The following is a 114,037-nucleotide window of genomic DNA, read 5'->3' as shown; positions in this document are numbered from 1 at the left end:
CTGCATGGCGAGCTCGCGGGTGGGGGCGAGCACGAGCGCCTGGGCCGCGCGCTCCGAGGGATCGACCGCGGTGAGCATCGGCAGGCCGAAGGCGGCCGTCTTGCCCGTGCCGGTCTGGGCCACGCCGATGACGTCGCGCCCCGCCAGCAGCTGCGGGATCGCCTCGCTCTGGATGGGGGAGGGGCTCGTGAAGCCGAGCCGGTCCACCGCACTCTGCAGCACCCGCGGGAGGTCGAGGTCCGCGAAGGTCGGCTCCGCGGGGGCGGCAGGGGCCGCAGGGGCCGACGGCGCCTCGGTCACGGACTCCGCGACCGGGCCGTTCGGCTCGTCGGTCGAGGGGGTCTCGGGTGTGGGATCTGCGGCGGAGGGGCGTGCGTCGTTCATGGTGTCCTTCGACTGCGGGGCGGGGTGGACCCGCCAGCGGTGCAGGTCGGGACAGATATCCAGGATACGGAGCGGGCGTGCCCGGGCACAGGGGCGCAGGGGGCGAGATCGCTCACCCCGCGATAGCATCGGGGCGACCGCATCCCTGAGACGAAGGACTTCTTCCGTGCTGCGCACCCATCATGCCGGTGAGCTCCGAAGCGAGCACATCGGCCAGACCGTCACCCTCACCGGCTGGATCGCCCGCCGCCGCGACCATGGAGGCGTGACGTTCCTGGATCTCCGCGACGCCAGCGGCGTCGCCCAGGTCGTCGTCCGCGAGGACGAGGCCATGCACCTGCGCAACGAGTACGTGCTGAAGGTCACCGGCGCCGTGGACCGTCGTCCCGAGGGCAATGAGAACCCCGCCCTGCCGACGGGCGAGATCGAGGTCACCGCGAGCGACGTCGAGGTGCTGAACCCCTCGGCTCCCCTCCCGTTCCAGCTCGACGACCACGCCGAGGTGGGGGAGGAGGCGCGCCTGCGCTACCGCTACCTCGACCTGCGCCGCTCGGGTCCGGCGCGCGCGCTGCGCCTGCGCTCCGACATCAATCGGGCCGCTCGCGAGACCCTCCTGGACGACGGCTTCGTCGAGATCGAGACGCCCACGCTCACGCGCTCGACCCCGGAGGGCGCGCGCGACTTCCTGGTGCCCGCGCGACTCGCCCCGGGCTCCTGGTACGCGCTGCCGCAGTCCCCGCAGCTGTTCAAGCAGCTGCTCATGGTCTCGGGGATGGAGAAGTACTTCCAGATCGCCCGCTGCTACCGCGACGAGGACTTCCGCGCCGACCGACAGCCGGAGTTCACCCAGCTCGACGTCGAGCTGAGCTTCGCGGAGCAGGAGGACGTGATCGCGCTGGCCGAGGAGCTGCTCGCGAACGTCTGGAAGGTGGCCGGGCACGACATCACCACGCCGATCCCGCGGATCACCTACGAGGAGTCGATGCGCCGCTACGGGTCGGACAAGCCGGACCTGCGCTTCGACCTCGAGATCACGGAGATGACCGAGTACTTCGCGGACACCCCCTTCCGGGTGTTCCAGTCGCCGTACGTCGGCGCGGTCGTCATGGCCGGCGGCGCCTCCCAGCCCCGCCGCCAGCTCGACGCCTGGCAGGAGTGGGCCAAGCAGCGCGGCGCCAAGGGCCTCGCGTACGTGCTCGTCCAGGAGGACGGCTCCCTCACCGGCCCCGTCTCCAAGAACATCTCCGAGGAGGAGAAGGCGGGTCTGGCGAAACAGGTCGGCGCGAAGCCGGGCGACTGCGTGTTCTTCGCCGCCGGCGAGCCGAAGTCCTCGCGCGCACTGCTGGGCGCCGCGCGCAGCGAGATCGCCGAGCGCCTGGGGCTCATCGACCACGATGCCTTCGCCTTCGTCTGGGTCGTGGACGCACCCATGTTCGAGCCCGCGAGCGAGGCGGTCGCCGCGGGCGACGTCGCCGTCGGCTCGGGCGCCTGGACGGCCGTGCACCACGCCTTCACCTCGCCCAAGCCCGAGTTCATGGACACCTTCGACACGGATCCGGGCAGCGCGCTGGCCTACGCCTACGACATCGTCTGCAACGGCAACGAGATCGGCGGGGGCTCCATCCGCATCCATCAGCAGGAGGTGCAGGAGCGCGTGTTCCGCGTGATGGGGATCGACGAGGAGCAGGCGCGCGAGAAGTTCGGCTTCCTGCTCGACGCCTTCGCCTTCGGCGCCCCGCCCCACGGCGGCATCGCCTTCGGCTGGGACCGCATCGCGGCGCTGCTGGCCGGCACCGATTCGATCCGCGACGTCATCGCCTTCCCGAAGTCCGGCGGCGGCTACGATCCGCTGACCCAGGCGCCCGCTCCGATCACCGCGCAGCAGCGCAAGGAGGCGGGGGTCGACGCGAAGCCCCGCAGCGACGGGGCGAAGGACGGAGCCGAGCCGAAGGACGGCGCCGCCGAGGACGACGGGAGCGCCCCCTCCCAGCGGGCCTGATCCCGGAGCGGCCCGCTCGGCCTGCGGAACGCACAGGGCGCCGGCACCCCTCGGGGTGCCGGCGCCCTGTGCGTCATCCGCCCGCCGGGGGCGGGGGAGCGGGAACGATCAGCGCGGGTCCTCGCCGTGGCGCACCTGCGCCCGCGGCAGGCGCCACCGGCGGATCTGCAGCGAACGCATGATGCCGTACCCCACGAGCCCCCGGCGGACCTCGCCGAAGCGCTCGGTCAGGCGCGCGCGGATCCTGCGACGCAGGATGAGCGAGTCGACCACGCACAGCAGGATCCCGCCCCACAGCACGACGAGCATGATCACACTCATGGACGTGTAGAGGCCGGGCATGACCAGCGGGAGCACGAGCGCCACGATCATCAGGACCAGGGCGACCGGGAAGAAGAACTCCGCGATGTTGCGCCGCGCGTCCACGAGATCGCGCACGAAGCTGCGGTCCCGGCCGCGGTGCTGGGCGGGCATGTTCGCCTCATCGCCCGACATCAGGGCCTGCTGGGAGCGCTGGCGCTCCTGCGCGGCCGCCTGACGATCCCGGCGCCGGGCCTCCTTGCGGTCGGTCTGGACGATGGGGCGCCGACGGGCGGCCTCGGCCTCCTTCCGCGTGCGGGTGGGGCGGCCCTTCCCGGCGGAGCCGGTGGGGGCGCCCTCGGGGGACGAGGTCACGCCGGGCACCTCCCCGTGGCTGCGGCCGCGGCGGCGCGGCGAGGGGGACGTGTCGGCATCGGACGTGTTGCGGGGACTCACCCCTCCAGTCTAGGCGGAGCGCGGCGCCGCCCCGACCATCCGCAGCGGCGCACGCCGCACGGCGGGGCGCCCGCGGCCGCCTGCGCGGCGATAGCGTGGGAGCCATGTCCCATGAACCCGCCCCCGAGGGCGACATCCCCCGCCCGTCCGATCTCCCCGCGGAACCCGAGCCCGCCGTCGGCCCCGCCCCCGCCGCGCCGCGGGAGGAGGTCGAGGGCCTGCGTGCCCGTCTCGAGAGCATCCTCCCGCGCTCGATCGAGGACCTCTCGGCCCTGGTGAGGATCCCGTCCATCGCGTTCCCCGGGTACGACCGCACCCCCGTGCACGAGAGCGCCGAGGCCGTCGCCGCGCTGCTGCGCGACGCCGGGATGCCCGAGGTGACCATCACCCACGTCGACGAGGGCGCCCCTGCCGTCATCGCCCGCCGGCCGGCCCGGGACGGCCTTCCCACCGTGCTGCTCTACGCCCACCACGACGTCCAGCCGACCGGCGACCCGCAGGCCTGGACGACCGATCCCTTCACGCCCGCGCGCGAGGGCGACCGGCTGTTCGGCCGGGGCGCGGCCGACGACAAGGCCGGCGTGATGGCCCACGTCACCGCGCTGCGTCTGGTGGGGGAGGAGCTCTCCGAGCTCGGCGTCGGGGTGACGGTGTTCGTCGAGGGCGAGGAGGAGGCCGGATCCCCGACCTTCCGGCGCTTCATCGAGGCCCACCGGGACCAGCTCGAGGCCGACGCGATCGTCGTCGCCGACTCCGCGAACTGGGCCGTCGGCACGCCCGCGCTCACCACGAGCCTGCGCGGCGTGGTCGACCTCACGGTCACCGTGCGCGTGCTCGAGCGCGCCGTCCACTCGGGCATGTTCGGAGGGCCGGTGCTGGACGCGCTCACCCAGATGGGACGTCTGGTGGCGACGCTGCACGACGAGAACGGCGACGTCGCCGTCGAGGGCCTCGTGCGCGCTGGGACCCCCGAGGTCGAGATGCCCGAGGCCGACTACCGGCGCGATGCCGGCATCCTCGAGGGCCAGCCCCTCGCGGGCACCGGGTCGATCACCTCGCGCCTGTGGTCCGCACCCGCCCTCTCGGTGATCGGCATCGACGCCCCGTCGGTGCGCGATGCCTCCAACACGCTCGTGCCCGCGGCGCGCGCCAAGATCTCGCTGCGCATCCCGCCGGGCCAGGATCCGCAGGCCGCCATGGACACGCTCGTCGCGCACCTCGAGTCCCACGCCCCGCGCGGTGCCGTCCTCGAGATCGCCCGGGGCGAGCAGGGGCGCCCCTTCCTCGCCCCCTCGGACACCCCTGCCATGCGGCTCGCGCGCTCGGCCTTCCGCGAGGCCTGGGGCACGGAGCCCGTGGACACCGGCCTCGGCGGGTCGATCCCGTTCATCGCCGACCTGCTGGAGGTGTTCCCCGGAGCGGAGGTGCTGGTCACAGGTGTCGAGGACCCCGACTCCCGCGCCCACGGCGTCGACGAGTCCCTGCACCTGGGGGAGTTCGCCAGGGTGTGCCTCGCCGAGGCGCTGCTGCTGCGCGGCGCGGCGGGGCTCGAGAGGCGACGCGGCTGAGCGGACGCGGACCCTGTGACGTGACGGACGCCGTCCCCGGTCGCGCCCGGCGAGGCGTAGCCTGGGGGCACCTGCAGTGAGGAGGAACCCAGATGACCACCACCATCGACACCGAGGCCCCCGCGCACGGCGTGACGCTCACCGGCGAGGCCGCGGCGAAGGTCACGTCCCTGCTCGAGCAGGAGGGGCGCGACGACCTGCGACTGCGCATCGCGGTGCAGCCGGGCGGATGCTCCGGCCTGATCTACCAGCTCTACTTCGACGAGCGGCTGATGGACGGTGACTCGACCGTCGGCTTCGACGGCGTCGAGGTCGTCGTCGACCGCATGAGCTCGCCGTACCTCGCGGGAGCGACGATCGACTTCGCCGACACGATCGAGAAGCAGGGCTTCACGATCGACAACCCCAACGCGGGCAGCTCGTGCGCCTGCGGGGACTCCTTCAGCTGACGTCCGCGTCGGCGCCCTGCGCGAGAGCGCAGCAGCGCGACGGGCCCGCCCTCGCTCCGCATGTGAGAGAGAGCGGGCCCGTCGGCGTCTGTGCACGTCGTCACCCCCGACGACACCGGAACCTGAATGCTGAACCGAGTCCGGGAAACACGTATGATGACGCTGTGCCGTCATGTTCGTCCCGCGTGATGCGATCAGCTGTCGCCGACGGTGAGGGTCCTGCCCCCGCCGGCCCGCTCGACGCCGCCGCGCTCGGGCCGCTCACGACGCACGTCCCCGGGTCTGCCCCGACCCGCGAAGCACCCGCCCTCCCCGCGCGTGCGACGCGCTGCCCCCAGCAGGCAGCACGCCGCGCCTCCTCCCGGAGGGCCGACGAGTGGAAGGTCATCCTGTGATCCCCCAGGCCACACAACGCCGCCGGCGCCTGCGCCGCGTGGCGGCCGTACTCGCGCCGGCGATGCTCGCGCTGTCCGGCTGCACCGCGGAGCAGAAGCGCGGCTTCCTCCCCGGTGCCGACGACGGCGTCCAGATCACCGACAAGACCGAGCGCATCACGCAGCTGTGGACCGGTTCCTGGACCGCTCTCGTGCTCGTCGGCCTGATCGTGTGGGGCCTGGCGATCTGGTGCGCGATCGCGTACCGGCGCCGGAAGGACGACACGGGCTACCCCGTGCAGCTGCGCTACCACATGCCGATCGAGATGATCTTCACGCTCGTCCCGGTCGTCATGATCATGACGCTGTTCTACTTCACCCAGCGCGACGTGGGCGAGATCGAGGACACCTCGGCGAAGCCCGACGTCACGGTGAACGTGGTCGCCAAGCAGTGGAGCTGGGACTTCAACTACGTGGACGCCGATGTCCACGAGGACGCGGGAGTGCAGTCCTTCGAGACCGGCACCCCGGGCGCCGCGGAGTCCCTGCCCGTGCTCTACCTGCCGGTGAACCAGACGGTGCGCTTCGACCTGGACTCGCGCGACGTCGTGCACTCGTTCTGGATCCCGGACTTCCTCTACAAGAAGGACATGTTCCCGGGGCACACCAACACGTTCCAGGTGACCCCCACGCGTGAGGGCACCTACGCCGGCAAGTGCGCCGAGCTCTGCGGCGAGTACCACTCGGACATGCTCTTCAACGTGAAGGTCGTCTCCCAGGAGGAGTACGACCAGCACATGAAGGACCTGCGCGACGAGGGCAACACCGGTCAGCTCTCCGTGGACCTCTCGAGGAACCTCGAGGACTGGAACATGCGCGAGAAGGACGACGCGGCCAACGGCCGCACGGGAGATGAGGTCCAGAAATGAGCACCCAGGTCCCCGCCGCGCCGGCGCGCGCGACGGCCGTTCACCAGCCCGTCCGTGAGACGTCTCTGGGCAGGAACTTCGTCCGGATCATCACCTCGACCGATCACAAGGTGATCGGCCTGATGTACCTGGCCATGGCGTTCAGCTTCTTCTGCATCGGCGGCGTGCTGGCCCTGATGATCCGCGCCGAGCTCTGGGAGCCCGGCCTGCAGGTCGTCGTCTCCAAGGACCAGTACAACCAGCTGTTCACGATGCACGGCACGATCATGCTGCTGATGTTCGCGACCCCGCTGTTCAACGGCTTCGCGAACTACTTCATGCCGCTCCAGATCGGTGCCGTCGACATGGCGTTCCCGCGCCTGAACATGTTCGCCTTCTGGATCACCCTGTTCGGCTCGCTCATCGTGCTCGCAGGCTTCCTCACCCCCCAGGGCGCAGCCTCCTTCGGATGGTTCGCCTACGCCCCGCTGTCGGACACCACGTTCACACCGGGACTCGGCGGCGACCTGTGGGTCTTCGGCCTGGGACTCCAGGGCTTCGGCACCATCCTGGGGTCGGTCAACTTCATCACCACGGTCATCTGCATGCGCATGCCCGGCATGACCATGTTCCGGATGCCGATCTTCACCTGGAACGTGCTGATCACGGCCCTCCTCGTGCTGATGGCCTTCCCGCCGCTGGCCTCCGCACTGTTCGCCCTCGGGGCGGACAGGAAGTTCGGGGCGCACATCTTCGACCCGGAGAACGGCGGAGCGGTGCTCTGGCAGCACCTGTTCTGGTTCTTCGGGCACCCCGAGGTCTACATCATCGCCCTGCCGTTCTTCGGCATCGCGACCGAGATCTTCCCGGTGTTCAGCCGCAAGCCCGTGTTCGGCTACAAGACCCTCGTGTACGCGACGATCTCCATCGCCGCCCTCTCGGTCACGGTGTGGGCGCACCACATGTACACGACCGGCGCCGTCATGCTGAACTTCTTCAGCTTCATGACCATGCTGATCGCGGTGCCGACGGGCGTGAAGTTCTTCAACTGGGTGGGCACGATGTTCCGAGGGTCGTTGACCTTCGAGACACCGATGCTGTTCTCGCTCGGCTTCCTCACGACCTTCCTCTTCGGCGGTCTGACCGGCGTGATCCTCTCCAGCCCGGCGCTGGACTTCCACCTCTCCGACACCTACTTCGTGGTCGCCCACTTCCACTACGTGGTGTTCGGGACGGTCGCCTTCGAGATGTTCGCGGGCTTCTACTTCTGGTGGCCCAAGATGTTCGGGTACAAGCTGAACGAGAAGCTCGGCAAGTTCCACTTCTGGATGTTCATGATCGGCTTCCACATGACCTTCCTCATCCAGCACTGGCTGGGCGTGGAGGGGGCTCCCCGCCGTTACGTGAACTACCTCGCCGAGGACCAGTTCGACTGGATGAACAAGCTCTCCACCGTGGGCGCCTTCATCCTCGGCGCCTCGACGCTGCCGTTCCTCCTGAACGTCGTCATCACGCACGTCCAGAAGAAGAAGATCGAGGTGGACGACCCCTGGGGCTACGGCGCCTCGCTCGAGTGGGCGACCTCGTGCCCGCCCCCGCGCCACAACTTCCACTCGCTGCCGCGCGTGCGCTCCGAGCGACCCGCTTTCGATCTGCACCACCCGGAGGTCGGCGCCCAGTCGCATCTGCTCGCGGAGGAGCCGATCAAGAACCCGAGGAGCAACTGACACATGCGCACCACTGCATTGATCTTCTGGATCCTCGCCGCGTTCTTCCTCATCGTCGGCGTGGTCTACGGCGTCTGGACCGGCGGGTACGCCCCGCTGGGCATCGAGACCGCCGGCTTCCCGGCCCTCCTCATGGCGACCCTGCTCGCGGCGATGATCGCCACGACCCTCACCTGGGCCTCCAAGCGGTTCCCGGACCGGGCCGAGGAGAACCTCGAGGCCGAGGTCTCGGACGAGGCCGGCGTGCAGGGCAGCTTCGCCCCGTACAGCTGGTGGCCCCTCTGGGCCGGGATCGGCTGCGGTCTCGCCTTCCTGGGCGTCGCGGCCGGCTGGTGGATCCTCGCGATCGGCTCGGTCTTCGTGATCGTCGGCGTCGTCGGCTGGGTCATGGAGTTCTCCCGCGGCCAGCACGCCCACTGATCACCCGGCGCTGCCCTCCGGAGGGGGCGCACTCCTCGACGGCCCGCCCACCGCACGGTGGGCGGGCCGTCGTGCTGTGCGCGTGGGATCATGGCCGCACGATCCGGGCGCACCGGAGAGCGGTGCGGCGAGCCCGGGGAACGGGGGCACAGGATGGCGCTGCGCAGACGCATGATCGGCGGCCTGCCGCGGGACGTCCGGGACGCGGGGCTCGTGGCCCTGGGCGTCTTCGCGGACGACGGGGCGCTCGACCGGGCCCGCGCGTGGGCGCGGGACGTCCTCGCGCGACGACGTCTCGACGCCGAGACGTCACCGCTGCGCGCCAGCCGGGCGCTGCGAGCGGAGGATCCCCGCCTCACGCTCGCTGCCGCGCGCTGGCTGGTCGCCCACCTCGAGGAGGACCCAGGCGGGGCTCCGGAACGGGGGTCGCGATCGGGACGGCTGCGCTGAGCCCGCGCACCCATGGGTGAGCGGGATCACATAGGCTTCGTCGTGAGGGACCGGCGGACGGTGACGTCCTCCAGGTGTCCACTGAGAACGGCCCGGTCGATCCGGGCCCGAACCGAGGAGAGCTCATGGCGAGCAACGCATCCATCCCTCAGACCGGCCAGCAGCGCGAGCGCGCCGTCGCACGCGCCCAGGACGCCGATGAGAAGCGGCAGGACCAGGAGCAGACCGCTGCTCCCCGTGGGCCCCTGCAGACCGACCGCGGCGTGACCACCGTCGAGGAGACGGTCGTCGCGAAGATCGCCGGCATGGCCGCCCGCGAGGTTCCCGGCGTCCACGACATGGGCAATGCCGTGCGCCGCGCGTTCTCGGCCGTCACCGACCGCATCCCGAACTCGCAGACCAACGTCACCGGCGGCATCGGCGTCGAGAAGGGCGAGACCCAGGCCGCGATCGACGTCACCGTCGTCGTGGAGTACGGCGCCTCCGTGGTCGAGGTCGGCAACGCGATCCGTCGCAACGTCATCGAGCAGGTCGAGAAGGCGACCGGGCTCGAGGTCATCGAGGTCAACGTCAACGTCGTCGACGTCCACCTCCCGGACGAGGACGATGAGCAGTCCGGCAGCGAGCAGCGCAGCAGCGACCTGCGCTGAACGCGCCTCCGCGCCGGGCGCTGACCTGCGCCGGGCGCAGAACCTCGGCGGGCCGGGCGTGACGTCCGGCCCGCCCCAGATCGAGGAGCACACATGAAGACATCACAATTCGCGGTGCTCGTCGGGCTCCTGCTCGGCGCCGCACTCGCCTTCGGATCGTTCGGCCAGTTCTTCCTCGTCCTCGTGTTCGGTGCCATCGGCCTCGCCGTGGGCATGGTCATCGACGGACGGATCGAGATCCGCGGGCTCACCGACCGCTGGAGGCGGTGACCGTGGCGTCCGTGCAGGAGGCGACCACATCGGGAACGGACCTCTGGTCGCAGGACGGACGGGCGGGTGATCCGCCGATCGCACCCGGGGCGGCCTCCGGCGCCGCCGGACGACCCGTGGAGTCCCGCGGCACCACCACGGTGCCCGCACGCGTCGTCGCGCGGATCGCGGAGCAGGCCGCGAGCGAGGTCCCGCACATCGGCTCATCGGCCGGGGGAGTGCTGGGCGTGGGCGCCCGCCGTGACTTCGGCACCAGGCCCTCCGTCCACTGCGATCTGTACGGCCGCACTGCCGTGCTGCGCCTCGACGTCGGCGTCGCCTTCCCCGCTCCGCTGGGCGACGTGCTCGCGCAGCTGCGCTCCCACGTGGAGCGCACGGTGAGCACCCTGACGGGCCTCGAGGTCGGGCGCATGGACGTCGAGATCTCCTGGCTGAATCCTGAGACCACGAGGAGGGCCCTGCGATGATGACGACACCTCGCCGCCTCGACCGTCGGCCCTCCCGCACGACCCCCGTCGTGCTCCTCGCCGTGGTCCTGCTCGTCCTGGGAGGGTTCGGTGTCTGGACGCTCGGCGCTCTCGTGATCGACGGCGCGTGGCCCTCATCGGCATCCTCCGCGGTCGCCGACCTCGGAGCCCTGCGACTCGACTCGACCCCGGTCCTCGTCACCGGCTGCGTGCTCGCGGTCCTGGGCCTGCTCATGGTCCTCGCCGCGATCCTCCCCGGTGGCCGATCACGCATGCACCTGCTCGAGGACGACGTCCCCGGCAGCACCGTGATCTCCCGCCGTGACCTGGCGAACCGGGTGCGCGCCCGCACCGAGAAGGTCGACGGCGTGCAGAGCACCCAGGTCGACGTCGGCCGGCGCACGGTCACGGTCCGCGCCCGCACCGTCGTCGACGAGGTCGGACCCGTCGAGTCCGGCGTGCGCGACGCCGCGCAGGCCGCCGTCGCCGAGCTCCGCCCCGACACCATGCCGAGCATCCGCGTGCGGATGCGTCGGATCGACTGAGAGGAGGACGCATGCGTTCCGTCTCCGGAGTCCGCAACAGGCTCCTGCTCGTCCTTGCGGGCATCATCGCCCTTCTCGCGGGCCTCTGGCTCGCTGCCGGTCGTCTGCACCTGGCCGGGCGCTGGCCGGGTGCCGACGCCGTGCTCCCGCACGGGGATTCCACGCCTGCCACTCTCGCGGAGGCCCACCACACGTGGATCCTCCCCCTCGCCTGCGTCCTCGCGGTGCTCGCCGTGATCGTCGGGATCTGGCTGCTCGTGCTCCAGGTGCCTCGGAGGGCTCCCGCCGTCCCGCTGAGGATCACCGCCGAGGGCAGCAGGCCCCTGGGGACCCTCGCGCCGTCCGTGCTCGAGCGGGCGCTCGCGGAGCACGTCGAGGGCATCCCCGGCGTCCTCGACGCATCCGTCCAGGTGACCGGCGCGACGTCGGCGCCGTGGGTGCAGGCTTCGGTGAGCACGAGCCAGGACGCTGAGACGGCATGGGTCGTCGCAGGCGCGCGCCGGCTGCTCGCCGATGACGTCGCCACCGTGCTCGGCGCAGCGCCTCGCCACGTGGACCTGCTCCTGGCGCTGCGCTCGGCGGCCTCGTCCACGAGGACCAGGGTCGACGAGGGGCCGGCGACCGCCACCGGCGGCCCCGGCACGATGGGGGAGGGCGCCCCCGTCCCCGCTCCCTGAGCGTCGTCGGCGCGAGCCCCCTCGGCGGTGCGCCGGCCCGACAGCGGGATCATGTCCCCAGGGCCCCGTCCGCCTCCCTGCTCCGGCAGGGAGACGGATGGGGCCCTTGTCGTGCTCCTGCAGGGGCGCGGAGCGAGGAGTGGAAGCGTTCGGTGGGGGCGGCGCCGGGCGGTGCCCGTCGCCACGCCGTCGGCTGTGCACCCCTGCATGTCGCGAGGCCGTCTGCGCAGCGCTGCGCGAGCGCGCACCGCGCAGCGCGCGGACGCGGGGCGACGCCGGGACGAGGACGGGCCCGGAACGCCATGGGCGCCGGGGACGGCACGCGAAGTCGGCGGTCGGGTCGACGTCCGACGTGGGGGACTGCGTGCGCGGCCCGGCCGAGGGGCCCGATGATCACGCCGGGGAGCGGCAGGGCCCGGGAAGCGGACAGGGTCCAGGGAAGCGACGGGCCCTGGGGGAGCGGCGCAGCCGGGACGCGAAAGGGCCCGGACGGCGATGCCGTCCGGGCCCTCTCACGTCGGGGAGCTCATGCGTCAGTGGGAACGCACGTCCGGAGTGCGGTAGTCGCCGCCGGTGAGCTCGTCGATCTTGTGGCGCTCGTGGCCGGCGTGCTCGAGGGCCTCCCGGAGCTCGGTCGGGGTGACCGGGGCCAGCTGGTCCTTGAAGAAGAACGAGGTGGCCGCGGCGCGCAGGGACGAGACGCCCTTGCCCGCCTTGAGCGGACGGTAGTCGTCGTGCTGGACCAGGACCCAGCGGTCGAACTCGTTGAGCGGCTCGTGGATCTCGATCATCTCGCCGTTCTCCATGCGGACCACCTTGGAGGTCTCCTCGCCGTGCAGGGCGAGGTCCCGCTTCTGGCGCTGCATCGCCAGGCACAGGCGCTTGGTGATGTAGAAGACGATCACCGGTGCCAGGAAGAACGCGATGCGGAACGTCCACGTCAGGTCGTTGATCGAGAGGTGGAGCTTCACCGCGATGAGGTCGTTCGTGGCGGCCATCGCGAGGATCAGGTACTCGGTGATCCAGGCGACGCCGATGCCGGTGCGGACCGGGGCGTTGTACGGCAGATCCAGGAGGTGGTGCTCGCGGTCGTCGCCCGTCACCCACGACTCGATGAACGGGTAGAGGGCGAGGAACGCCAGCAGACCGCCGTAGACCACCATCGGAAGCAGGATGTTCAGCGACACCGTGTAGCCGAAGACGGTGAACTCCCAGCCCGGGATGAGGCGCAGACCGCCGTCCGTCCAGAGCATGTACCAGTCGGGCTGCGAGCCGGCCGAGACGGGGGAGGGGTCGTACGGCCCGTAGACCCAGATCGAGTTGATCGCCGTGGTGGCCGAGATCAGCGTGATGATGCCGAACACCAGGAAGAAGAAGCCGCCGGCCTTCGCCGCATACACCGGGAACACCGGGAAGCCGACGACGTTGCGCTCGGTGCGGCCCGGGCCGGGGTACTGCGTGTGCTTGTGCAGCACCAGCATCACCATATGGATCGCGATCAGACCCAGGATGGCCGCGGGGACCAGCAGGATGTGGATCGTGAAGAACCTCGGGATGATGTCGTGCCCGGGGAACTCCCCGCCGAACAGCAGCATCGAGATGTAGGTGCCGACGATCGGGATGCCCTTCATGAGGCCGTCGACCACGCGCAGGCCGTTGCCCGAGAGGACGTCGTCCGGGAGGGAGTAGCCGGTGAAGCCGGCGACCATGCCCAGGACCATGAGGGCGAAGCCGACGAGCCAGTTGAGCTCGCGGGGCTTGCGGAACGCGCCGGTGAAGAACACGCGGAACATGTGCACGAAGATCGCGACCATGAACACGAGGCAGGACCAGTGGTGCATCTGCCGGAACAGCAGCCCGCCCTTGACCTCGAACGAGATGTGCAGCGTGGACTCGTAGGCCTTCGACACGTGGGCACCCTGCAGGGGCGCGTAGATGCCGTTGTAGACGACCTCGTCCATCGAGGGGACGAAGAACATCGTGAGGTAGGTGCCCGAGATCAGCAGGATCACGAAGCTGTAGAGCGCGACCTCGCCGAACATGAAGGACCAGTGGTCCGGGAAGACCTTGCGCCCGAGGAACCGGACCAGGCCCGCGCCGGAGACGCGGCGGTCCAGCCAGTCGCCGCCGACGGCGCCGAGCTTGAGCATGCGGCCCTCGGAGCCGGAGTCCGCGGGGGCCTCCGTGCGAGGACGGGTGGGAGTCGTGGTCGCCATCAGATCACTTGTCCTTGTGCAGGTTCCAGAAGCTGGGACCGATGGGCTCGGGGAAGTCGCCGCCGGCGACGAGGTAGCCCTCGGCGTCGACTTCGATGGGGAGCTGCGGGAGCGGGCGGTGCGCGGGGCCGAAGATCACCTTCGCGCCGTCGGTGACGTCGAACGTCGACTGGTGGCACGGGCACAGCATGTGATGCGTCTGCTGCTCGTACAGCGCGACCGGGCAGCCCACATGGGTGCAGATCTTCGAGAAGGCGAGGATGCCCTGGTACCCGTGGTCCAGGCTGTCCTGGTTCTGGCCCAGCGCAGGGTCGATGCGGATGAGCACGGCAGCCGCCTTCGCGCGCTGCTCGAGGTAGTCCTCCATGTCCTCGGTCAGGCCCTCGGGCATGACGTGGAAGATCGAGTTCATGGCGACCTCGGAGGCCTTCACCGGCGTCCCGTCGGTGTCGCGGGTGATCCGCAGACCCTTCTTCCAGAACGTGTGGTGCAGCTTGTTGCCCGGGAGGGGGCCGAAGGTCGACAGCGGCGCGAGCACCGCGATCGGCAGGGCGGTGAGCGCGGCGACCATGGCCGTCACGATCACGGGGCGACGGCCGACGCCGGACTCCTCGAGGCCGTCGGTGATGATGGACGCCGCGACCTCGCGGGTCTCGTCCGAGCCCTCGATGTGGTGACGCTCCTCGACCCATTCCTCATCGGGCATGAGGGTCTTGGCCCAGTGCACTGCGGCCGCGCCGATGAAGAACACGGCGATCGCGAGGCCGAGGCCGGTGAACAGGTTGGACCAGTGCACCGCGTGCAGCGTGCCCGGCGTGCCCAGCAGGTTCGTCCCCAGCGGCGTGAAGATGAAGTAGCTGGCGACGAACAGGACGGTGCCCAGGACGGAGAGCACGAACATCGCGGCGACCATGCGCTCGGCGCGCTTCGCGGCCCGCGGGTTCTCGTCGGCCTGGCGGTGGACGTGGGGAGGCAGCCCGGGGTTGGGGAAGCCGCCGCCCTCCTTGGGGGCGATCGTGCTCACCGAGGAGGACCGTGCCTCCGACTCGCGGTTCTCGTTCACGTGGTCGCTCACTTCGCCTTCGCCCCCAGCCACACGGCGCAGCCGACGAGGAGGGAGAGCACGATGGTCCAGGCGTACAGGCCCTCGGTCACGGGACCGAAGGAGCCCAGCGAGATGCCGCCGGGGGAGCCCTGCTCATCGAGTGCCTTGAGGTAGGCGACGACGTCGCGCTTGTCGGAGGCGGAGATGTTGTCGTCGTTGAAGACGGGCATGTTCTGCGGGCCGGTCTCCATGGCCTCGTAGATGTGCTTCGACTCGACGCCGCTGAGCGACGGCGCGAACTTGCCGCGGGTCAGGGCGCCGCCGGCGCCGGCCGCGTTGTGGCACATGGCGCAGTTCACGCGGAAGATGTTGCCGCCGTTCTCGAGGTCGGCGTCCTTCGAGTCGAGAGCCTCCTCGTCGGGGACCGACGGGCCGGGGCCGAGGGAGGCGACGTAGGCCGCGAGCTGACGAGTCTGCTCGTCGTTCATCTGCGGGGGCTTGCGCCATGCCTGCGCACCGGAGTTCTGCATCGGCATGCGGCCGGTGCCGACCTGGAAGTCGACCGCGGCGGCGCCGACGCCGATCAGCGACGGGCCGAGCGTGTTGCCCGAGTCGTCCTGCATGCCCTGCGCGTTGGTGCCGTGGCAGCTGGCGCAGTTGGCCAGGAACAGATCTTCGCCTTTGTCGACGTCGTCCTGGGTGTACGACTCGGCCTGGGCGCTGCGCGGCTGGAACGCGGCGTACAGGCCGCCGGTCGCGACGAGCGCGAGCAGCAGGATCGCGACGAACGCCAGCGGATGGTGTCGACGCGCTGCGAGTGCCTTCACGATGAGGACCTCGTTTCGGTGTGCGGGGCGGGCGGGAAGGGACCCCCGGGGCCGGGGGATCCGGAGGATCAGAAGAGGGAGGAGAAGAACTCGAAGTTCCACGGGACCGTGCCGTTGAGCAGCGGGTCCATCAGGTACACGACGAAGAACAGTCCGATCCAGACCACGTCCACGAAGTGCCAGTAGTAGGAGATGCAGATGGCGCTGATCTTCTCGTGCTGGGTGAACTCGTTCGCGGAGAACGCCCGGGCGAGGACGAACAGGAACGCGATGAGGCCGCCGATCACGTGGAGGCCGTGGAAGCCGGTGGCGAGGTAGAAGACGGAGCCGAAGGGCGAGCTGCTGAGGGAGACGCCGGCCTCGGCCAGCTCGGTGTACTCGAAGGCCTGCCCGGATACGAAGATCGCGCCCATGAGGAAGGTCAGGGTGTACCACTCGATGACGCCCCACCCGGCGATGTTGAAGATCGAGCCGGTGCGCCCCTTGCGGGACTCGCCCTTGGCCCACGGCAGCACGCCCTCGGCGGCCATGACGCCGATCTGGCAGGTCACGGAGCTCAGCACCAGGATGATCGTGTTGGCGATCGCGAAGTCGTGGGTGAAGTGCTCCTCGCCCGCGACGAACGTCTCCGGGACCATCGCGTGCAGAGTGAAGTACATCGCGAAGAGGCCGGCGAAGAACATCAGCTCGCTGGAGAGCCAGACGAGCGTGCCGATCTGCGTGGAGTTCGGGCGGCCGACTGCGGGGGCAGGGCCTGTGCGCTGGGGCAGAGTCGCAGTAGTCACGTCACCATTATGCCGTGTCGTCAGATTCGATGCCCCGGGTACACGGCCGACCTGGGGAACCGCTGGGGCGCGAGGCCCTGACGGACCCCGCCAGCATAACCCTCACGACACGCTGTCACGAACCTGGACACGCTCTGTGGCGAGGGCCTCTCAGCTGGGGATCCTGACATCCGGGCGCATGCGCACGAGCGCGCCCGGGATGGGATGATCGGCACATGTCCGCCACCGCATCCGCGCCCTCCCCGACCTGGGCGTCCCTGACCGCCCGACTGGTCCGCCACGAGGATCTCGACGCCGCGCAGGCGGCCTGGGCGATGGACGAGGTCATGTCCGGCAACGCGTCCGCGGTCCAGCTCGCCGGCTTCCTGGTCGCGCTCGAGTCGAAGGGCGTGACGAGCGTCGAGCTCGGGGCGCTGGCGGACACGATGGTCGCGCACGCGCGGGAGCTCGACGTGGACCGTCGGGCGGTCGACATCGTCGGCACCGGAGGGGACCTCGCCCATACGGTGAACATCTCCACGATGGCCTCCGTGATCATCGCCGCGAGCGGGCGGCGCGTGGTCAAGCACGGCAACCGCGCCTCGACCTCCCGATCGGGATCGGCCGACGTGCTCGACGCCCTCGGCGTCCGGCTCGACCTGCCGGCCGAGCGCTCCGCGCAGCTGCTCGACGAGCTCGGGATCGCGTTCCTCTTCGCGCAGGTCTTCCACCCCTCGATGCGGTTCGGTGCGGAGGCGCGCAAGGGACTCGGCATCCCGACGGTGTTCAACGTGCTCGGCCCGATCACGAACCCCGGGAAGCCCCTGGCGAGCGCGGTCGGCGTCGCGAGCTCCGTGATGGCGCCGGTCGTGGCCGGGGTCTTCGCAGGGCGCGGCACGAGCGCACTGGTGTTCCGCGGCCAGGACGGCCTCGACGAGCTGACCGTGGGGGCGCCCTCGGACGTCTGGGAGGTGCGAGGCGGGGGCGTTCACGAGCACGTGCTGGATCCGGAGGCGCTGCTCGGCATCCCCCGTCATGGGGCCGAGGCCCTGCGCGGCGGCTCCGCCGAGGAGAACGCTCAGGTGGCTCGCGACCTCTACGCGGGGGAGGGGACTGCAGCCGTGCGGGACGCGGTGCTCCTCAACGCCGCCGCCGGACTGCTCGCGCACGACGGCATTGGCGCGGGATCCGCGACCGCGGGTGAGCACGCGACCTTCGAGGACCGCTTCGGACGGGCCTTCGAGGAGGCCAGCGCCGTGCTCGACTCCGGAGCTCCTGCCCGACTGCTCGAGGCCTGGGCGCAGACCACGCAGCGCCTGGTCGGCGAGAAGCGGTAGCGCAGCTCGGGACGCAGACCGGCGGCGGGCGGCCTCAGCCGTCGGAGCCGAGGTCGAAGGCGACCTCGAGGTCCTGGCTGGAGTAGGTGCGGAAGGCGATGTTCGTGGAGGTGTCCACGACGCCGTCGATCTTGCTGATGCGGTCGGCGATGACGCCGGCGAGGTCCTCGTGCTCGCGCACGCGCACGATCGCGATGAGATCCACGTCGCCCGTGACCGAGTAGACGTGGTCGACGCCGGGGACGGCGGTGATCTCCTGGGCGGCCTCTGGGATGCGGTCGCTGCGGGCGATGATCGAGACGATCGCGGTGATCATGCTGTCCTCCAGGGTGTCGGCCGGGTCTCTGCACGGGTGCGTGCCCAGCCTAGTCGGCGGTCGTGAAGGCCGCCTGCAGCGTCTGCGGATCGAACCGGGCGCGCAGGGGCACCGCCCAGGTCCCCTCGACGGCGACGATGCGCATCCCCTCGCCCTCGAGCCAGTGGAGCAGCAGCTCGGACTCCTGATGATGGCCGTGGCACAGCGGCCCCGAAGGGAGCTCGTCGAGGGGGATCCCGGCGCCGCGCCGCGCGAGCTCGCGCGCAACCGGCACCGGATCCGCCCCGCGGGGCACGATCGCGGTGCCCGCATGGCGACCCGCGCGCACCGCCAGCAGCTCCCATGCGCCGGCGGGATGGCGGCGCGCCTCGGCGGGTCGCGCGGCGACGAGCATCGGGCAGGCCGCGAGCGCGCGCAGCTGCTGGGCGCGCCGGGCAGCGGCGAGGAAGGCCTCGGCCTGCCCCTTGATCCTCGCGGCGTCCTCGAAGCGATGCGCTCCGACGTGCGCGCGCATCCGCGCCGCGGCGTGCTGGATCACCGGTGCGGGGTCCTCGAGCATCGCCCGTCGGATCCGTGCATGGGGCTCGGGATCCAGGCGACGCCCCGCTCCGGTCGCGCCGGAGCCGCCCGCGCCCTCGAGGGAGGCGCCGCGGCCCATCACCGCGTCCGTGAGCAGGGCGCGCAGCGGCTCCACGTCATGGCGCGAGCGCAGCGGACCGATCTGCGCCGAGCCGTCGTCCTCGCTCCGTGCGATGCGGGCCGCGCGCAGACCGTCGGCCCCCGGGCCCAGGCGCAGCCAGAGCGCCTTCTCCGGCTTCAGGCCCTGGCGGTTGGCGGGCGGCTGCTCGCGAGCGATGATCCGCAGCTCGCGCACGGACGCCTCCAGACGGGAGGCGCACTCGATGGTGCGGATCTCGTGGAGCCGCGGCAGCACGTCGAGGACGCGGCGGCGGGTCTCCGAGGCGCTGAAGTAGGTGCGCACCCGCGAGCGGAGGTCGTGCGAGGTGCCGACGTACAGCACACCGCCCTCGCGGTCGACGAACTGGTAGACGCCCGGCACCGGCGGCACGGTGTCGGCGAGGTGGCGCTTGCGGGCCTGGGCGGGAGAGACCTTCCGATGGGCCGAGGCGAGGTCCTCGACCGTGCGCGCTCCGCGATCGCCCAGTCGGGCGATGATCGCGTGCAGCACGTCGACCGTGGCGCGCGCGTCGGACAGGGCCCTGTGGTCCGGCGTCACCTGGGCTCCCACGTGCGCGGCGAGAGTGCCGAGCTTGTGGTCGCGCACCTCGTCGCGCTTGAAGACGCTGCGAGCGAGGGCCAGGGTGTCCAGGACGGGAGGGGAGGGCCAGGTGATCTCGAGCCGAGCCGCCTGGGAGCGCAGGAAGCCGACGTCGAAGCGGGCGTTGTGGGCGACCAGCACCGCGTCGTGCGCGAAGTCCAGGAACATCGGGAGCACCGCCTCGATGCGCGGCGCCCCGCGCACGGTCGCGTCCGAGATGCCGGTGAGGGAGGCGATGTAGGCGGGGATCGGGCGCTGGGGGTCCACGAAGCTGCGGAACTCGCCGAGCACCTCCCCGCCGCGCACCTTGACCGCGCCGATCTCCGTGATCGCGTCCTGCGACGGATCGGTGCCCGTGGTCTCGAGGTCCACGACCACCATCTCGGCCTCCTCGAGCGGAGTGCCGAGATCGGCGAAGCTCAGCTGCCGGCGGCGGCCGGAGCGCAGGGGAGCGGTCATGGTCGAAGACTAGGACGAGGGGCGGACATCCGGGGCGGCGCCTCCGTCAGGGGAGCGGCGGGGTGCGGGGCCCGCGCCCCGACCTGCTCCGGGCCGTGGCCGGGACCGGACGGCGGCCGAAGGCCGTCGGCCGACGGCTGACGGCCGACGTATCCCTGGCCTCAGCTCTTCTTCGGGCGGGAGTAGATGGTCTCGATGAGGTCCGCGTAGTCCTTGGTGACGACGTTGCGCTTGAGCTTGAGGGACGGGGTGAGGTAGCCGTTCTCCTCGGTGAAGTCGGTGTCGATCACCTCGAAGACGCGGATCGACTCGGCGCGGGACACCGAGGTGTTCGCGGCGTCGACCGCCTCCTGCAGAGCCGCGCGGACGGTGTCGTCCTTCGCGGCCTCGGCGATCGTCATCTCGGGCAGGCCCTGGTTCTTCAGCCAGGTGGGCAGCATCTCCTCGTCGAGCGTGAGGATCGCGGCGACGAACGGCTTCTGGTCGCCCACGACGATGCACTGGCTGATGAGCGGATGCGCGCGCAGTGCGTCCTCGAGCGGGGCGGGGGAGACGTTCTTCCCGCCGGCGGTGACCAGCAGCTCCTTGGTGCGGCCGATGATCGTGATCGAGCCGTCGTCGTCCAGGGAGGCGAGGTCGCCGGTGCGGAACCAGCCGTCCTCGAAAGCGGCACGGGTCGCCTCGGGGTTCCCGTGGTAGCCGCGGAAGACCATGACCCCCTTCACGAGCAGCTCGCCGTTGTCGGCGATCGCGACGGTCCCTCCGGGCAGCGGCGGGCCGACGGTGCCCGGCTTGACGTCCCAGGGCAGGTTCACGGCCACGGGCGCCGTGGTCTCGGTGAGCCCGTACCCCTCGAGGATCGTCACGCCGATGCCGCGGAAGAAGTGCGCGAGACGGTCGCCCAGCGGTGCGCCGCCGGAGACGGACCAGCGCACGTGTCCGCCCATGGCCCCCCGCAGCGTCCGGTACAGCACGAGGTCGAAGAGCGTGTGCTTCGCGCGCAGTGCGAGAGGCACCCGGCCCGCGCTCAGCGCCTTCGAATAGGCCACCGCGGTGTCGGCGCCAGCGGCGAAGATCTTCCCCTTGCCCCCTGTGATCGCCTTCTGCTCGGCGCCGTTGTAGACCTTCTCGAAGACCCGAGGCACGGCCAGCAGGAAGGTGGGCCGGAAGGCGGCGAGGTCCGGCAGCAGGTTCTTGGTGTCCGGGGTGAAGGCGGTGGTCGCCCCCGCGAGAGTCTGGGTGACGTGCAGGAGCCGCGCGAAGACGTGCGCGAGGGGGAGGAACATGAGGGCTCGGGATGCCGACGGCAGCACCTCGTCCCCCAGGAAGTCGACGGCGCTGCGCGCCGTGTCCACGAAGTTGCCGTGCGTGAGCTCGACACCCTTGGGACGTCCCGTCGTGCCCGAGGTGTAGATGAGCGTCGCGACGTCGGCCAGGCGCCGCGATGTCCTGCGCTCCTCGAGGTCCGCGTCGCTGACTCCCGAGCCGCCGTCGGCGATCGTCGTGAGGTCGCCGTCGTCGATCACCCAGATCTTCTCCAGGTCCGGCAGCTCGCCCCGCACCGACTCGAGGTCCTCGCGGTGGCGGGAGGACTCGACGACCGCGAAGCGCGCCCCGGAGTCGCTCGCGATCCACTGCACCTGCGAGGGGGAGGAGGTCTCGTAGATCGCGACGGAGACGGCACCGGAGAACCACAGCGCCCAATCCACGAGCACCCAGTCGAAGCTCGTGCGGGCCATGATCGCGACGACGTCGCCCGGCTTCACCCCCGCAGCGATGAAGCCCTTGGCCAGTGCCTGCACCTGCAGCAGGAAATCGGTGGAGGAGAGCGGACGGAAGGGCCCATCGCCCTCGCGCAGCTCGAAGATCGGGGTGCCGGAGTGGCGAGCGTGGCGCTCCAGCAGCAGATCCGTGGTGTTCTCGTCCTCGCGGCTGCGGTGATTGGCCGGGGTGCCGTACTGCTTCACGGAGGCTCCTTCGATCGGGACCCCGTGGGGCGGTCCCGGACGTTCTCGTCGGCGGACCCATCTGCGCATCGGCCGCGTCGCCGGCGCTCTCGGGACCTGGTCTGGCCTGCATCCTACGGCAGACGGGACCGTACGATGGGCGCGCGCGGCGGAGCGCGGGGCCGCTTCCCGCGGCGCCCCGACGACACGCGCAGCAACCATGATGCGCATCGCGCTCCTCGCGCACGGCGCACAGACCGGAAGGGGTCCCATGCACTCGATCGGCGTCGACATCGGCGGAACCAAGATCGCCGCAGGCGTCGTGGACGAGGAGGGACGCATCGTCGCGAGCACCCGCCGCGACACCCCGGCCACGGACCAGGACCTCATCCAGTCCGCGGTCGTGGACGCGGTGCGCGAGCTGAGCGCGGACCACGAGGTCGCCGGCGTCGGCATCGGCGCGGCCGGCTTCGTGGGCGCCGACCGCCGCACGATCGTGTTCGCCGCGAACCTGGCCTGGCGCGACGCCGCGATCGCCGACGACATCGAGGGGCGGATCGACCTCCCCGTCGTCGTCGAGAACGACGCCAACGCCGCGGGCTGGGCGGAGTTCCGCTTCGGAGCCGCCCAGGAGGCCTCCGACATGCTCATGCTCACCGTGGGCACGGGGCTCGGCGGGGCGCTGGTCCTCGACGGCCGCCTGGTGCGCGGCAGCGGCGGCTTCGCGGGCGAGGTCGCGCACATGAACCTCGTGCCGGAGGGACAGTGGTGCGGCTGCGGACGCCGCGGCTGCCTCGAGCAGTACACCTCGGGCACGGCGCTCGTGCGCGCCGCCCGGGCCCGCGCCGTCTCCTCGGAGCCGCTCTACGCCCCGCTGCTCGAGCGCGCGGGAGGGGACGCGTCCGCGATCGACGGTCCGATGGTCACCCATGCCGCCCAGGAGGGCGACGAGGGGGCGGTCGCGCTGCTGTCCGAGCTCGGGCACTGGCTGGGCTACGGGGCGGCGAGCCTGAGCGCCGTCCTCGATCCCGAGATCTTCGTCGTCGGAGGCGGGGTCGGCAGCGCGGGGGACCTGCTGCTGGACCCCGCGCGGGAGTCCTACGCGTCCGAGCTCGTCGCCCGCGGGCACCGGCCCCTCGCCCGCTTCGCCGTCGCCCGCACCGGGAATCATGCCGGGATGATCGGCGCCGCCGACCTCGCCCGCCAGGACGCCTGAGGCGGCTCCTGCGCTCTCAGACCTGGGCGCCGTCGGTGGGGTCGGAGCGGTCCGGCGGGATGCGCGCGATCAGCGCCACGAGGCCGCCGACGGCGGCGATGCCGCCGAGCGCGCCCACCCATGTCGGGATCGAGTCGAGCACGGCGGCGAGCAGCGCGAGCAGCACGCCTCCGAGGAGCGCGGTCCACGACCACACGGCGGAGTCCGAGGCCTGCGGCAGGTCGGGATCCGGGGGCTCGAAGTCCCCGAGCAGCACCTCGTCCTCGGCGGCGTCGGCGCCGGCCGGCCCCGGCCCGGGGCCGGGTTGCGACGAGGAGGGCGCCGAGGGATCCGATGCCTCCGGGGCCTTCGGCGCCTCCGAGCCCTCCGGGGCGATCCCCTCGGCGTCCAGGATCCGCGCGAACTCCTCGTCGAAGTCGCGGCGACCGCTCCCGTCGCCCGTCTCCTCGGGGTCCGGTGCCGGCGTGCTCGGCGTGCTCATCGGTCCTCCTGCGGGCTCGTCGACAGGCAGCGCTCGAGGTGGGCGCGGGAGCGCGCGAACAGCTCCGGGGCATCATGGTCAAGGGTCGCGAGGTGTCCGCTCGCCCCCAGCGTCATCCTCTCGAGGGGACCCGCGATCCGGGATGCGATCACGTCGCTCGAGCGCGGGGGGACGGTGCGGTCCTGCGGAGACACCGCGACCAGGGTCGGAGTGGTGATCGTGCCCAGGCCCGCGCGGGTGCGGCGCACCAGGGTGCGGAGCTGGCCGACGGCGCGAAGAGGCGTGCGGTCATAGGCCTCCTCGATCACGCCCTCGCGCCGGATGTCCCCGGCGATCGCCCCGATCGAGGGGACGACGCGGGACAGCGCGGGGGCGAGCGCCCACACGGGGGAGTCGACCATCGCGGCATTGACCAGCACCAGTGCGCCGATCCGCGGGGCGAGGGCAGGGTCCTCGGCGAGCGCGGCGGCGAGCGTCCCGCCCATGGAGATGCCGCCCACGGCGATCGTGCCGTGCTCGCGCTGCAGCTCGAGCGCGCTCTCCCGCACGGTCCCGTACCAGTCCTCCCAGGAGGAGGCAGACATCTCCTGCCAGGTGCTGCCGTGCCCGGGCAGCAGGGGAGTGCGCACATCCCAGCCGTGGGCGGCGTGGTCCTCGGCCCAGGGGCGCACGGCGTGCGGGGTCCCGGTGAATCCGTGGCAGAGGAGGAGACCGCCCGCCGGGTTAGAGTGGGGCGCGCTCCGCCACGGCAGGGACAGCTCGCTGAAGGCCATGCGCCCATGGTCCCACCTGCCCCGCTCCGATGGGGTCCGCCCCAGCACAGAACGATCGACGAGGACACCGCCGATGCTCTACGAGGTCGCGAAGCCCGTGGTGGCCGCCGTGCTGCGCGTGGTCTACGCGCCGCGCATCTCGGGCACCCAGCACATCCCGGACGAGGGCCCCGCGATCCTCGCCAGCAGCCACCTCTCGGGCGCCGACACCGTCTTCATGCCGGCCCAGGTGCGGCGCACCGTGCACTTCCTGGCGAAGTCCGATTTCTTCTCCGGCACCTCCCCGGCGTCCCGTGCCTTCGGGCGCCTCATGCGATCCCTCGGCGTGATGCCCGTGGACCGCACCGGGGGGAGCGCCTCGGAGGGCGCGATCGAGGCGGGCCTGCGCGTCCTGCGCTCCGGCGGGCTGCTGGGCATCTACCCCGAGGGGACGCGCAGTCCCGACGGACGACTGCACCGCGGGAAGACGGGCGCGGCGCGCCTCGCGATCGCGACCGGTGCGCCGCTGGTGCCGATCGGCATGCTCGGCAGCTTCGAGGCGCAGCGCGGCCGACGGATCGTCCCGCGCCGGCGCCCGCGCATCGAGGTGCTCGTCGGCGCTCCGATCGATCCTGCGCAGGTGCTCGGCGACCTCGAGGCGGCCCGCGCGGACCCGCAGGCCGCGCGCACCCTCACCGACCTGCTCATGCTGCACGTCCAGCAGCTGACGGGACAGGACTACGTCGACACGTATGCGGCAGACGTCAAGGCCGCGCTCGCGCGCGGGGAGGCCGCTCCGCGGACGACGCGCGCGTCCCGCTGACCGCATCGGACGGGGTCGACCGGCCCCGCCGCTCCTGCACCGCCGGTGTGCGATCGGCGCGACGGACCGTCGCGCACGGGCGCCCGCGCGCGGTGGTCACGGTTCTCGGTAGGGTGACCCGGTGACCTCCACGACCCACCACACCCCGGCCCGCGCCCACGCCTTCTCCCTGTCCTCGACGAGCGAGGAGCTCGCCGCGCTCGGGACCTGGCGCGAGTATCCCCGGGTGCAGCAGCCGTCGTGGCCCGACGAGGGCGAGCGCGCAGCCGTCTTCGACCGGCTCCGCGCGGCCCCGCCGCTCGTCTTCGCCGGTGAGGTCGACGTGCTCCGCTCCCGCCTGGCCGACGCCGCGCGCGGGGAGGCGTTCCTGCTGCAGGGCGGTGACTGCGCCGAGACCTTCGCGGACTCCACGGCGGATCGCATCCGCGCCAAGATCCGCACGATCCTGCAGATGGCGGCCGTCCTGACCTACGGCGCGTCCGTGCCGGTGATCAAGATGGGGCGGATGGCAGGCCAGTTCGCCAAGCCCCGTTCGTCGGACATGGAGACCCGCGACGGCCTCACCCTGCCCACCTACCGCGGCGACGCCGTCAACGGCTTCGAGTTCACCCCCGAGGCGCGCCGCCCCGATCCGCAGCGCCTGTGGGAGATGTACACCACGAGCGCCCAGAGCCTGAACCTCATGCGGGCCTTCACCACCGGCGGCTTCGCGGACCTGCGCGAGGTGCACAGCTGGAACCAGGGCTTCGTCCGCGGCCCCGGCTACGACCGCTACGAGCAGATCGCCCGCGAGATCGACAAGGCCGTGCGCTTCATGGAGGCCATCGGGGCCGACTTCGAGGCCCTGCAGAGCGTCGAGTACTACGCCTCGCACGAGGCGCTGCTGCTGGACTACGAGGAGGCGATGAGCCGCATCGACTCCCGCACCGGCGAGATCTACGGCTGCTCGGGCCACTTCCTGTGGATCGGCGAGCGCACCCGTCAGCTCGACGGCGCGCACGTCGAGTTCATGTCGCGCCTGCGCAACCCCATCGGCGTCAAGCTCGGCCCGAGCTCGACCGTGGACGACGCTCTGCGCCTCATCGACACCCTCGACCCCGAGCGCGAACCGGGGCGCATCACGTTCATCTCCCGGATGGGCGCGGGGAAGATCCGCGACGTGCTGCCCGGCCTCGTCGAGGGCGTGCGCGACGCGGGCGCCACCCCGGCCTGGGTCACCGATCCGATGCACGGGAATACGATCACCTCGTCCAACGGCTACAAGACGCGGCGCTTCGAGGACATCCTCGAGGAGGTCCGCGGGTTCTTCGAGGTCCACCGGGCGCTGGGCACGGTCCCGGCGGGCCTGCACATGGAGCTCACCGGCGACGACGTCACCGAGGTGCTCGGCGGCACCGGGCACATCGACGAGGCCGGCCTCGAGCGCCGCTACGAGACGCTCGTCGACCCGCGGCTGAACCACCAGCAGTCCCTCGAGCTCGCCTTCCTCGTCGCTGAGATGCTCGGCCAGGACGTCCGCTGAGGCCCACGGACCGCGACGGGCGTCGCTGAACGACGCGGCAGGAGGGCCGACGGGGAACCGTCGGCCCTCCTGGCGTCTCAGAACACCGAGATCGTGATGGTCGAGCCCTTCGCGGCCTTCTCGCCGCCGTTGGTCGACTGCGCGTAGACGGTGCCCAGCACGGGCGCGCCGCGGTCGTACTGGACCTTGGGCGTGAAGCCTGCCTTCGTCAGGGCCGCCTTCGCGTCCTTCTCGCTCTTGTTGAAGACGTTCGGGACCTTCACCATCTCCGGCCCGGAGGAGATCACGAGCTGCACCGTGTCCCCGCGGTGCCCGCTGCCGTCGGCGGGCGACTGGGAGGCGACCTTGCCCTTGGCGACGTCCGAGTGCTTCGTGGACGTGGTCACGGTGAAGCCTGCGTCCTCGAGGGCGCTGCGCGCCTGGTCCTCGCTGCGCCCGGTCTGGTCCGGGATCGAGATCGGCACGCGGCCCTTGGAGACGACCACGTGCACCTCGCCGCCCTCGGGGAGGGCGTCCTGGGCCGCCGACTGGGAGATCACCTGGCCGGAGGGCACCTTCTCGGAGTACTCGCCGTCGTCCTGGACGAGAGTGAGCCCCTGGTCCTCGACCGCCTTCTTCGCGTCCTCGAGGCTCTTCCCGGTGACCGTGGGGACGGGGAACGTCTCGACCCCCTTGGAGACGACGAGCTTCACGCTCTCGTCCCTCTTGAGGAGGGTCCCCGCCGCGGGGGTCGAGGAGATCACGTGCCCGGCGGGCACGGAGTCGCTGAAGGCCTCGCTCGTCGCCGTCTCGAGGTCCTGCGAGGTGAGGGAGGCGTCTGCCGCATCGAGGTCGGTGCCCGCGAGGGCGGGGACGGTGCGATCGCCGCCGGGCCCCTCGTGCAGGTACCAGTGACCTGCGCTCGCTCCGCCCGCAGCGAGCGAGCCGACGACGGCGAGCACGGCCGCCGCGCGCAGGCCGCGCGAGGTGCCGCGCAGCGGGCGGGCGAGATGCCGGCCGCGTCGCGGGCGCACCGCGGGCAGGGCCACCTCGCGGGACGAGGCTCCGGCGTCCTCCGCGGAGGACGCGTCGTCCTGTGCGGGGGAGGCGGTGTCGGCGGGGGCGGCGCCCCCGGCTCCGGCGGCATCCGGCTCGTCGATGCGGGCCGGTCCGCTCTCGGCGCTCCCGTTCTCGTCGTCCTCGCCGTCATCCGGCGCGTCGTCGGCGCCGAGGCGGACGGCGAGCGGGAAGGCGCGCGCGGCGGCCTCACCGGCGAGGTCGACGTCGTCCAGGTGCGCGGTCAGGCGCGGCACATCCTGGGTGTCGACGTCGTGCAGCTCGGAGGGCGCGGCGTCGAGCACGGCGGCGGGCAGGGTCCGCAGGAGGTCGCGGACGCCCGCGAGCAGATCGCCCGCCCCCCGGGGCCGGTGCTGTGGATCGCGGGCGCACGCCCAGGTCACGAGGGAGTCCACCTCGCGGGGGACGGTCGAGACGCGGGCCGACGGTGCGGGCATGTCCTCGTGCACGTGCTGGAAGGCGACGTGCACCGCCTGCTCTCCGGTGTACGGCTGGATCCCGGTGAGCATCTCGTAGAGGACCACGCCCAGCGAGTACAGGTCGCTGCGCGCATCGCAGTGCCCGCGGGTGACGACCTCGGGGCTGATGTAGGCGACCGTCCCCAGCAGCGTGCTGCTGGCCGACGAGTTCGCGGTGCCGATGGCGCGGGCCAGCCCGAAGTCGGCGACCTTCACGGAGCCGCCGGGGGCGAGCAGGATGTTCTCGGGCTTGATGTCGCGGTGCACGATGCCCGCGGTGTGCGCGGCATCCAGGGCCTCGAGGATCTGCTCGGTGTCCTCGAGGGCCTCGCGGACGGTGAGCCGCCCGGCGTCGGTGATGCGGCTGCGCAGCGTCCCGCCCTCGATGAGCTCCATCGAGAGGTAGATGCGGTCGTCGTCCTCACCCTGGTCGAACACCCCGACCACGTGCGGATGGGCGAGTCTGGCCGCACTGCGGGCCTCGCGGGCGAAGCGGCGACGGAACTGCTCGTCGACGGCGAGGTGCGGATGCATGATCTTGAGGGCCACGGTGCGGTCCAGACGTTCGTCATGTCCGCGATAGACCGTGGCCATACCGCCGCGGGCGATCAGCTCCTCGACGGCATAGCGGTCGTCGAGGAGCACGCCGGTGTCAGGGGAAGTGGCAGGCGCGCTCACGAGGCTCACTGTACGGCCGCACGTGCGCGCCGTCCCGCAACGACACGAGCACTCAGGAACCGCTCAGGCTGTCGGCGGGAACCTGCGGGGCGTGGCACCCTTGAGGGGTGAGCGCACAGCACGAGACCCCCGAGACCTCCCTGGATGATCTGATCGGCAGCTGGCTGCCGCTGCCCGACGCTGCCGAGGAGCTCGGCGTCGCGGTGTCGGCCGTGCGGCGCATGGTCGACGACGGCTCCCTCGTGGAGATCCGCCGTGGCACGCCGAAGGTCCGCTGCGTGCCCTCCGAGCTCATCAAGGACGGTGAGCTCACGCCGTACGTCGCGGGCACCATCACCGTTCTCCGCGACGCCGGCTTCGAGGACGAGGAGCTGCTGCGCTGGCTCTTCACCCCGGACGACTCCCTGCCCGGTCGGCCCATCGACGAGCTGCGCGCGGGGCGGCGCGGAGAGGTCCGCCGCCGCGCCCAGGCGCTCGGGTTCTGATCCGTCGGTGATGCGCCCAGCCGTGGGTGCCCGGGGCCCGCAGTGCGGGGCGCGGATGTGCGCGGCGCGGATATGCCCAGCGCGTCGGCCCGCGCTCCCGCCTAGCGGTCGACGTCGAGACCGCTGAGGTCGGTCGCCGCGCGGCCGAGCCGTGCGAGGCCCTCGCGCCCCTCCGCCTCGAGGCCGGGAGCGCCGGCGAGCACGGCCTCGGCCCGCGCCGAGAGCGTGCGGATGTCCGCGGCGACGGAGGAGACCGCGCCGGTGGCGTGCATGAGGTCGCGGACGGCGTCGATCGCGTCGTCGTCGGCATCCTCACGGCCCACCGCCCTGTCCAGCAGGTCGAGCCCCCGCGCATCCTCGCGGGCCGCCGCGTTCGCGCGCGTGCGCGCCAGGAGGACTGTGCGCTTGCCCTCGCGGACGTCGCCGCCGGTGGGCTTTCCCGTCGAATGCTCGTCCCCGACCACGCTGAGCAGGTCGTCGCGCAGCTGGAAGGCCGTGCCGATCGCCTCCGACCAGGCATCGAGCTGCTCGCGCACCGCATCGTCCGCCCCCTGCTGCGCGGCTCCCATGAGCACCGGGCGCCGCACGGAGTAGGAGACCGTCTTCCAGCGGATCACGGCGAGGGCCGCAGCCTCGTCGTCACCGGGGGAGCGGAACCCGCCCTCCTGGTGCAGGACGTCGAGGAACTGGCCTGTCATGACCTCTGTCGCGAGCGAGGAGAACTGGGCGCGGGCGTCCCGCATGCGCGCCTGGGCCCCGGGGAGGGCGTCGGCATCGGCCAGGTCGCGCGCCCAGCTGAGCGCGAGATCACCGAGGATGATCGCGACGGCACCCCCGAAGCGGTCGGCCTCGCCGCGCAGTCCCTCGGCGCGATGCAGCTCCGCCATCTCCACGTGCACGGCGGGTCGGCCGCGCCGGGTGGGGGAGCGGTCGATGAGGTCGTCGTGCAGCAGGGCGGCAGCCTGCAGCAGCTCGATCGCGCCGCCGAGGCGAGCCAGGGCGAGCAGCTCGTCCGGGTCCTCGGCCGACGTCGAGCACGCGCGCGCCGCGCCGAAGCACAGGCGCGGGCGCAGCAGCTTGCCTCCGACGAGGAAGGCGCGCAGCGAGTCCACGAGCCCGGAGGCCTCCGGGGCGATCGCCGCGAGCTGGGCGCGTCGCGCATCGAGCTCACCGGTCAGCACCTGCTGCAGCACCTCATGGAAGCGCGCGTCGAGCTCGCTCGGGGCGGACGGAAGATCGGAACTGGTCATCAGGGGCTGCTCCTTCGGCGGGACGTCCTGATCCTCCCATGTCCGCAGGCGGGAGGACCGCGCTCCCTCCGGCGCCGAGCCGCCTCGAGCCGGCGCTGGGCCTCCCGGGTGTCGCACATCGGTCCTCCCCAGCGCCCACTTGTCCCCAATCCGTTCCGGGGCGTGGTCGTGGAGGCGGCGGAGAGGGAGCCTCGGAGACATGAGCACATCCCCCGCGCACGGCCTCCCCTCCGACTCCTCGTCAGGCTCGCCTGCGGAGGGCTTGAGGACGCCTCCCTCGCCGTGCGCGACGGACGGACCGTTTCCGCGGGAACGGGCGGCCCCGCGGTCCCGTCCGGTCGGGCGGGAATCGCCCCCTCGGGAATCTGCCCCGCGCACCCTGCGGGCGGACGATCCCTCCGAGCTCCTCGCCGAGGCGCGCGTGACGCTCGGCTGCGTGCCGCGCGACTGCCTGGTGATGATCGGGCACAGCGGCCGCCGTCTCTCGCCCCTGGCCACCCGTGTCGCCCTGCGCGACGTGGGCGACGGCCCGGGAGGCGTGGACCTGCCGCGCCATCTCGCGCTCCTGGACCGGGCGGGCTGCGACGGCGCCTTCGTGCTCGTGCTCGCGGGGGACGGGTGGGAGGCCGTCGAGCAGTCCCGTGCCGATGACGCCCGGAGGGTCGCCCTGGAGGTGGTGCGCGCGGCGGCGCTGTGCGGGCCGGACGGGTTCGACGTGCCCGAGGCCTGGGTGGTCTCGGGCGGATGCGCGGACTCCTTCTCCCTCGCGCCGGAGGAGGACGGCACCTTCTCCCTGCGCCTCCAGCAGTGGCCCGCACCGCTGACGCCCCCTCGCGACACCCTCGTGGGCGTCCAGGAGATCCACGCCGGGCGTCGGGTTCCCGAGGACGACCCCGCCGCCGAGCGCGGGCTGCGGCAGCTCGGGGACGTCCTGCGGGGCCTCGACTCCGAGGAGGGCGTGCCCGGGGGCCGCCCCGGGGCTTTCGAGACCTCCGCGCGCTGGCATTCGCTGCCGGCGGCGCTGCGGCGGGCGCGCCCGCGGGGCACGGCCGCCGACCTCTCGATGTCGCACTGTGAACCGCTCGCCGGGATGCGCGACCTGCTCGCCGCGCCCGACGCCGCGCTCTCGCTCCTGCACGTCCTCGCGGGCCTCGAGGAGGACGGGGGCGACGGCGGGATCGACGGGCTGGTGCGGCTCGTCGCGCGGCTCGCCGCCGACCCCTCGCTTCGACCCGAATCCCGCATCTGTGCAGGTGGGGAATGGTTCGAGGTGCTGCATGAGATGCGAATGGCATGCGAGGGGACCGGGAGGGCGCCGATGGTCGGGGCGAGTGCCGAGGCCTGGGTCGCACTGGGGACGACGCTCGTCGTCCTGTCCTGGTGGAACCACCGCTTCGCGACCGCTGACGATCTCGCCCAGGAGATCGAGATGCGCGGAGAGGACGAGGTTCTGGCACTCTTCCTACTGCAGATCGCCCGCGCCAGGGTCCGCCCCGCCTGGAGACCCGCGACCGCCTGAGGCGGTTCCGGGTCCGTCACCGGGCGGACGACGGCGGGCGAGAGCGCGGAACCCGACCACCCAGACCCCTGGAGGGCTCATCGCATGACCGCCTCGACCGTCCCGAGCACGTCGGCCGCTCCGGCACGAGCGCGGGCCCATGGCTCCGGTCCCGAGGTCCCGGCGTCCGGCGCCTGGCGGCCCGAGCACGGACCGGGGCACCGTCGCTTCGCCCGGGTCGGCGCGCTCGAGCTCGAATCCGGCGAGCGCCTCGACCACGTCGAGCTGGCCTTCGAGACCTGGGGCGAGCTCGCCCCCGACGGTTCCAACGCGGTGCTCGTGCTCCACGCGCTCACCGGCGACTCCCACGTGATCGGCGAGGCCGGGCCCTCCCACGCGACGGCCGGCTGGTGGAGCGATCTCGTGGGTCCCGGCCGCGCCCTGGACACCGACCGCTTCTACGTCGTCGCTCCCAACGCCCTGGGCGGCTGCCAGGGCACCACGGGCCCCAGCACCGCCGCCCCCGACGGGCGCCCCTGGGGCGCCCGCTTCCCGCGGGTCACCATGCGCGACCAGGTCTCCGCGGAGAAGCTCCTGGCCACGCAGCTCGGCATCGAGAAGTGGGCGCTCGTGATCGGCGGCTCCATGGGCGGCATGCGCGCTCTCGAGTGGGCGGTGAGCGCGCCCGAGCAGGTGGAGCGTCTGGCCGTGATCGCCTCCTCGGCCAGGGCGAGCGCCGATCAGATCGCCTGGAACAGCGCCCAGATCGCCGCGATCCGCGCCGACGCCGGCTTCCACGACGGCGACTACTACGACTGCTCCGACGGCGAGGGCCCCCATCAGGGACTGGGCGCAGCACGCCGCATCGCCCACATCACCTATCGCACCGGCACCGAGTTCGAGGAGCGCTTCTCCAACCGGTCCCAGGGGGAGGAGGACGTGCTCGACGGGGGCCGCCATCAGGTGACGAGCTACCTCGACCACCACGCGGACAAGCTCGCCCGCCGCTTCGACGCGAACTCCTACGTGCGCCTCGCCGAATCCATGAGCACGCACGACGTGGGCCGCGGTCGGGGTGGCACCGCCGCCGCCCTGCACCGCGTGCAGGCGCGGACCCTCCTGGTCGCGATCTCGAGCGATCGCCTCTTCCCGCCGGAGCTCGTGGCCGAGGCCGCCCAGGAGATCCCCGACGTGCACCACCACGTGATCGACAGCCCGCAGGGCCACGACGGGTTCCTGCTGCCCCACCCCTCGCTGCGCGAGTGGATCGGCGACCTCCTGGAGGGTTAGGCTCCAGTGCCAGCCACGCCATCGGCGTCCCGCGGCCGGCAGGCAGGACCGCAGAGGCGGGCCCACCGGCCAGGACGTCCCGACAGAAGGGTCCGGGTGCTCCATGAGCGTCGTCGTCGGATACTCCCCGTCAGCCCAGGGGGATGCGGCGCTCGCCGCCGCGGCCCGGGAGGCGAAGCGGTGCGGTGACACCCTCGTCGTCGCCTCCCATGCGTACCACGACCCCGAGGCGGGACGGGCCGTCGCCGACGCGGCGACCGTCGAGGCCGCGATCGACGCCCTGGGCATCGCCGAGCCGCCGGAGGTCGAGGTGCGCACGGGCGAGGATCTCGACGTGGGCGACTTCCTGCTGCAGGTCGTCCAGGAGTCCGGCTCCCGGATGATCGTGATCGGGCTGCGGAGGAAGTCCCGCATCGGGAAGCTCAATCTCGGGGCGTCCGCGCGGCGCGTGGTCCTCGAGAGCCCGTGCCCCGTGCTCGCCGTGAAGCACGCCGACGCGATCGCCGCCTGAGACACGGAGCCCCCGGGCTCCGCGGAACGCACCCCGGGGCGGAGACCTCCGTCACACGGGAATAGATCCCGAGGGGGAGTCGTTGCACTCCCCGAGGCTTGACGGCACCGCCCCTTCGTGCGCCCTCACGCAGGTATTCTTCGGGTCGGGTGGTGCATCGGCCCGTGCACCATCGTTCGCCCGCGAAACACCGGTCCGGCCCTGCGAAGGACCGGCGGAAGAAGGAACTCAGTGACTGCTTCGCACACCACCGTCGACGACAAGACCGCCGTGACCGATGACGCGAAGGACGCCGCGCCCGTGAAGGAGAAGGCGACGACCTCGTCCGCGAAGTCCACCAAGAAGGCCCCCGCCAAGAAGACGACCGCGAAGAAGACGGCCGCCAAGAGCGCCGCCGGCACCACCGCCGGCAAGAAGAAGGCGGCCTCGAAGGCGAAGGAGGCCGTGGTCGAGGAGGACCTCGAGGCGACCGCGGAGGACGAGCAGGCGCCCGAGGAGGGCGAGGAGGCCGAGGAGAAGGACCCCAAGGGCGTCCACAAGGCGAACCAGAAGTCGGACGAGGAGTCCGGCGGCCTGGTCATCGACTCCTCCGAGGACGACTCCCCGGCCCAGCAGGTCGTCACCGCCGGGGCCACCGCGGACCCGGTCAAGGACTACCTCAAGCAGATCGGCAAGGTCGCACTGCTGAACGCCGCCCAGGAGGTCGAGCTGGCCGAGCGCATCGAGGCCGGCCTCTTCGCCGAGCAGCTCCTCAAGCGCGACGAGAGCATCGTGCGCACCAAGAAGGGCCGCGAACTCGGCATGATCGTCGAGGACGGCCGCGCCGCCAAGGACCACCTGCTCGAGGCGAACCTGCGACTGGTGGTGTCCCTCGCCAAGCGCTACACCGGCCGCGGCATGCTCTTCCTGGACCTCATCCAGGAGGGCAACCTGGGCCTCATCCGTGCGGTCGAGAAGTTCGACTACACCAAGGGCTACAAGTTCTCGACCTACGCGACCTGGTGGATCCGTCAGGCGATCACCCGCGCCATGGCCGACCAGGCGCGCACGATCCGCATCCCCGTGCACATGGTCGAGGTCATCAACAAGCTCGCCCGCGTGCAGCGCCAGATGCTCCAGGACCTCGGTCGCGAGCCCACCCCGGAGGAGCTCGCCAAGGAGCTCGACATGACCCCCGAGAAGGTCGTCGAGGTCCAGAAGTACGGGCGCGAGCCCATCTCGCTGCACACCCCGCTCGGCGAGGACGGCGACAGCGAGTTCGGGGACCTGATCGAGGACTCCGAGGCGATCGTGCCCGCGGACGCGGTGAGCTTCACCCTCCTCCAGGAGCAGCTCCACTCGGTGCTGGACACCCTCTCCGAGCGCGAGGCCGGTGTGGTCTCCATGCGCTTCGGCCTCGAGGACGGCCAGCCCAAGACGCTCGACGAGATCGGCAAGGTCTACGGCGTGACCCGAGAGCGGATCCGCCAGATCGAGTCGAAGACCATGAGCAAGCTCCGCCACCCCTCGCGCTCGCAGGTCCTGCGCGACTACCTCGACTGAGGAGACCCCCTCCTCATCGGTCGACGGCCCGGCACCTCCCGCAGGTGCCGGGCCGTCGTGCGCATCGCGGGCACTGCACCGCGGACGGTGCGTGAACGCCCGACGAACATCCGTTCCGGATGTTCCGGAAAGTCTGGTCATCCGTTCCAGTGCGGCCTAGGCTCGCACCGTGATCCCGGACACCCCGCCTCTGTCGACCTCCCTGCATCCCGCCGGAGGGCCCGTCGTGGTCTTCGACTTCGACGGCACCGTGTGCCTGGGTGACGGTCCAGTCCTCGCCTACGCCGAGGCGGCCTGCGACCGCATGCAGGCGGCCGACGCGCGCAGCGTCCGCTCCCGCTTCGAGGACTGGATGGCGGGCCGCTCGCCCGACCATCACGCCGACGCCTACGTCGCCCTCGCCGCGCTCGCCCGACCGATCCTCGGTGCCGAGCTCTCCGAGGCCTACCTTGACTCCCGCCGCCGTCTCGTCCACGACGACCTGGGCGTGCGTCCCCCGGAGGGCCTGCTGGACCTCCTGGACGAGCTCTCCGAGGCCGGAGTGCGCCGCGCCCTGCTGACGAATTCTCCCGCCGTCGGCATGGACGAGACCCTCGTCCACCTGGACGTGCGCGGCCGCTTCGACCAGATCGTCATCGGCGCGAAGAAACCCTCCCGCATGCGCGAGCACCTGCGCGCCGTGCTCGGCGACGAGCCCGCGCACCACCTCGTCTCGATCGGGGACAACTGGCGCAACGACGTCGCCCCCGCCGTCGACCTCGGCGCCGTGGGCATGCTGATCACCGGTGCGTGGGGGGACAGCGCGCTGCCTCCTCAGGCCCTCGCCGTCCAACGGGGCCACCAGCTGTCCGAGCTGCTGCCGGCCCTGCGTCGCTTCGCCGCCGACGCCGAGACCTTCGCCCCCAGCCGGGACCTCGCCCGATGAGCGCACCGCGTTCCTCGACCCGCGCGAGCACCACCGCGCTCGCCCCCGCGCTCGCCTCTCGACTCGCGGCCGCCGCGCCCACCCTGGGTCCAGCCGAGGAGCAGGTCGCACGCGTCCTCCTCTCCCACGCCCAGGAGCTGCCGGAGCTGTCCACCGCGCAGGTCGCCGAGCTCTCGGGCACCTCACGGGCGAGCGTCGTGCGGACCTGCCAGCGCCTCGGATACACCGGTTTCCAGCAGCTGCGGGTGCTCGCCGTGCGCGACGCGGCCGGTGAGCGCAGCGGCGCACAGTCGGCCCCGGACACGGTGATCGGCGCGGCCCGAGCCCTCGCCGAGCAGACGGTGCAGGCCACCGACATGCTCGAGGAGGAGCCGCTGCAGGGCACCGTCGCCGATCTCGCCACCGCCCGCCGGGTGCTCGTGGTCGCCGGCGGGCTGAGCGCCTCCGTGGGCGGGGCACTCAGCGCTCGCCTGCTGCGCCTGGGCGTCACCGTGATCTCGCCGTCCGACCCCTTGGACGCGGAGATCGCCGCGGCCGCGCTGGGGCCCGAGGATCTCTGCATGGCGATCTCCGCCTCCGGAGTGAACGCCCAGACCCTGCGCTGCGTGCGCGCGGCCGCGGGTGCGGGTGCGCGCACCATCGCGCTGACCGCCTTCCTGGGCACGCCGCTGGAGCAGGCCGTCGGCCGCACCCACATCACGCCGCTCCCGCACCGTCACTACCAGGACGAGTTCCACAGCCCCTCGCGGCTGGCGCAGCACGCCCTCGTCGAGGCGCTCGGAGGCGCCCTCGAGCGCCGGCTCGGCGAGGGCGCGGGAGCCGTCCAGGACAGGATCCTCGAGGTGGTGAGCGGCCATGTCGACGAGTGAGAGCCCCCTCCCGAAGGCGCTCCCGCTGAGCGGCGCCGGCCGGTCAGGGGACTCTCGGTCCCGCGCAGGTGCGGCCCGCCGCCGCAGCCGTGCCCGCCGCGCCCTGACCTCGCCGATCGCCTACCTCTTCGTGGCTCCGGCGATCGCGATCTTCGGGATCTGGACGATCTTCCCGACGCTGTACACCTTCCGGGTCTCGGCCTTCGACTGGAATCAGCTGAACCCCGCGATGAGCGAGTTCATCGGACTGGGCAACTACCGGGACATGCTCTCGGGAAGCACCAACCCGTCGTTCTGGCAGACCTTCGGCGTCTCCTGCTACTTCGTGATCGCCAACGTCGTCGTCGGCACGATCCTCGCCCTGCTGCTCGCACTGCTGGTGCGTCGCGGCTCGAAGGTCATGGCGGCCGCCCGCACCAGCTTCTTCCTCGCGTACATCGCCCCGGGGGTCGCCACGGCCCTGATCTGGCTGTGGATCTTCAACCCGCGCTTCGGACTCGCCAACGGGATCCTCTCGCTCGTGCACCTTCCGGTGATCGACTGGCTGGGCGACTCCCGCTACGCGATGCTCTCGATCATCGTCTACTCGGTCTGGCACGAGGTCGGATTCCTGGTCCTCGTGTTCGTCGGCGGACTGATGACCACGAGCGGGGAGCTCGCCGAGGCGGCGAAGGTCGACGGCGCGAACCCCTGGCAGGAGTTCAGCCGGGTCACCCTTCCGCAGCTCATCCCTTACGTGGCGTTCGTCGTGATCATCTCCTCGATCTCGTCCCTGCAGGCCTTCACCCAGTTCTTCGTGCTCACCGGAGGCGGCCCCGGCTACTCGACCTCCACGATCGGATTCCAGCTCTACCAGCAGGCGTTCGTGCTCGGGAACACCGGGTACGGGGCGGCCCTCGCGGTGGTCCTGTTCCTCATCACCCTCGTGCTCTCGATCATCCAGCTGCGTGTCTCCGCGAGGCTCTCGCGGTGATCGGCCGCCCTCGACTGACCGGCCCGCCCTCGACCACCCCGCGCCCGACGACCCCTGCCACCCATCGCCCGGCCGTGCCCGCCCCACTCTCACCCAGGAGAACCCGATGACCGCCATCCGCCGCACCTCCGTCCGCACCGCGCACAGCATCTCGTCGCGCGTCGCATCGGCGCCCACGCGCCGCACCGTCCTCGCCGGCGCCGCCGCCTCGGCGAGCGCACTGGCCCTCGCCGCCTGCTCCTCCGGATCCTCCGGCTCCGGCGACGGCGACGACTCCGGCAGCGACGCCGTGCCCTCCTTCGACCCCGACGCGAAGACCACCATCACGTTCATGCATGCCATGGCCTCGGGCGACCAGAAGACCGCGCTCGAGAAGATCGTCTCCGACTTCGGGAAGGACCATCCGAACGTCACGATCGAGCTGCAGGACCAGCCCGACTACGGCACCCTGCAGACCAAGACCAAGGCGCAGGTCGGCGCCGGCAGCGCGCCCACGATCGCCCAGGCCTACGGCAACTGGGCGAGCGAGTACGCCGACTCGAAGGTCATCGTGCCGCTGGACGCCTTCGCGAAGGCCAACGAGGACTATGCGGACTTCGCCGAGGGCGTGAAGAAGGACATGCAGCTCACCGACGGCAAGATCTGGATGTGGCCCTTCAACAAGTCCGTCGTGGTGGTCTACCGCAACGCCGAGATGGTGAAGGAGGAGCCGAAGAGCTGGGACGACTTCGCGAAGGTCAGCAAGGACGTCTCGAAGGACGGCGTGGTCGCCCTGTCCATCGACCCCGGCAGCGCCAAGGGGCCGGCCGGCGGCACGGCCCTCTTTGAGATCCTCGCCGAGTCCATGGGCAGCACGGTCTTCGCCGACGACGGCACGCCGCAGTTCGCCGAGGACGGCTGCGTGAAGGCCCTCGAGTACCTCGTGGACCTCAAGGACGCGGGCGCCCTCGCGATCGCCTCGGGGTACCCCGGCCAGGAGGCCCTGGGCGCCGAGAAGGGTGCCTTCGACGTCTCCTCCGTGGCCTCGTTCCCGTTCAACGAGCAGGCCGTCGGCGGGAAGTTCGAGATGGGCGTGAGCGCCCTCCCGGAGGGCCCCTCCGGGGCGGCGAACCAGCTGGCCGGCACGAACATCGTCCTGTTCGCCGATGCGAGCGAGCAGGAGCGCGCCGCCGCCTGGGAGTTCATGCAGTTCATCACCACGCCGGAGCAGCAGGCCTCCTGGGCGGCCGCCACCGGGTACCTGCCCGTCAGCTCCGCCTCCCTCGAGCAGGACGCCATGAAGAAGGTCGTCGAGGAGCGCCCGTGGATCACCGACGCCGTGAAGCAGCTCGACACCGCCCGTGCCCTGCCGCCGGTCACGAGCGTCACCGAGGCCTCGGGCCTGCTCTCGGTCGCCCTGCAGGACGCCCTGCAGGGCAAGGCGAAGCCGGCCGACGCCCTCGCCGACGCGCAGAAGAAGGCCGAGGCGCTGGGCTGACGCGGCGCGGGCAGGGACCACGAGGACCACGGGTGACACGAGGGACGAGGAGGCGAGCGAGCCGATGACCAGCACGAGCACCACGCCGCGCAGCAGCACGGGGGAGGAGCTCCCGCGCAGACGCCGCCGGCCCCGCCCCGCCCAGCGGGTGCTGTCGGTCCTCGCCGTGCTCGCGGCGCTCGCCTTCCTCTTCCCCCTGCTGTGGACGCTGTACACCTCGATCTCCTCGCCCGAGGACGTGTACACCCTCCCGCCGCGGATCCGGCCCCCCGCCGAGTGGGGCCACTACGTCGAGGCCGCCGCGCAGAACTACGCGCGGGCGTGGGCGGCCGCTCCGTGGCCGCGCTACTTCGGCAACACCGTCCTCATCGCGGTGTGCGTCGTCGCCCTGACGCTGCTCACGGGACTGCTCGCGGCCTTCGCCTTCGCACGCATGCGGTTCCGCGGCCGCGGGGTGATGTTCCTGCTGGTGATGAGCGTGATGATGGTTCCGCAGACCGTGCTGCTGGTCCCGAACTTCCTGCTCGCCCAGAAGATGGGCCTCTATGACACGTATGCCATCCAGATCCTCCCGTGGGGCGCGTCCGTGTTCGGGATCTTCCTGCTGCGGCAGTTCTTCCAGACCCTGCCCGCCGAGATCTTCGAGGCCGCGGAGCTCGACGGTGCGGGACCGGTGCGCATGCTCGCGCAGGTCGCCGGGCCCCTCGCCGTGCCCACGATGATCCTGGTGGGCCTGAACGCCTTCATGGGGTCCTGGAACTCCTTCGTCTGGCCCTACTTCATGACGAAGTCCGATCAGCTGCGCCCCATCGAGGTGGGACTGCAGACCTTCCAGTCCGAGAACGGCAACGACTGGACCGGGATGAGCGCCGCGGTGGTCTTCACGACGATCCCCGTGATCCTGCTCTTCCTGTTCCTCCAGAAGTACTTCGTGCGCGGCGCCTTCTCGACCGACGGGGCGGTGCGCGGATGAGCGGGCGGGAGAGCGTGTGGGGGAGCCGGTCGACGGGAACGACGAGGAGCGGGCGGATGGACGATCCGACGGGCACCAGCATCGAGATCCACGGCGGGGTGCGCGTCATCGGCGGCACCAAGGTGCTGATCAGCACCGCGCGCGCCCGGGTGCTGCTGGACATCGGCGAGGACATCCCGGGCGAGGCGGACCTGCTGCGCGACAGCACCCGTGCGCGCGAGGGCCACGGCCTCGCCGATCGCCTGCGTCTGGGCGCGGCGCCGCGTATCACGGGGCTGTTCGCGCCGGAGGAGCTGCGCGCCGTCGGCCCCGGGGCGCAGGAGGTGCACGCGCTCGCGGTCGCGGATCGCCGACCGCTCGTCGTCGTCCTCTCCCACGCCCACATCGACCACGACGGACTGCTGGCGCACCTGCGGCCCGAGGTCCGGGTCCTCGCCCATCCCGACACCATCGCCCTGCACCGCGCTCTCGAGGAGGCGGGTGCCACCACGCCGGGCACCGCCGCTCGCCTCACGCCGATCGCGGAGGGGCATGAGGTCGCTGCGGAGGACCTCACGGTCACCGTGCACCGGGTGGACCACGACGTGCGCGGTGCGATCGGCACCGTCGTGCGCGCCCCCGACGGCGTCCTCGCCTACACCGGGGACGTGAACCTGCACCGCGAGAACGGGGTGCACACGCGCGCCTTCCTCGAGGCCGCACGCGGGGCCGACGTGCTGGTCTGCGAGACGACGATGCTGAGCTTCGACCCGCTGCCTCCCGAGCCCCGCAGCGAGGAGGAGATCGCGCGCGTCGTCACCGAGGCGCTGACCGGGAGCGAGGACCTCATGCTGCTCAGCGCGTACGAGCGGGACGTCGATCGCGCCGCGCTGCTCATCCACGCCGCCGCCGAGGCCGGGCGCACGCTCGTATGGCCGGGACGCCACGCCGCCGTGCTCACCGCGATGGGCATCGGGGGAGTCGTCACCTGGGACGGGACACGGGCCCAGTCCCCGGGTCAGCGCCGGGCGGGGGAGCTCGCCGCCGGTCGCGGGCGGAACGCAGCACGCGCGATCGGCATCGACGCGGTGCTGGCAGCCCCCGAGCGCTTCCTCGTCCAGATCGACCCCGAGGATTTCACCTCCCTGCTCGACCTCCCGCTGGGGCCCGCGAGCGCCTGGATCCATTCGCAGGGAGAGCCGCTGGGACCGTTCATGCGTGACTGGGACGTGTGGCAGGACTGGCTCGGGCGCCTCGGGCTCACGACGGTCCCGGCGGGCTCCTCGGGGCATGCCGGTCCGCTCGCGCTGCGCGAGATCGTCGAGCGGATCGGCCCGGCCCGCGTGATCGCCCTGCACGGCTTCCACCCCGAGCGCCTCGAGGTCGAGGGCGTGCGGACGGTCCTGCCCGAGATCGGCGTCCCGATCCCGCTGCGCGCCGGCAGCACGCGCTGATCGGGCCCACGGGACGCGCGAGGGCCCCGCATCCTCGGCGGATGCGGGGCCCTCGGGAGTCAGGTCGTGTGCGGGATCAGTCCTCGACCGGCACCGGACGGGCGTGCAGGCGCTCGGTCTCGTCGATGACCTCCGAGGCGAGCGGACGGAAGGCGTCCTCGTGCGCGCGGGCATGGTGCCCGCAGAACAGCAGCTCGCCACCGGCGGAGAGGGAGACCTTGACGTAGGCCTGGGCGCCGCAGCGGTCGCAGCGGTCGTGCGCGGTCAGTCGCGGGGCTTCGACGGTCGTGTTCATGCCCCACATTCAAGCACCGCGCGGGCGTCAGCGGCGTGATCCGGGCCTCCGGTTCGCTCACCGCGCAACGCCCGTGCGCCCCGCCACGCCGGGGACGCCCGTCGGCCCTGGTCGTATGGCTCGCAGCCGTAGAATGACGCGCGTGTCAGACACCACCGCGTCCTCCGAGTCCCCGGCCGCCGAGTCCACGCCCCAGGGGCGCTCCGCGTCGTCCTCCGCGAAGCCCGCCGCGAAGAGATCGACGAATGCCCCCGCGAAGACCGCCTCGAAGCAGGCCGCCTACGACGCCCGCCATCTGCAGGTGCTCGAGGGCCTCGAGGCCGTCCGCAAGCGCCCGGGCATGTACATCGGGTCGACGGACTCGCGCGGCCTGATGCACTGCCTGTGGGAGATCCTCGACAACTCCGTGGACGAGGCCCTGGGCGGCAACGGCGAGAGCATCGAGGTCATCCTCCACGAGGACGCCTCCGTCGAGGTCCGCGACTCCGGCCGCGGCGTGCCCGTGGACACCGAGCCCCGCACGGGCCTCACCGGCGTCGAGGTCGTCTACACGAAGCTGCACGCGGGCGGGAAGTTCGGCGGCGGCTCCTACGCCGCCTCGGGCGGTCTTCACGGCGTGGGCGCGAGCGTCGTCAATGCCCTGTCGGCCCGCCTCGACGTCGAGGTCGACCGCGCCGGTGTCACCTATGCCATGAGCTTCCAGCGCGGCGTCCCGGGCGTCTTCGCCGACGGGTCCGACGGACCCTCGCCCGATGCCGCCTTCACCGCCGCCGACGGCCCCGCCGAGCTGCGGAAGGTCGCCAAGGTCAAGCGCGGCGTCTCCGGCACCCGCGTGCGCTACTGGGCCGATCCGCAGATCTTCATCAAGGGCTCGCACTTCTCGACCGAGGAGCTCGTGCGCCGCGCGCGGCAGACCGCCTTCCTGGTCCCCGGGCTGGGCATCACCATCTCGGACCGTCGGCCCGAGCGCAGCCCCGACCAGGACGAGGAGCGCTCCTTCCGCTACGACGGCGGCATCTCCGAGTTCGTCGACTACCTCGCCCAGGACCAGAAGATCACCGACGTGATCCGCCTGCAGGGCAGCGGCGAGTACACCGAGACGATCCCCGTGCTCGATTCCAAGGGCCACATGGTCTCCAAGGACGTCGACCGCACCTGCGAGGTCGACGTGGCGCTGCGCTGGGGCGCCGACTACGACACCACCCTGCGATCCTTCGTGAACATCGTGGCGACCCCCAAGGGCGGCACCCACACCGCGGGCTTCGAGCAGGCGATGCTGAGGACCCTGCGCAAGCAGGTCGAGAACCAGGCGCGCCGCGTGAAGTTCAACGCGAAGAACGAGAAGATCGAGAAGGACGACGCGCTCGCCGGGATGACCGCCGTGGTCACCGTGCGCCTCGAGGAGCCGCAGTTCGAGGGACAGACCAAGGAGGTGCTGGGCACCCCCGCGGTGCGCCAGATCGTCTCCAAGGTCGTCGAGCAGCAGCTCACCGCCTTCCTCACCTCCACCAAGAAGGAGGAGAAGGAGCAGGGAGCGCTCGTCGTCGACAAGGTGGTCTCCGAGATGCGCGCCCGCATCGCCGCGCGCATGCACAAGGAGGTCTCCCGCCGCAAGAACGCCCTGGAGTCCTCGACGATGCCCACCAAGCTCGCCGACTGCCGCTCGACCGACGTCGAGCGGTCCGAGCTGTTCATCGTCGAGGGCGACAGCGCGCTGGGCACCGCGAAGAACGCGCGCAACTCCGAGTTCCAGGCGCTGCTGCCGATCCGCGGCAAGATCCTGAACGTCCAGAAGGCCTCGATCACCGACATGCTCAAGAACACCGAGTGCGCCGCGATCATCCAGGTGCTCGGCGCGGGATCCGGGCGCACCTTCGACCTCGAGCAGGCGCGCTACGGGAAGATCATCATGATGAGCGACGCCGACGTCGACGGCGCCCACATCCGCACCCTGCTGCTGACGCTCTTCCACCGCTACATGCGGCCCATGCTCGAGGCCGGGCGGATCTTCGCCGCCGTGCCCCCTCTGCACCGCGTGGAGATCATCCACGGCGGCAAGAAGAAGAACGAGTACGTCTACACGTACTCGGAGAACGAGCTGAACCGTCTTCTGAAGAGCCTGGACAAGCGCGGCAAGCGGTACAAGGAGCCGATCCAGCGCTACAAGGGCCTGGGCGAGATGGACGACGACCAGCTCGCCGACACCACCATGGACCCGCGCCACCGCACCCTGCGCCGCGTGCGCATCGAGGACGCGGAGGCCGCCGCCTCGATGTTCGACCTGCTGATGGGCAGCGACGTCGCCCCGCGCAAGCAGTTCATCATCGAGGGCGCCGAGGAGCTGGACCGCGAGAGGATCGACGCATGAGCCTCGCCGTGCGCGTCATCCCCTGCCTGGACGTCGATGACGGCCGGGTGGTCAAGGGTGTGAACTTCCAGGGCCTGCGCGATGCGGGCGATCCTGTCGAGCTCGCCCGCCGCTACGGCGAGGAGGGGGCCGACGAGCTCACCTTCCTCGACGTCAGCGCGTCCTCGAGCGGCCGCGGCACCATGCTCGACGTGGTCCGGCGGACCGCCGAGCAGGTGCTGATCCCGCTCACCGTGGGCGGGGGAGTGCGCACGGCCTCGGACGTCGACCAGCTGCTGCGCGCCGGGGCCGACAAGGTCGGTGTGAACACCGCCGCGATCGCACGGCCCGAGGTCATCACCGAGATCGCCGAGCGCTTCGGCAATCAGGTGCTCGTGCTCTCGGCCGACGTCCGCCGCGTCAGCGACGAGACGCCCGACGGGTCGGCGCGCGCGGACTCGGGCTTCGAGGTGACCACCCACGGCGGACGCCGCGGCACCGGCATCGACGCGATCGCCTGGATCGCGGAGGCGGCCGAGCGCGGCGCCGGCGAGATCCTGCTGAACTCGATGGACGCCGACGGCACCACCAGCGGCTTCGACCTCGAGCTGATCCGCGCCGCCCGTGCGGCGGCGGACGTGCCTCTCATCGCCTCGGGCGGTGCGGGTCGCGCGGAGGACTTCCCGCCGGCGGTGCGGGCGGGCGCCGACGCCGTGCTCGCCGCGAGCGTCTTCCACTTCCGCACCCTCACCATCGGCCAGGCGAAGGACGCCCTCGCAGCGGACGGTCTGCCCGTCCGCTGACGCCGCCCGTCGGGCAGGAAGCGTGAGCCTTCGGGCTCAGCTCCGGGCGACCTCGTAGCGCGCCTTGAGGCAGTGGGTCGCGCCGGGGGCGAGGGAGACGAAGCCGTCCTTGGCGACGGCGGTCTCCACGCACACGAACTGCTTCCACGCATCGAGCGGCATGTCGTCGAGGTGCGCGGCGCCGTCGCTGAACGGGTTCCACAGCACGGTGCGGCTCGAGCCGTGCGGGCTCACCACGATGTCGCGCTCGAGCACCGGGTCGTGCACGGTGACGGGACCGGAGACCTCGTACACCCGGTCCACGGGGCCGTCGATCTCGGGCTCGCCCTCCTGCACGGCCGGCGTGAGGTCGCGCAGGTTGTCGAGGTAGGAGGCGCCGGCGAGGCCGGTGAAGCGCGCCGCCTCGACGTCGCCCACGGCGAGATAGGTGTGCAGCGCGGCCTCAAGCTCGAGGGGCTCGTCGCCGGCGGTCACGTCGAGGCGCACCTGGAGATGGTCCGCGCCGATCACGAACTGCACCTGCGCGGCGACGCCCTGCCCGGAGGGATCCGCCCCCTCGAGGCCCAGGGTGATCGCGACGGAGTCCGAATGCACCACGTCCGCGTCCTCGTCGGCCCAGCCGTGGAAGTGCTCGCCCGCGACGACCTCCCAGCGGTGGTTGCGCAGCCAGCCGTGGGAGGGCGTGGTGCGCCCGTCTCGGCCGGGCCCGAACCAGGGGCCGATCAGCGGGATGCCGCCGCGGATCGGCTCGCCCTCCGCGTAGACCGCGTCGGGGCTGGTCCACAGCACGTCGTCCTCACCGTCGGGCACCCAGGAGGTCAGGTGGGCGCCGTCCAGGTGGATGACTGCGGAGCAGGCCGGGATGTCCACCACGAGCGCGGGCGTGCCGTGCAGGTCCTCGAGGGTGACTCCCTGGGGCAGGTCTTCGGGGCTGGTCGTGGTGCTCATGCCCCTATGGTCGCACCGTTTCGGCCCGTGGGTGCAGGGGTGGGGACGAATCCGTCCGGAGCGTCCGGCGTCCCCGGGACCGATCGCGCACGGCGGGATCACTCGTGGCGGGATCACTCGTGGAGGAACGCCTCGAGGGCTCCGTCAGCCGACGGCGGCGATCGGGACCGCGACCGGCGAGCCCGAGCCGTCGCGCCGACCGACGGGGCCAGGCAGGTCCACGGGCTGGCCGGCCTCCGAGCAGGCGCGGGCGGGGGAGTTGACTGCCCAGGCGCCGATCAGCGCGTCCTCGCCCCGCAGGAAGCGGTGGCAGCGCACGCCGCCGGTCGCACGGCCCTTGGCCGGGTACTCGGTGAAGGCGCTGACCTTCAGGGAACCCGTCTGGGTCATCGGCAGGGCGCCCGAGGTGCCGGAGATCGTCACGACCTCCGCCTCGCGGGTGACGTCGACCGCCCCGAAGGAGACCACGTGCGCGCCCTCGGCGAGCTTGATGCCGGCGACGCCGCCCGCGCCGCGTCCCTGCGGCCGCACGCCCGCGGCGGGGAAGTGCAGCAGGTGGGCGTCGGAGGTGATGAGGACCAGGTCGGTGTCGCCCGCCGCGGAGTCCTCGGGCAGGTCCACGACGCCCACGACCTCGTCGCGATCCTTGAGCGAGATGATCTCGAAGCCGTCGCCGCGCGGGAAGTCGAGCGTCACCCGCTTGACGACGCCCTGGCGCGTGCCGAGCGCGAGGCTGCCGCCGCGCTCGAGATCCGGGCCGGCCGCGCGCACGAGTCCGATCACCCTCTCGCCCTTCTCCAGGGTCAGCAGGTCGGAGAGCTTCGTGCCTCCCGCGAGGCTCGGCGGGCCCGCCGTCGGGGCGAGCGCGGGCAGCTCCACGACGCCCACGTGCAGCAGGCGTCCGAGGTTGGTCACCGCGCCCACCTGCGAGCGGGCGGTGGTGAGGACGTCGGCGACCACTGCGTCGTGCGAGGAGCGGCCGCCCTCGCGGACCACGTCCTCGGCGTCGCTCGTGCGGGCGATGAGCCCGCTGCCGGAGAGCAGCACGCGGCAGGGCTCGTCGGCGACCTCGAGCGGGGCGGCCTGCGAGGTCGCCTGCTGCGAGCCCGCCTCCAGGAGCACCGTGCGGCGCGGGGTCCCGTGCTCGGCGGCGACGTGCGCGAGCTCGTCCGAGACCACCTGTCGCAGCAGCTCCTCGGAGGCGAGGATCTCCTCGAGCCGCTCGATCTCGGCGCGCAGCTCGTCGCGCTCGGTCTCGAGCTCGATGCGGGAGAACTTCGTGAGGCGGCGCAGGCGCAGCTCGAGGATGTACTCGGCCTGCGCCTCGGAGAGGTCGAAGGCGGCCATCAGGGCGGTGCGGGCGCGCTCGCCGTCATCGGCCGCGCGGATGATCTGAATGACCTCGTCGATGTCGAGGATCGCGATGAGCAGACCCTCGACGAGGTGCAGGCGCTCCTTGCGCTTGCCCAGGCGGTGGGCGGTGCGGCGGCGCACCACGTCCAGCCGGTGCGCGATGAACACCTCGAGCAGCTGCTTGAGGCCGAGCGTGCGCGGCTGCCCCTCCACGAGCGTCACGTTGTTGATGCCGAAGGACTCCTCCATCGGCGTGAAGCGGTAGAGCTGCTGCAGCACCGCGTCCGGGTTGAAGCCGGACTTCACCGTGAGCTCGAGGCGCAGCCCGTGGCGGCGGTCGGTGAGATCCTGGTAGTTGCTGATGCCCTGGACCTTCTTCGACTGCACCGCGTCGCGCAGCTTCTCGGCGAAGCGCTCGGGCCCCACCTGGTAGGGCAGCTCGGTGACGATGATGCCCTTCTTGCGGCTGGTGATGTTCTCGACCTTGGTGGTCGCGCGCATCTTGAAGGAGCCGCGTCCAGTGCGATAGGCGTCGCGCACTCCGTCCAGGCCCACGATCCGCCCGCCCGTGGGCAGGTCCGGGCCGGGGACCAGGCGCATGAGGTCCTCGAGGTCGGCGTCGGGGTGGGTGATCAGGTGGCGGGCCGCCGCGACGACCTCCACCAGGTTGTGGGGCGCCATGTTCGTGGCCATGCCGACGGCGATCCCCGAAGCGCCGTTGACCAGCAGGTTCGGATACTGCGCAGGGAGCACGGAGGGCTGCAGCAGCTGGTTGTCGTAGTTCGGGATCATCTCGACGACGTTCTCGTCGAGCGAGGCCGTCATGAGCTGCGCAGCCTTCGCCATGCGCGCCTCGGTGTAGCGGGCGGCGGCCGGGCCGTTGTCGAGCGAGCCGAAGTTGCCGTGGCCGTCCACGAGCGGCATGCGCATCGAGAAGCTCTGCGCCATGCGCACCAGCGCGTCGTAGATCGCGCTGTCGCCATGGGGGTGGAGCTTGCCCATCACCTCGCCGACCACGCGCTGGCTCTTGACGTGCCCGCGATCGGGGCGCAGCCCCATGTCGTCCATCATGTACAGGATCCGGCGCTGGACGGGCTTCAGGCCGTCGCGGGCATCGGGCAGGGCGCGCGCGTAGATGACGGAGTACGCGTACTCGAGGTACGAGGTCTCCATCTCGCTGGTGACGTCGACATCGACGACGACGCCGTCGAGGTTCTCGTCCTCATCGCTGCCTGCGGTGCTGCTGCGTCGTGCCATGACGATCATCCTGCCGTATCCGTGCCCGGGAACCGGGCAGGCGGGGGCGGTGATGTCGCCGACGCCGCGGCCGCGGGCCCGCTCGCGCGGCCGGCGGGACCTCCCGCCGAGGACCGTCGGGACGATGGACCCGCACCCGGGGCGGCGGGCGCTCAGTATGATCGGGGCATGGGAGCACGACGCGACGCGGACTCCGGCGCGGGCGCCGGGGCGACCGCGGCCTCCGCCGCCTACCCCGCCCATTGGGAGGCGGACATCGCGCTCAGCGACGGCAGCGCCGCCCACCTGCGGCCCATCCTGCCGAGCGACGCCGACGCCCTCCAGCGCTTCCACACCGCGCAGTCCGAGCATTCCCGGTACCTGCGCTTCTTCGCCCCGATGCCGGAGCTCTCCCCGCGGGACCTCACGCGCTTCACGGTCGTGGACCACCGCGACCGCGTCGCCCTGATCGTGCTGATCGGCGAGGACATCGTGGCCGTCGGCCGCTTCGACCGCCTCGAGGGCACCCCCGAGGCCGAGGTCGCCTTCAACGTGGCCGATTCCCAGCAGGGCAAGGGTCTGGGATCCGTGCTCCTGGAGCACCTCGCCGCTGCCGCGCGCGAGCGCGGGGTCGCCACCTTCGTGGCGGACGTGCTCCCGCAGAACAGCCGGATGATCAACGTGTTCACCGACGCGGGCTTCGACGTGCGCCGCACCTACGACGACGGCGTGGTCGTCGTCGAGTTCAGCATCGACCCCACCGAGCGCTCCCGCGCCGTGATCGCCGAGCGCGAGCACCGTGCGGAGGCCCGCGCGATGGAGCGCATGCTGCACCCCGCCTCCCTCGCCGTGCTCGGGGTCTCCTCCCATCGCGACTCGATGGGCGGGAGGATCCTGCGGCACATCGAGCAGGCCGGCTACGACGGCGAGCTGCACGTGGTCGCCAGGGACGCCCTCGAGCTGCAGGGCCGCAGCACCTATTCCCGGATCGCCGACGTCCCCGGGTCCGTCGATCTCGCCGTCATCGCGCTCGCGCGCGCCGAGGACTGCATCGCCGCGGTCGAGGAGTGCGGGCGCGCCGGGGTGCGCGCCGTGCTGCTGCCCACCGAGGCGTTCGCCGAGACCACGGGGAGCGGGTCGGCCGACGGTCGCGGGGCCGATCCGTCGGGCGCGGGCGGGAGGCCCTCCCTGCAGCGCCGCCTGGTCGGCGCCGCGCGCCGCGAGGGCGTGCGCGTCCTGGGGCCCGGCTCCCTCGGGTTCCTGCGCACCGGGGACCACTCCCTGAACGCCTCCCTCGTCCCGCACCTCCCGCGCGCCGGAGGCGTCGCGCTCGCCGGCCAGTCCGGGGCGCTCTCGGCCATGCTGCTGGGCGGCGTCGAGTCCCGCGGCATCGGCGTGCACGAGTTCGTGTCCGTGGGCAACCGCGCAGACGTCTCCCTCAACGACACCCTCCAGCACTGGCAGGATGACGAGGACGTGCGCGTCATCGCGCTCTCGCTCGAGTCCATGGGCAACCCCCGCAAGTTCACACGCATCGCGCGGCGCATCACGCGGAAGAGGCCGCTCGTGGTGCTGCGCCCGCCGGGGACCACGACAGCGGCCCCTCCCGGGCACGACGTGCGCTCCTCCCAGCTGCCTCGACGGGCGCTGGACCAGGTCCTGCTCTCCGCCGGGGTCGTGCCCACCCTCAGCGTCGACCAGCTCACGGACGTCGTCGACGCCCTCGACCGCCAGGGCGTGCCGCCCGGCGACCGCGTCGGGCTGCTCGCGAACACGGCGGCGCTCGGGGAGTCGCTGCGGGGCGCGGCCGACGCGGCCGGGCTGCGCGTCGTGCGCGACGAGCGCCGCGCCCTGCTGAGCACGGACCCCCGCTTCGTCGAGCGCGCCTTCACCTCGCTCGCGGCACTCGGCGAGGTGGACGTGGTGGTCCTCGCCGTCCTCGACGCCCTGGGCGAGGATCTCTCCGCCTCCCTCGCGCAGATGGCGCGCACCGCCCGCGGGGCCGACGTGCGCCTGGTGGTGTGCGTGGTGACCGACCTCGACCGCTTCGAGTCCCTCGAGCGGGCCACCCGCGCCGATGACGAGATGCCGCCGCTGCACCCCACGCCGGTGCTCGCCGTGCGCGCGGCCGCGGGCATGCTCGCCGCCCGGCGCGGCGCCGTCGGCGGGGACGAGCCCGCCTCGCGCGAGGGCATCGACCGGGAGGCGGCCCGCCGCATCGTCCAGACGGAGATCTCCGCGCCCGGAGCCCCGGGGATGGCGCCGCGCGCGCTCGACCAGGAGCGCACCTCGGCCCTGCTCGAGACCTACGGCCTGCACCTGCTGCCCTCCCGAACCGTCGCCGATGCCGACGACGCCGTGCGCGCCGCCTCGGAGATCGGCTATCCCATCGCCCTCAAGAGCACCGACCCCGTGCTCAGCCACCGCAGCGACCTCGGCGGGGTGCGCCTGGACATCCCCGACGCCGTGCAGCTGCGCCACGCCTTCGCCGCCATGCGCCGCGACCTCGCCTTCTCGAGCGCCGACCTCGCCGTCCAGGCGATGGCGCCCCCCGGCATCCCGGTCGTGGTGCGCAGCGTGGAGGACCCGTCGCTGGGTCCCGTGCTCGCCTTCTCTCTGGCGGGGGACGCGACCGACCTGCTCGACGACGTCGCCTACGCGATCCCGCCGCTCGACGACGAATCGGTGACGCGGCTCATCGACGGCCCCGCGACCTCCGTGAAGCTCCGCGGCCACCTGGGACTGCCCGCCGCGGACCGCGCCCGGCTCGAGGACCTCGTGATCCGCGTGGGACTCATGGCGGAGGACCTGCCCGAGCTGCACTCCCTCGTGCTGCACCCCGTGGTCGTCGGCCGCGGAGGGTGCACGATCATCGGCGCCCGCGCCGAGGTCGCCCAGGCACCCAACCGCACCGACAGCCTGCGCCGCACCCTGAGCGGGCCCGCGAGCGCCTGAGTGCCCGGCCGGGCGTGCACGAGCGGTCACGGGCGCGGTCACGGACCGCGTGCACGCGTGGAAGGATGGACCCCATGTCCACGGCACTTCCCACGGATCTCCTCGGCGAGCTCGAGAGCGCCGGGTACTTCCCGCAGACCGCCGCCGCCTGCGTGCAGCGCGCCCTGCGCGCGGCGCCGGTGCGCGCCCACCTGGTGCGGCCCGAGACCACCTTCGACGGGCCCGAGGTGCGGCGCCACCTCACGGTCCTCGTGATCACCGACCGCCACCTGGTGGTCACCCACCTCGACGACGATCCGGCCGACGAGCTCAACCCCAGCCAGGTGGTCTCCACGACCGAACGCGTGCGCCTGGACCGCGTGCACACCACGGGCATGTCCCAGGTGTTCGACTCCGACGGCACGCGGGTGCGCGGCAGCGAGGCCGAGGTCACCCTCGCGGTCACCTGGGGCGGCAGTCGGCGCCTGGACGTCGAGCGCGCCTGGTGCGACGACCCCGAGTGCCAGGCGGAGCACGGCTGGAGCGGCACCCTCGCGCCCGCCGATCTCGCCCTGCGCGTGAGCGCGCTCGCCGACGGCCAGGACGCCGTCGACGCGGCCGTGCGCTTCCACGACCGCCTGCTGGACGCGATCGACGCCGCCGGATGACCCCGGCAGGCGACGCCTCCGCCTCCCGCCGCGGCGACCGGGCCCGGGCGACCCTCCCGTCGGCCCCCGACCTGCTGGCCGCCCCGTTCGCGGGCGGCGTCCGCCCGGGCCAGCTCGACATCGTCCCGCCCCTGCTCGCGCGGGACGACGGCGGGCGCGACCTCGTGGTCCTCGTGGACGGGATGGGCAGCGAGCTGCTCGAGGAGCACCTCGCTCTCACCCCGACCCTGCGCCGCCTGCGCGACGAGGTGCGCACCGTGCGCAGCGTCGCCCCGTCGACGACCGCGACCGCGATGACCTCCCTGATCACGGGCCTCGCACCGCTCGAGCACGGAGTCCTCGGGTACCTCACACGGGACCCGCGCAGCGGCCGGGCCGTCAATCAGCTCACGGGCGCCGCGGGCATCGATCCTGCGCAGTGGATGCCGTGCCCCGTGCCCGCCGAGAGGACACGGCGGCGCGCCCTCCAGGTCGCCCCCGCGAAGCACGCCGGCAGCCTGCTCACCGGGAGCGCCTTCCGCGGCTGGGAGTTCTTCGCGCAGGCCGAGCGCGGTGACCGGACAGGAGCGGCCCTCGCAGCCCTGCGTGCGGGCGGCGACGACGCGCTCGTGCATCTGCACGTGGACGACGTCGACCACGCCGGCCACAGGCACGGGGTGGACTCGGACGCCTGGCGCGACGCGCTGGTCGGCGCGGACTCCCTGATCGGGACGCTTCTGCGGCGCGCGCCCACGGGAACGCGCGTCCACGTGACCGCCGACCACGGCATGGTCGACACCGCCCCCGAGCGCACGATCGACCTCGCCCGCGTGCCCCAGGTGCGCCGCGGCCTCGCGATGGTCGCGGGGGAGCCGCGTGCGCTCGTGCTCTTCGCCCGTCGTCCCGAGGACGCCCCGGCCCTGGTCGAGGCGACGCGGGAGGCGGTGGGGGAGCACGCGGTCGTGCTCTCGCGCGAGGAGATGCTCGGTGCGGGGCTGCTGGGACCTGAGACGTCCCCCTCGATCCCCCCGCACCTCCTTGGCCGAGTGGGCGATGCGATCGTGCTGGCGCGCGGGCGATGGGTCGTCGACGACTCGCGTCGTCATGCATCCTCGCGCCGGCCGGAGACCGGCGTGCACGGCTCGCTCACCAGTGCCGAGTCCCTGGTGCCGCTGCTCACCGTGGAGGTGTGAGCGCACCTCGGAGCGACGGAGCCCGGGAACCGGGCCCGACGTCAGTCGTGCTTCGAGCCGAAGACGATCTCGTCCCAGCTGGGGATGCTCGAGCGCTTCGCCCGCGAGGACGAGGACTTCTTCTCGCCCTTGCCGGACCTCTTCGCCTCCTTGCCCCCGGAGCGCTGGCCCGTCACCTCGCCCTGGCGGCCGTCGCCGTCCTTCGGAGCCTGCGCGTCGCCGTCCTCCTCGGGGGAGTGGGCGACGTCGTCGAAGCCCGGAAGGGGCGTGAGGTCGACGGTGTCGTTCGCCGCAGGGGCGAAGCCGGAGCCGAGGTCCTTCCCGACGGAGCCCGAGGCCGCGGGCGGCTCGTCCTCCGCTCCGCGATCACCGGTGGCGACGGACTCCTCGAGCGTGCGCCCCGGGACCACGAGGGGCTCCGGCTCGGCGTCCGCGTCGCCCTCGGGGCCGCCTGTGACCTCGAGGTCCTCGTCATCGGCCGGGGCGCCGCCGTCGACGTCGTCCTCGTCGACGTCCTCCGGAAGGTCCTCACGGGGGGAGTTGGAGTATTCGCGCAGCGCGTCCTCGTCGGCCGAGCGGGTGCTGCGCTCCTCGTCCTCCTCGAGGGTGGACCAGGTCGGCTCATCGTCCAGGGAGGCAGGGACGGACCGCAGGCCGCGGCGGGCGTTGAGCGCGTCCAGGGCGTCCTCGTCGATGGCGTCGCCCCGCCCTCCGCGCGCGGAGGGGCCGGATGATGCTCCGGCGCCGGTCGCGCCGCGAGAGGGGTGGTCCTCGTGGGCAGGGGCCTGGCGGCCGAGGCTGCGCGGGGCGCTGCGACGAGGACGGGCGGAGGCGCCGTCGGCGTCGGACTCCTGGTCGTAGACGGAGCTCTTGAGCGAGGTGAGGCGCGCGCGACCCGCGACGGGCTGGTCGAGCGCGTCGTCGTCGAGGCTCAGCCAGCGCGCCTCGTCGTCCTCCGCGACCACGACCTGGCGGGTCATGTCGGCGATCCAGTGCGCCTCGCGATCCCGGCCGCCGGAGCGGAAGACCAGCTCGAGGTTCCAGGTGCCGTCCGGCAGGCGCCAGGCGTCCCAGCGCAGGCCCTCGAGGGCCTGCCGGGCTGCGAGCCTCTCGGTGACGATGTCGTCGAGGACCGGGCCGCCGGAGCGGTCGACCTTGAAGGTGCGGGCGCGCTCGGCGGTGAAGCCGCGCTCGGCGAGGACGGGCCCCTCGTAGCGGCGCACGTGCTCCACGTCGATCGAGGCCATCTCCGAGATCTCGTCGGCCGTGCGGCCTCCGCGCAGCAGCGCCTGGATCTCGCGCGGGCGCAGCGCAGTCGCCTCCGAGGACTGGATCAGTCCCAGGGCCGGTCGGTCGCGGCGCACGGCCGCGCGCAGCGCCTCGTCGATCCTCAGCGTGTACTGCTCGCCGTCGAGATCGCGCAGGACGATGTGCTCGCCGTCGTCATGGATCCCGTCGAGCTCGAGCTCTCGCATCGTGGTCCTCTCCCGTCGCAGCATGGTCCGCGACGTGATCAGATCATAGATCGCGCCCGCCCCGCGACCTCGGCGGACGCGCCCGTCGGACCCGTTCGGATCCTCCGTGTTGTGATATGGCACCCGCTCTGCAATAATCGCGCCGCATCCGGCGTGGACAACACCGAGGGGCACGCCGGGGGAGCTGACAGCCATGCAGGCCAGACACTCCTTTTGTGCCCGGACTCCCGACTCTTCTCCTGATCGAGGTATTGACTTCCGATGGCCACTGATTACGACGCACCGCGCAAGAACGACGACGAGTCCTCCGAGGACTCGATCGAGGAGCTGAAGGGCCGCCGGAACGAGGCCGCGACTCCCGCGGTCGACGAGGACGAGGCCGAGGTCGCCGACGGCTACGAGCTCCCGGGGGCCGACCTCTCCGGCGAGGAGCTGTCGGTGCGTGTGCTCCCGCGCCAGGCGGACGAGTTCACCTGCGGGAGCTGCTTCCTGGTGAAGCACCGCAGCCAGATCGACCATGTCGAGGGCACGGTCATCATCTGCAAGGAATGCGCCTGAGGGGACGCATCCCGCGCCCTGCGGCGCCGGCGCGCATGAGAACGGGGTGGCACACCATGCGGTGTGCCACCCCGTTCCTCGTCCCGTCGTGATCACGGGACCGATCGGAGGACCGGGCCCGCAGTCGGGGTCGGGAGCGCCGCCTGTCAGGAGCGCTGGGAGCGCGCGCTGCGCAGCGCCAGGGCGAGATCCTCGGGCCGACGCGTGGAGAGGACCCACGCCGGGGTGGGATCCGCCTCGTCGAGCACGGGCACGCGCACGCCCGTGTGCACCCACCCGCGCGTGAGATGGAAGGCGAGCGGCTCGAAGCCCACGGACATCGCGACGGACCAGCCGTCCTTGTCGAGGACCTCGGGCTCGCCCAGCAGGTCCGCCGGGATCCTCGCGCGGCCCGCCCTGAGCGTGCCGTCCGAGACCTCGAGGACCGGGCTCGCCATCGCGAGCATCACGCACACGCCCACCACGCCGATGATCCCCACGGCCAGCGACAGCGCGTGGGACAGCGGCACCAGGATGACTCCCAGGACGCTGCCGAACGCGATCCCCACCAGCCAGACGCCGATGCTGGGCAGGAGCCTCTCGCGATGCAGGGCAGCGGCATCGGAGAGCGCGCGGGGACGGGCGGAATCGGCGGAGGCGTCGGGCATGCGCCAATCGTCTCACGCGCACCGGAGAGCATTCTGCGGCCCCCGGGTGCGCCTAGTCTGGAGTCATGACCATCGACGAACAGCCCGCGGCCGAGCCCGGGGGAGCGCCCCGCATGCCGGTCGTGCTCGCGGAGGAGGCCGTGCTCCCCTACCGCGCGCATGCGCACGATGCCGGCTTCGACCTCATCAGCTCCGAGGACCTCGTGATCCCCGCCCTGGGCAGGGCCCTGGTGGGGACGGGTGTGAGCCTCGCCCTGCCGGAGGGGACCGTGGGCCTGGTGTGCCCGCGTTCCGGGCTCGCCGTCCGCCATGGCGTGACGGTCCTCAACGGACCCGGCGTCGTGGACGCCGGCTACCGCGGCGAGGTCAGGGTGCCCCTGGTGAACCTCGATGGCGAGCAGGAGTTCGTGGTCCGCCGCGGGGACCGCATCGCGCAGCTCGTGGTGGTGCCCTTCGTCGCCCCGCGCCTCGAGGTGGTCGCCGACCTCGAGGAGAGCGAACGCGCCGACCGCGGCTTCGGCTCGAGCGGCGGCCTGCAGGGCGCCGGGGATCCGGGCGCGACCGTGATCTCGACCGAGGGAGCCGCCGCGACCGCGGCCGGCGCCGACGGGAAGGAGTGAGCATGGGACTGTTCTCCCGCAAGGACAAGGACGCAGGCAGGGGCGAGGACCCGGGCAGGGAAGGGGCCGAGGACACGGACGCCGAGGCCACCGCCGAGCACGCGCGGTCGACGGACGCGAAGGACGACGCATCGGCGTCGACGACGTCCGACGAGGGCGCGAGCGATCCCGAGCAGGCGACCTCGGAGGCCCAGGAGCCCGCCGCCGCGGACGAGGCGCTCGGCGGCGACCACCTCGAGGACGGCCCCTTCGACGCGGCCGATGCCCCCGAGGAGGACCGCATCGACCTGGGCGGACTCCTCGTGCCCATGGTCGAGGGCATGGAGCTGCGCATGGAGATGGACCAGCGCACCCGAGCCGTCACCGGCGCGAACCTCGTCATCGAGGGGTCCTCGCTGCAGGTCCAGGCTTTCGCGGCCCCGAAGTCGCGCGCGCTGTGGGACGAGGTGCGCACCTCGCTGCGCGGCTCCGTCGTCGAGCAGGGCGGCACCGCGGAGACCCGGCCGGGCCCCTTCGGCACCGAGCTCATCGCGCGCCTGCCCGTCAAGCGGTCCGACGGCCGCGTGGGATACCGGCCCGCGCGCTTCATCGGGGTCGACGGCCCGCGCTGGCTGCTGCGGGCGATCCTCTCCGGCCCGGCCCTCGGCGACGCCGAGGCCTCGCGCGGCTTCGAGACCCTGATCTCTCGCATCGTGGTGGTGCGGGGCGGCGATGCCATGGCTCCCCAGGAGCTCATCCCGCTGAACCTCCCCGGCCAGCGACCCGGTCTGGTCCCCGCCGAGGACACCGCGCTGAACCCGCTCGAGCGCGGGCCCGAGATCACGGAGATCGGCTGAGGGGGCCCGATGAGGACCAGGGAAGCCAGGGAAGCCAGGGGAGCACGGAACCAGGATCCGCGTGCCGCGGAGGCGCCGCCCCGCGCGGGAGAGCGCCACGGCCGCGCCGAGCAGCTCGCCGAGCGGCTGCGCGGCCACTTCGTGGACAGCGAGGTGCTCGACGCCCGTGAGGCGGGCCGGCGCGCCCGGGAGGACGGCTTCGACTGCGCACAGGACATCGAGCGCCGACGGGAGGTCCGCGTCACCGGTTTCGTGAGCTCGATGGTGATCCCGCCGACGAGCGCCCCGCAGTCCTTCGAGATCGACGTGTTCGACGGCACCGGCACCGTCACGGCGATCTGGCTCGGCCAGTCGCGGATCCCCGGCGTCGGACCCGGCACCCGTCTCGTCCTCGAGGGCGTGGCCGCCCGCCGCGGCCACCACAAGGTCATGTACAACCCGCGCTACGAGATCACCGGCCTGCCGGGCGAGGAGGAGGACGCGTGAGCTCTGCACAGCGACCGGAGGAGAGGGCCGCTCAGCGCGCCGAGGACGCGACCGCTGGGCGGCCGGGCCATGCCGCGCCGCGCTCGGGAATGGGCGCTGTCCTCGCGGGCGAGGAGTTCTCCGTCGGCGACGCCCTCGGCGGCCCGCGCGGGATCCTCGAATCCGTCCTGCCCACGGCGCTGTTCGTGGTGCTGTTCGTGATCACCCGGTCGATCCCGATCGCGGGCGGGGCGGCCGTGGCCGTCGTCCTGGTCGCGCTCGTGGTGCGGCTCGTGCAGCGTCAGAACCCCTCGCAGGTGCTCGGCGGGCTGATCGGGGTGGCCGTCGGCGCGATCTGGGCACTGCGCTCGGGACAGGGCACCGACTTCTACGTGCCCGGGCTGATCACGAACGCGGTGGCCGCCGCCGTGCTCGTGGTCTCTATCCTGGCGCGCCACCCGCTGGTCGGCGTCGTCGTCGGCCTCCTGGACCCGCGCGTCGCCGCCTGGCGCGGATCGCCCCTCGCCCGACGCGCCTACACGCAGGCGACCTGGTTGTTCGTCGGCCTCTACGTGCTCAAGCTCGCCGTGCAGCTCCCGCTCTATCTGAGCGGGCAGGTCGCCGCGCTCGGCGTCGCGAAGCTCGTCATGGGGCTGCCGCTGTTCGCGCTCGTGGTGTGGCTGGTGTGGATGCTGCACCGCTCGGTGCGCTCCCGCCTCGAGGCGGAGGCGGAGAGCGCGCCGGACACGATGGTCTGAGCCCTCGCTCAGCGCTCCTCGGGGCGCACGCCGGGCATCTCCTCGGTGCGGATGCTCGGCAGCTCCTCGGGATCCTGCGGCGCGCTCGGCGGGGCCAGCAGCTCCTCGAGGGCCTGCAGGTGCTCCGACTCGGCGAGGAACATCAGCTCGTCGTGCGCCTCGAGCGCATCATGGGCCGACGGGGCGATCGGCTGCCCGTCGCGGATGATGCCCACCAGCACGCACGAGGCGGGCCATCGCATCGAGCCCACCAGGCGCCCGACGATCGGGCTGCGGCGGGGGATCGTGATCTCGACCATGTCGGTGCGCGAGCCGGAGAAGCTGAAGATCTTCACGATCCGTCCCACGCTGACGGCCTCCTCGACGAGGGCCGTCATCGTGCGCGGCGTGGAGACCGCCACGTCCACGCCCCACATGTCCCCGAACATCCACTCGTTCGAGGGGTGGGAGACGCGCGCGACGGTGCGCGGGACCAGGAACTCCGTCTTCGAGAGCATCGAGGCGACGAGGTTCACCTTGTCGTCGCCCGTCGCGGCGACGACCACGTCGGCCGAGGCGACGTCGGCCTCCGAGAGCACGGCGAGCTCGGCCGCATCCCCCTCCACCCACTGCACGCCGGTGACCGAGGCGCGCTTCTCGGGCGAGACGAAGCGGTCCACGAGGGTGACCGAGCGGCCCTTGGTCAGCAGCTCGCGGGCGATCGAGCGGCCCACGCTGCCGGCCCCGATGATGACGACCCTCATCGCGCCTCCTCCGTGCCGTTGCTGCCGGCGCCCCCTGGGGTGCCGTCCACGGCGCTGCCGCGCGCATGGGCGAGGGTGCTCTCGATCTCCGGCAGGCGCGGGGTCGGCACCATCAGGTGCAGCACGTCGCCCTCCTGCAGCCGGGTCCCGGGGCCGGGGAGCACGCCCTCGCCGAGACGGGTGAGCAGCGCCACGCGGGCGCCGGTCTCCTGCTCGATCTTCGCCAGCGGCGCGGCCATCCACGACTCGTCGGGCACCACGGCGATCATCGTGACCTTCCCGGAGATGTCCTGGTATTCGCGGCTCGCGGCGCCCGGGATCAGTCGGCCCAGCATCTGGGCGCTCGTCCAGCGCACGGTCGCCACGGTCGCGACGCCCAGGCGCTCGTAGACCTCGGCCCGGCGGGGATCGTAGATGCGGGCGACGACGTTGCGCAGCCCGTACTCCTCGCGCACCACCCGTGCGGCGATGATGTTGGAGTTGTCGCCGCTGGAGACGGCGGCGAAGCCCGCGGCGGAGCGGATCTCGGCCTCCTCGAGGGTCTCGCGGTCGAATCCGATGCCGGTCACGCAGCGCCCGGGGAAGTCCCGCCCCAGACGCTGGAAGGCCACGGGATCGCGATCGATCACCGTGACCTCGTGCCCGATGCGGAGGGTCTTGTGGGCGAGCATCGCCCCCACGCGTCCGCAGCCCATGATCACGAAGTGCACAGGGCCACGATAGTCCGCGCACATCCTCGGCGCGCAGACGAACGCTGCGTCGTCGGCGAGGGAGCGATGTGCTTCGACGAGCCGAGGAGAAGGCGCGCTGTGTCGGCGCGAACCCCGCGCGTCACGCCGATGTCCGCTCGGAGCGCGGCTCGCGCAGTGCGTCCACAATCCCGTCACCGGGAGTGGACGTGGGCAGGAGCCGATCCGCGAGCGAGCGGGCCGTCGTCGTCAGTTCCTCGATCTGCATCCCTGTGCGCCCCATGAAGGTCAGGCCCTGCTGAGCGGCCAGGAGCGCCCGGGCGAGTTCTACCGGGGCACCGGAGCTGCTCAGGTCGCCTTCGACCCGGGCCCGTGCCACGCCCTCGGACAGCACATCGGTGAGCCCTTCGTAGGTGCGCCGCGCCAAGGCGAGGACGGCAGGATCGGCGAAGGCGAGTTCGGTGGTGCTGTTGGCCAGGAGGCATCCGCGTCGGGCGGAGCGGCACGTGGGGTTGCCGGCCACCGGCGTCATCACGAACGCGCGCAGTGCGTTGACCGCTCGCGGCGCCGCACCGATGGACCTGCGCACCGCGAGGACGAGCGAATCGGCGTAGCGGCCCAGAACCCGCAGGAAGAGCTCGTGCTTGTCCCCGAAGGCGGCGTAGAGACTGCCCTTTCCCAGGCCGCTGACCCGCATGAGGTCCTGCAGCGAGGTCGCCGCGTACCCGGCGTCCCAGAACTGCTCGCAGACGGCGTGCAGCACCGCGTCCTCGTCGAATTGTCGTGGTCTCGCCATGTGCCGCACCCTAATCGTTCTTGACCGTCCGGTCCAGCACCCATATGGTGGACCGAGCGGTCAAGAACGCTTGGTGCATCCTCGTGGCGCCGACGTCCTCGGCCGCTGGGACATCTCACCGACACCACAGGAGAGGACGACCGCCATGGGTCAGCTCGCAGGCAAGACAGCCCTGATCACCGGAGGCAGCACGGGTATCGGGCTCGCAGCTGCACAGCGCTTCATCGCCGAGGGGGCGCGTGTTTACGTCACCGGACGCCGAGAGGAGGCGCTCGAGGCCGCCGCTGGCGCATTGGGGGACCGCGCGATCACCATCCGGAGCGACGTCTCCGATCTGGACGACCTCGACGCGCTGTTCGCACGCATCGGCGCCGAAGGGGATCGCCTCGACATCGTGTTCGCCAATGCCGGCGGAGGAGAGACGGACCAGCCTCTCGAGTCCCTCACACCGGAGGCCTTCGACCGCGCCTTCGAGGTCAACGTGCGGGGCACCGTCTTCACGGTGCAGCGGGCGCTCCCGCTGCTGAGCGACGGGGCGAGCATCGTGCTCACCGGCTCCAGCTCGGCGCGCCGCGGCACGGTCGGGTTCGGCGTCTACTCCGCCACGAAGGCGGCGATCCGCCAGTTCGGTCGGGTATGGGCCGCTGAGCTCGCGTCCCGCGGAATGCGCGTGAACACGGTGGTGCCCGGCCCCACCGACACCCCGGGGCTCCGCGGCCTCGCCGAGGACGCGGAGCAGGCGGACGCATTGGTCGGACAGTTGGCCGGCGGTACGGTTCTGGGGCGAGCCGCCGATCCGGCGGAGATCGCCGACGCCGTGCTGTTCCTCGCCTCGGATCAGTCCAGCTTTGTCACGGGAAGTGAGCTGTTCGTCGACGGCGGCGAGGTCCAGGTGTACCCCTGACAGGGGAGTCTGCGGCCCGGGGGCGACGTGAAGGGGCACGTGGAAGGGGCACGTAGAATGGCCGTCGTGCCTGGCCCCTCCGGCGCGTTCAAGCGCCTCGTCCTCGGGCGCGCCTTCGCGACGGATCGACTGTCCCGGGAGCGCCTGCCCAAGCGGCTCGCGCTTCCGACCTTCTCCTCGGACGCGCTGAGCTCCGTCGCCTATGCCCCCGACCAGATCCTGCTGACCCTCGCCCTGGCCGGCGTCACCGGCTACGTCATCAGCTGGTGGGTCGCCGTCGCCGTCGTGCTGCTGATGGCCGTCGTGGTCCTCACCGGACTCAACACGGTGCGCGAGTATCCCGGCGGTGGCGGCGACTACGAGGTCGTGCGCACGAATCTCAACAGGGGAGCGGGACGGCTGGTCGGCTCCGCGCTGCTCGTCGACTACGCGCTCACCGTCGCGGTCTCCGTCGCCCAGGCGGCCAACTACACCTCGGGCATCCTGCCCTTCCTGCACGGCCACGAGATGTGGGTCGCACTCGTCCTCATCGCCCTCATCGCGCTCGTGAACCTGCGCGGGGTGCGCCAGTCCAGCGCGCTGCTCGCGATCCCGGTCTACCTGTTCATCGCCGCGATCGGCCTGATGGTCGTCCTCGGCGCGGTCGAGTCGTTCACCGGCGGCATCGGGCGCGCACCGAGCGCTGACCTCGATCTGGTCGCCGAGCCCGGCTACGCGCAGGGGCTCACGGCCCTCGGCGGCGCACTCCTCGTTCTGCGCGCCTTCTCGAGCGGCAGCGCCGCGCTCACCGGCGTCGAGGCGATCGGCAACGGCGTGCCGTCCTTCCGACCGCCCAAGGCGCGCAACGCCGGGATCGTGCTGCTCGCGCTCGGCGCGATCTCCTCAGCGATGATCCTGGGGATCATCGCGCTGGCCGCCCGCACGGGCGTGCGCTACGTCGAGGACCCCTCGAGCGAGCTGGTGCGGGACGGCGCACCGATCCCCGACTACCAGCAGCTGCCGGTGATCGGGCAGATCGCCCAGGCGCTCTCCGGCCCGGGGTCCCTGCTCTTCTACGCGGTGACCGCCGTGACCGGCATCGTCCTGTTCATCGCCGCGAACACCGCCTTCAACGGCTTCCCCAACCTCGCGAGCGTGCTCGCCGCGGCCGGCAGCTTCCCCAAGCAGATGCGCGTGCGCGGAGACCGCCTGGCCTACTCCAACGGCATCATCCTGCTCGCGGTCGCCGCCGGGCTCCTGGTGTGGTGGACCGGTGCCCGCGTGAGCGTGCTCATCCAGATGTACATCGTGGGCGTGTTCGTCTCCTTCAGCCTGGGTCAGCTGGGGATGGTCCGCCACTTCACGCGCGCCATCCGCCTCGAGATCCGCGGCGGCATGCGCCGCACCCTGCGGCTGCGCCGCGTCGTCAACGTCATCGGCTTCGTCGTCGTCACCGCCGTGCTCCTCATCGTGGTCACCACGAAGTTCACGCACGGCGCCTGGGCGGCGGTCGTGATCATGGGCGCGCTGTGGGTGCTCATGAGCCTGATCGAGCGCCACTACGCCTCCGTGCGCGCGCAGCTCGCGATCCCCGCGCTCGCCGACGACGGGGCCGCCGACGACGGGGCCGACGTCGAAGGGGCCGAGGACGAGAGCGCGGACGCGGACGGCGCGGACCGGTCCGACGCCGTGGCGGGAGGCGCCGCCGACACCGTCCCGTCGGCTGCGGGGGAGGGGACGCTCATCGGTCCCCGCCTGCCCGGCCAGGGTGTGGACGACCCGACCGCCCTGCCCTCCCGCTCGCATGCGATCGTGCTGGTCTCGGGACTGGACCGGCCCACGATGCGCGCGCTGTCGGTCGCCTCCGCCGCGCGGCACTCGACCCTCGAGGCCGTCGCCGTGCACGACGAGGACGCCGATGCGCGCCGCGCCGTCGAGCGCTGGCGCTCCCTGGGGATCCAGGTGCCCCTGCGCGTGCTCTACTCTCCCTACCGGGACGTCAACGGTCCGGTCCTCGCCCACGTGCGCAGTCTGCTGAGGCGCAACCCGCGCGACGTGGTGATCGTCTACCTCCCTCTGTTCCTGGTGGGACACTGGTGGCTCTCGCCCCTGCACAACCACTCCGTGCGCCGTCTCGGCGACCGTCTCGCGCACCTGCCGCGCGTGGTCGTCGCGAGCGTGCCGTGGCAGCTCGGGCGGGACGGCGGACCGGACCGCCCGCAGCAGACCGATATCTTGGCGAGCGCGGGCACGGCCACCGCACAGGACCATCGCCGCGCCCGCCGGGCGCGCGAGGAGGCGAGGAGCGCACGGCTCCTGGGAAGGTGAGGACGATGGCACGGGACATGCGGCGCGCTGCGAGCGCCGAGCCCGAGCGGACCGCGCTGGGACGGCTGCTCACGCTCACGGTCGGCGCCCCGGCCGCCGGCGGCACCTTCGTGGCCCGCCATGAGGGCCGCGTCGTGTTCGTGCGCGGCGCAGTCCCCGGTGAGACCGTCGTCGCGCGCCTGCTCGAGGACGCGAAGAACTCCGCGAAGGCGCGCTTCTGGCGCGCGGAGACGCTCGAGATCCTCGACCCCAGCCCCGACCGCGTGCCCAGCGTCTGGCCCGAGGCGGGGACCGACGGCGTCGGCGGGGCCGAGTGGGCGCACATCGGCCTGCACGCGCAGCGCCGCCTGGCCACCGAGGTCCTCCAGGACCTGCTGCGCCGTGCGGGCGTCTCGACCCTCACGACCGAGGAGGCGCAGGTCGAGCCCGCGCCCCACGACACCGACGGCCTGGGCTGGCGCACCCGGGTGCGCCTCACCCGTGGGGCCGACGGGCTGCTCGGCATGCGCGGCTGGCGCTCCCACGAGGTCCACCCGGTGGGGGAGAACCCTCTGGCGGCGGAGGAGATCCGCACCCTGGGCCTGCCCGATCTCGCGCTGCCCGAGGGGGTGGAGGCCGTCGATGCGGTCGCGCCGTCCGTCGGCCGCCCCGCCGTCGTCCTGATCGGTCGGGGCCTCTCGGCCGGAAGGGCCGACGGCTCCGGCGGATTCGAGGTGCCCGCAGGCCTCGTGGACGCCGATCTCGCCGTCCAGGGGCCGAACGGCCTCACCGCGCTCTCGGGCGACGGGATGGTCGCCGAGGAGGTCCTGGGACGGCGCTTCCGCGTGGGTGCGACGGGCTTCTGGCAGGTCCACCGCCAGGCCCCCGAGGTGCTCACCTCCGTGGTGCTGCGCGACACGGAGGCCCGCGAGGGCGACACCGTCTGGGACCTGTTCGGCGGCGTCGGGCTGTTCGCGGCCGCGCTGGCCGACGAGGTCGGGTCCGCGGGCCGCGTGCTCAGCGTGGAGGGCGACCGTCGCGCCGGGGCGCTGGCCGAGGAGAACCTCTCGGCCCTCCCGCAGGCGAGCGCCGAGACGGCCGACGTCGCCCCGTGGGTGCGCGCGCAGGAGAAGGACCCCGATCGCGTGGTCGTCGACCCGCCGCGCGCGGGCCTCGGCCCCGAGCTGATGGCGATGCTGTGCGCCCGCACCCGGGAGCGGATCGTCTACGTCTCCTGCGAGCCCTCGACGCTCGCGCGCGACCTGAAGGCCGCCGAGGAGGCCGGCTGGAGGGTCGAGGACCTGCGCGCCTTCGACCTGTTCCCCCACACGCATCACATCGAGTCGGTGGCGGTCCTGACTCGCGCCTCATGATATATTTATCTTGACGTCAAGAGATAGCGTCCGGGCGGACGGCCGGCGTCGGCCGCCGCGCACTCCCTGATCGGGGGTCGGACCAGCACTGCGAGCCGTCGGATCACGCACGCCCCTGCGGATTACGATGGCACCACGCCCCACAATCGAAGGAGTTGCGCTCCGTGAGCACCGTGAACTCGTTCGGCGCGAGGGAGAACCTCGCCGTCGGCGACACCGAGTACGAGATCTATGGCATCGACACCGTCGACGGCCACGAGAAGCTCCCCTACAGCCTGAAGATCCTGCTGGAGAACCTGCTGCGCACCGAGGACGGTGCGAACATCACCGCCGATCACGTGCGCGCCCTCGGGTCCTGGGACCCCAGCGCCGAGCCGGACACCGAGATCCAGTTCACGCCCGCCCGCGTGATCATGCAGGACTTCACCGGCGTCCCCTGCATCGTCGACCTCGCCACGATGCGCGAGGCCGTCTCCGACCTCGGCGGCGACCCGGAGCGCATCAACCCGCTCGCCCCCGCCGAGATGGTCATCGACCACTCCGTGATGATCGACGTCGCGGGTCGCCTCGACGCGCTCGAGAAGAACATGGAGCTCGAGTACGAGCGCAACCGCGAGCGCTACCAGTTCCTGCGCTGGGGCCAGACCGCCTTCGACGACTTCAAGGTCGTCCCCCCGGGCACCGGCATCGTCCACCAGGTCAACATCGAGTACCTGGCCCGCACCGTCATGACCCGCGAGGTGGACGGCGTGCTGCGCGCCTACCCCGACTCGTGCGTCGGCACCGACTCGCACACCACCATGGTCAACGGCCTGGGCGTGCTGGGCTGGGGCGTCGGCGGCATCGAGGCCGAGGCCGCGATGCTCGGCCAGCCCGTGTCGATGCTGATCCCGCGCGTGGTCGGCTTCAAGCTGACCGGCGAGATCCCGGCCGCGGCCACCGCGACGGACGTCGTCCTCACGATCACCGAGATGCTGCGCCAGCACGGCGTGGTCGGCAAGTTCGTCGAGTTCTACGGCGAGGGCGTCGGCCAGGTGCCGCTCGCCAACCGCGCGACCATCGGCAACATGAGCCCCGAGTTCGGCTCCACCTGCGCGATCTTCCCGATCGACGACGTCACGCTCGACTACCTGCGCCTGACCGGCCGCTCAGAGGAGCAGCTCGCGCTCGTCGAGGCCTACGCCAAGCGCCAGGGCCTGTGGCACGACCCGTCGACCGAGGCCCAGTACTCCGAGTACCTCGAGCTGGACCTTTCGACCGTCGTCCCCTCGATCGCCGGCCCGAAGCGCCCGCAGGACCGCATCATCCTCACGCAGGCCAAGGAGAGCTTCCGCGAGGTGCTCCCGAGCTATGCGGCCGACGGCGCCGTCTCGAGCCCGAACGCCGACGGCGGCGACGGCTCGTTCCCCGCCTCGGACCCCTCGACCCCGGACTCGGACAACGAGGCCGGCGGCCGCGCCCCCGAGCTGGACCTCAAGGTCCACGACCGCGCCTCGAAGCCCACCGCCGTCGAGGGCAAGGACTTCTCGATCGACCACGGCATCGTCTCGATCGCCTCGATCACGTCCTGCACCAACACCTCCAACCCCTCGGTGATGATGGCCGCCGGCATCCTCGCAAAGAACGCCGTCGAGAAGGGCCTGGTCTCGAAGCCATGGGTGAAGACCTCCCTGGCCCCCGGGTCGCAGGTCGTCACCGGCTACTACGAGAAGTCCGGTCTCACCGAGTACCTCGACGCGCTGGGCTTCCAGCTCGTCGGCTACGGCTGCACCACCTGCATCGGCAACTCGGGTCCGCTCGCGCCGGAGATCTCCGACGCGATCAACGAGGCCGATCTCGCCGTCACCTCGGTGCTCTCGGGCAACCGCAACTTCGAGGGCCGCATCAACCCCGACGTGAAGATGAACTACCTGGCGTCCCCGCCGCTGGTCATCGCCTACGCGCTCGCGGGCACGATGGACTTCGACTTCGAGAACGACGCGCTGGGCCGGGACAAGGACGGGAACGACGTGTTCCTGCGCGACATCTGGCCCTCGCCCACCGAGGTCGAGCAGACCATCGCCGAGAACATCACCCAGGAGATGTTCAAGGACGACTACGCCGACGTCTTCACGGGCGACGAGCGCTGGCGCTCGCTGGACACCCCCGAGGGCGCGACCTTCGACTGGGAGGGTGACTCCACGTACGTGCGCAAGCCCCCGTACTTCGAGGGCATGGGCAAGGACCCGGAGCCGGTCGAGGACATCGCGGGCGCCCGCGTGCTCGCCAAGCTCGGCGATTCGACGACCACGGACCACATCTCTCCCGCGGGCGCGATCAAGGCCGATTCCCCGGCCGGCCGCTACCTGCGCGAGCACGGCGTGGAGCGCAAGGACTTCAACTCCTACGGCTCCCGCCGCGGCAACCACGAGGTGATGATCCGCGGCACCTTCGCGAACATCCGCATCAAGAACCAGCTGCTCGACGGCGTCGAGGGCGGGTACACGAAGAACTTCCTGACCGGTGAGCAGGAGTTCATCTACGACGCGGCGCAGGCGTACGCCGAGCAGGACATCCCGCTGGTCGTCCTGGCCGGGAAGGAGTACGGCACCGGCTCCTCGCGCGACTGGGCCGCCAAGGGCACGAAGCTCCTGGGCGTCCAGGCCGTCATCGCCGAGAGCTACGAGCGCATCCACCGCTCGAACCTCATCGGCATGGGCGTGCTTCCCCTGCAGTTCCCCGCCGGCGAGACCGCCGAGTCCCTCGGCCTCACCGGGGAGGAGACCTTCGACATCGCCGGGATCACCGCCATCAACGACGGCGCGACCCCGAAGACCGTGAAGGTCACCGCGACCCGCGAGGGCGCCGACCCGATCGAGTTCGACGCGGTCGTGCGCATCGACACCCCCGGCGAGGCGGACTACTTCCGCAACGGCGGCATCCTGCAGTACGTGCTGCGCTCCCTCGTCGAGGCCTGATCCGCCGACGACGCACCCGACGGGCGCGGTGCCCGGGCTCGTGGCCCGGGCACCGCGCCCGTCTCGTGTGTCGGCCCGCAGGATCGTCGGCGGGCCGGGTCGCCGGCCCGCCGACCCGCCGACCCGCCGACCCGCCGGTGCCACGATGGCCAGGATCCATGTCGTTCTGATGCCCAGAACGTCATAGATCCTGGCCATCGTGCATTCCGAGGGCGACGGGGCTCCGCCCTCGCCCAGGATTCCCGTTGCGAGGCCGCACAGGTCCGGTCATGCTGGGCCGATGGCAGACGAGACGGACACCGCAGGAGCCCGGTCGCATGCGGCAGGCTCACCCGAGGCGCTCCGAGAGCTCTTCGACCTCGCAGAACTGGAGCCGGTCAGCCTGACGCGATTCGCCCGCGTGCACAGGGGGCGAACGGCCGGCGGCGAGTCCGTCGTCGTCAAGGTCACCGATCGCCGAGCCGAGGCGATGGCTCAGTGGACACGTGCCCTCGCGACGCGGGGCATACCCGTCGTCAGCCCGGTCCGCGGGCCCCTCGAGCACGCGGGGGAGCACTGGGTCGTCTACCCGTACATCGAGGGCGAGGTCTACGCAGGTCGCTCCGGACAGATCCGCAGTGCGGGCGATCTGCTGGGCAGGCTGCATGCGAGCGACGCACCCACCGCTGGGCTGGGGGAGTACGGGCACCCCGGGACCCGTCGAGCAGAGGTCGACAACGACCTCACTGGGCTGCGCGAGGTGTTCGACGCGAAGCTCGCCCCGGACGCCGCGCGCCAGGCCCGTTCCGCCGTCACCGCCCTCGCCGAACGATGGTGGTCACGGTCGTGGCCCCTCCTGAAGGATCGCGACGAGGAGCTGCCGCGATGCGGTGTGAGCTCGGACTTCAAAGCCTCCAACCTCGTCTTCGCAGAGCGCGGCCCCGTGCTCGTCGATCCCGACAACGGCGGGGTCGAGCCCGGGCCGCATCGTCGGCCCGGGCTGGAACCCCACCGGTCCTCTCGGCAACACCGATCCCGAGTCCTGGCGGGTCCAGTCCTCCGGAGACGTCCTGCGACTGCCCGGCAGCGGCATGGAGGCGATGCACCACCTCCACGCGGATGACGTCGCCCAGCTCTTCGAGCTCGCCGTGGGGAACCGCATGGCCTCTGCCGGGGAGGACTTCACCGCGGTCGCGCCGACCGCGCTGTCGGTGCGCGGAGACGTCGAGATCGCGTCGGGCTGGTTCGGGCAGCAGGCGAGCATCGAGCCGATCACGTGGGACGAGTACCGGGCGTCGACCAGCGAGCAGTTCGCGATCGAGAGCTGGGGCCATCTGCACCGCAGCCAGGTGTTCCGCATCGAGAAGGCGAGGAGCCCACTCGACTACGCCCCGGCGTAGGAGCCGGAGCAGGCGATCCTGGAGTCCGTCCGCTGGCTGATCGAGCAGGGCGAGCTGGAGGTGGCACGGCCGCTCCGGGTGTGACCGGGACGCCGGGTGCCGGGCGGGACGATCCCCGCTCACAGCATGCGCGGCCGTGCCGCACGCGCGGACGTCACCGCGGCGGCGCGACCCCCACGGGAAGGTCCTCGCCCTCGCGGGCGGTGAGCACGATCGGCTCGCCGTCGGTGACCTGCAGGGTGTGCTCGGCGTGCGCGCCGCGCGAGCCGTCGTCGGACATGACCGACCACCCGTCCCGGTCGGTGATGTGCACGGCGTCGGTCGAGTGCATGAGGAACGGCTCGACCGTGAGCAGCATGCCCGCCTCGAGCACCGGTCCCGTCCCGGCCGCGCCGTGGTTCGGGACGAAGGGCGCCTCGTGCATGGTGCGCCCCACGCCGTGCCCGCCGAACTCGTGGTTGATCACGTGGCCCAGGCGCCTGGCAGCGTCCTCGACGGCATGGCCGATGTCGCCCACGTGCGCGCCCGCGCGGACCTCCGCGATGCCGGCCCACATGGTCGTCTCGACGTCGGCGATGAGGGCGAGGTCCGCCGGGTCGGCGGCGCTCTGCGGCCCCACCACGAAGGACAGCGCCGCATCCGCGACCCACCCCTCGAGCTCCACGGCGAAGTCCAGGGAGAGCAGGTCACCGGCTTCGAGCACTCGCTCGTACGGCCTGCCGTGCAGCACGGTGTCGTTGACCGAGGTGCACATGACGCGGCCGAAGGGGTAGGCCCCGAAGCGCGGGTGGTAGTCGAGGTAGCAGCTGGTCGCCCCGGCCTCGCGGATCATCCGGTGGGCCTCGGCGTCGATGTCGAGCAGGGAGTCGCCGACGGACACGGTCTCGCGCAGGTGCGAGAGCACGCTCGCGACGAACCGCCCTGCGGGGACTGCCTCGGAGGTCGTGGGCCGCTGCGGTGCGGGGCGCTGGCGGCGACGGCGCAGGATCATCGGCGGCGTGCCTCCTCGTCGGCCGACGGCGCCGGGCTCGTGGCGCCGGCGACCACGCGCGCGTCGGCAGCGGACGGGGCGAGGTCGGTCCACGAGAAGCACGTCGAGACGATCGCGGTGACGGCCGCGGTGAACAGCGCGGCGCCGGTCATGTGGAGGCCGACGAGCACCTCGGGCAGTCCGGTGAAGTACTGCGTGTAGCCGATGACGGCCTGCAGCAGCGTGACCGCGACGACGAGCCAGGCGGTGCGGCGGGTGCGGCGCGGGGCCTTCATCAGGTAGAGGCACAGCATCAGCCCGACGAGCAGGCCGCAGAACAGCATCACCGAGTCCGCGTGCAGCCAGGACACGGTGCGCGGGTCCAGGCCCAGGCGCAGCGTGGCGTCGATGTCGCCCGAGTGCGGCCCGGAGTTCGTGGTGAGGGTGCCCAGGAACAGGACTGCGGCGGCGACGACCGCCATCACCGCGGAGAGCGCGACGAGCGGGGTCGGCACCACGCGCCGGAGACGTCCGTCGCCGTCGTGGACCCGCACCACGAGGATCGCCGAGACCACGACGAGGGCGATAGAGATCAGGAAGTGCGGGGCGACGGCGATCGGGTGCAGGTCCAGCTTCACGACCGCCATCCCGACGATCGCCTGCGCCGCGGTGCCGACGAGCGGGAGGATCGAGAGCACGAGGAAGGAGGTGCCCTTCCTGCGCAGCCACAGCAGCGCGACGACGAGCAGCGCGATCGCGAAGATGCCGAGCACCCCGGTGAGCGTGCGGTTGCCGAACTCGATGAACGGGCGGATGCCCATGTCCGGCGAGTAGCGGGGCGTGAACTGGCCGGGCTCGCAGCTGGGCCACGTGGTGCACCCCAGTCCGGACTTCGTCAGCCGCACCACGCCGCCGGTGACTATGATGCCCATCTGGCAGATGAGGTTCCCCCAGAAGACCACCTGCACGAGTCGGCGCTTCCACGGGGCGAGCGCAGCGAGGGAGGCGGAGGCGGTGCCGGGGCGGGCGGAGCCGGACGCGACGGGGGCGGTGGTCATGGGGCGGTCCTCGCGAGTGGGAAGGGACGACGGGGCGATGAGGGGGCGGTGATCGCAGGTGCGATCGGCACCTGGTCAGGGGTGCTCACGTGCGTGCTCACGCGGAGGTCCAGCGGAACCAGCGGGCCACGGCGAGCGACGCCGCGACCGCCCAGAGGACGAGCACCACGAGCGAGCCGACGGGGAAATGTGCGCCCGCCAGGACGGCGCGCAGCAGCTCGCCGAGCGCCCCGGAGGGCAGCAGGTCGACGAGGCCGCCGAGCATGCGCGGATAGGCGGCCGAGGGGATCGCGACGCCGCCGACGGCCACGAACAGCACGAACAGCACGTTGGAGACGGCGAGGACGGCCTCGGTGCGCAGCGTGCCGGCGACCAGCAGACCGAGGGCCCCGAAGGCGATGGTGCCCACGAGCCAGATCGGGACGGCCTCGATCAGCCCGACCGGATGGGGCCTCCACCCCAGGATCAGCGCGATAACGCCCAGCACCACGACCTGCAGCACGTGCACGCAGAGCGTCGCGAGGATCTTCCCGGCGAGGTAGCCGTCCCGGCCCAGCGGTGTGGTCGCGATCCAGCGCAGCACCCCGCCGCGGCGGTCGAAGCCGGTCTGGATGGCCTGCGAGGTGAAGGACGTGGAGATCAGGGCGGTCGCGGCGGTCGCGGCGACCGCGGTGTCGATCGAGGCGAGGCCGTCGACGCGGCCGACGGGCACGAAGCGCAGCGCGAGCAGCACGAGCGCGGGCATGAGGATCGCGACCATGAGCTGCTCGCCGTTGGTCAGCAGGATGCGGGCCTCTAGCGCGGCGTGGGCGAGGATGCGGCGAGCCCTCGGCGCGGGCGCTGCGCGGTGCTCGGCGGCGGGGAGCGTGGTCATCGGGCGTGCTCCTGCGCTTCTCGCTCGTCGATGAGGTCCAGCAGGACGTTCTCGAGGTCGGCGGCGCCGCCGGTCGTGATCTCGAGCTCGGCGCCGTGGCGTGCGGCCGTCTCGCGCAGGTCCTTCGCGAGGACGCCCGCCACGGAGGGGTCGACGCCGCGGGCGCGGGCGCTGAGCGTGAGCGTCGCGTCGGGGGCGCGGTGGGCGGCGATCACCTCGTCGACGGTCCCGGCGGCGACGGTGCGTCCGCCGGAGATGACGACGACCTGGTCGGCGAGCCCCTCGACGTCGTCCATGAGGTGCGTGGTGAGGACGACGGCGGTGCCGGTGCGGGCGAGCGCCCTGATCAGGTCGCGCACGGTGCGGCGGATCGCCGGGTCCATGCCGGCCGTCGGCTCGTCGAGGAACACCAGCTCAGGGCGGCCGACGATCGCGAGAGCCAGGGCCAGGCGCTGACGCTGCCCGCCCGAGAGGCGGCGCACGAGCGTGCCGGCGAACTCGGTGATCCCCAGGTGCTCGGCGACCTCGTCGACCGCGAGCGGGTCGGCGTAGAGCTCGGCGCCGTAGCGCAGCAGCTGCAGGGCGGTCGCACCGGAGGCGAGCCCGCCGTCCTGGATCATCACGCCCACCCGCGCCCGCAGCTCGGCGCTCGCGCGCCACGGGTCCTCGCCCAGCACGCGCACGGTGCCGGCGTCGGGATGCAGGAGACCGGTCGCGCAGCCGATGGTGGTGGTCTTGCCGGCGCCGTTGGGACCCAGCAGTGCGGTGACCTCGCCGCGATGCGCGCGGAACTCGACGCCGTCCAGGGCGCGCACGGAGCCGAAGCTGCGCGTGAGGCCCTGGGCCTCGAGAGCGGGGGAGTGGTCGTTCATGACGCCGACCATGCTAGGCCCCCGCTCCCGGGAGGTCCCTGCACCTGTGACCCGGCTCCATCCATCGGGCCGGACCTCATCCATCGGGCCGGACCTCGGTCCTCCGGGACGGCAGGGAGCCTCAGCGGCCCGTCGGATGCAGGGGAGTGTGCGCGGGATCGACGACCTCGTCGGCCTTCGGAGGCAGCGGCGCGGTGCCGCCGGGGCCCCAGGTGTCGGTCTCGAAGCGGTCGCGGTCGTGGGCCTCGAGGAAGATCGAGGTGTCCGGTCCCAGCGGCACGATCCGCGTGGGGTTCAGGTCGGTCTGCACCACGTAGTAGTGCTCCTTGATGTGCTGGAAGTCGACCGTGTCGCCGAAGCCCGGCGTCTGGAACAGGTCCTTCGTGTAGTTCCAGAGGTTGGGCATGCTCGCGAGCGGCTGACGGTTCGCCTTGAAGTGCGAGTGGTAGACGGGATCGAAGCGCACCAGGGTCGGGAACAGGCGCACGTCGGCCTCGGTGATCGCGGGGCCCATGAGATAACGGGAGCGGGAGAGGCGGTCCTCGAGCGCGTCGAGGCTCTCCCAGAGGTCCGTGTAGGCATCCTCGTAGGTCTCCTGAGAGCCGGCGAACCCGGTCTTGTACACGCCGTTGTTCACGTGGTGGAGCACCCAGTGATTGAGCTCGTCGATCTCCGCGCGCTGCGCCTCGGGGTAGAGGTCGGGCGCGCCCTCGCGGTGGAACTGCGTCCACTGGGTCGCGAAGTCGAGCGTGATCTGGTTGAAGTCGTTGGTGACCACGCCGCCGGTGGGGACGTCCACCATCGCGGGCACGGTGATGCCGCGCGGGTAGTCGGGGTAGCGCGCGAAGTAGGCCTGCTGGAGGCGCTCGATGCCGAGCACCGGATCCTTGCCGCCCGGGTCGAGGTCGAAGGTCCACGAGCGCTTGTCGTGCGTGGGGCCGGCGATCGCCATCGAGATCGCGTCCTCGAGGCCCAGCAGGCGGCGCGAGATGATCGTGCGGTTCGCCCAGGGGCAGGCGCGCGAGACGGCGAGGCGGTAGCGACCCGCCTCGACGGGCCACGGGCTCGACCCGTCGGACGTGATGCGGTCGGGGATGTAGTTCATGTCGCGATCGAAGGCCTCGCCCGCGTGGACGTACGAGCCGGTCTGGTCGTTCGGGTCCTTCTCCATCTCCATGTCTCCTCCTCCGTGACGGTCCAGGGCATCTCCCGGACACCGACCATGATAGTTGAAGGATGAACTATGTGCACGCCTGCGCGATGACGACCAGGGGGAGCGGCGCCGATCGCCGGGTCGCCGGTGTGCTCTCGGTGCGCCGTCGCGTCGACCGCTGTCGCGTCGCCGACCTGCGGTGAGCCTTGCCTTACGTGGGCAGACGCACGTCGGGCCCTCGATTCCCCCTGCCTTTTCGCAACGTCCGGGTTGTAAAATCGGTCATGTCGGCGTCGCCCGCGTCGACCCCGCAAGGGAAGGAGGGCATCCGATGGCAGCGCACGCAGCGCCGCAGCAGCGCGACTCCGCCGCGCCGCACGGCATTCGAGAACAGCCCGACCAGCAGGACCGGGCCGAGCGCCAGGACCGGACCGGCCACCCGGACGGCACCGAGCAGCACGATCGGACCGAGCACAGGGACACCCGCGAGCGGCTCATCGATGCGATCTCCGCCCACGGCCCGATCTCGGCCCGAGCCCTCGCCGAGATGTTCGGCCTCACCAGCGCCGCCGTCCGTCGGCACCTCTCCGCCCTCGAGGCCGACGGCGTGATCGAGGAGCACGACGTCCCCGTGCACCAGCGCGGGCGCGGACGCCCCTCCAAGAGCTTCGTGCTCTCTGCCTCCGCTCACGAGGACCTCGGGAGCGAGTACGACGACCTGGCGATGCTCGCGCTCGACGAGCTCGCCCGACGCGGCGGGGGAGAGGCGCTCACGCATCTCGCCTGCGCACGCGTCGCCCCCTGGGAGGAGGACCTCTCCGCCCGCGTCGACGAGCTCGAGGAGGCGGGCGAGGAGGTCTCCCGCGCGCGTCGCGTCGAGATCCTCGCCGGCATCCTCACCGAGCGCGGCTACGCCGCCACGGTGCGCCCCGTGACCGTGACCATCCCGGCCTCCGGGACGTCCGGCAGGCCGCGTACGGTGGAGACTGCCCAGCTGGTCCAGGGCCACTGCCCGATCCAGGACGTCGCCGCTCGCCACCCCGAGCTGTGCGAGGCGGAGACCACGGCCATCGGCCGGATGGCGGGAGCGCCCGTCCAGAGGCTCGCGACACTGGCAGGCGGCGCCCACGCCTGCACGACCCACATTCCGCTCACGGAGGGAAACACACCACGATGACGAGTGCACCCGAGCAGCAGATGAGCCAGGACGAGATCATCTCGTCCATCGGCAACTACGCCTTCGGCTGGCACGACGAGGACGCCGCCGGCGCCTCGGCCCGCCGCGGGCTGGACGAGGAGGTCGTGCGCGACATCTCCGCGAAGAAGAGCGAGCCCGAGTGGATGCTCGAGCGCCGCCTGAAGGGCCTGCGCCTGTTTGACAAGAAGCCGATGCCCCAGTGGGGCGCCGACCTCTCCGGGATCGACTTCGAGAACATCAAGTACTTCGTCCGCTCGACGGAGAAGCAGGCCGCGAGCTGGGACGACCTCCCGGACGACATCAAGGAGACCTACGACCGCCTGGGCATCCCCGAGGCCGAGAAGCAGCGTCTCGTGGCCGGCGTCGCCGCCCAGTACGAGTCCGAGGTCGTCTACCACCAGATCCGCGAGGACCTCGAGGCCCAGGGCGTCATCTTCATGGACACCGACACCGGCCTGAAGGAGCACCCGGAGCTGTTCGAGGAGTACTTCGGCACCGTCATCCCGGCCGGTGACAACAAGTTCTCCGCCCTGAACACCGCGGTGTGGTCCGGCGGCTCCTTCGTCTACGTCCCGCCGGGCGTGCACGTGGAGATCCCGCTCCAGGCCTACTTCCGGATCAACACCGAGAACATGGGCCAGTTCGAGCGCACCCTGATCATCGCCGACGAGGGCTCCTACGTGCACTACGTCGAGGGCTGCACCGCGCCGATCTACCAGACCGACTCGCTGCACAGCGCCGTCGTCGAGATCGTCGTGAAGAAGAACGCCCGCGTGCGCTACACGACCATCCAGAACTGGTCGAACAACGTGTACAACCTCGTCACCAAGCGCACCACCGTCGAAGAGGGTGGCACCATGGAGTGGGTCGACGGCAACATCGGCTCCAAGGTCACCATGAAGTACCCGGCGGTGTGGCTGATGGGCGAGCACGCCCGCGGCGAGACCCTGTCGATCGCCTTCGCGGGCGAGAACCAGCATCAGGACACCGGCTCGAAGATGGTGCACATGGCGCCCCACACCTCGAGCTCGATCGTCTCGAAGTCGGTCTCGCGCGGCGGTGGCCGCTCGAGCTACCGCGGGCTCGTGCAGGTGATGCCGGGCGCCGAGCACAGCGCCTCGACCGTGCTGTGCGACGCCCTGCTGGTGGACACGATCTCCCGCACCGACACCTACCCCTATGTCGACGTGCGCGTCGACGACGTGCAGATGGGCCATGAGGCCACCGTCTCCAAGGTCTCCGAGGAGCAGCTCTTCTACCTGATGAGCCGCGGCATGGAGGAGACGGAGGCGATGGCGATGATCGTGCGCGGGTTCATCGAGCCCATCGCGCGCGAGCTGCCCATGGAGTACGCGCTCGAGCTGAACCGCCTGATCGAACTGCAGATGGAAGGAGCCGTCGGCTGATGACGACGACCGATGTGAAGGGTCCCGAGAGCACGGGGGACGAGCAGGCCAACGAGGCGGTCGGCGGCGCCGCGGGCGCCGCCCCCGTCGCCGCTCAGGACGTGCTCGTCGAGGACGAGGACCGCGGAGAGGCCGGGCGCACCGTCCGGGCGGAGCTCGAGGACGAGGGCATCGCGCTGCCCGGCTCCCCGGCCTCCGGAGAGGATTCGCACGCCACCCGCGCGAACCGGGTGCGCTCCTTCGAGGTCGCGGACTTCTCCCGGCCGACGTCCAAGGACGAGGAGTGGCGCTTCACGCCGCTGCGCGTGCTCTCCCCGCTGTTCGAGGACCTGCCCACCGAGGACCTCGAGGGCGATCCGGCCGTCGGCTACGAGGTGACGGTCCCCGAGGGCGCCCCCGAGTGCTCGACGCTCGCCCCGGGCCAGAGCCCGCGGGGCAGCGCGCTCGTGCCCGAGGACATCGTCTCCGCGGTGGCCTCGGCCCGCACCGAGCAGGCGCTGCACCTGCGGGCTCCCCGCGGCGCCGAGCTCTCCGATCCGTTCCGCGTGGCGATCTCCGGACGCGGCGCGGAGCGCCGCGGCAACGCCCACGTGGTGCTGGAGACCGAGGAGTCGTCCGTCGCGACCTTCGTGCTGGACCACACGGGCAGCGCGCGGTTCGCCGAGAACGTCGAGATGATCGTCGGCGACAACTCGCAGATGACCGTGATCTCCCTGCAGAACTGGGACGACGACGCCCTGCACATCTCGGCCCACCACTCGCGCCTGGGACGCGATGCGCGGCTGAAGCACATCGTGGTGACCCTCGGCGGCCGGGCGGTGCGCATCAACGCGATCGGCGAGTTCAGCGCCCCCGGCTCGGAGCTCGAGAAGCTGGGCCTGTACTTCTCCGACGAGGGTCAGTTCCTCGAGCACCGCATCTTCGTGGACCACGCGGCCCCGAAGTGCACCTCGAACTCGGCCTACAAGGGCGCGCTGCAGGGCAAGGGCGCGCGGTCGGTCTGGGTGGGCGACGTGCTCATCCGCAAGGAGGCCGAGGGCACCAGCACCTACGAGCTGAACCGCAACCTCGTGCTCACCGAGGGCGCCCGCGCCGATTCGGTGCCGAACCTCGAGATCGAGACCGGGGAGATCGAGGGCGCCGGCCACGCCGCCGCCACCGGTCGCTTCGACGACGAGCAGCTGTTCTACCTGCGCGCCCGCGGCATCCCGGAGCTCGAGGCCCGCAGACTCGTCGTCCGCGGCTTCTTCGCCGAGCTGATCCAGCAGATCGACGTCCCCGAGATCCGCGAGGCCCTCACCGACTCGATCGAGGCGGAGCTGCAGCGGAGCATGAACTGATGAGCGACTCCTTCGTCCCCGTCGCGCGCCTGACGGACCTCGCCCCCGGCGAGGCCCTGGGTCTCGAGGTCTCCGGCCTCGAGATCGCTCTGGTGCGCGACGAGGACGGGGGAGTGCACGCCCTCGCGGACATCTGCTCCCACGACGACGTCGCGCTGTCCGACGGCGACGTCGAGGGATGCACGCTGGAGTGCTGGAAGCACGGGAGCCAGTTCGACCTGGTGACCGGACGCCCCCTCCAGCTGCCCGCCGTCCGTCCCGTCCCCGTCTATCCCGTCCGCGTCGACGCGGACGGCCAGATCGCCGTCGACCCCGAGCATGCGCTCACCGGGTCCGCGGGCTGAGCGGCCGTCCTCCCGGCGCACCGAACGTCCTGTCACTTCCGAAGGAGACCACCCACCATGTCGATCCTCGAGATCCGCGATCTGCACGCCACCGTCGAGACCCCTGAGGGCACCAAGGAGATCCTCAAGGGCGTCGACCTCACCATCCGCAGCGGCGAGACCCACGCGATCATGGGCCCCAACGGCTCCGGCAAGTCCACGCTCGCCTACTCCATCGCCGGTCACCCCAAGTACGAGATCACCTCGGGCACCGTGACGCTCGACGGCGAGGACGTCCTCGCGATGAGCGTCGACGAGCGCGCCCGCGCCGGCCTGTTCCTGGCCATGCAGTACCCGGTCGAGGTCCCCGGCGTCACGGTCTCGAACTTCCTGCGCACCGCCAAGACCGCGATCGACGGCGAGGCACCGGCCCTGCGCACCTGGGTCAAGGACGTGCGCGGCGCGATGGACAACCTGAAGATGGATCCCGTCTTCGCCGAGCGCAACGTCAACGAGGGCTTCTCCGGCGGTGAGAAGAAGCGCCACGAGATCCTCCAGATGGAGCTGCTGAAGCCGTCCATGGCGATCCTCGACGAGACCGACTCCGGCCTCGACGTCGACGCGCTGCGCGTGGTCTCGGAGGGCGTGAACCGCGCCAAGGACACGACCGACGTGGGCATCATGCTGATCACCCACTACACGCGCATCCTCAACTACATCAAGCCCGACTTCGTGCACGTGTTCGTGAACGGCCGGGTCGCCGAGCAGGGCGGCCCCGAGCTCGCCGAGCGCCTCGAGGCCGAGGGCTACGAGCGCTTCCTCACGGGTGCCAAGTGACCGCCCCGGCGAACGACGGAGCGGACGCCCAGGCCCCGGCCGAGGGCGCGGTGCCGGCTGACGTCGCGGTCTCGGCTGACGGCCCAGCTCCGGCCGTCGGCGCGCCCGCGTCGGACGGCGCCGCCGCGATGGAGGGTGAGCCCTCGACCTTCGTGAGCGAGGAGGAGGTGCGCGAGTCCCTCAAGGACGTCATCGACCCCGAGCTCGGGATCAACGTCGTGGACCTCGGCCTCGTCTACGGCATCACCGTGGACCAGGGCAACGCCGTGGTCGACATGACGCTGACCTCCGCCGCGTGCCCGCTCACCGATGTGCTCGAGGAGCAGACCTTCGCGGCGCTGGACCCCATCTGCGAGACGCACCGCATCAACTGGGTGTGGATGCCGCCGTGGGGCATGGAGATGATCACCGAGGACGGCCGCGAGCAGCTGAGGGCCATCGGCTTCAACCTCTGACGGCCGAGGCCCGGGCGTCCGCCCCGTGCCACGGCGGGCCCTCGGGTACCCCGTGGCAGGCGCCCGTTCCTGGCCGGCCTCTCGCTGAGACCACCCGCGCGACCGCACGTGAGTGGTCCCGGTGAGGACAATGCACCGGACAGTGCTGCGCAATCGTTGTTATGGAGCCTCATAACGACCATTGCGCAGCACTGTTCGTGGTTCCGGGGTCGGTGAGCGGGCCGTGACCGGTCCGGGCACGTCTCGGAGCATGTCGGCATTGCGCCGCCCCCGGTGACCGCGTTCGCGACCGCCGCGCGGTCGCCCCGTCCTCAGCGCAGCACGACGGCGGGCTCGACCGCGTCGATCCCGTGGGCCTCGCCGACGCCGGTGTTGGTGAGCGTCCCGGCGTGGGCGTTGAGCCCCTTGGCGAGCGCGGCGTCCGCGCGCAGGGCATCGCGCCACCCGGAGCCGGCGATGCGCATCACGTAGGGGAGCGTCGCGTGCGTGAGCGCTGCGGTCGCCGTGACCGGAACGCTCCCGGGCATGTTCGCGACGCAGTAGAAGTTCGTGTCATGCACGCGGAACGTGGGCGCGTCGTGCGTGGTGGCATGGGAGCCCTCGAAGCAGCCGCCCTGGTCGATCGCGACGTCCACGAGCACCGAGCCGGGCTTCATCGTGCTCACCATCTCGTCGGTCACGAGCTTGGGGGCGCGCCTGCCGGGGATCAGCACGGAGCCGATCACCACGTCGGCCTGACGGATCATCTCGGAGAGGTCCAGGCGCGTGGAGTAGCGGGTGAGGATGGCGCCGGAGTGGACGGTCGCGATCTCCTGGAGCCGCGCGATGTTCACGTCCATCACGGTGACGTCGGCATGGAGGCCGTTCGCCATCATCGCGGCCTGCTCGCCCACGACCCCGCCGCCGATCACGAGCACCTTCGCCTCGCTCGTGCCGGGCACGCCGCCCATCAGCACACCCGAACCGCCGAGGGGCTTCATGAGGTGGTAGGCCGCGACCTGGGTGGCGAGCCGCCCGGCGATCGCGCTCATCGGCGCGAGCAGCGGCAGGGAGCGGTCTGCCCTCTGCACCGTCTCGTAGGCGATGGCCGTGGCCCCGGAGTCGAGGACCGCGCGGGTGAGTGACGCGTCGGCCGCGAGGTGGAGATAGGTGAACAGGATCTGTCCCTCGCGCAGCAGCGCCTGCTCGCTCGGCAGGGGCTCCTTGACCTTGACGATCATCTCGGCGCCGCCCCACACGTCGACGGCGTCGGGCACGATCCTCGCTCCTGCCTCCGCGAAGTCCTCGTCGCGCACGCCCGCCCCGAGGCCCGCCGAGGCCTCCACGAGCACCTCGTGCCCGGCGTGGGTGAGCTCGTGCACGCCGGCGGCGGTCAGACCCACCCGGTACTCGTTGTTCTTGATCTCGCGGGGGACCCCGATGATCATGCTCGCTCCTTCGACGACGCGATCTGCGGCCTGCGGCGCGCCCCGCCGGCCGGAGGACCTCGATGTCCTCCTCACCACATCACAGCACACGGGAGCGGTGTTCGGGGGCGTCCTCGGCAGGGGAGGATCTAGGGTGGACCGGGCCCCGGAGCGGGGTCCCGTCCACTGCGCGAGGAGCCCTTCCGTGATCACCGTCTCCGACCTCGAGATCCGCATGGGAGCGCGGCTGCTCATGAGCGGAGTGTCCTTCCAGGTGACCGCGGGCGACCGCATCGGTCTCGTCGGCCGCAACGGCGCCGGCAAGACCACCCTCACCAAGGTCCTCTCCGGCACCCTGCAGCCCACCGAGGGGCGCGTCGAGGTGAGCGGGGAGCTCGGGTACCTGCCGCAGGACACCCACACCGGCGATCCCGATCAGCTGGTGATCGCCCGCATCCTCTCCGCCCGCGGCCTCGACGACATCATGCAGCGCCTCCGCCGGGCCGAGCTCGACATGGCCGACATGACCATCTCCGACGCCAAGCGCGAGAAGGCGATGGACCGCTACGTGCGGATCGACGCCGAGCTCACCTCTCGAGGCGGTTACGCCGCGGAGTCCGAGGCCCGCCGGATGGCGGCGAACCTGGGCCTCCCGGACCGTCTGCTCGAGCAGGGCCTCGGCACGCTCTCGGGCGGCCAGCGCCGTCGCGTCGAGCTCGCGAGGATCCTGTTCTCCCAGGCGGACACGATGATCCTCGACGAGCCGACGAACCACCTCGACGCCGACTCGATCATCTGGCTGCGCGACTACCTCATGACCTACAAGGGCGGGCTGATCGTCATCAGCCACGACGTGCAGCTCGTCGAGCAGGTCGTGAACAAGGTGTTCTACCTCGACGCCAACCGCGGCGCGATCGACATCTACAACATGGGCTGGAAGCTCTACCTGCGCCAGCGCGAGGACGACGAGAAGCGTCGCAAGCGCGAGCGGCAGAACGCGGAGAAGAAGGCCACCCAGCTCACCGCGCAGGCGGAGAAGATGCGCGCGAAGGCCACCAAGGCCGTCGCCGCCCAGAACATGCTCCGCCGCGCCGAGCGCATGCTCGACGGCGTCGAGGGCGAACGGCAGCAGGACCGCGTCGCCTCCCTGCGCTTCCCCAAGCCGGCCCCCTGCGGGAAGACCCCGCTGATGGCGGAGGACCTCTCCAAGTCCTACGGGAGCCTGGAGATCTTCACCGGGGTCGATCTCGCGATCGACCGCGGCAGCCGCGTCGTCGTCCTGGGGCTGAACGGCGCCGGCAAGACCACGCTGCTGCGGGTGCTCGCCGGCGTCGACGCGTCCGACACCGGACGCATCATCCCCGGCCACGGCCTGCGCGTCGGCTACTACGCGCAGGAGCACGAGACGCTCGACCCGGACCGCACGGTGCTCGAGAACATGATGACGGCCGCCATCGAGCTGCCCGAGGTCGAGGCCCGCAAGATCCTCGGCTCCTTCCTGTTCAGCGGGGACGACGTGCACAAGCCCGCGGGCGTGCTCTCGGGCGGGGAGAAGACCAGGCTCGCCCTGGCCACGCTCGTGGTCTCGAGCGCGAACGTGCTGCTCCTGGACGAGCCGACGAACAACCTCGACCCCGCGAGCCGCGAGGAGATCCTCGGTGCGCTCGCGGCCTTCGAGGGCGCCGTCATCCTGGTCTCCCACGATCCGGGCGCCGTCCGCGCGCTCTCGCCCGAGCGCGTGCTGGTGATGCCCGACGCGGTCGAGGACCTGTGGAACCAGAGCTACGAGGAGCTCATCGAGCTCGCCTGACAGCAGAACACGGCTGTATCTCGCGACATCGCGTCTTTCGTGCGTGATGCGGCTAGACTCGCGGCCATGTTCGTCCTCACCGTCGACCAGCACGACAGCCGGCGCACCACCGATCGCGTGCCCGAGCTGATCGCGGCCCTGCACGACGTGCCCTTCCGCCTGCGTCCCGAGCGGACGGCAGGCGACGAGGTGCAGATGCTCGCCGACTCGGCCGACGCGGTGCTCGCCTGCGTGCTGCGCATGCTCGAGCTCGGCGGCTGGAGCGTGGGAGTCGGCATCGGACCGGTCGAGCTCCCGCTGCCGGCCTCCGTGCGCGAGGGACGCGGGGACGCCTTCATCGCCGCGCGCCGCGCCGTCGAGAGCGCCCGGCGCACCAGCTCGATCCCCGTGAGCGTGCGCACCGCCGATCCCCGTCAGCGGGAGCAGACCGAGGAGCTGCAGGCGCTGCTGCGCCTGGTCGGACGCGAGGTCGCCTCCCGCAAGCCCGGGCAGTGGCGCGTGGTCCACGCGATGCGCGAGGACCCCTCGGCCACGCAGGCGCAGATCGCGGAGCGCCTCGAGGTGACCCAGCAGACCGTCTCCCGCGCCTACACCACGAGCGGCTGGCGCGAGGAACAGGCCGTGCACCCGCTGGTGCGGCGCCTGCTCGCGATGCTCGACCTCACCTCGGACCGCTCGATGGACCGTCCGGGCCATCTGCCATGATCCAGGACATGCTCACCCACCTGCCCGAGCTCGCGGTGATCGTGCTCGCCCTGCTGCTCGCCTCGCTCGGCGGCTGGCCGCTGTCCTCTCTCGTGCTGCGCCTGTCGCGCTCGCCCCGGCGCGCCCGTCCGGCCGCGCAGCGTCCGGGCGAGGTCCCCGTCCTCGAGGCGCCCGCGCATCCGGCGAAGGAGTGGACCACCCCGGAGCTGCTGCGCGGAGGACTCTGGATCGGACTGCTCGAGAGGGTCGCCGTGACCGCCTGCGTGCTCGCCGATCACCCCGAGATGATCGCGGTCGTCGTCGCCCTCAAGGGCCTCGGACGGTATCCCGAGCTGCGGTCCCACGAGGGCGCCTCCGAGCGGTTCCTCGTGGGCACCTTCGCCTCCCTGCTGTGGGCGGTCGCGATCGGCGCGATCGGTCTCGCCCTGCTGCGCATGGTCGCCTGAGAGGGCGGCGCTGGGCCGAGCGATGCGAGCTTCGCTACGTCGGGGCGTCCGCGAGGCGCTCGGGGGAGCGGAGGATGCGGGTCCAGGCGGTAAAGTGGATGAGCCTGCGGCGTGACCTCGATCGCGCCGCACGCGCACCGCAAGGCGCGAGAGCGCACACCGGGCGAGACGCCCGTCGACTCCCGAGGAGACCCATGGCGACGACCAACGACCTCAAGAACGGCATCGTGCTGAACCTGGACAACCAGCTCTGGCAGGTCGTCGAGTTCCAGCACGTGAAGCCGGGCAAGGGCCCCGCCTTCGTGCGCACCAAGATCAAGAACGTGCTGTCGGGCAAGACGGTCGACAAGACCTTCAACGCCGGCGTGAAGGTGGAGACCGCGACGGTCGACAAGCGCGACATGCAGTACTCCTACCTCGACGGCGACCTCTACGTCTTCATGGACACCACCACCTGGGAGCAGACCAACGTCCCCGGCGACATCGTCGGCGATGCCAAGGACTTCCTGCTCGAGGGCGCCGACGTCGTCGTCGCCTTCCACGACGAGAAGGTGCTCTACGTCGAGCTGCCCGCGAGCGTCGTGCTGGAGATCACGCACACCGAGCCGGGCCTGCAGGGCGACCGCTCGTCCGGCGGGACCAAGCCCGCCACCCTCGAGACCGGCCGCGAGATCCAGGTGCCGCTGTTCCTCGAGCAGGGCACCAGGGTCAAGGTCGACACCCGCTCCGGCGACTACCTCGGGCGCGCCTGACGTGCAGGACCCGCTGAGCCTTCCCCTGCCCGGTCGCGAGGGCGAGGAGGTCGAGCTGCTGGAGACGCATCCTGCGAACCCCAAGCGCCTGACCTCCCGCTCCCGCGAGCGGGTGCGGGCGATCGACGTCGTCTTCGAGGCCGACGCCCGTGAGCGCGACCTGCGCGAGGTCCTCGCCGAGCGGCGACTGCGCACGGCGGCCCAGACCGCGCTTCCCGAGCGCTCCGCGCACCTGGTGGAGCTCGTGGCCGCGCACCGCGAGGAGATCGACGAGCAGCTCTCGACCCACAGCCGCGACTGGCCACTGCACCGCATGCCCGCCGTGGATCGCGCGATCCTGCGCACCGGAGCCGCCGAGATCCTCCACGACACCCCGGCCGACGGCGTGGGCCCCGTGATCGGCGAGTACGCGACGATCGCGCGCGAGCTGTCCACCGAGGACTCCCCGCGCTTCGTCAACGGCCTGCTGCAGCGCATCGGCGAGATGCGCGATCTGCTGGGCTGAGCGCCGCGCGCCCGCCCGCTGCTCTGAGACCTCCGCTACAGCTCCCGCCACCACCTGAGACGGCGCGCGGGAGCGCGCGCACCGCGCGCTACGATCAACAGCGATCGCACCGATCCACCACCCTTTAACCTCGCGTCCCGTGAGACGCGGAAGGGAGAAGATCATGACCGCAGATCGACCGGGCCCCACTGCGCCCGGGAGCGAGAAGACCGTCCTGGACCAGGACGACATCTCCCGCTCCCTCACGCGCATCGCCCACGAGATCATCGAGACCGGCCACGGGGCCGACGACCTCGTGCTGCTGGGCATCCCGCATCGCGGCGTCCCCCTCGCGCTGCGCATCGCCGCCATCATCGCCGAGGCCGAGGGTGCCGGGCGCGACCCGGATTCCCTGGCCGGCGCCCTGGACATCACCCTGTACCGGGACGACCTGCGCCGCAGCCCCGCACGGCTGCCGCACCCCACGCACATCCCCTCCGGCGGGATCGACGGGAAGGTCGTCGTCCTCGTCGACGACGTCCTCTACTCCGGCCGCACCGTGCGCGCCGCCCTCGACGCGCTCTCCGCGATCGGTCGTCCCGCCGTCGTGCGCCTCGCGGTCCTCGTGGACCGCGGTCACCGCGAGCTGCCGATCCGCGCCGACCACGTCGGCAAGAACCTGCCCACCTCGCGCAGCGAGCGCGTGGGCGTGCTGCTCACGGAGACCGACGGCGAGGACGCGGTGAAGATCTCCCACCCCGCGTCTCCCGAGAACGAGGGGGCACGTCGATGAAGCACCTGACCGGGATCGGCGACCTCGACCGCGCCTCCGCGATCGAGCTGCTGGACACCTCGACCCGCATGGTCGCCACGCAGGAGCGGCAGATGCGCAAGCTGCCCACCCTCGTCGGCACCACCGTGGTGAACCTCTTCATGGAGGACTCCACCCGCACCCGCATCAGCTTCGAGGCCGCCGCCAAGCGGCTCTCCGCCGACGTCATCAACTTCTCCGCCAAGGGCTCGAGCATCTCCAAGGGGGAGTCGCTCAAGGACACCGCGCTGACCCTGCGCGCGATGGGAGCGGACGCCGTGGTGGTGCGCGCCCCCGCCTCCGGTGCGGCGCACAAGCTCGCCCATTCGGGCTGGATCGACGTCCCGATCGTCAACGCGGGCGACGGCACCCACCAGCATCCCACCCAGGCGCTCCTGGACTCCTTCACCCTGCGCCGCCACCTCGGCGGCGAGCAGCGGGCCGGGGAGCGCGACGGGAGCGTCGACGGTCTGGGCCTGGACGGTCTGCACGTGGTGGTCGTCGGCGACATCATGCACTCGCGCGTCGCCCGCTCGAACGTGCAGCTGATGACGCTGCTCGGCGCTCGTGTCACGCTGGTCGCGCCGCCCTCGCTGGTCCCCGTCGGGGCCGACGTCTGGCCCTGCGACGTGCTCTACGACCTCGATGAGGCGATCGCCCTGGCGCCCGACGCCGTGATGATGCTGCGCGTCCAGCGCGAGCGCATGCTCGGCGGCGGCTACTTCCCGAGCGCGGCCGAGTACACGCGGCGCCTCCAGCTCACCCAGGCGCGCGCCGACCGTCTGCCCGCGCACGCGATCGTCATGCACCCGGGCCCGATGAACCGCGGCTTCGAGATCGCCGGGGGAGTGGCCGACGGCCCCCGCAGCGTGATCGTCGAGCAGGTCGCGGCGGGCGTGAGCGTCCGCATGGCCGTGCTCTTCCACCTGCTGGCCTCCAACGCGAGGGAGGAATCATGACCCCCACCACAGCTTCCGCCGAGTCCGCGGCCGCCGGTGCCGCCGCGGCCCCCGCCGCCCTGCTGATCCGCGGCGGCCGCCCCTATGGCGAGGACGTGGCCGACGTCCTGGTCCAGGACGGGACGATCGCCGCCGTCGGCGCCGACCTCGAGGCGCCCGAGGGCGCCGAGGTCATCGACGCCGAGGGCTGCGTCGTCCTGCCGGGCCTCGTCGACCTGCACACCCACCTGCGCGAGCCCGGCGGCGAGGAGGCCGAGACCGTCGAGACCGGAACCCGCGCCGCCGCCCGCGGCGGCTTCACCGCCGTGCACGCGATGGCCAACACGACGCCCGTCGCGGACACCGCGGGAGTCGTCGAGCAGGTCCTCCAGCGCGGGGAGGACGCCGCCTGGTGCGCCGTCCACCCCATCGGCGCCGTCACCGTGGGGCTGGCCGGTGAGCGCCTCGCCGAGCTCGACGCGATGGCGGGCTCCCGCGCCCGCGTCCGCGTGTTCAGCGACGACGGCAAGTGCGTCTCCGACCCGGTGCTCATGCGCCGCGCCCTGGAGTACGTGAAGACCTTCGACGGCGTGATCGCCCAGCACGCGCAGGACCCGCGCCTGACCGAGGGCGCGCAGATGCACGAGGGCCGCGTCTCCGCAGAGATCGGCCTCACCGGCTGGCCCAGCGTCGCCGAGGAGTCGATCATCGCCCGCGACGTGCTGCTGGCCGAGCACGTGGGCTCGCGACTGCACGTCTGCCATCTCTCGACCGCCGGCAGCGTCGAGATCGTGCGCTGGGCCAAGCAGCGCGGTGTGGACGTGACCGCCGAGGTCACCCCGCACCACCTGCTGCTCACCGACGAGGAGGCGCGCGGCTACGACGCGGTGTACAAGGTGAACCCGCCGCTGCGCACGCAGGCCGACGTCGAGGCCGTGCGCGAGGGACTGGCCGACGGCACGATCGACATCGTCGCGACGGACCACGCTCCGCACCCGGCCGATGCCAAGGACCGCGAGTGGGACACCGCCGCGTTCGGCATGACGGGCCTGGAGACCGCCCTCGGGATCGTCCAGCAGACGATGGTGGACACCGGGGCCCTGAGCTGGCGGGACGTCGCCCGGGTGCTCTCGGAGACTCCCGCCCGGATCGCCCGTGACGTCGACCAGGGCCGCCCGCTCGCAGTCGGTGAGGTCGCCCACGTGCTGGTCTGGGATCCGCGGTCGGCCGCCGAGGTGGACCCCGGGGAGCACGCCTCCCGCGGAAGGAACTCGCCCGTGGCTGGCCGCACCCTGCCCGGACGCAACCGGCTCACCCTGCTCGCCGGCCGCCCCACGGTGCGGGACTCCCGCCTCGCGGAGCACTGAGCGGGCGAGCATGGACCTCACCCGGTACCTCCCGCCCGTTCTCGCCCTGGTCGTCGTGCTCGCGCTGTGCGTGCTGCTGGCCTGGTGGGGCTGGCGCCGGCGCGCCGCCCGCCAGGGCGATCTGCCTGAGCTCCCGCAGCCCGTCGCCGGCGGCAAGGCGCTCAGCTGGCGGAGCGAGCCCGGCTCCGCGACGGGCGTCTACGTCGCCACCACCCTGGCCGGCCGGCCCCTCGAGCGCGTGACCGCGCGCGGCCTCGGCCCTCGCAGCCGCGCGTCGGTCTCCGACGCGGACGACGGCGGACGGCCCGTCCTGGACGTGGAGCGCCAGGGCGCTGCGAGCTTCCTCATCCCCTGGGCCGACGTCCGCTCCGTCCACACCGCCCCCGGCATGGTCGGCAAGTGGGTCGGCGGCGATGGCCTCCTCGTCGTCCGCTGGCAGCTGGGGGAGGTCCTGCTCGACACCGGCTTCCGCCTCGATGGGCGCGCAGACCAGGACCGGTTCCTCGCCCTCGCCTCCGAGCGCCTGCCCGCCGATCCGTCGGACCCGTCCCCGTCGGGCCCGTCCCCGTCGGACCCCGCACTCCCATCCACCGACCCGCAGCCCCGGAAGGAGCTCCCATGACCACCACCGCCCCCGACGCCCGCGTCGGCCGCGCGCGCCGCACCCCCGACCCCGCCCTCCTCGTCCTCGAGGACGGCACCGTCCTGCGCGGCGAGGCCTACGGCGCGCGCGGTGCGCGTCTGGGCGAGGTCGTCTTCGCGACCGGCATGACCGGGTACCAGGAGACCCTCACCGACCCCTCCTACGCGGGCCAGATCGTCGTGCAGACGGCCCCGCACATCGGCAACACCGGCGCCAACGCCGAGGACATGGAGTCGCGGACGGTCTGGGTGCGCGGCTACGCCGTGCGCGAGGCCAGCCGCGTCGCCTCGAACTGGCGCAGCGAGCAGAGCCTGGACGACCTGCTGGTGGGCAGCGAGGTCGTCGGCATCTCCGGGATCGACACCCGCATGCTCACGCGCATCCTGCGCGAGCACGGGTCCATGCGCGGTGGCATCTTCTCCGGCAGCGCGCTGGCGGACGCGAGCGAGCAGCAGCTGCTCGAGCGCATCCAGGCCGAGCCCGCCATGGAGGGCGCGAGCTTCGTGAGCGAGGTCACCATCCCGCAGCCCGTGGTCCTCGAGCCCGAGGGCGAGGCGATCGGCACGGTCGCCGCCGTCGACCTCGGCATCAAGGGCGCGACGCCGCGCAACATGGTCGCCCGCGGCCTGCGCGTGCACCTGCTGCCCGCGACCACCTCCCTCGAGGAGCTGCTCGCGACCGAGCCCGACGCCGTCTTCTTCTCCAACGGACCCGGGGACCCCGCGAGCGCCGAGGCCCAGGTCGAGCTGCTGCGCGGCGTCCTGGACGAGGGCCTGCCCTTCTTCGGCATCTGCTTCGGCAACCAGCTGCTGGGCCGCGCGCTCGGCTTCGGCACGTACAAGCTCAAGTACGGCCACCGCGGGATCAACCAGCCCGTGCTGGACCGCGAGACCGGCAAGGTCGAGATCACCGCCCAGAACCACGGCTTCGCCGTCGACGTCCCCCTCGAGGGCGAGCACACCGCTCCGCACGACGGCGGCCGCTTCGGCCGGGTCGTCGTCTCCCACGTGGGCCTGAACGACGACGTGGTCGAGGGCATCCGCTGCCTCGACCTGCCCGCCTACTCCGTGCAGCACCACCCCGAGGCCGCCTCGGGCCCGCACGACGCCTCCTACCTGTTCGACCGCCTCGTCGACCTCGTGCGCGCGCACCGCACCGGGGCGGCCGACCACACCCCCGCCGCCTCCGAGAAGAAGGACTCCTGATGCCCCGCCGCGACGACATCGCCTCCGTGCTCGTGATCGGCTCCGGGCCGATCGTCATCGGCCAGGCCGCCGAGTTCGACTACTCCGGCACCCAGGCCTGCCGCGTGCTGCGCGAGGAGGGCCTGCGCGTCATCCTCGTGAACTCGAACCCGGCGACGATCATGACCGACCCGGACATCGCCGACGCGACCTACATCGAGCCGATCGACCCCGACGTCATCCGCTCGATCATCGCCGAGGAGCGTCCCGACGCGGTACTGCCGACCCTGGGCGGCCAGACCGCGCTGAACGCCGCGATCGCCCTCGAGGAGCGCGGCATCCTCGCCGAGTTCGGGGTCGAGATGATCGGCGCCTCGATCGAGGCGATCCAGAAGGCCGAGGACCGCCAGCGCTTCAAGGGCGTCGTCGAGCGCGTGGGCGGCGAGTCCGCCCGCTCGCGCATCTGCCACACCATGGACGACCTGCTCGAGGCGGCCGAGGACCTCGGCTACCCGATGGTCGTGCGCCCGAGCTTCACCATGGGCGGCCTCGGCTCCGGCATGGCCTACGACGAGGCGGATCTGCGCCGCATCGGCGGCGACGGCCTGCACTACTCGCCGACCACCGAGGTGCTCCTGGAGGAGTCGATCCTGGGGTGGAAGGAGTTCGAGCTCGAGCTCATGCGCGACCGCAAGGACAACTGCGTGGTCGTCTGCACGATCGAGAACGTCGACCCCGTCGGCGTGCACACGGGCGACTCCGTGACCGTGGCCCCCGCCCTCACCCTCACCGACGTCGAGCAGCAGAGGCTGCGCGACCTCGGCATCGGCATCATCCGCGAGGTGGGCGTGGACACCGGCGGCTGCAACGTGCAGTTCGCGATCCACCCGACCACCGGCCGCATCGTGGTCATCGAGATGAACCCGCGCGTCTCACGCTCCTCGGCGCTCGCCTCGAAGGCCACGGGCTTCCCGATCGCCAAGATCGCCGCCCGCCTCGCGCTGGGCTACACGCTCGACGAGATCCGCAACGACATCACCGGCACCACCCCGGCGAGCTTCGAGCCGACGCTGGACTACGTGGTCGTGAAGATCCCGCGCTTCGCCTTCGAGAAGTTCCCGGCCGCCGACCCGACCCTCACCACCACCATGAAGAGCGTGGGCGAGGCGATGGCCCTGGGCCGCAGCTTCACCGAGGCCTATGGCAAGGCCCAGCGCTCCCTGGACGTGAAGGCGGCGAACGTCGACTACACGGGACCGGCGCCGGACGCCTCCGAGGTCGCCGAGCTCGTCGAGGCCGTGCGCATCCCCTCCGACACCCGCATGGTCGCGATCGCCCGCATCCTGCGCGCGGCCGCCGCGGGCGTCGTCGACCCCGCCGAGACGATCGAGCGCCTCTACGAGACCACCGCCATCGACCGCTGGTTCCTCGACCAGTTCCTGCTCGTCGCGGAGATCGCCGAGGAGGTCCGCGCGGCCGAGGTGCTCGACGCCGGCCTGCTGGCCCTGGCCAAGCGGCACGGCATCTCCGACGACCAGATCGGGCAGCTGCGCAGCGTCTCCGGCGACGTCGTCAAGGGCGTGCGCGAGGCGCTCGGCGTGAACCCGGTGTACAAGACCGTGGACACCTGCGCGGCGGAGTTCGCCTCCCGCACCCCGTACCACTACTCGAGCTACGACCAGGAGAGCGAGGTCGAGCCCCGCACGAAGCCCGCGGTGCTGATCCTCGGCTCCGGCCCCAACCGCATCGGCCAGGGCATCGAGTTCGACTACTCCTGCGTGCACGCCGCGATGGTGCTGGGCCGCGACCTCGCCGAGGGCGGGGGCGGTTTCGAGACCGTCATGGTCAACTGCAACCCCGAGACCGTCTCGACGGACTACGACGTCGCCGACCGGCTCTACTTCGAGCCCCTCACCTTCGAGGACGTCGTCGAGGTCTACGAGGCCGAGCGCGCCGCCGGACCCGTCGCGGGCGTCATCGTGCAGCTGGGCGGGCAGACCCCGCTCTCGCTCGCGCGGCGCCTGGAGGATGCGGGACTGCCGATCATCGGCACCTCGCCCGGCGCGATCGACATGGCCGAGGACCGCGGCGCCTTCGGCGGCGTCCTCGCCCGGGCCGAGCTGCCCGCCCCGCCCTACGGCACCGCCTGGGCGCTGGCCGACGCGATCGAGACCGCCCGCGAGGTCGGCTACCCCGTGCTCGTGCGCCCCAGCTACGTGCTGGGCGGACGCGGCATGGAGATCGTCTACGACGAGGCCGGGCTCGTGGACTACGTGGGCCGCAACATCCCCGAAGGAGGCCGCGCCGAGGCGCCGATCCTCATCGACTCCTTCCTGGACACCGCGACCGAGATCGACGTCGACGCGCTGTACGACGGCGAGGAGATGTACCTCGGCGGGATCATGGAGCACATCGAGGAGGCCGGGATCCACTCGGGCGACTCCGCGTGCACCCTGCCCCCGGTGACCCTGGGCGCCGGCGTCCTCGAGCAGATCCGCCGCTCGACCGAGGCGATCGCCGAGGGCGTGGGCGTGCGCGGCCTGCTCAACGTCCAGTACGCGCTCGCCCACGGCGTGCTCTACGTGCTCGAGGCCAACCCCCGCGCCTCCCGCACCGTCCCCTTCGTCTCCAAGGCGACGGGCGTCCACCTGGCCCAGGCGGCCTCGCTGATCATGGCGGGCCGCTCGATCGCCGAGCTGCGCGCCCAGGGCGCGCTGCCCCGCGAGGGCGACGGCGGCGACCTCCCCGCGGACACCCCGATCAGCGTCAAGGAGGCCGTGCTGCCCTTCAAGCGCTTCCGCACCCACGAGGGCCGCAGCGTCGACGCGCTGCTCGGCCCGGAGATGCGGTCGACGGGCGAGGTCATGGGCATGGACGCGACCTTCCCGCTGGCCTTCGCGAAGTCGCAGCTGGCGATCTCCGGGCAGGGCCTGCCCACCTCGGGCTGCGTCTTCGTCTCGGTCTCGGATCGCGACAAGCGCGGTGTCGTGCTCCCGGTGGCGCGTCTGGCGGCGCTCGGCTTCGACATCCTCGCGACCGTCGGCACCGCCTCGGTGCTGCGCCGCTCCGGGGTCCCGTGCCGCACCATCGCCAAGGCCTCCGAGGACGACGCCTCCGGCAGCGTCATCGAGCTCATCGAGGGCGGAGAGGTCGTGCTCGTGCTGAACACGCCCTCGGGCTCCGATGCGCGCGCCGACGGCTACGAGATCCGCGCGGCGGCGACCTCGATGGACGTCCCGATGATCACCACGCTGCAGGAGTTCCAGGCGGCCGTGCAGGCGATCGAGGCGCTGCCCAGCGGTGCCTTCGACGTCGAGAGCCTGCAGGAGCACATCGCCTTCCTCTCGCGCCACCGCGGCGAGGCGGTGCGCGCGTGAGCGGGGGAGGGGCGGGCCCCGGGCCGGGCACGTTCCCGACCTTCGGCGAGCGGCTGCGCGCGGCCGTCGCGGAGCGCGGCCCCCTCGTCGTAGGCGTCGACCCGCACGCCTCCCTGCTCGCGCAGTGGGGCCTCGCGGACGACGCGGACGGCCTGCGGGTCTTCTCGCGCACCGTGCTCGACGCCTGTGCGGAGCACGCCTGCGCGCTCAAGCCGCAGTCCGCCTTCTTCGAGCGCCACGGCTCCCGCGGCATCGCGGTGCTCGAGGAGCTGCTGGGCGCCGCCCGCGAGCGCGGCGTGCTCACGATCCTCGATGTCAAGCGCGGCGACATCGGATCGACCATGGGCGGGTACGCCGACGCCTACCTGCGCCCGGGCGCCCCGCTCGAGTCCGACGCGATCACCGTGAACCCCTACCTGGGCTTCGGGTCGCTCGGCCCGGCGCTCGAGCTCGCCTCACAGCACGGCAAGGGCGTGTTCGTGCTCGCCCTGACCTCCAACCCGGACGGGCCCGAGGTCCAGCACGCGGGCGGGGCACAGGCTCCGGCGGCCGACGTCGCCGGTGCGGGGGGCTCTGCTGCAGCAGCGGGCGGATCCGACGCGTCGGTCGCGCGGACGATGGCCGAGCACGCCCGCACGGCGAACCTCGCCGAGATCGCTGGGGCGGGGCTCGACGCCGAGCAGGCATGGGGCAGCACGGGACTCGTGATCGGGGCGACCGTGGGCGATGCCCTGCGCGACCTCGGCATCGACGTCGCGGCGACCCGCGCTCCGGTGCTCGCCCCCGGGTACGGAGCGCAGGGCGCCGGACCCGAGGACCGCACCGCGGTCTTCGGCGACGCCGCCGGCCGCGTGCTGGTCTCGCTCTCGCGCGGAGTGCTCTCCGCGGGGCCCGATGCGCAGTCGCTGCGCCGCAGGGCCGAGGAGCTCGCCGCCGCGTACGCGCTCTGACGCGAGCGGGGCCGGACCTCGGGACCCGGCGGCGCGGTGCGCTGCGTCCGGCCTGCATGCCTCCGGGTCCCCACTCGGCGCTGGAGACCCAACGCGGCGCCGGAGACCGACGTCGTCGCGGGCCCTCACTTTTCACCACACCTGCACGTGTCTGCGTCAGAACAAGAGGGCGAAGGCCGTCCGAACTGGAGCGACGCGCCGAGAAGGGGCGAAATCCACCGATCATCGGGTTACAGTCGTGCCACCGCACCCGCCCGAGACGTGCAGGTCCACGAGGATCCCTGGTGATCAGGACCCGGATGGTCGGAGGGCGCGGTGGGACCCGGTCCCCGGGACCCTGGCATCAGGACACCCGTCACCGAACCAAGAACTGAGGTACGACAGTGGCTCTCCCTCCTCTCTCCCCGGAACAGCGCGCCGAAGCCCTCAAGAAGGCCGCCGAGGCCCGACGTGAGCGCGCAGCCATCAAGTCCCGCCTGAAGGAGTCCACCGGCCGCCGCGGCGAGGAGATCGCCAAGGTGCTCAAGGAGGCCGAGGACAACGAGGTGATCGGGCGCCTCCGCGTCGCCGCTCTCCTCGAGGCCCTCCCGGGCGTCGGCAAGGTCAAGGCGCAGCAGATCATGGAGGAGATCGGCATCTCGCCCTCGCGCAAGGTGCGGGGCCTCGGCTCCCACCAGGCGGAGAAGCTCATCGCCCATTTCTCCGAGTGACGGAGAGCGTCGCGGCCGGAGCCCCGCGCTCCGGCCGCGTCCCTGTCACCGTGCTCGCCGGCCCGACGGCCGTCGGCAAGGGCACGGTCTCGGCGGCGATGCGCGAGCGCTATCCCGACGTGTGGCTGTCCGTCTCGGCCACCACGCGCGCTCCGCGGCCCGGTGAGGTCGACGGCGTGCACTACTCCTTCGTCAGCGACGAGGAGTTCACCCGCCTGGTCGAGACCGGGCAGATGCTCGAATGGGCGATCGTCCACGGGCGCAACCGCTACGGAACGCCCCGCGGCGCGGTGGAGCAGCGCGTCGCCGACGGCCGCCCCGTGCTCCTGGAGATCGACCTCGCCGGAGCCCGGCAGGTCCGCGAGACCATGCCCGAGGCGCTCTTCGTCTTTCTCGCCCCGCCGGACTGGGAGACGCTCGTCGAGCGGCTCGTCGGCCGCGGCACCGAGGACGCCGAGGAGCGCGAGAGGCGCCTGGCCACCGCGCGCGTCGAGCTCGCCGCCGAGAGCGAGTTCGACGTCACCATCGTCAACGACACGGTCGCCGACGCCACCGATCGTCTGGCCGCCCTCATCGGCGTCGCCCCGCAGCACGGCTGAACGCATCCGGCCGGGAGCACCCCGCTGAACGCACTCCGCGCAGGCCCGGGAGCGGCTCCTGCGGGCGGGCGTGACGCAGCCCGCCCGCCCCTCGCTCGCCAGCGCGCGGATCGGGGCGTATCCTGGGTGGTCGCATGCGGCGCGCTCCGCGAGCTCAGCTCACTGCAGGACCGGCAGCGCCGTGCACATCGTCAATCGAAGGGACCTTCCGTGTTCGGAACCGTCGCCCAGCCCGAGGGCATCACGAACCCGCCGATCGACCGCCTCCTCGAGGACGTCGACTCGAAGTACGCGCTCGTGCTCTACTCCTCGCAGCGCGCCCGCCAGATCAACGCCTACTACTCCCAGCTCTCCGAGGGTCTGCTCGAGTACGTCGGCCCCCTCGTGGACGTCGAGAACCAGGAGAAGCCGCTCTCCATCGCCCTGCGCGAGATCGACGAGGGCCTGCTGGTCGCCCGCGAGATCGACGAGGCCGAGCTCGAGGCCAAGAAGCAGGCCGAGTCGGAGTCCTCGCTGGCTCCGCTGCAGCTCGGCGAGGACGCGCCCGAGCCGCCGTCCACCGACTTCTCCTTCTGAGCACACTCGGGGGAGTCCCCTCGAGATCCGCCGAGCACCGCGAGGATCCTGCTGAGATGACCCAGATCGCCGATGGGATCCGCGGAGCCCGCGTCCTGCTGGGCGTGAGCGGCGGCATCGCCGCCTACAAGGCCGCGCACGTGGTGCGCGGCCTTGTCGCGTCCGGGGCCGACGTCCGCGTGGTCCCCACCGCCTCCTCCCTCGAGTTCGTGGGCGCCGCGACCTGGGAGGCCCTCAGCCACCACCCGGTCACCACGAGCGTCTTCGAGGACGTCGACGAGGTCGCCCACGTGCGGCTCGGCCAGGAGGCCGACCTCGTCCTCGTCGTCCCCGCGACGGCCGACCTGCTGGCCCGGATCCGCGGCGGACGGGCCGACGACCTGCTGAGCGCGACCCTGCTGATGGCCGGCCCGCGGGCTCTCCTCGCGCCCGCCATGCACACCGAGATGTGGGAGAACCCGGCGACCCGCGAGAACGTGGCGGTGCTGCGCGAGCGCGGCGTGCGGGTTCTCGAGCCCGCCGTCGGCCGGCTCACCGGCCCCGACAGCGGCCCCGGCCGTCTTCCCGAGCCGGAGGCGATCCTCGACGCCGCCCGCGCGCAGCTCACCGCCCCGCGCGACGAGCACGGCGCCGCCCTCCAGGACCTCGCCGGCGCGCGCGTGCTGATCACTGCCGGCGGCACCCGCGAGGAGATCGACCCCGTCCGCTTCCTCGCCAACCACTCGTCCGGCAAGCAGGGCTTCGCGCTCGCCCACGCGGCCCTCGCGCGCGGCGCGGAGGTCACCCTGATCGCTGCGAACGTCGACCTCGAGACGCCGCCCGGCGCCCGCCGCATCGGCGTCACCAGCGCCGCCGACCTCGCGGAGGCCGTCGCCGCCGAGCGCGAGGGCGCCGATGCGCTCGTGATGGCCGCCGCCGTGGCAGATTTCACCCCCGCCGAGCGGGCCGAGGAGAAGATCAAGAAGACCGGTGAGGACGACGTCCCCGTCCTCGCGCTGCGCCGCACCGAGGACGTGCTCGCCGCGAGCGTGAGGGACCGCGGGCAGCGCCGCGGCGAGGCCGGAGCTCCCGCGGGAACCCGCGTGAACCCGCATGTCATCGTCGGGTTCGCCGCGGAGACCGGGGGAGAGGGTCGCACCTCCCTCGAGCTCGCGCAGGAGAAGGCGCGCCGCAAGCAGGCCGATCTGCTGGTGTTCAACGACGTCAGCCGCGGGGTCTTCGGCGCCGAGGACACGGCGATCGAGATCCTGGACGCCGAGGGCGCGGAGGTGGCCCGCGCCGAGGGGTCCAAGACGGCCGTCGCCCACGCTGTGCTCACGCAGGTCGCGAGCAGGCTGGGCAACGTACGCTGGACCCCATGACATCGCACGACCTGCGCAGCTTCACCTCCGAGTCGGTCACCGAGGGGCACCCCGACAAGATCTGCGATCAGATCTCCGACGCCATCCTCGACGACATGCTCGGCCAGGACACCGGCGCGCGCGTCGCCGTCGAGACCATGGTCACCACCGGGCTCGTCCACGTCGCCGGTGAGGTGCGCACGTCGGGGTACACCGATGTCCAGCGGATCGTGCGCGACGTCATCCGGGAGATCGGCTACGACTCCTCGGCGAAGGGCTTCGACGCCGACAGCTGCGGCATCGAGGTCTCCATCGGCTCGCAGAGCCCCGACATCGCCGCAGGCGTCGACACCTCCTGGGAGCGGCGCGACGGCGGCTCCGCCGAGCGCTTCGGCGACCTCGGCGCGGGCGATCAGGGGCTCATGTTCGGCTACGCGTGCTCGGACACGCCGAGCCTCATGCCGCTGCCGATCCATGCCGCCCATCGCCTCTCCTCGAACCTCTCCGAGGCGCGCCGCAGCGGGGTCCTGCCCTACCTGCGACCCGATGGGAAGACCCAGGTCACCATCGGGTACGACGAGCACGACGTCGCCCGCAGCGTCGAGGCGGTCGTGGTCTCCACCCAGCACGACGAGGACGTCGACATCGCCGCGCAGCTCGACCCCGGGATCCGTCAGGTCGTCATCGCACCCGTCCTGGACGAGCTCGAGGGCATCGGCCTGGACACCTCCGAGGCGCGCTTCCACATCAACCCCTCCGGCCGCTTCGTCGTCGGCGGCCCCAAGGGCGACGCCGGCCTCACGGGTCGCAAGATCATCGTCGACACCTACGGCGGGATGGCCCGCCACGGCGGCGGCGCCTTCAGCGGCAAGGACCCCAGCAAGGTCGACCGCTCGGGCGCCTACGCCATGCGCTGGGTCGCCAAGAACGTCGTCGCCGCAGGGCTCGCGCAGCGCTGCGAGGTCCAGGTCGCCTACGCGATCGGCGTGGCCGCGCCCGTGGGCCTGTACGTCGAGACCTTCGGGACCGGCACCGTGCCCGACCACCAGATCGCCCGCGCCATCGAGAAGGTCTTCGACCTGCGTCCGGCCGCGATCATCGACGCCCTGGACCTGCTGCGCCCCATCTTCACGCTGACCTCGGCCCACGGCCACTTCGGCCGCGAGCTGCCCGAGTTCACCTGGGAGCGCACGGACCGGGCCGACGAGCTCGCGAGGGCGCTGTGAACGACGCCCCGGCGCTCGACCCGGCGATCGCTCAGCGCCTCGCCCACGACGCCGCGGGCCTCGTGCCCGCCGTCATCCAGGACCACGGGGACGGCCGCGTCCTCATGGTCGGCTGGATGGACGACGAGGCCCTGCGCCGCACCCTGACCGAGGGCCGCGTGACGTTCTGGTCCCGCTCGCGCCAGGAGTACTGGCGCAAGGGCGACACCAGCGGGAACGTGCAGTACGTGCGCTCGGCCGCCCTCGACTGCGACGGCGACACGCTGCTCGTCCAGGTCGATCAGATCGGACCGGCCTGCCACCGCGGCACCGACACCTGCTTCGTGGGCGGAGAGCTCCCGGTCCGGGTGCTCGCGCCGGCCGAGCGCGTCCCTGCTGCCGAGGCCGCCGCGTCCAGCGCGCCCAGCGCCGGGACCGCCACCGAGAACCGCCCCGAGGAGGACACCGAGGGATGACCACGACCGATCAGCCGCGCCCGGATCGCACCCGTCCGTCGGCCCCCGAGGACCCGGCAGCGGTTCCCGAGGACCTCGCCCCCGCCCCAGAGGGCGCGAGCGCCGGAGCGTCCTACCCGGAGCTCGTCGGCGGGATCGAGGGCGATGCCCTCGGGGTGATCCAGCCCGATCGCGAGACCTTCCGGGCGCTGGCCGCCCGGCAGCGGATCGTCCCCGTGACCCTCCGGGTCCTCGCCGACGAGGACACCCCGCTCACGCTGTACCGCCGCATCGTCGACCAGGAGGACCCCCGCGGCACCTTCCTGCTCGAGAGCGCGGGGGAGGGCGAGGCCTCCCGCTGGTCGATCATCGGAGCCCGCGCCCGCGCCGTCCTCACCGAGAAGGGCGGCCAGGCCCACTGGATCGGCGACGTGCCCGCGGGCGTCCCCGAGGACGGCGACCCGATGCGGGCCCTCGCCTCCGTCGCCGACGCGTTCCGGTCCGCGCGCCTCCCGCAGCTGCCGCCCTTCACCGGCGGACTGGTCGGCGTCGTCGCCTACGACGCCGTGCGCCACTGGGAGAAGCTGCCCGACGCACCGCCCGACGAGATCGGCGTCCCCGACCTCTCGATGATGCTCGCCCAGGACGTCGCCGTGCACGATGCGCACGACGGCACTGTGCTGCTGGTCGCCAACGCCCTGAACCTCGACGGCACCGACGAGCGCGTCGACCAGGCCTACGACGACGCCCTCGCGCGGTTGGACGCCCTGCGCGGCGCGCTGCACCGCCCCCTGCCGGCCCGCCCCGCCGTCTACGACACGGTCCGGGAGGTCGAGCCGAAGGCCCGCACGGCCGAGCTGGAGTACCAGGAGTCCGTGCGCGCGGCCGTCCGCGACATCGTCGACGGAGAGATCTTCCAGGTCGTGCCCTCGCAGCGCTTCTCCCTGCCCACCGCCGCGGATCCGCTGGACGTCTACCGGGTGCTGCGGCGCATGAACCCCAGCCCGTACATGTACCTGCTGCGGACCGTGGACGGCGATGGCGCCCCCATCGACGTGGTCGGCGCGAGCCCCGAGGCACTCGTCACCGTGCGCGGACGCACCGCCGGCACGCACCCGATCGCCGGCTCTCGGCCGCGCGGGGCGACCCCCGAGGAGGATTCGCGCCTCGCGGAGGAGCTGCTGGCGGACCCCAAGGAGCGCAGCGAGCACCTCATGCTCGTCGACCTCGCCCGCAACGACCTGCAGAAGGTCTGCGAGCCCGGCAGCGTGACCGTGCGCGACCTGATGCACATCGAGCGCTTCAGCCACATCCAGCACATCTCGAGCGACGTCACCGGCACCCTGCGGTCCGACGCGAGCGCCTGCGACGCCCTGCGCGCGACGTTCCCGGCCGGCACCCTCTCCGGCGCGCCGAAGCCGCGCGCCATGCAGATCATCGACCGTCTCGAGCCGGTGCGCCGCGGGGTCTACGGGGGCACCGTGGGGTACATCGACTTCGCCGGGGACATGGACATGGCCATCGCGATCCGCACCGCAGTCATCAAGGACGGCACCGCGCACGTCCAGTCCGGGGGCGGGATCGTCGCCGACTCCGATCCCGTGGCGGAGCACCGCGAGTCCCAGACCAAGGCCGCCGCCGCCCTGCGGGCGGTCGCCTCCGCGCAGACGGTGCGCGACGCATGAGGGCGCTGCTGACCCGGCGCAGCCTCGTGCTCGCCGCCCTCGTCATGTCCCTCGCGCTCGCGGGGATGACCCGCGCGACCTGGACGACGGCTCTCGCCGCCGGCTTCACGGGCGCGAAGCAGAGCGTCGACGTCACCGGGCAGGACGCCGCCCCCGCGGTGCTCGCCCTCGCCCTCGTGGGCGGTGCCGCCGCGGTCGCGACGACCCTCGCCTCGCGCTGGGTGCGCTTCATCACCGGGCCCGTGCTGATGCTCGTGGGCATCGGCGCCGCCGTCTCCTCGATCAGCGTGCGCGCCGATGCCGTGGGCGCCTCGACCTCCGCGGTCGCCGAGGCCACCGGAGTGGTCGGCGGCTCGATCGACGCCGAGGCGAGCATCTGGCCGCTCGTGGCCCTCGTGCCGGCGGTGCTGCTCGTGGTCGTCGGCGTGCTCGTGCTGGCCGTCGGCGGGCGCTGGCCCCGGCGCCGCTCCCGCTACCAGCGCGACGCCTCCCGCGAGGTCGCGCCCGCCCGGCTCGACCCGTCCGACGACCCGGCGGCGGCCTGGGACGCGCTGAGCCGCGGCGAGGATCCGTCCGACGCGGAGGTCGATCACCCGTCCGACGACACACGGACCGAGCCGCCGGGCGACTCCGGGCGCGTGGCAGAATAGGGCCATCCGCCCCCTGCACACGAGAGGTCACCCATGCCCCGCACGTACGCCGTCCCGCCGCCGCCCCCGCACAACGAGGGCAGCACCGTCGCCGCTTGGGTGAACACCGTCGGCTGCGTCCTCGGGGCGATCGTCGCGGCGCTCGGCATCGTGCTCGGCGACATGCCGATCATCATCGGCGGCGCGGCCGTCGTGGTGATCACGATGATCGTGAGCTTCGTCCTGCGCCTCGCGGGCTTCGGCCAGAAGCGCACCCGGGCCTCGGCGCAGTGACCCAGCGGGCCGGCGCCCGGGGAGCGGTGCTGCCGCTCGCCCTGGCGGCGGCCGCAGCTGCGGCGGCGATCGGGGTGCAGGCGGTCTTCGACCCCTTCACCCAGGACGTGCCGCTGTGCCCCCTGCACGCGCTCACCGGCCTGGACTGCCCGGGCTGCGGCGCCACCCGCGCCGTGCACGCGCTGCTCGCGGGCGATCCGCTGCTGGCCCTGCACAGCAACGCGCTGATCGTGCTGGCCATGCCCGTCGTGCTCGCCCTCTACGTGCGCTGGATCGTCGACCGCGTCCGCGGGCGCGGTCGCATCATCGATCCGCCCCAGGGCACGCTCCTCGGGCTGGTCGCCCTGGTGGCCGTCTTCACGGTCGCCCGCAACCTCCCGGGCCTGGAGTTCCTCTCCGCGCCCTCGCTGGTCCCCGGGGCCTGAGCCCCGCGAGGCCGGCACGCAGCACCGGCGCCGAACGGGCACGCGGCCCGTCGGCGCCGCATCCGCATCGTCCGCGCAGACCAGGCTCCACGAGCCGGGACCAGGAGGGTCCGTGACAGCGACAGGCACCGTCCTCGACAGCATCATCGAGGGGGTCCGCGAGGACCTCGAGACGCGCCGCGCGCAGCTCCCGCGCCCCGCCCTCGAGCGCCTCGCCGCGCAGACCGCCCCCGCCCGCGACGCCCGCGCGAGCCTGGAGGGCGACGGCAGCACGCTGGGCCTGATCGCCGAGGTCAAGCGACGCAGCCCCTCGAAGGGCGACCTCGCCGAGATCGCCGATCCCGCCGCGCTCGCCCGCATCTACGCGGACGCCGGCGCGAGCGCGATCAGCGTCCTCACCGAGCAGCGGCGCTTCGGCGGCAGCCTCGCCGACCTCGACGCGGTCCGCGAATCCGTCGACGTCCCCGTGCTGCGCAAGGACTTCACCGTCGAGGACTACCAGGTGCTCGAGGCCCGCGCCCACGGGGCGGACCTCGTGCTGCTCATCGTCGCAGCCCTCGACGACGCCCTCCTGAAGGATCTGCACGACCTCACCCTCGAGCTCGGCATGCAGGCGCTCGTGGAGACCCACACCGCCGCGGAGCTCGAGCGCGCCCTCGCCCTGGACCCCGCCATCGTGGGCGTGAACGCCCGCGACCTCACCACCCTCGACGTGCACCTGGACCGGGCGACCGCGCTGCTCGGCGACATCCCGGCAGGGGTCCTCGCGATCGGGGAGTCCGCGGTCGCCTCGGTGGCCGACGTCGAGTCCTACGCCCGCTCCGGAGCCGACGCCGTGCTCGTGGGCGAGGCCCTCGTGACGGGACCCGACCCCCGCCGGAGCGTCGAGGAGTTCCGATCCGTCCGCCGCCGCGCCCGCTTGGGCGGGGACGGTGCGGGCACGACCGGCACCAGCACCACGACCCCCGGAGGCGACGCATGAGCCAGAGCCTGTTCCCGCGCCCGGACACCCCGCTGCGCAGCGAGGCCGGCCCCTACTTCGGCGACTTCGGCGGGCGCTTCCTGCCCGAGGCGCTGGTGCCCGCACTCGACGAGATCCGCGAGGCCTACGAGAAGGCGATCGTCGACCCCGATTTCGTCGCCGAGCTCCGGCGCCTCTCCCACGAGTACACGGGACGCCCGTCCCTGCTCAGCGAGGCGCCGCGGTTCTCGGCCCTCGCCGGCGGCGCCCGCGTGCTGCTCAAGCGCGAGGACCTCAACCACACCGGCAGCCACAAGATCAACAATGTGCTGGGCCAGGCCCTGCTCACCCGGCGCATGGGCAAGACCCGAGTGATCGCCGAGACCGGCGCCGGCCAGCACGGCGTCGCGACCGCCACGGCCGCGGCCCTTTTCGGCCTGGACTGCACGATCTACATGGGCGAGGAGGACACCGAGCGCCAGGCGCTGAACGTGGCCCGCATGCGCCTGCTGGGGGCCGAGGTCGTCCCCGTGACCCACGGCTCGCGCACCCTCAAGGACGCGATCAACGAGGCCTTCCGCGACTGGGTCACGAACGTCGAGACCACCCACTACCTGCTGGGCACCGTGGCCGGCCCCCACCCGTTCCCCGTGATGGTCCGCGACTTCCACCGGGTGATCGGCGAGGAGGCCCGCGAGCAGGTCCTCGAGCGCACGGGCACCCTGCCCGACGCCGTCGTCGCCTGCGTGGGCGGCGGCTCCAACGCGATGGGCATCTTCCACGCCTTCCTCGACGACGCCGACGTCCGGCTGATCGGCTGCGAGGCCGGTGGGGACGGCGTCGACACCGGCCGCCACAGCGCGACCATCGGCGGCGGCAGCCCGGGCGTCCTCCACGGCGCCCGGAGCTTCGTCATGCAGGACGGCGACGGCCAGACCATCCCCTCCCACTCGGTGAGCGCGGGCCTGGACTATCCGAGCGTGGGCCCCGAGCACGCCTGGCTCGCCGAGATCGGCCGCGCCGAGTACCGCGCGATCGACGACGACGCGGCCATGGAGGCCTTCGCCCTTCTCTCGATGACCGAGGGCATCATGCCCGCGCTCGAGTCCGCGCACGCCCTGGCCGGGGCGCTCGCGCTGGGCCGTGAGCTCGGCGAGGGCGCCACCCTCCTGGTGAGCCTCTCGGGGCGCGGAGACAAGGACGTGGACACCGCCTCCCGCTGGTTCGGACTCCTGGACGATCCGTCCGACGGGTCCGACGGGTCCGACGGGTCCGACGGGTCCGAGGGCGCCGCCGGCGCGCGCGGTGACCTGGCCGCCCTGCGCGACCTCGCCCGCAGCACCCTGCCCACCGACCGCGCCGCCGACCCGACGGCCCCCGCCGGGGCCGCTGCGGCGACGCCCCTCACCGAGGAGGAGAACCGATGAGCACCACAGCGCGGCTGCGGGCCGGAGACGTCCTCGAGCGCACGCGCGAGGAGGGCCGCCCCGCCCTCGTCGGCTACCTGCCCGTCGGCTTCCCCGATCAGGAGCTCTGCATCCAGGCGGCGCGCACCCTGGTGGACAACGGCGTGGACGTGCTCGAGCTGGGCCTGCCCTACTCCGACCCCGTGATGGACGGGCCCGTCATCCAGCAGGCCGCGACCGCGGCGCTGGCCGGCGGCACCCGCACCCACCACGTCCTCGAGGCCGTCGAGGCGCTGCGAGGGAGCGGCGCCGCCGTCCTCGTGATGACCTACTGGAACCCCGTCCTCGCGCAGGGCGTCGCCTCCTTCGCGCATCGCCTCGGCGCCGCGGGCGGCGCCGGGCTCATCACCCCCGACCTCATCCCCGACGAGGCAGGGGACTGGCTCGCCGCGAGCGAGGAGGAGGGGCTGGACCGCGTCTTCCTCGTGGCCCCGAGCTCCCCGCGCGAACGCCTCTCGCACGTCGTCTCCCATGCCTCCGGCTTCGTGTACGCCGCCTCGACCATGGGCGTGACCGGCACCCGCGACTCCGTCGGCGAGGCCACCCGGGGGCTCGTCGAGCGCACCCGCGCCGCGGGCGCCCGCAACGTCTGCGTCGGCCTGGGCGTCTCCACCGGGACCCAGGCGGCGGAGGTCGGTGCATACGCCGACGGCGTCATTGTCGGCTCGGCCTTCGTCAAGGCGCTCATGGAGGATCTCGCCGCGGCGGGAGCCGCCGCGGCGGGAGCCGACGCGGCGGGAGCCGACGGAGCGGACCCCGGGGAGGATCCCTCCCATGATGCCGCTGTGCCCATGCCGCGGCTCGCGGCGAAGGCGCGGGAGCTGCGCGAGGGCGTCGAGAGCGCCCGGAGCGGAGCGCGCGCATGATCCTCGCCGACATCCCCAGCCCCACGATCTCCGCGATCCACCTGGGCCCGCTGGAGATCCACTTCTACGCCCTGTGCATCCTCGCCGGCATCGGCGTCGCCCTCTGGTGGGCCACCAAGCGCTGGGAGGTGCGCGGCGGCAGGGGCGAGGACATGTTCGACATCGTGTTCGCCGCCGTCGTCGCCGGCATCATCGGCGCGCGCATCTGGCACGTGCTCTCCTCGCCCGCCCCCTACTTCGGGGCCGACGGGAACCTCCTGGACATCCTCAAGATCTGGCAGGGCGGCCTCGCGATCTACGGCGCCGTCGCCGGCGGGGCCGTGGCCGTGTGGTTCATGGCCCGCCGCAAGGGCATCTCCTTCGTGGCGCTCGCGGACACGATCGCGCCGACCCTCATGGTTGCCCAGGCGATCGGCCGTCTGGGCAACTGGTTCAACCAGGAGCTCTACGGCCCGCCGACGACCCTGCCGTGGGGACTGGACATCTCCTGCGTCCAGAACGGCGGCACCATCCCCGGCTGCGTGCCCGGCACCTACCACCCGACGTTCCTCTACGAGCTGCTGTGGAACCTCGTCGGCGTGGTCGTGCTGCTCGCGGTCGCGAAGCGCCTGCAGGTGGGCGGGGGCCGCGTGTTCTGGCTCTACGCCGCGATCTACTCGGCCGGCCGCGCCTGGATCGACGCCATGCGCACCGAGCCCGTCGCGATGATCGGACCGCTGCGCATCCACACGGTGCTGGCCCTCGTGGTCCTGGTGGTCGCGGTCGTCGTGCTCGTAGTGCTCACCGGGCGCAGGCGGCGGCGCGGGGGAGAGGTCCTCGCGGCCGACGGCTCGTGGACCCTGCCCGTCGCGTCGCCGGCGGGGCCGTCGGCCTCCGCGGACGCGTCGGCCCCTGAGGGGCCGTCGGCCGCTGAGGGCGCAGACCGTGCGGACCCGACCGTCGCCCCCGACGCGCGCCGCGGCCGCCGCAGACGCCGCGGCTGACCCGGCACCCCGCGAGGGCGCACGCCCGGCGCGGACGCACGACCGGCGGACGGGCGTCTCACCATGCGACTGCTGAGATTCCGCACGACGGACGCAGGCAGTACGCTGTCCCGACGGCAATCGGGGCCCCGGGCGGCCCCCTGCCCTCCGGGACCCCCGTCACGGCCCCTCTGCGGGCCACGGTCCACAGCACCGGCCCCGGAAGGAACGCCCATGATCCCCCTGCGTTCGCGGTTCTCCGCGCAGCCCCCGGCCACCGGCCTGTACAGCCCCGAGGACGAGCACGACGCGTGCGGCGTCGCCATGATCGCCACCACGCGCCGCACCCCCGGTCACGACATCATCGAGCACGCGCTCACGGCGCTCGAGAACCTCGACCACCGCGGCGCCGTGGGCGCCGAGGAGACCACGGGCGACGGCGCCGGGATCCTCCTGCAGGTGCCCCACCGCTTCCTCTCCGACGTGGCGGCCGAGGCCGGGGCGGAGCTGCCTTCGCCGGGCACCTTCGCCGTCGGCCAGGCCTTCCTCGCCCAGGATCCCGATGCGCGCGCCCTCGAGGTGGAGCGCGTCGAGCGCATCGCCGAGGACGAGGGCCTGCGCGTGATCTTCTGGCGCGACGTGCCCGTGGTCGACGGCCTCGTCGGCCCCAGCGCCCGCGCCGCGCAGCCGCACTTCGCACAGGTGATCCTCGAGGACGCCGCGCACGAGCGCACGGGGCTCGCCCTCGAGCGCGCCTCCTTCGCCGTGCGCCGCCGTGTCGAGCACTCCACGGGCGCCTACTTCGCGAGCCTGTCCACGCGCACCCTCGTCTACAAGGGCATGCTCACCACCACGCAGCTCGGCGAGTTCTACCCCGACCTGCGCGATCCGCGCCTCGAGTCGAGCGTCGCGATCGTCCACTCGCGCTTCTCGACCAACACCTTCCCCGCCTGGCCGCTCGCGCACCCCTTCCGGATGCTCGCCCACAACGGCGAGATCAACACCGTGGTCGGCAACCGCAACCGCCTGCGCGCGGCGGAGGGGCGCCTGGCCTCGCCTCTGTTCGGCGAGGACCTGGGCCGCCTGCTGCCCGTGAACTCGGCCGGCGCCTCGGACTCCGCGAGCCTCGACGAGGCCCTCGAGCTGCTGAACCTCGCGGGCCGCTCCGTGCCCCACGCGATGATGATGCTGGTCCCGGAGCCCTGGGAGAACGACACCTCGATGGACCCCGACCTGCGGGCTTTCTACGAGTTCCACGCGATGCTCCAGGAGCCCTGGGACGGGCCCGCCGCGCTCGTCTTCACCGACGGCGACATTGTTGGCGCGAAGCTCGACCGCAACGGCCTGCGGCCCCTGCGCTACTGGGTGAGCGACGAGGGGCTGGTGGTCCTCGGCTCCGAGGCCGGCATGATCGAGATGGAGCCCGAGCACGTCGCCCGCAAGGGTCGCGTCGCCCCCGGCGAGATGTTCGCCGTCGACCTGGTCGGCGGCCGTGTGCTCACCTCCCACGAGGTCAAGGACGAGGTCGTCGCGAGCAGGCCCTGGCGACGCTGGCTGGCCGAGCAGAAGGTCGACATCGCCGATCTCCCGCAGCGCGAGCCCATTTGGCACTCGCGCTCCTCCGTGGTGCGCCGCCAGCAGACCTTCGGCTACTCCGAGGAGGAGCTGCGCATCCTGCTCGGCCCGATGGCGGCCAAGGGCGCCGAGCCCATCGGGGCGATGGGCACCGATACGCCCACGGCCGTACTCTCCGACCGCCCGCGCCTGCTCTTCGACTACTTCACCCAGCAGTTCGCGCAGGTCACGAACCCGCCGCTCGACTCGATCCGCGAAGCCGTGGTCACCAGCCTGGGCGTCGCGATCGGCGAGTCGCGCAACCTGCTGGACGCGACCGCGCTGCACGCGCGGCAGCTGTCCCTGCCCGCGCCCGTCATCGACAACGAGCAGCTCGCCCGGATCCTCACCATCGACTCCGATCCCGGGACCGCGGACTTCCACACCACCCGCCTGCGCGGCCTCTACCGCGTGAGCGGGGGAGCCTCCGCCCTCGAGGAGCGCATCCAGGAGATCTGCGAGGAGGCGGTGCGCGCGATCGACGACGGCGCGACCTTCCTCGTGCTCTCGGACCGCGACTCCAACGCCGAGCTCGCCCCGGTCCCCTCGCTGCTGCTCACGAGCGCCGTCCAGCACCACCTCATCCGCACCGGCCGACGCACCCGCGCCGCCCTCCTGGTCGAGGCGGGAGACGTGCGCGAGGTCCACCACGTCGCGCTGCTCATCGCCTACGGCGCGAGCGCCGTGAACCCCTATCTCGCCATGGAGAGCGCCGAGGACCTCGTCAGCCGCGGGGTGGTCGGCGACATCAGCGGCGAGCAGGCGGTCGCGAACCTCCTGCAGGCCCTCGCCAAGGGCGTCCTGAAGATCATGTCGAAGATGGGCATCTCGACCGTCGCGTCCTACCGCGGCAGCCAGCTCTTCGAGGCCGTGGGCCTCTCGCGCGAGCTCGTCGAGCGGTTCTTCCCGGGCACCACCAGCCGCATCGACGGCATCGGGCTCGACGTCATCGCCGAGGAGAACGCCTCCCGCCACGCCCTCGCCTACCCGCGCGACGGCCTGCGCAACGCCCACCGCCGCCTCGACGTCGGCGGCGAGTACCAGTGGCGCCGCGAGGGACCGCCGCACCTGTTCACCCCCGAGACGGTGTTCCGGCTCCAGCACTCCACGCGCTCGCGGCAGTACGAGGAGTTCCGCCGCTACACCGAGCTCGTCGACGACCAGTCCACGCAGCTGATGACCCTGCGGGGCCTCATGCGCCTGCGCACGGACGAGGCCTCCCCGGTGCCGCTGGAGGAGGTCGAGCCGGTCTCCTCGATCGTGAAGCGGTTCATGACCGGAGCGATGAGCTACGGCTCGATCTCCCGGGAGGCCCACGAGACCCTCGCGATCGCCATGAACCGCCTGGGCGGCATGTCGAACTCGGGGGAGGGCGGCGAGGAGCCCGACCGCCTCCACGATCCCGAGCGCAACAGCGCCATCAAGCAGATCGCCTCGGGCCGCTTCGGCGTGACCAGCGAGTACCTGACCTTCGCGCGTGACATCCAGATCAAGATGGCGCAGGGTGCGAAGCCCGGCGAGGGCGGCCAGCTCCCGCCGGAGAAGGTCTACCCGTGGATCGCCCGCACCCGGCACTCCACGCCCGGCATCGGCCTCATCTCCCCGCCGCCGCACCACGACATCTACTCGATCGAGGACCTCGCCCAGCTCATCCACGACGCGAAGTCCGCGAACCCCGCGGCCCGCGTGCACGTGAAGCTCGTGTCCCGCTTCGGCGTGGGCACGGTCGCCGCGGGCGTCTCCAAGGCCCACGCCGACGTCGTCCTGGTCTCCGGGCACGACGGCGGGACCGGCGCGAGCCCCCTGAACTCCCTCAAGCACGCGGGCACCCCCTGGGAGCTCGGCCTCGCCGAGACCCAGCAGACCCTGCTGCTCAACGGCCTGCGGGACCGCATCACCGTGCAGGTCGACGGGCAGATGAAGACCGGGCGCGACGTCATCATCGGCGCGCTCCTGGGCGCCGAGGAGTTCGGCTTCGCGACCGCCCCGCTCGTGGTCTCCGGCTGCATCATGATGCGCGTGTGCCACCTGGACACCTGCCCCGTGGGCGTGGCCACCCAGAACCCCGAGCTGCGCGCCCGCTTCACCGGCCAGGCCGACTTCGTGGTCACCTTCTTCGAGTACATCGCCGAGCAGGTCCGCGAGCACCTCGCCTCCCTCGGACTGCGCTCGCTCGACGAGGCCGTCGGCCGCATCGACCTGCTCGACGTCGAGGACGCCCGCCGCCACTTCAAGCAGCAGGGCCTCGACCTCGCGCCGGTGCTCGCCGCCCCCGAGGTCTTCGCGGGCGACCACGTGCGCCGCATGCGCGGTCAGGACCACTCCCTGGAGAAGGCGGCCGACGTCCCCTGGATCGCCGCCGCCGAGCCCGCGCTCGAGCGCGGGGAGGCCGTCGTCATCCGCGATCGCGTCCGCAACGTCCAGCGCACCGTCGGCACCCGGCTGGGCCACGAGGTCACCCGGCGCCACCGTGCCGAGGGGCTGCCCGAGGACACCATCCGCCTCGAGCTCGAGGGCACCGGCGGCCAGTCGCTCGGCGCCTTCCTGCCGCGCGGGATCACGATGGAGCTCACGGGCGACGCCAACGACTACGTCGCCAAGGGCCTCTCCGGCGGCGTGGTCGCGATCGGCCACGGCGAGGGCACCCCGTCGTCCCTGACCTCCGCGACCATCGCCGGCAACACCTGCGGCTACGGCGCCACCAGCGGCAAGCTGTTCCTCGCCGGCGCCGCGGGGGAGCGCTTCGGCGTGCGCAACTCCGGCGCGACGATGGTCGTCGAGGGCATCGGCGACCACGGCGCGGAGTACATGACCGGCGGCGCCGTGGTCATCCTCGGTGCGACCGGCAGGAACCTCGGCGCCGGCATGAGCGGCGGCACCCTGTTCGTCCTCGACCTCGACGAGAGCGACCTCAACCCCGCCGACGCCGCGACCTTCGAGACCACGCCCGTGCGCGAGGACCACCGCGAGTTCGTGCTCGAGGCCGTGCGCGAGCACGCCCGGCGCACCGGCTCCGACCGGGCCCACGCGCTGCTGGCGGACGAGGACGACCTGATCTCGCGCCTCGTCGAGATCGCCCCCCGCGCGTTCCTGCGCGTCACCGAGATCCGAGACCGCGCCCAGGAGGCCGGCATCGACCCCGATTCCCACGAGGTGTGGAACGAGATCCTGGAGGGTTCCCATGGCTGATCCCCGCGGCTTCCTGAAGACCCGCGACCGCGAGCTGCCCACGCGTCGTCCCGTGCCCCTGCGCCTCATGGACTGGCGCGAGGTCTACGAGTCCCGCGAGCAGGGACGACTCGGCGTCGTCTCCCGCCAGGCGGGCCGCTGCATGGACTGCGGCATCGCCTTCTGCCATCAGGGCTGCCCGCTGGGCAACCTGATCCCCGAGTGGAACGAGCTGGTCTACCGCGAGGACTGGCGGGACGCCTCCGAGCGCCTGCACGCGACCAACAACTTCCCCGAGTTCACCGGACGCGCCTGCCCCGCCCCCTGCGAGTCCAGCTGCGTGCTCGGCATCAACCAGCCGCCCGTGACCATCAAGAACATCGAGGTCTCGATCATCGATCGCGCCTTCGACGAGGGCTGGGTGACGCCCCAGGAGCCCGAGCGCCAGACCGGCCGCTCGGTCGCCGTCGTCGGCTCCGGGCCCGCGGGGCTCGCCGCCGCCCAGCAGCTCACGCGCGCCGGCCACTCCGTGGTCGTCCTCGAGCGCGACGACCGCATCGGCGGACTGCTGCGCTACGGCATCCCCGAGTTCAAGCTCGAGAAGCGCCACGTGGACCGCCGTCTCGAGCAGATGCGCGCCGAGGGCACCCGCTTCCGCACCGGAGTGGACGTGGGCGGCGACGGCGAGGGCGCGATCAGCATGGAGCAGCTGCGCCGCCGCTTCGACGCCGTGGTGCTCGCGACCGGTTCGCAGATCCCGCGCGAGCTGCCCGTTCCCGGGCGCGAGGCCGCCGGCATCCACCCCGCCATGGAGTACCTCACCCAGGCGAACCGCCGGGTCGAGGGCGACGAGGTCGCCGACCAGATCAGCGCCGAGGGCAAGGACGTCATCGTCATCGGCGGCGGCGACACCGGCGCCGACTGCCTGGGCACCGCCCTGCGCCAGGGCGCCCGCTCCGTCACCACGCTCGCGATCGGCTACCAGCCGCCCACCGAGCGCGACGAGGCCCATCCCTGGCCCACGCATCCCGTGCTCTTCGAGGTCACCGGCTCCCACGAGGAGGGGGGCGAGCGCAGCTACCTCGCCTCGACGACCGGCTTCGAGGTCGGCGAGGACGGCGCGGTCACCGGCATCCGGGTGGCGCGCACGAGCGTCGAGGACGGCCGCCGCGTCCCCACGCCGGGCACCGAGAAGGTGCTGCCCGCCCAGCTCGTGCTGATCGCGATGGGCTTCACCGGGCCGCGCCGCGAGGGCGCGCTCGAGGAGGCCGACGTCGCCCTCGACGAGCGCGGCAGCATCGTGCACGACGAGTCCTGGCGCACGAGCGCCGAGGGCGTGTTCACCGCGGGCGACTGCGCCCGCGGGCAGAGCCTCATCGTCTGGGCGATCGCCGAGGGGCGCTCGTGCGCGGCCGCCGTCGACGCCCACCTGATGG

At 72.3% G+C, this 114,037-nt stretch carries 104 protein-coding genes (2 of these 104 cut by a window edge); 77 read left to right on the top strand and 27 right to left on the bottom strand.

Features of this window, described 5'->3' with window-relative positions; genetic code table 11:
• Positions 1-384, bottom strand: partial view of a DEAD/DEAH box helicase gene (locus tag FHG10_RS09915; RefSeq protein WP_152353134.1) — the beginning only. It extends 1,527 nt beyond the left edge of the window; only the first 384 of its 1,911 coding nucleotides appear in the window; it begins with the start codon at positions 382-384; its stop codon lies beyond the left edge, outside the window.
• 166 nt (positions 385-550) lie between these two features.
• On the opposite strand from FHG10_RS09915, the gene aspS reads away from it, so the two are divergent.
• Positions 551-2,383 carry an aspartate--tRNA ligase gene (aspS, locus tag FHG10_RS09910; RefSeq protein WP_152353133.1) on the top strand — a complete coding sequence of 611 codons (1,833 nt, stop codon included), beginning with the start codon at positions 551-553 and terminating at the stop codon, positions 2,381-2,383.
• Between the two features lie 108 nt (positions 2,384-2,491).
• Here aspS and FHG10_RS09905 read toward each other — a convergent pair whose 3' ends face one another.
• The gene (locus FHG10_RS09905) at positions 2,492-3,139 is read right to left on the bottom strand and encodes a DUF3043 domain-containing protein (protein WP_227488161.1); all 648 of its coding nucleotides are present in this window, start codon (positions 3,137-3,139) and stop codon (positions 2,492-2,494) included.
• A 104-nt stretch (positions 3,140-3,243) separates the two neighbouring features.
• Here FHG10_RS09905 and FHG10_RS09900 point away from each other — a divergent pair, with 104 nt between their 5' ends.
• The 11 genes from FHG10_RS09900 to FHG10_RS09855 all read left to right on the top strand — a co-directional run bounded on the left by FHG10_RS09900 (position 3,244) and on the right by FHG10_RS09855 (position 11,644).
• Complete coding sequence (locus tag FHG10_RS09900) at positions 3,244-4,707, top strand: dipeptidase (protein WP_152353132.1); 1,464 nt, start codon at positions 3,244-3,246, stop codon at positions 4,705-4,707.
• A 92-nt stretch (positions 4,708-4,799) separates the two neighbouring features.
• Positions 4,800-5,156 (top strand): iron-sulfur cluster insertion protein ErpA, encoded by a 357-nt coding sequence (gene erpA, locus FHG10_RS09895; RefSeq protein WP_152353131.1) that lies wholly within the window; start codon positions 4,800-4,802, stop codon positions 5,154-5,156.
• Between the two features lie 391 nt (positions 5,157-5,547).
• Positions 5,548-6,459, top strand: a complete 912-nt coding sequence (ctaC, locus tag FHG10_RS09890; RefSeq protein WP_152353130.1) for an aa3-type cytochrome oxidase subunit II — start codon at positions 5,548-5,550, stop codon at positions 6,457-6,459.
• Positions 6,456-8,165: an aa3-type cytochrome oxidase subunit I gene (gene ctaD / locus FHG10_RS09885; RefSeq protein ID WP_152353129.1), complete on the top strand. Its 1,710-nt coding sequence runs from the start codon at positions 6,456-6,458 to the stop codon at positions 8,163-8,165. Before ctaC ends, ctaD begins: the two co-directional genes overlap by 4 nt.
• Positions 8,166-8,168: 3 nt before the next feature.
• The gene (gene ctaF / locus FHG10_RS09880) at positions 8,169-8,585 is read left to right on the top strand and encodes an aa3-type cytochrome oxidase subunit IV (protein WP_152353128.1); all 417 of its coding nucleotides are present in this window, start codon (positions 8,169-8,171) and stop codon (positions 8,583-8,585) included.
• 153 nt (positions 8,586-8,738) lie between these two features.
• Positions 8,739-9,035, top strand: a complete 297-nt coding sequence (locus FHG10_RS09875) for a hypothetical protein (RefSeq protein ID WP_152353127.1) — start codon at positions 8,739-8,741, stop codon at positions 9,033-9,035.
• A 125-nt stretch (positions 9,036-9,160) separates the two neighbouring features.
• A complete protein-coding gene (locus FHG10_RS09870; RefSeq protein WP_152353126.1) occupies positions 9,161-9,685 on the top strand; it encodes an Asp23/Gls24 family envelope stress response protein in 525 nt (174 codons plus the stop codon).
• 93 nt (positions 9,686-9,778) lie between these two features.
• Entirely contained in the window at positions 9,779-9,955 is a 177-nt protein-coding gene (locus FHG10_RS17935; RefSeq protein ID WP_193636253.1) for a hypothetical protein, read from the top strand.
• Positions 9,956-9,957: 2 nt separating this feature from the next.
• Positions 9,958-10,422, top strand: a complete 465-nt coding sequence (locus FHG10_RS09865; RefSeq protein WP_227488160.1) for an Asp23/Gls24 family envelope stress response protein — start codon at positions 9,958-9,960, stop codon at positions 10,420-10,422.
• Positions 10,419-10,967, top strand: a complete 549-nt coding sequence (locus FHG10_RS09860) for a DUF6286 domain-containing protein (protein ID WP_152353125.1) — start codon at positions 10,419-10,421, stop codon at positions 10,965-10,967. Before FHG10_RS09865 ends, FHG10_RS09860 begins: the two co-directional genes overlap by 4 nt.
• Before the next feature lie 11 nt (positions 10,968-10,978).
• Positions 10,979-11,644: a hypothetical protein gene (locus tag FHG10_RS09855; RefSeq protein WP_152353124.1), complete on the top strand. Its 666-nt coding sequence runs from the start codon at positions 10,979-10,981 to the stop codon at positions 11,642-11,644.
• A gap of 533 nt (positions 11,645-12,177) precedes the next feature.
• Here FHG10_RS09855 and qcrB read toward each other — a convergent pair.
• The 4 genes from qcrB to ctaE all read right to left on the bottom strand — a co-directional run bounded on the left by qcrB (position 12,178) and on the right by ctaE (position 16,517).
• Positions 12,178-13,860: a cytochrome bc1 complex cytochrome b subunit gene (gene qcrB / locus FHG10_RS09850; protein ID WP_152353123.1), complete on the bottom strand. Its 1,683-nt coding sequence runs from the start codon at positions 13,858-13,860 to the stop codon at positions 12,178-12,180.
• Positions 13,861-13,864: 4 nt separating this feature from the next.
• Entirely contained in the window at positions 13,865-14,935 is a 1,071-nt protein-coding gene (gene qcrA, locus FHG10_RS09845) for a cytochrome bc1 complex Rieske iron-sulfur subunit (protein WP_152353122.1), read from the bottom strand.
• Positions 14,932-15,732: a cytochrome bc1 complex diheme cytochrome c subunit gene (gene qcrC / locus FHG10_RS09840; RefSeq protein ID WP_152353121.1), complete on the bottom strand. Its 801-nt coding sequence runs from the start codon at positions 15,730-15,732 to the stop codon at positions 14,932-14,934. The genes qcrA and qcrC overlap by 4 nt, the downstream gene beginning before the upstream one ends.
• 68 nt (positions 15,733-15,800) lie before the next feature.
• On the bottom strand, positions 15,801-16,517 hold the full coding sequence (ctaE, locus tag FHG10_RS09835; RefSeq protein ID WP_152353120.1) for an aa3-type cytochrome oxidase subunit III: 717 nt from the start codon (positions 16,515-16,517) through the stop codon (positions 15,801-15,803).
• A gap of 215 nt (positions 16,518-16,732) precedes the next feature.
• Here ctaE and trpD point away from each other — a divergent pair, with 215 nt between their 5' ends.
• Positions 16,733-17,833, top strand: coding sequence for an anthranilate phosphoribosyltransferase (trpD, locus tag FHG10_RS09830; RefSeq protein WP_152353119.1), 1,101 nt, complete (start codon positions 16,733-16,735; stop codon positions 17,831-17,833).
• A 34-nt stretch (positions 17,834-17,867) separates the two neighbouring features.
• Here trpD and FHG10_RS09825 read toward each other — a convergent pair whose 3' ends face one another.
• The 3 genes from FHG10_RS09825 to FHG10_RS09815 form a co-directional block, all read right to left on the bottom strand.
• Positions 17,868-18,149 carry an Lrp/AsnC family transcriptional regulator gene (locus FHG10_RS09825; protein WP_152353118.1) on the bottom strand — a complete coding sequence of 94 codons (282 nt, stop codon included), beginning with the start codon at positions 18,147-18,149 and terminating at the stop codon, positions 17,868-17,870.
• A gap of 49 nt (positions 18,150-18,198) precedes the next feature.
• A complete protein-coding gene (locus FHG10_RS09820; RefSeq protein ID WP_152353117.1) occupies positions 18,199-19,887 on the bottom strand; it encodes a DEDD exonuclease domain-containing protein in 1,689 nt (562 codons plus the stop codon).
• Positions 19,888-20,048: 161 nt separating this feature from the next.
• Positions 20,049-21,854 (bottom strand): AMP-dependent synthetase/ligase, encoded by a 1,806-nt coding sequence (locus FHG10_RS09815; protein ID WP_152353116.1) that lies wholly within the window; start codon positions 21,852-21,854, stop codon positions 20,049-20,051.
• Between the two features lie 250 nt (positions 21,855-22,104).
• Here FHG10_RS09815 and FHG10_RS09810 point away from each other — a divergent pair, with 250 nt between their 5' ends.
• Positions 22,105-23,049 (top strand): ROK family glucokinase, encoded by a 945-nt coding sequence (locus FHG10_RS09810; protein ID WP_152353115.1) that lies wholly within the window; start codon positions 22,105-22,107, stop codon positions 23,047-23,049.
• 16 nt (positions 23,050-23,065) lie between these two features.
• Here FHG10_RS09810 and FHG10_RS09805 read toward each other — a convergent pair whose 3' ends face one another.
• Positions 23,066-23,530, bottom strand: coding sequence for a hypothetical protein (locus tag FHG10_RS09805; protein ID WP_152353114.1), 465 nt, complete (start codon positions 23,528-23,530; stop codon positions 23,066-23,068).
• On the bottom strand, positions 23,527-24,303 hold the full coding sequence (locus FHG10_RS09800) for an alpha/beta hydrolase (RefSeq protein WP_152353113.1): 777 nt from the start codon (positions 24,301-24,303) through the stop codon (positions 23,527-23,529). Before FHG10_RS09800 ends, FHG10_RS09805 begins: the two co-directional genes overlap by 4 nt.
• 73 nt (positions 24,304-24,376) lie before the next feature.
• Here FHG10_RS09800 and FHG10_RS09795 point away from each other — a divergent pair, with 73 nt between their 5' ends.
• Positions 24,377-25,105, top strand: coding sequence for a lysophospholipid acyltransferase family protein (locus FHG10_RS09795; RefSeq protein WP_152353112.1), 729 nt, complete (start codon positions 24,377-24,379; stop codon positions 25,103-25,105).
• Positions 25,106-25,274: 169 nt separating this feature from the next.
• Complete coding sequence (locus tag FHG10_RS09790; protein ID WP_152353224.1) at positions 25,275-26,627, top strand: class II 3-deoxy-7-phosphoheptulonate synthase; 1,353 nt, start codon at positions 25,275-25,277, stop codon at positions 26,625-26,627.
• A 77-nt stretch (positions 26,628-26,704) separates the two neighbouring features.
• Here the strand turns inward: FHG10_RS09790 and pknB are convergent, their stop codons facing one another.
• Positions 26,705-28,819, bottom strand: a complete 2,115-nt coding sequence (gene pknB, locus FHG10_RS09785; RefSeq protein WP_227488158.1) for a Stk1 family PASTA domain-containing Ser/Thr kinase — start codon at positions 28,817-28,819, stop codon at positions 26,705-26,707.
• Positions 28,820-28,926: 107 nt separating this feature from the next.
• Here pknB and FHG10_RS09780 point away from each other — a divergent pair, with 107 nt between their 5' ends.
• Positions 28,927-29,304: an Rv2175c family DNA-binding protein gene (locus tag FHG10_RS09780; RefSeq protein WP_152353110.1), complete on the top strand. Its 378-nt coding sequence runs from the start codon at positions 28,927-28,929 to the stop codon at positions 29,302-29,304.
• A 101-nt stretch (positions 29,305-29,405) separates the two neighbouring features.
• Here the strand turns inward: FHG10_RS09780 and FHG10_RS09775 are convergent, their stop codons facing one another.
• Positions 29,406-30,554 (bottom strand): polyprenyl synthetase family protein, encoded by a 1,149-nt coding sequence (locus FHG10_RS09775; RefSeq protein WP_152353109.1) that lies wholly within the window; start codon positions 30,552-30,554, stop codon positions 29,406-29,408.
• A gap of 436 nt (positions 30,555-30,990) precedes the next feature.
• Here FHG10_RS09775 and FHG10_RS09770 point away from each other — a divergent pair, with 436 nt between their 5' ends.
• The 10 genes from FHG10_RS09770 (at position 30,991) to FHG10_RS09725 (ending at position 42,045) form a co-directional block, all read left to right on the top strand.
• On the top strand, positions 30,991-32,073 hold the full coding sequence (locus FHG10_RS09770; RefSeq protein WP_152353108.1) for a hypothetical protein: 1,083 nt from the start codon (positions 30,991-30,993) through the stop codon (positions 32,071-32,073).
• An 84-nt stretch (positions 32,074-32,157) separates the two neighbouring features.
• Entirely contained in the window at positions 32,158-33,342 is a 1,185-nt protein-coding gene (gene metX / locus FHG10_RS09765) for a homoserine O-acetyltransferase MetX (protein ID WP_152353107.1), read from the top strand.
• A 103-nt stretch (positions 33,343-33,445) separates the two neighbouring features.
• On the top strand, positions 33,446-33,853 hold the full coding sequence (locus tag FHG10_RS09760; protein ID WP_152353106.1) for a universal stress protein: 408 nt from the start codon (positions 33,446-33,448) through the stop codon (positions 33,851-33,853).
• A gap of 231 nt (positions 33,854-34,084) precedes the next feature.
• On the top strand, positions 34,085-35,395 hold the full coding sequence (locus FHG10_RS09755) for an RNA polymerase sigma factor (protein WP_152353105.1): 1,311 nt from the start codon (positions 34,085-34,087) through the stop codon (positions 35,393-35,395).
• Positions 35,396-35,564: 169 nt separating this feature from the next.
• The gene (locus FHG10_RS09750; RefSeq protein ID WP_152353104.1) at positions 35,565-36,320 is read left to right on the top strand and encodes an HAD family hydrolase; all 756 of its coding nucleotides are present in this window, start codon (positions 35,565-35,567) and stop codon (positions 36,318-36,320) included.
• Positions 36,317-37,189, top strand: a complete 873-nt coding sequence (locus FHG10_RS09745; RefSeq protein WP_152353103.1) for a MurR/RpiR family transcriptional regulator — start codon at positions 36,317-36,319, stop codon at positions 37,187-37,189. Before FHG10_RS09750 ends, FHG10_RS09745 begins: the two co-directional genes overlap by 4 nt.
• Positions 37,176-38,162 carry a carbohydrate ABC transporter permease gene (locus FHG10_RS09740; RefSeq protein WP_152353102.1) on the top strand — a complete coding sequence of 329 codons (987 nt, stop codon included), beginning with the start codon at positions 37,176-37,178 and terminating at the stop codon, positions 38,160-38,162. Before FHG10_RS09745 ends, FHG10_RS09740 begins: the two co-directional genes overlap by 14 nt.
• 106 nt (positions 38,163-38,268) lie before the next feature.
• Positions 38,269-39,639, top strand: coding sequence for an ABC transporter substrate-binding protein (locus tag FHG10_RS09735; RefSeq protein WP_152353101.1), 1,371 nt, complete (start codon positions 38,269-38,271; stop codon positions 39,637-39,639).
• A 64-nt stretch (positions 39,640-39,703) separates the two neighbouring features.
• Complete coding sequence (locus FHG10_RS09730) at positions 39,704-40,612, top strand: carbohydrate ABC transporter permease (RefSeq protein WP_152353100.1); 909 nt, start codon at positions 39,704-39,706, stop codon at positions 40,610-40,612.
• A gap of 56 nt (positions 40,613-40,668) precedes the next feature.
• On the top strand, positions 40,669-42,045 hold the full coding sequence (locus tag FHG10_RS09725; protein ID WP_193636252.1) for an MBL fold metallo-hydrolase: 1,377 nt from the start codon (positions 40,669-40,671) through the stop codon (positions 42,043-42,045).
• Between the two features lie 76 nt (positions 42,046-42,121).
• Here FHG10_RS09725 and FHG10_RS09720 read toward each other — a convergent pair whose 3' ends face one another.
• Positions 42,122-42,340: a DUF7455 domain-containing protein gene (locus FHG10_RS09720; protein WP_152353098.1), complete on the bottom strand. Its 219-nt coding sequence runs from the start codon at positions 42,338-42,340 to the stop codon at positions 42,122-42,124.
• A 301-nt stretch (positions 42,341-42,641) separates the two neighbouring features.
• On the opposite strand from FHG10_RS09720, the gene FHG10_RS09715 reads away from it, so the two are divergent.
• Together FHG10_RS09715 and hisF are read left to right on the top strand one after the other, a co-directional pair.
• Positions 42,642-44,708 carry a DNA gyrase/topoisomerase IV subunit B gene (locus tag FHG10_RS09715; RefSeq protein WP_406565159.1) on the top strand — a complete coding sequence of 689 codons (2,067 nt, stop codon included), beginning with the start codon at positions 42,642-42,644 and terminating at the stop codon, positions 44,706-44,708.
• Positions 44,705-45,490 carry an imidazole glycerol phosphate synthase subunit HisF gene (hisF, locus tag FHG10_RS09710; RefSeq protein ID WP_152353096.1) on the top strand — a complete coding sequence of 262 codons (786 nt, stop codon included), beginning with the start codon at positions 44,705-44,707 and terminating at the stop codon, positions 45,488-45,490. The genes FHG10_RS09715 and hisF overlap by 4 nt, the downstream gene beginning before the upstream one ends.
• A 36-nt stretch (positions 45,491-45,526) precedes the next feature.
• On the opposite strand, the gene FHG10_RS09705 is transcribed toward hisF, so the two are convergent.
• Both FHG10_RS09705 and FHG10_RS09700 read right to left on the bottom strand, forming a co-directional pair.
• Complete coding sequence (locus FHG10_RS09705; RefSeq protein ID WP_152353095.1) at positions 45,527-46,438, bottom strand: D-hexose-6-phosphate mutarotase; 912 nt, start codon at positions 46,436-46,438, stop codon at positions 45,527-45,529.
• Positions 46,439-46,582: 144 nt separating this feature from the next.
• Positions 46,583-49,048 carry a DNA gyrase/topoisomerase IV subunit A gene (locus FHG10_RS09700; protein WP_152353094.1) on the bottom strand — a complete coding sequence of 822 codons (2,466 nt, stop codon included), beginning with the start codon at positions 49,046-49,048 and terminating at the stop codon, positions 46,583-46,585.
• Positions 49,049-49,216: 168 nt separating this feature from the next.
• On the opposite strand from FHG10_RS09700, the gene FHG10_RS09695 reads away from it, so the two are divergent.
• The 3 genes from FHG10_RS09695 to FHG10_RS09685 all read left to right on the top strand — a co-directional run bounded on the left by FHG10_RS09695 (position 49,217) and on the right by FHG10_RS09685 (position 53,801).
• Positions 49,217-51,982: a GNAT family N-acetyltransferase gene (locus FHG10_RS09695; protein ID WP_152353093.1), complete on the top strand. Its 2,766-nt coding sequence runs from the start codon at positions 49,217-49,219 to the stop codon at positions 51,980-51,982.
• 74 nt (positions 51,983-52,056) lie between these two features.
• Complete coding sequence (locus tag FHG10_RS09690) at positions 52,057-52,629, top strand: DUF5998 family protein (protein ID WP_152353092.1); 573 nt, start codon at positions 52,057-52,059, stop codon at positions 52,627-52,629.
• Positions 52,626-53,801, top strand: a complete 1,176-nt coding sequence (locus tag FHG10_RS09685) for an alkaline phosphatase family protein (protein ID WP_152353091.1) — start codon at positions 52,626-52,628, stop codon at positions 53,799-53,801. Before FHG10_RS09690 ends, FHG10_RS09685 begins: the two co-directional genes overlap by 4 nt.
• Before the next feature lie 41 nt (positions 53,802-53,842).
• On the opposite strand, the gene sepH is transcribed toward FHG10_RS09685, so the two are convergent.
• Entirely contained in the window at positions 53,843-55,276 is a 1,434-nt protein-coding gene (gene sepH, locus FHG10_RS09680; RefSeq protein WP_152353090.1) for a septation protein SepH, read from the bottom strand.
• Between the two features lie 261 nt (positions 55,277-55,537).
• Between sepH and FHG10_RS09675 the strand changes: the two genes are divergently transcribed.
• Complete coding sequence (locus tag FHG10_RS09675; RefSeq protein WP_152353089.1) at positions 55,538-55,834, top strand: DUF4193 domain-containing protein; 297 nt, start codon at positions 55,538-55,540, stop codon at positions 55,832-55,834.
• Between the two features lie 146 nt (positions 55,835-55,980).
• On the opposite strand, the gene FHG10_RS09670 is transcribed toward FHG10_RS09675, so the two are convergent.
• Entirely contained in the window at positions 55,981-56,481 is a 501-nt protein-coding gene (locus FHG10_RS09670) for a DUF3093 domain-containing protein (protein ID WP_152353088.1), read from the bottom strand.
• Positions 56,482-56,546: 65 nt separating this feature from the next.
• On the opposite strand from FHG10_RS09670, the gene dut reads away from it, so the two are divergent.
• The 4 genes from dut to FHG10_RS09645 are packed head-to-tail and all read left to right on the top strand — an operon-like array spanning position 56,547 to position 59,160.
• Complete coding sequence (gene dut, locus FHG10_RS09665; RefSeq protein ID WP_152353087.1) at positions 56,547-57,101, top strand: dUTP diphosphatase; 555 nt, start codon at positions 56,547-56,549, stop codon at positions 57,099-57,101.
• Between the two features lie 2 nt (positions 57,102-57,103).
• Positions 57,104-57,937: a DUF3710 domain-containing protein gene (locus FHG10_RS09660; protein WP_152353086.1), complete on the top strand. Its 834-nt coding sequence runs from the start codon at positions 57,104-57,106 to the stop codon at positions 57,935-57,937.
• A gap of 9 nt (positions 57,938-57,946) precedes the next feature.
• Positions 57,947-58,423 (top strand): single stranded DNA-binding domain-containing protein, encoded by a 477-nt coding sequence (locus FHG10_RS18225; RefSeq protein WP_227488156.1) that lies wholly within the window; start codon positions 57,947-57,949, stop codon positions 58,421-58,423.
• The gene (locus FHG10_RS09645) at positions 58,420-59,160 is read left to right on the top strand and encodes a DUF3159 domain-containing protein (protein WP_227488155.1); all 741 of its coding nucleotides are present in this window, start codon (positions 58,420-58,422) and stop codon (positions 59,158-59,160) included. Before FHG10_RS18225 ends, FHG10_RS09645 begins: the two co-directional genes overlap by 4 nt.
• Before the next feature lie 8 nt (positions 59,161-59,168).
• Here the strand turns inward: FHG10_RS09645 and FHG10_RS09640 are convergent, their stop codons facing one another.
• From FHG10_RS09640 to FHG10_RS09630, 3 genes are all read right to left on the bottom strand, one after another.
• Positions 59,169-59,903, bottom strand: coding sequence for a potassium channel family protein (locus tag FHG10_RS09640; RefSeq protein ID WP_152353085.1), 735 nt, complete (start codon positions 59,901-59,903; stop codon positions 59,169-59,171).
• Complete coding sequence (locus tag FHG10_RS09635; RefSeq protein ID WP_152353084.1) at positions 59,900-60,613, bottom strand: potassium channel family protein; 714 nt, start codon at positions 60,611-60,613, stop codon at positions 59,900-59,902. The genes FHG10_RS09640 and FHG10_RS09635 overlap by 4 nt, the downstream gene beginning before the upstream one ends.
• 121 nt (positions 60,614-60,734) lie before the next feature.
• The gene (locus FHG10_RS09630; RefSeq protein WP_193636251.1) at positions 60,735-61,388 is read right to left on the bottom strand and encodes a TetR/AcrR family transcriptional regulator; all 654 of its coding nucleotides are present in this window, start codon (positions 61,386-61,388) and stop codon (positions 60,735-60,737) included.
• Positions 61,389-61,533: 145 nt separating this feature from the next.
• On the opposite strand from FHG10_RS09630, the gene FHG10_RS09625 reads away from it, so the two are divergent.
• From FHG10_RS09625 to FHG10_RS09600, 6 genes are all read left to right on the top strand, one after another.
• Positions 61,534-62,292 (top strand): SDR family oxidoreductase, encoded by a 759-nt coding sequence (locus FHG10_RS09625; protein ID WP_152353083.1) that lies wholly within the window; start codon positions 61,534-61,536, stop codon positions 62,290-62,292.
• 66 nt (positions 62,293-62,358) lie between these two features.
• Positions 62,359-64,599 carry an APC family permease gene (locus tag FHG10_RS09620; protein ID WP_227488154.1) on the top strand — a complete coding sequence of 747 codons (2,241 nt, stop codon included), beginning with the start codon at positions 62,359-62,361 and terminating at the stop codon, positions 64,597-64,599.
• Between the two features lie 5 nt (positions 64,600-64,604).
• Entirely contained in the window at positions 64,605-65,951 is a 1,347-nt protein-coding gene (locus FHG10_RS09615) for a class I SAM-dependent RNA methyltransferase (protein WP_227488153.1), read from the top strand.
• A gap of 164 nt (positions 65,952-66,115) precedes the next feature.
• Positions 66,116-68,908, top strand: a complete 2,793-nt coding sequence (acnA, locus tag FHG10_RS09610) for an aconitate hydratase AcnA (RefSeq protein ID WP_152353082.1) — start codon at positions 66,116-66,118, stop codon at positions 68,906-68,908.
• Positions 68,909-69,188: 280 nt separating this feature from the next.
• Positions 69,189-70,010, top strand: coding sequence for a phosphotransferase (locus FHG10_RS18495; protein WP_152353081.1), 822 nt, complete (start codon positions 69,189-69,191; stop codon positions 70,008-70,010).
• Positions 69,988-70,287: an NAD-dependent epimerase/dehydratase family protein gene (locus FHG10_RS09600; protein ID WP_193636250.1), complete on the top strand. Its 300-nt coding sequence runs from the start codon at positions 69,988-69,990 to the stop codon at positions 70,285-70,287. The genes FHG10_RS18495 and FHG10_RS09600 overlap by 23 nt, the downstream gene beginning before the upstream one ends.
• Positions 70,288-70,441: 154 nt before the next feature.
• On the opposite strand, the gene map is transcribed toward FHG10_RS09600, so the two are convergent.
• From map to FHG10_RS09575, 5 genes are all read right to left on the bottom strand, one after another.
• Positions 70,442-71,278, bottom strand: a complete 837-nt coding sequence (map, locus tag FHG10_RS09595) for a type I methionyl aminopeptidase (RefSeq protein WP_152353080.1) — start codon at positions 71,276-71,278, stop codon at positions 70,442-70,444.
• Positions 71,275-72,315 carry a COX15/CtaA family protein gene (locus tag FHG10_RS09590; RefSeq protein WP_152353079.1) on the bottom strand — a complete coding sequence of 347 codons (1,041 nt, stop codon included), beginning with the start codon at positions 72,313-72,315 and terminating at the stop codon, positions 71,275-71,277. Before FHG10_RS09590 ends, map begins: the two co-directional genes overlap by 4 nt.
• Before the next feature lie 97 nt (positions 72,316-72,412).
• A complete protein-coding gene (locus FHG10_RS09585; protein ID WP_152353078.1) occupies positions 72,413-73,189 on the bottom strand; it encodes an ABC transporter permease in 777 nt (258 codons plus the stop codon).
• Positions 73,186-74,061, bottom strand: coding sequence for an ABC transporter ATP-binding protein (locus FHG10_RS09580; RefSeq protein ID WP_152353077.1), 876 nt, complete (start codon positions 74,059-74,061; stop codon positions 73,186-73,188). The genes FHG10_RS09585 and FHG10_RS09580 overlap by 4 nt, the downstream gene beginning before the upstream one ends.
• 121 nt (positions 74,062-74,182) lie before the next feature.
• A complete protein-coding gene (locus tag FHG10_RS09575) occupies positions 74,183-75,238 on the bottom strand; it encodes a glutathione S-transferase family protein (protein ID WP_152353076.1) in 1,056 nt (351 codons plus the stop codon).
• 307 nt (positions 75,239-75,545) lie between these two features.
• Here FHG10_RS09575 and FHG10_RS09570 point away from each other — a divergent pair, with 307 nt between their 5' ends.
• The 6 genes from FHG10_RS09570 (at position 75,546) to FHG10_RS09545 (ending at position 80,773) form a co-directional block, all read left to right on the top strand.
• Positions 75,546-76,391, top strand: coding sequence for a helix-turn-helix transcriptional regulator (locus FHG10_RS09570; RefSeq protein ID WP_152353075.1), 846 nt, complete (start codon positions 75,546-75,548; stop codon positions 76,389-76,391).
• Positions 76,388-77,818, top strand: coding sequence for a Fe-S cluster assembly protein SufB (sufB, locus tag FHG10_RS09565; protein WP_152353074.1), 1,431 nt, complete (start codon positions 76,388-76,390; stop codon positions 77,816-77,818). Before FHG10_RS09570 ends, sufB begins: the two co-directional genes overlap by 4 nt.
• On the top strand, positions 77,818-79,158 hold the full coding sequence (gene sufD, locus FHG10_RS09560; RefSeq protein ID WP_152353073.1) for a Fe-S cluster assembly protein SufD: 1,341 nt from the start codon (positions 77,818-77,820) through the stop codon (positions 79,156-79,158). Before sufB ends, sufD begins: the two co-directional genes overlap by 1 nt.
• Complete coding sequence (locus FHG10_RS09555) at positions 79,158-79,502, top strand: non-heme iron oxygenase ferredoxin subunit (protein ID WP_152353072.1); 345 nt, start codon at positions 79,158-79,160, stop codon at positions 79,500-79,502. Before sufD ends, FHG10_RS09555 begins: the two co-directional genes overlap by 1 nt.
• Positions 79,503-79,559: 57 nt before the next feature.
• Positions 79,560-80,318: a Fe-S cluster assembly ATPase SufC gene (gene sufC, locus FHG10_RS09550; RefSeq protein WP_152353071.1), complete on the top strand. Its 759-nt coding sequence runs from the start codon at positions 79,560-79,562 to the stop codon at positions 80,316-80,318.
• Between the two features lie 128 nt (positions 80,319-80,446).
• Positions 80,447-80,773: a metal-sulfur cluster assembly factor gene (locus FHG10_RS09545; RefSeq protein WP_152353219.1), complete on the top strand. Its 327-nt coding sequence runs from the start codon at positions 80,447-80,449 to the stop codon at positions 80,771-80,773.
• A 311-nt stretch (positions 80,774-81,084) separates the two neighbouring features.
• Here the strand turns inward: FHG10_RS09545 and ald are convergent, their stop codons facing one another.
• Complete coding sequence (ald, locus tag FHG10_RS09540) at positions 81,085-82,200, bottom strand: alanine dehydrogenase (protein WP_152353070.1); 1,116 nt, start codon at positions 82,198-82,200, stop codon at positions 81,085-81,087.
• A 184-nt stretch (positions 82,201-82,384) separates the two neighbouring features.
• On the opposite strand from ald, the gene FHG10_RS09535 reads away from it, so the two are divergent.
• The 28 genes from FHG10_RS09535 to FHG10_RS09400 form a co-directional block, all read left to right on the top strand.
• Positions 82,385-83,989 carry an ABC-F family ATP-binding cassette domain-containing protein gene (locus FHG10_RS09535; protein ID WP_152353069.1) on the top strand — a complete coding sequence of 535 codons (1,605 nt, stop codon included), beginning with the start codon at positions 82,385-82,387 and terminating at the stop codon, positions 83,987-83,989.
• A 66-nt stretch (positions 83,990-84,055) separates the two neighbouring features.
• On the top strand, positions 84,056-84,694 hold the full coding sequence (locus FHG10_RS09530) for a MarR family transcriptional regulator (RefSeq protein WP_152353068.1): 639 nt from the start codon (positions 84,056-84,058) through the stop codon (positions 84,692-84,694).
• A gap of 8 nt (positions 84,695-84,702) precedes the next feature.
• Positions 84,703-85,140, top strand: coding sequence for a hypothetical protein (locus FHG10_RS09525; protein ID WP_152353067.1), 438 nt, complete (start codon positions 84,703-84,705; stop codon positions 85,138-85,140).
• Between the two features lie 194 nt (positions 85,141-85,334).
• On the top strand, positions 85,335-85,892 hold the full coding sequence (gene efp / locus FHG10_RS09520) for an elongation factor P (protein WP_152353066.1): 558 nt from the start codon (positions 85,335-85,337) through the stop codon (positions 85,890-85,892).
• 1 nt (position 85,893) lies between these two features.
• Positions 85,894-86,397: a transcription antitermination factor NusB gene (nusB, locus tag FHG10_RS09515; protein WP_227488152.1), complete on the top strand. Its 504-nt coding sequence runs from the start codon at positions 85,894-85,896 to the stop codon at positions 86,395-86,397.
• Between the two features lie 163 nt (positions 86,398-86,560).
• Entirely contained in the window at positions 86,561-87,169 is a 609-nt protein-coding gene (gene pyrR, locus FHG10_RS09510; RefSeq protein WP_152353065.1) for a bifunctional pyr operon transcriptional regulator/uracil phosphoribosyltransferase PyrR, read from the top strand.
• Positions 87,166-88,146, top strand: a complete 981-nt coding sequence (locus FHG10_RS09505; protein ID WP_152353064.1) for an aspartate carbamoyltransferase catalytic subunit — start codon at positions 87,166-87,168, stop codon at positions 88,144-88,146. The genes pyrR and FHG10_RS09505 overlap by 4 nt, the downstream gene beginning before the upstream one ends.
• Positions 88,143-89,492 (top strand): dihydroorotase, encoded by a 1,350-nt coding sequence (locus FHG10_RS09500; RefSeq protein ID WP_152353063.1) that lies wholly within the window; start codon positions 88,143-88,145, stop codon positions 89,490-89,492. The genes FHG10_RS09505 and FHG10_RS09500 overlap by 4 nt, the downstream gene beginning before the upstream one ends.
• Positions 89,493-89,502: 10 nt before the next feature.
• On the top strand, positions 89,503-90,114 hold the full coding sequence (locus tag FHG10_RS09495) for a PH-like domain-containing protein (RefSeq protein ID WP_152353062.1): 612 nt from the start codon (positions 89,503-89,505) through the stop codon (positions 90,112-90,114).
• The gene (gene carA, locus FHG10_RS09490; protein ID WP_152353061.1) at positions 90,111-91,340 is read left to right on the top strand and encodes a glutamine-hydrolyzing carbamoyl-phosphate synthase small subunit; all 1,230 of its coding nucleotides are present in this window, start codon (positions 90,111-90,113) and stop codon (positions 91,338-91,340) included. The genes FHG10_RS09495 and carA overlap by 4 nt, the downstream gene beginning before the upstream one ends.
• A complete protein-coding gene (carB, locus tag FHG10_RS09485) occupies positions 91,340-94,696 on the top strand; it encodes a carbamoyl-phosphate synthase large subunit (RefSeq protein ID WP_152353060.1) in 3,357 nt (1,118 codons plus the stop codon). Before carA ends, carB begins: the two co-directional genes overlap by 1 nt.
• Entirely contained in the window at positions 94,693-95,646 is a 954-nt protein-coding gene (pyrF, locus tag FHG10_RS09480) for an orotidine-5'-phosphate decarboxylase (protein ID WP_152353059.1), read from the top strand. The genes carB and pyrF overlap by 4 nt, the downstream gene beginning before the upstream one ends.
• 383 nt (positions 95,647-96,029) lie before the next feature.
• The gene (gene mihF / locus FHG10_RS09475; RefSeq protein ID WP_152353058.1) at positions 96,030-96,356 is read left to right on the top strand and encodes an integration host factor, actinobacterial type; all 327 of its coding nucleotides are present in this window, start codon (positions 96,030-96,032) and stop codon (positions 96,354-96,356) included.
• On the top strand, positions 96,353-96,955 hold the full coding sequence (gmk, locus tag FHG10_RS09470; RefSeq protein ID WP_152353057.1) for a guanylate kinase: 603 nt from the start codon (positions 96,353-96,355) through the stop codon (positions 96,953-96,955). The genes mihF and gmk overlap by 4 nt, the downstream gene beginning before the upstream one ends.
• A 210-nt stretch (positions 96,956-97,165) precedes the next feature.
• The gene (rpoZ, locus tag FHG10_RS09465; RefSeq protein ID WP_152353056.1) at positions 97,166-97,531 is read left to right on the top strand and encodes a DNA-directed RNA polymerase subunit omega; all 366 of its coding nucleotides are present in this window, start codon (positions 97,166-97,168) and stop codon (positions 97,529-97,531) included.
• A 56-nt stretch (positions 97,532-97,587) separates the two neighbouring features.
• On the top strand, positions 97,588-98,892 hold the full coding sequence (gene coaBC / locus FHG10_RS09460) for a bifunctional phosphopantothenoylcysteine decarboxylase/phosphopantothenate--cysteine ligase CoaBC (RefSeq protein ID WP_152353055.1): 1,305 nt from the start codon (positions 97,588-97,590) through the stop codon (positions 98,890-98,892).
• Complete coding sequence (metK, locus tag FHG10_RS09455; RefSeq protein ID WP_152353054.1) at positions 98,889-100,097, top strand: methionine adenosyltransferase; 1,209 nt, start codon at positions 98,889-98,891, stop codon at positions 100,095-100,097. The genes coaBC and metK overlap by 4 nt, the downstream gene beginning before the upstream one ends.
• Positions 100,094-100,552: a phosphoribosyl-AMP cyclohydrolase gene (gene hisI, locus FHG10_RS09450; RefSeq protein WP_152353053.1), complete on the top strand. Its 459-nt coding sequence runs from the start codon at positions 100,094-100,096 to the stop codon at positions 100,550-100,552. The genes metK and hisI overlap by 4 nt, the downstream gene beginning before the upstream one ends.
• Complete coding sequence (locus FHG10_RS09445) at positions 100,549-102,216, top strand: anthranilate synthase component I (protein ID WP_152353052.1); 1,668 nt, start codon at positions 100,549-100,551, stop codon at positions 102,214-102,216. Before hisI ends, FHG10_RS09445 begins: the two co-directional genes overlap by 4 nt.
• Positions 102,213-102,866, top strand: coding sequence for a Trp biosynthesis-associated membrane protein (locus FHG10_RS09440; RefSeq protein ID WP_152353051.1), 654 nt, complete (start codon positions 102,213-102,215; stop codon positions 102,864-102,866). The genes FHG10_RS09445 and FHG10_RS09440 overlap by 4 nt, the downstream gene beginning before the upstream one ends.
• 33 nt (positions 102,867-102,899) lie before the next feature.
• A complete protein-coding gene (locus FHG10_RS09435) occupies positions 102,900-103,139 on the top strand; it encodes an HGxxPAAW family protein (RefSeq protein WP_152353050.1) in 240 nt (79 codons plus the stop codon).
• Positions 103,136-103,564, top strand: a complete 429-nt coding sequence (locus tag FHG10_RS09430) for a DUF2752 domain-containing protein (protein ID WP_152353049.1) — start codon at positions 103,136-103,138, stop codon at positions 103,562-103,564. Before FHG10_RS09435 ends, FHG10_RS09430 begins: the two co-directional genes overlap by 4 nt.
• Before the next feature lie 112 nt (positions 103,565-103,676).
• Entirely contained in the window at positions 103,677-104,546 is an 870-nt protein-coding gene (trpC, locus tag FHG10_RS09425) for an indole-3-glycerol phosphate synthase TrpC (RefSeq protein WP_152353048.1), read from the top strand.
• The gene (gene trpB, locus FHG10_RS09420; RefSeq protein ID WP_152353047.1) at positions 104,543-105,952 is read left to right on the top strand and encodes a tryptophan synthase subunit beta; all 1,410 of its coding nucleotides are present in this window, start codon (positions 104,543-104,545) and stop codon (positions 105,950-105,952) included. Before trpC ends, trpB begins: the two co-directional genes overlap by 4 nt.
• Positions 105,949-106,857, top strand: coding sequence for a tryptophan synthase subunit alpha (trpA, locus tag FHG10_RS09415; protein WP_152353046.1), 909 nt, complete (start codon positions 105,949-105,951; stop codon positions 106,855-106,857). The genes trpB and trpA overlap by 4 nt, the downstream gene beginning before the upstream one ends.
• Positions 106,854-107,840, top strand: coding sequence for a prolipoprotein diacylglyceryl transferase (gene lgt, locus FHG10_RS09410; RefSeq protein ID WP_152353045.1), 987 nt, complete (start codon positions 106,854-106,856; stop codon positions 107,838-107,840). Before trpA ends, lgt begins: the two co-directional genes overlap by 4 nt.
• Positions 107,841-108,053: 213 nt before the next feature.
• Positions 108,054-112,622 (top strand): glutamate synthase large subunit, encoded by a 4,569-nt coding sequence (gltB, locus tag FHG10_RS09405; protein ID WP_152353044.1) that lies wholly within the window; start codon positions 108,054-108,056, stop codon positions 112,620-112,622.
• Positions 112,615-114,037 carry the 5' portion of a glutamate synthase subunit beta gene (locus FHG10_RS09400; RefSeq protein ID WP_152353043.1) on the top strand. The gene runs 56 nt beyond the window's last position, so the window shows 1,423 of its 1,479 coding nt (coding positions 1-1,423); it begins with the start codon at positions 112,615-112,617; the stop codon falls past the right edge of the window. The genes gltB and FHG10_RS09400 overlap by 8 nt, the downstream gene beginning before the upstream one ends.

Origin of the sequence: Brachybacterium subflavum (assembly GCF_009299795.1) — a bacterium.
GTDB classification, from domain to species: Bacteria; Actinomycetota; Actinomycetes; order Actinomycetales; family Dermabacteraceae; genus Brachybacterium; species Brachybacterium subflavum.
The sequence above is the reverse complement of the archived record's forward strand: the minus strand, read 5'-3'. Positions and strand labels throughout refer to the sequence as shown.

What these genes read in the sequence shown, in the direction of transcription:
- FHG10_RS09775 (WP_152353109.1), bottom strand. Translation starts at nt 30,554, where the DNA reads ATGACCAGTTCCGATCTTCCGTCCGCCCCGAGCGAGCTCGACGCGCGC.
- FHG10_RS09745 (WP_152353103.1), top strand. Translation starts at nt 36,317, where the DNA reads ATGAGCGCACCGCGTTCCTCGACCCGCGCGAGCACCACCGCGCTCGCC.
- carB (WP_152353060.1), top strand. Translation starts at nt 91,340, where the DNA reads ATGCCCCGCCGCGACGACATCGCCTCCGTGCTCGTGATCGGCTCCGGG.
- carA (WP_152353061.1), top strand. Translation starts at nt 90,111, where the DNA reads ATGACCACCACCGCCCCCGACGCCCGCGTCGGCCGCGCGCGCCGCACC.
- FHG10_RS18225 (WP_227488156.1), top strand. Translation starts at nt 57,947, where the DNA reads ATGAGGACCAGGGAAGCCAGGGAAGCCAGGGGAGCACGGAACCAGGAT.
- FHG10_RS09590 (WP_152353079.1), bottom strand. Translation starts at nt 72,315, where the DNA reads ATGACCACCGCCCCCGTCGCGTCCGGCTCCGCCCGCCCCGGCACCGCC.
- gltB (WP_152353044.1), top strand. Translation starts at nt 108,054, where the DNA reads ATGATCCCCCTGCGTTCGCGGTTCTCCGCGCAGCCCCCGGCCACCGGC.
- FHG10_RS09855 (WP_152353124.1), top strand. Translation starts at nt 10,979, where the DNA reads ATGCGTTCCGTCTCCGGAGTCCGCAACAGGCTCCTGCTCGTCCTTGCG.
- FHG10_RS09900 (WP_152353132.1), top strand. Translation starts at nt 3,244, where the DNA reads ATGTCCCATGAACCCGCCCCCGAGGGCGACATCCCCCGCCCGTCCGAT.
- FHG10_RS09570 (WP_152353075.1), top strand. Translation starts at nt 75,546, where the DNA reads ATGGCAGCGCACGCAGCGCCGCAGCAGCGCGACTCCGCCGCGCCGCAC.
- FHG10_RS09435 (WP_152353050.1), top strand. Translation starts at nt 102,900, where the DNA reads ATGCCCCGCACGTACGCCGTCCCGCCGCCGCCCCCGCACAACGAGGGC.
- FHG10_RS09720 (WP_152353098.1), bottom strand. Translation starts at nt 42,340, where the DNA reads ATGAACACGACCGTCGAAGCCCCGCGACTGACCGCGCACGACCGCTGC.
- ctaF (WP_152353128.1), top strand. Translation starts at nt 8,169, where the DNA reads ATGCGCACCACTGCATTGATCTTCTGGATCCTCGCCGCGTTCTTCCTC.
- FHG10_RS09695 (WP_152353093.1), top strand. Translation starts at nt 49,217, where the DNA reads ATGGGAGCACGACGCGACGCGGACTCCGGCGCGGGCGCCGGGGCGACC.
- FHG10_RS09675 (WP_152353089.1), top strand. Translation starts at nt 55,538, where the DNA reads ATGGCCACTGATTACGACGCACCGCGCAAGAACGACGACGAGTCCTCC.
- sufC (WP_152353071.1), top strand. Translation starts at nt 79,560, where the DNA reads ATGTCGATCCTCGAGATCCGCGATCTGCACGCCACCGTCGAGACCCCT.
- FHG10_RS09685 (WP_152353091.1), top strand. Translation starts at nt 52,626, where the DNA reads ATGACCCCGGCAGGCGACGCCTCCGCCTCCCGCCGCGGCGACCGGGCC.
- FHG10_RS09820 (WP_152353117.1), bottom strand. Translation starts at nt 19,887, where the DNA reads ATGACCGCTCCCCTGCGCTCCGGCCGCCGCCGGCAGCTGAGCTTCGCC.
- FHG10_RS09555 (WP_152353072.1), top strand. Translation starts at nt 79,158, where the DNA reads ATGAGCGACTCCTTCGTCCCCGTCGCGCGCCTGACGGACCTCGCCCCC.
- FHG10_RS09800 (WP_152353113.1), bottom strand. Translation starts at nt 24,303, where the DNA reads ATGGCCTTCAGCGAGCTGTCCCTGCCGTGGCGGAGCGCGCCCCACTCT.
- map (WP_152353080.1), bottom strand. Translation starts at nt 71,278, where the DNA reads ATGATCCTGCGCCGTCGCCGCCAGCGCCCCGCACCGCAGCGGCCCACG.
- FHG10_RS09735 (WP_152353101.1), top strand. Translation starts at nt 38,269, where the DNA reads ATGACCGCCATCCGCCGCACCTCCGTCCGCACCGCGCACAGCATCTCG.
- FHG10_RS09725 (WP_193636252.1), top strand. Translation starts at nt 40,669, where the DNA reads ATGGACGATCCGACGGGCACCAGCATCGAGATCCACGGCGGGGTGCGC.
- sufD (WP_152353073.1), top strand. Translation starts at nt 77,818, where the DNA reads ATGACGACGACCGATGTGAAGGGTCCCGAGAGCACGGGGGACGAGCAG.
- FHG10_RS09875 (WP_152353127.1), top strand. Translation starts at nt 8,739, where the DNA reads ATGGCGCTGCGCAGACGCATGATCGGCGGCCTGCCGCGGGACGTCCGG.
- FHG10_RS09810 (WP_152353115.1), top strand. Translation starts at nt 22,105, where the DNA reads ATGCACTCGATCGGCGTCGACATCGGCGGAACCAAGATCGCCGCAGGC.
- hisF (WP_152353096.1), top strand. Translation starts at nt 44,705, where the DNA reads ATGAGCCTCGCCGTGCGCGTCATCCCCTGCCTGGACGTCGATGACGGC.
- FHG10_RS09805 (WP_152353114.1), bottom strand. Translation starts at nt 23,530, where the DNA reads ATGAGCACGCCGAGCACGCCGGCACCGGACCCCGAGGAGACGGGCGAC.
- qcrB (WP_152353123.1), bottom strand. Translation starts at nt 13,860, where the DNA reads ATGGCGACCACGACTCCCACCCGTCCTCGCACGGAGGCCCCCGCGGAC.
- FHG10_RS09795 (WP_152353112.1), top strand. Translation starts at nt 24,377, where the DNA reads ATGCTCTACGAGGTCGCGAAGCCCGTGGTGGCCGCCGTGCTGCGCGTG.
- coaBC (WP_152353055.1), top strand. Translation starts at nt 97,588, where the DNA reads ATGACCCAGATCGCCGATGGGATCCGCGGAGCCCGCGTCCTGCTGGGC.
- FHG10_RS09760 (WP_152353106.1), top strand. Translation starts at nt 33,446, where the DNA reads ATGAGCGTCGTCGTCGGATACTCCCCGTCAGCCCAGGGGGATGCGGCG.
- FHG10_RS09600 (WP_193636250.1), top strand. Translation starts at nt 69,988, where the DNA reads ATGCACCACCTCCACGCGGATGACGTCGCCCAGCTCTTCGAGCTCGCC.
- FHG10_RS09575 (WP_152353076.1), bottom strand. Translation starts at nt 75,238, where the DNA reads ATGGAGATGGAGAAGGACCCGAACGACCAGACCGGCTCGTACGTCCAC.
- pyrR (WP_152353065.1), top strand. Translation starts at nt 86,561, where the DNA reads ATGACCGCAGATCGACCGGGCCCCACTGCGCCCGGGAGCGAGAAGACC.
- FHG10_RS09495 (WP_152353062.1), top strand. Translation starts at nt 89,503, where the DNA reads ATGGACCTCACCCGGTACCTCCCGCCCGTTCTCGCCCTGGTCGTCGTG.
- sufB (WP_152353074.1), top strand. Translation starts at nt 76,388, where the DNA reads ATGACGAGTGCACCCGAGCAGCAGATGAGCCAGGACGAGATCATCTCG.
- FHG10_RS09545 (WP_152353219.1), top strand. Translation starts at nt 80,447, where the DNA reads ATGGAGGGTGAGCCCTCGACCTTCGTGAGCGAGGAGGAGGTGCGCGAG.
- FHG10_RS09705 (WP_152353095.1), bottom strand. Translation starts at nt 46,438, where the DNA reads ATGAGCACCACGACCAGCCCCGAAGACCTGCCCCAGGGAGTCACCCTC.
- ctaD (WP_152353129.1), top strand. Translation starts at nt 6,456, where the DNA reads ATGAGCACCCAGGTCCCCGCCGCGCCGGCGCGCGCGACGGCCGTTCAC.
- FHG10_RS09730 (WP_152353100.1), top strand. Translation starts at nt 39,704, where the DNA reads ATGACCAGCACGAGCACCACGCCGCGCAGCAGCACGGGGGAGGAGCTC.
- FHG10_RS09525 (WP_152353067.1), top strand. Translation starts at nt 84,703, where the DNA reads ATGCTCACCCACCTGCCCGAGCTCGCGGTGATCGTGCTCGCCCTGCTG.
- FHG10_RS18495 (WP_152353081.1), top strand. Translation starts at nt 69,189, where the DNA reads ATGGCAGACGAGACGGACACCGCAGGAGCCCGGTCGCATGCGGCAGGC.
- FHG10_RS09500 (WP_152353063.1), top strand. Translation starts at nt 88,143, where the DNA reads ATGACCCCCACCACAGCTTCCGCCGAGTCCGCGGCCGCCGGTGCCGCC.
- metK (WP_152353054.1), top strand. Translation starts at nt 98,889, where the DNA reads ATGACATCGCACGACCTGCGCAGCTTCACCTCCGAGTCGGTCACCGAG.
- metX (WP_152353107.1), top strand. Translation starts at nt 32,158, where the DNA reads ATGACCGCCTCGACCGTCCCGAGCACGTCGGCCGCTCCGGCACGAGCG.
- FHG10_RS09615 (WP_227488153.1), top strand. Translation starts at nt 64,605, where the DNA reads ATGGCACGGGACATGCGGCGCGCTGCGAGCGCCGAGCCCGAGCGGACC.
- FHG10_RS09630 (WP_193636251.1), bottom strand. Translation starts at nt 61,388, where the DNA reads ATGGCGAGACCACGACAATTCGACGAGGACGCGGTGCTGCACGCCGTC.
- FHG10_RS09860 (WP_152353125.1), top strand. Translation starts at nt 10,419, where the DNA reads ATGATGACGACACCTCGCCGCCTCGACCGTCGGCCCTCCCGCACGACC.
- FHG10_RS09505 (WP_152353064.1), top strand. Translation starts at nt 87,166, where the DNA reads ATGAAGCACCTGACCGGGATCGGCGACCTCGACCGCGCCTCCGCGATC.
- trpA (WP_152353046.1), top strand. Translation starts at nt 105,949, where the DNA reads ATGAGCACCACAGCGCGGCTGCGGGCCGGAGACGTCCTCGAGCGCACG.
- FHG10_RS09670 (WP_152353088.1), bottom strand. Translation starts at nt 56,481, where the DNA reads ATGCCCGACGCCTCCGCCGATTCCGCCCGTCCCCGCGCGCTCTCCGAT.
- efp (WP_152353066.1), top strand. Translation starts at nt 85,335, where the DNA reads ATGGCGACGACCAACGACCTCAAGAACGGCATCGTGCTGAACCTGGAC.
- FHG10_RS09825 (WP_152353118.1), bottom strand. Translation starts at nt 18,149, where the DNA reads ATGATCACCGCGATCGTCTCGATCATCGCCCGCAGCGACCGCATCCCA.
- FHG10_RS09690 (WP_152353092.1), top strand. Translation starts at nt 52,057, where the DNA reads ATGTCCACGGCACTTCCCACGGATCTCCTCGGCGAGCTCGAGAGCGCC.
- FHG10_RS09700 (WP_152353094.1), bottom strand. Translation starts at nt 49,048, where the DNA reads ATGGCACGACGCAGCAGCACCGCAGGCAGCGATGAGGACGAGAACCTC.
- trpB (WP_152353047.1), top strand. Translation starts at nt 104,543, where the DNA reads ATGAGCCAGAGCCTGTTCCCGCGCCCGGACACCCCGCTGCGCAGCGAG.
- FHG10_RS09445 (WP_152353052.1), top strand. Translation starts at nt 100,549, where the DNA reads ATGACCACGACCGATCAGCCGCGCCCGGATCGCACCCGTCCGTCGGCC.
- FHG10_RS09585 (WP_152353078.1), bottom strand. Translation starts at nt 73,189, where the DNA reads ATGACCACGCTCCCCGCCGCCGAGCACCGCGCAGCGCCCGCGCCGAGG.
- FHG10_RS17935 (WP_193636253.1), top strand. Translation starts at nt 9,779, where the DNA reads ATGAAGACATCACAATTCGCGGTGCTCGTCGGGCTCCTGCTCGGCGCC.
- trpD (WP_152353119.1), top strand. Translation starts at nt 16,733, where the DNA reads ATGTCCGCCACCGCATCCGCGCCCTCCCCGACCTGGGCGTCCCTGACC.
- FHG10_RS09640 (WP_152353085.1), bottom strand. Translation starts at nt 59,903, where the DNA reads ATGAGGGTCGTCATCATCGGGGCCGGCAGCGTGGGCCGCTCGATCGCC.
- sepH (WP_152353090.1), bottom strand. Translation starts at nt 55,276, where the DNA reads ATGCGAGAGCTCGAGCTCGACGGGATCCATGACGACGGCGAGCACATC.
- FHG10_RS09660 (WP_152353086.1), top strand. Translation starts at nt 57,104, where the DNA reads ATGGGACTGTTCTCCCGCAAGGACAAGGACGCAGGCAGGGGCGAGGAC.
- FHG10_RS09530 (WP_152353068.1), top strand. Translation starts at nt 84,056, where the DNA reads ATGTTCGTCCTCACCGTCGACCAGCACGACAGCCGGCGCACCACCGAT.
- FHG10_RS09580 (WP_152353077.1), bottom strand. Translation starts at nt 74,061, where the DNA reads ATGAACGACCACTCCCCCGCTCTCGAGGCCCAGGGCCTCACGCGCAGC.
- FHG10_RS09870 (WP_152353126.1), top strand. Translation starts at nt 9,161, where the DNA reads ATGGCGAGCAACGCATCCATCCCTCAGACCGGCCAGCAGCGCGAGCGC.
- lgt (WP_152353045.1), top strand. Translation starts at nt 106,854, where the DNA reads ATGATCCTCGCCGACATCCCCAGCCCCACGATCTCCGCGATCCACCTG.
- erpA (WP_152353131.1), top strand. Translation starts at nt 4,800, where the DNA reads ATGACCACCACCATCGACACCGAGGCCCCCGCGCACGGCGTGACGCTC.
- dut (WP_152353087.1), top strand. Translation starts at nt 56,547, where the DNA reads ATGACCATCGACGAACAGCCCGCGGCCGAGCCCGGGGGAGCGCCCCGC.
- FHG10_RS09440 (WP_152353051.1), top strand. Translation starts at nt 102,213, where the DNA reads ATGAGGGCGCTGCTGACCCGGCGCAGCCTCGTGCTCGCCGCCCTCGTC.
- ald (WP_152353070.1), bottom strand. Translation starts at nt 82,200, where the DNA reads ATGATCATCGGGGTCCCCCGCGAGATCAAGAACAACGAGTACCGGGTG.
- FHG10_RS09625 (WP_152353083.1), top strand. Translation starts at nt 61,534, where the DNA reads ATGGGTCAGCTCGCAGGCAAGACAGCCCTGATCACCGGAGGCAGCACG.
- FHG10_RS09740 (WP_152353102.1), top strand. Translation starts at nt 37,176, where the DNA reads ATGTCGACGAGTGAGAGCCCCCTCCCGAAGGCGCTCCCGCTGAGCGGC.